General features: G+C 73.4%; 112 protein-coding genes and 2 pseudogenes (1 of these 114 only partly in view). 58 read left to right on the forward strand and 56 right to left on the reverse strand.

Going from position 1 to position 110222, the window contains the following annotated elements:
* Positions 1-48 precede the first annotated feature (48 nt).
* Positions 49-249 carry a hypothetical protein gene (locus CRYAR_RS18560; protein WP_035852518.1) on the reverse strand — a complete coding sequence of 67 codons (201 nt, stop codon included), beginning with the start codon at positions 247-249 and terminating at the stop codon, positions 49-51.
* 615 nt (positions 250-864) lie between these two features.
* On the opposite strand from CRYAR_RS18560, the gene CRYAR_RS18565 reads away from it, so the two are divergent.
* Complete coding sequence (locus tag CRYAR_RS18565) at positions 865-1470, forward strand: YdeI/OmpD-associated family protein (RefSeq protein ID WP_035852520.1); 606 nt, start codon at positions 865-867, stop codon at positions 1468-1470.
* Between the two features lies 1 nt (position 1471).
* Here CRYAR_RS18565 and CRYAR_RS18570 read toward each other — a convergent pair whose 3' ends face one another.
* The 7 genes from CRYAR_RS18570 to CRYAR_RS18600 all read right to left on the reverse strand — a co-directional run bounded on the left by CRYAR_RS18570 (position 1472) and on the right by CRYAR_RS18600 (position 7499).
* Positions 1472-2152 carry a serine hydrolase domain-containing protein gene (locus CRYAR_RS18570; protein WP_084700682.1) on the reverse strand — a complete coding sequence of 227 codons (681 nt, stop codon included), beginning with the start codon at positions 2150-2152 and terminating at the stop codon, positions 1472-1474.
* Between the two features lie 549 nt (positions 2153-2701).
* Entirely contained in the window at positions 2702-3157 is a 456-nt protein-coding gene (locus CRYAR_RS18575) for a DUF1622 domain-containing protein (protein WP_211247528.1), read from the reverse strand.
* A 22-nt stretch (positions 3158-3179) separates the two neighbouring features.
* Positions 3180-3761, reverse strand: a complete 582-nt coding sequence (locus CRYAR_RS18580) for a protoglobin domain-containing protein (protein WP_211247529.1) — start codon at positions 3759-3761, stop codon at positions 3180-3182.
* Positions 3762-3902: 141 nt separating this feature from the next.
* Positions 3903-5243, reverse strand: coding sequence for an alpha/beta hydrolase (locus CRYAR_RS18585; protein WP_051570603.1), 1341 nt, complete (start codon positions 5241-5243; stop codon positions 3903-3905).
* Positions 5244-5314: 71 nt separating this feature from the next.
* Positions 5315-5803 (reverse strand): hypothetical protein, encoded by a 489-nt coding sequence (locus tag CRYAR_RS48120; RefSeq protein ID WP_035852522.1) that lies wholly within the window; start codon positions 5801-5803, stop codon positions 5315-5317.
* A complete protein-coding gene (locus CRYAR_RS18595) occupies positions 5800-6444 on the reverse strand; it encodes a response regulator (protein WP_035864717.1) in 645 nt (214 codons plus the stop codon). The genes CRYAR_RS48120 and CRYAR_RS18595 overlap by 4 nt, the downstream gene beginning before the upstream one ends.
* Positions 6441-7499, reverse strand: a complete 1059-nt coding sequence (locus tag CRYAR_RS18600) for a sensor histidine kinase (RefSeq protein ID WP_035864719.1) — start codon at positions 7497-7499, stop codon at positions 6441-6443. The genes CRYAR_RS18595 and CRYAR_RS18600 overlap by 4 nt, the downstream gene beginning before the upstream one ends.
* Positions 7500-7572: 73 nt before the next feature.
* Here CRYAR_RS18600 and CRYAR_RS18605 point away from each other — a divergent pair, with 73 nt between their 5' ends.
* A complete protein-coding gene (locus CRYAR_RS18605) occupies positions 7573-8487 on the forward strand; it encodes a S66 peptidase family protein (protein WP_035852523.1) in 915 nt (304 codons plus the stop codon).
* On the opposite strand, the gene CRYAR_RS18610 is transcribed toward CRYAR_RS18605, so the two are convergent.
* Positions 8463-9134 carry an HAD family hydrolase gene (locus CRYAR_RS18610; RefSeq protein WP_035852524.1) on the reverse strand — a complete coding sequence of 224 codons (672 nt, stop codon included), beginning with the start codon at positions 9132-9134 and terminating at the stop codon, positions 8463-8465. The genes CRYAR_RS18605 and CRYAR_RS18610 overlap by 25 nt on opposite strands.
* A gap of 97 nt (positions 9135-9231) precedes the next feature.
* Here CRYAR_RS18610 and gnd point away from each other — a divergent pair, with 97 nt between their 5' ends.
* Together gnd and glf are read left to right on the forward strand one after the other, a co-directional pair.
* Positions 9232-10143, forward strand: coding sequence for a phosphogluconate dehydrogenase (NAD(+)-dependent, decarboxylating) (gene gnd, locus CRYAR_RS18615; protein WP_035852527.1), 912 nt, complete (start codon positions 9232-9234; stop codon positions 10141-10143).
* A gap of 12 nt (positions 10144-10155) precedes the next feature.
* Complete coding sequence (gene glf / locus CRYAR_RS18620) at positions 10156-11289, forward strand: UDP-galactopyranose mutase (protein ID WP_035852529.1); 1134 nt, start codon at positions 10156-10158, stop codon at positions 11287-11289.
* Here the strand turns inward: glf and CRYAR_RS18625 are convergent.
* Genes CRYAR_RS18625 through CRYAR_RS18635 form a run of 3 tightly spaced genes read right to left on the reverse strand, consistent with a single transcriptional unit; the run spans position 11266 to position 15963 of the window.
* Positions 11266-13044 carry an ABC transporter ATP-binding protein gene (locus CRYAR_RS18625; protein WP_051570605.1) on the reverse strand — a complete coding sequence of 593 codons (1779 nt, stop codon included), beginning with the start codon at positions 13042-13044 and terminating at the stop codon, positions 11266-11268. The two genes, glf and CRYAR_RS18625, sit on opposite strands and share 24 nt — an antisense overlap.
* Complete coding sequence (locus CRYAR_RS18630) at positions 13041-14801, reverse strand: ABC transporter ATP-binding protein (protein WP_035852531.1); 1761 nt, start codon at positions 14799-14801, stop codon at positions 13041-13043. Before CRYAR_RS18630 ends, CRYAR_RS18625 begins: the two co-directional genes overlap by 4 nt.
* Complete coding sequence (locus CRYAR_RS18635; protein WP_035852533.1) at positions 14791-15963, reverse strand: glycosyltransferase; 1173 nt, start codon at positions 15961-15963, stop codon at positions 14791-14793. The genes CRYAR_RS18630 and CRYAR_RS18635 overlap by 11 nt, the downstream gene beginning before the upstream one ends.
* A 275-nt stretch (positions 15964-16238) precedes the next feature.
* On the opposite strand from CRYAR_RS18635, the gene CRYAR_RS43285 reads away from it, so the two are divergent.
* Entirely contained in the window at positions 16239-16856 is a 618-nt protein-coding gene (locus CRYAR_RS43285) for a hypothetical protein (protein WP_051570606.1), read from the forward strand.
* Here the strand turns inward: CRYAR_RS43285 and CRYAR_RS48980 are convergent, their stop codons facing one another.
* Together CRYAR_RS48980 and CRYAR_RS48985 are read right to left on the reverse strand one after the other, a co-directional pair.
* Entirely contained in the window at positions 16857-17690 is an 834-nt protein-coding gene (locus CRYAR_RS48980) for a hypothetical protein (RefSeq protein ID WP_035852534.1), read from the reverse strand. It abuts the gene before it with no gap.
* Positions 17638-18627 carry an ATP-binding protein gene (locus CRYAR_RS48985; protein ID WP_035852535.1) on the reverse strand — a complete coding sequence of 330 codons (990 nt, stop codon included), beginning with the start codon at positions 18625-18627 and terminating at the stop codon, positions 17638-17640. Before CRYAR_RS48985 ends, CRYAR_RS48980 begins: the two co-directional genes overlap by 53 nt.
* 23 nt (positions 18628-18650) lie before the next feature.
* Here CRYAR_RS48985 and CRYAR_RS47395 point away from each other — a divergent pair, with 23 nt between their 5' ends.
* Positions 18651-18857 carry a hypothetical protein gene (locus CRYAR_RS47395; RefSeq protein WP_035852537.1) on the forward strand — a complete coding sequence of 69 codons (207 nt, stop codon included), beginning with the start codon at positions 18651-18653 and terminating at the stop codon, positions 18855-18857.
* Between the two features lie 395 nt (positions 18858-19252).
* Complete coding sequence (locus CRYAR_RS18660; protein WP_051570608.1) at positions 19253-19714, forward strand: SRPBCC family protein; 462 nt, start codon at positions 19253-19255, stop codon at positions 19712-19714.
* 11 nt (positions 19715-19725) lie between these two features.
* Here the strand turns inward: CRYAR_RS18660 and CRYAR_RS18665 are convergent, their stop codons facing one another.
* Together CRYAR_RS18665 and CRYAR_RS18670 are read right to left on the reverse strand one after the other, a co-directional pair.
* The gene (locus tag CRYAR_RS18665) at positions 19726-20400 is read right to left on the reverse strand and encodes a DUF998 domain-containing protein (RefSeq protein WP_051570609.1); all 675 of its coding nucleotides are present in this window, start codon (positions 20398-20400) and stop codon (positions 19726-19728) included.
* Between the two features lie 78 nt (positions 20401-20478).
* The gene (locus CRYAR_RS18670) at positions 20479-21339 is read right to left on the reverse strand and encodes a helix-turn-helix domain-containing protein (protein ID WP_051570610.1); all 861 of its coding nucleotides are present in this window, start codon (positions 21337-21339) and stop codon (positions 20479-20481) included.
* Between the two features lie 39 nt (positions 21340-21378).
* Between CRYAR_RS18670 and CRYAR_RS18675 the strand changes: the two genes are divergently transcribed.
* On the forward strand, positions 21379-21846 hold the full coding sequence (locus CRYAR_RS18675; RefSeq protein ID WP_169745057.1) for a VOC family protein: 468 nt from the start codon (positions 21379-21381) through the stop codon (positions 21844-21846).
* Between the two features lie 151 nt (positions 21847-21997).
* On the opposite strand, the gene CRYAR_RS18680 is transcribed toward CRYAR_RS18675, so the two are convergent.
* Positions 21998-23035 (reverse strand): terpene synthase family protein, encoded by a 1038-nt coding sequence (locus CRYAR_RS18680; protein ID WP_035852539.1) that lies wholly within the window; start codon positions 23033-23035, stop codon positions 21998-22000.
* Complete coding sequence (locus CRYAR_RS18685) at positions 23025-24419, reverse strand: cytochrome P450 (protein ID WP_051570611.1); 1395 nt, start codon at positions 24417-24419, stop codon at positions 23025-23027. The genes CRYAR_RS18680 and CRYAR_RS18685 overlap by 11 nt, the downstream gene beginning before the upstream one ends.
* A gap of 106 nt (positions 24420-24525) precedes the next feature.
* Here CRYAR_RS18685 and CRYAR_RS18690 point away from each other — a divergent pair, with 106 nt between their 5' ends.
* On the forward strand, positions 24526-25941 hold the full coding sequence (locus CRYAR_RS18690) for a sensor histidine kinase (protein ID WP_211247530.1): 1416 nt from the start codon (positions 24526-24528) through the stop codon (positions 25939-25941).
* A complete protein-coding gene (locus CRYAR_RS18695) occupies positions 25938-26618 on the forward strand; it encodes a response regulator transcription factor (protein WP_035852541.1) in 681 nt (226 codons plus the stop codon). Before CRYAR_RS18690 ends, CRYAR_RS18695 begins: the two co-directional genes overlap by 4 nt.
* Here the strand turns inward: CRYAR_RS18695 and CRYAR_RS51325 are convergent.
* Both CRYAR_RS51325 and CRYAR_RS18705 read right to left on the reverse strand, forming a co-directional pair.
* Positions 26577-27284: pseudogene (locus CRYAR_RS51325) on the reverse strand (phosphatase PAP2 family protein); the annotation flags it as partial. The gene CRYAR_RS18695 and the pseudogene CRYAR_RS51325 overlap by 42 nt on opposite strands.
* Before the next feature lie 69 nt (positions 27285-27353).
* Complete coding sequence (locus tag CRYAR_RS18705) at positions 27354-28082, reverse strand: TetR/AcrR family transcriptional regulator (RefSeq protein ID WP_211247531.1); 729 nt, start codon at positions 28080-28082, stop codon at positions 27354-27356.
* 149 nt (positions 28083-28231) lie between these two features.
* On the opposite strand from CRYAR_RS18705, the gene CRYAR_RS18710 reads away from it, so the two are divergent.
* A complete protein-coding gene (locus CRYAR_RS18710) occupies positions 28232-28417 on the forward strand; it encodes a hypothetical protein (protein ID WP_051572101.1) in 186 nt (61 codons plus the stop codon).
* Between the two features lie 89 nt (positions 28418-28506).
* On the opposite strand, the gene CRYAR_RS18715 is transcribed toward CRYAR_RS18710, so the two are convergent.
* Positions 28507-29697: a helix-turn-helix domain-containing protein gene (locus CRYAR_RS18715; protein WP_157017880.1), complete on the reverse strand. Its 1191-nt coding sequence runs from the start codon at positions 29695-29697 to the stop codon at positions 28507-28509.
* Between the two features lie 155 nt (positions 29698-29852).
* On the opposite strand from CRYAR_RS18715, the gene CRYAR_RS18720 reads away from it, so the two are divergent.
* Positions 29853-30782 carry an esterase/lipase family protein gene (locus CRYAR_RS18720; protein ID WP_035852546.1) on the forward strand — a complete coding sequence of 310 codons (930 nt, stop codon included), beginning with the start codon at positions 29853-29855 and terminating at the stop codon, positions 30780-30782.
* A 60-nt stretch (positions 30783-30842) separates the two neighbouring features.
* On the opposite strand, the gene CRYAR_RS18725 is transcribed toward CRYAR_RS18720, so the two are convergent.
* Together CRYAR_RS18725 and CRYAR_RS18730 are read right to left on the reverse strand one after the other, a co-directional pair.
* A complete protein-coding gene (locus CRYAR_RS18725; protein WP_035852547.1) occupies positions 30843-31895 on the reverse strand; it encodes a hypothetical protein in 1053 nt (350 codons plus the stop codon).
* Positions 31896-31979: 84 nt separating this feature from the next.
* Positions 31980-33122: an epoxide hydrolase family protein gene (locus CRYAR_RS18730; RefSeq protein ID WP_035864778.1), complete on the reverse strand. Its 1143-nt coding sequence runs from the start codon at positions 33120-33122 to the stop codon at positions 31980-31982.
* 99 nt (positions 33123-33221) lie between these two features.
* Here CRYAR_RS18730 and CRYAR_RS18735 point away from each other — a divergent pair, with 99 nt between their 5' ends.
* Positions 33222-33821 carry a TetR/AcrR family transcriptional regulator gene (locus CRYAR_RS18735; protein WP_035852548.1) on the forward strand — a complete coding sequence of 200 codons (600 nt, stop codon included), beginning with the start codon at positions 33222-33224 and terminating at the stop codon, positions 33819-33821.
* Positions 33822-33925: 104 nt separating this feature from the next.
* Positions 33926-34606 carry a FadR/GntR family transcriptional regulator gene (locus CRYAR_RS18740; protein WP_211247533.1) on the forward strand — a complete coding sequence of 227 codons (681 nt, stop codon included), beginning with the start codon at positions 33926-33928 and terminating at the stop codon, positions 34604-34606.
* Here CRYAR_RS18740 and CRYAR_RS18745 read toward each other — a convergent pair.
* The 7 genes from CRYAR_RS18745 to CRYAR_RS18775 are packed head-to-tail and all read right to left on the reverse strand — an operon-like array spanning position 34557 to position 41060.
* Positions 34557-35552 carry an aldo/keto reductase gene (locus CRYAR_RS18745; RefSeq protein WP_051570612.1) on the reverse strand — a complete coding sequence of 332 codons (996 nt, stop codon included), beginning with the start codon at positions 35550-35552 and terminating at the stop codon, positions 34557-34559. The genes CRYAR_RS18740 and CRYAR_RS18745 overlap by 50 nt on opposite strands.
* Complete coding sequence (locus CRYAR_RS18750) at positions 35549-36355, reverse strand: amidohydrolase family protein (protein ID WP_211247534.1); 807 nt, start codon at positions 36353-36355, stop codon at positions 35549-35551. The genes CRYAR_RS18745 and CRYAR_RS18750 overlap by 4 nt, the downstream gene beginning before the upstream one ends.
* Complete coding sequence (locus CRYAR_RS18755) at positions 36352-36693, reverse strand: L-rhamnose mutarotase (RefSeq protein ID WP_035852553.1); 342 nt, start codon at positions 36691-36693, stop codon at positions 36352-36354. Before CRYAR_RS18755 ends, CRYAR_RS18750 begins: the two co-directional genes overlap by 4 nt.
* Positions 36690-37871: a mandelate racemase/muconate lactonizing enzyme family protein gene (locus CRYAR_RS18760; RefSeq protein ID WP_035852554.1), complete on the reverse strand. Its 1182-nt coding sequence runs from the start codon at positions 37869-37871 to the stop codon at positions 36690-36692. Before CRYAR_RS18760 ends, CRYAR_RS18755 begins: the two co-directional genes overlap by 4 nt.
* Positions 37872-37899: 28 nt before the next feature.
* Entirely contained in the window at positions 37900-38781 is an 882-nt protein-coding gene (locus tag CRYAR_RS18765; RefSeq protein ID WP_035852555.1) for a carbohydrate ABC transporter permease, read from the reverse strand.
* A gap of 3 nt (positions 38782-38784) precedes the next feature.
* Positions 38785-39708 carry a carbohydrate ABC transporter permease gene (locus CRYAR_RS18770; protein WP_035852557.1) on the reverse strand — a complete coding sequence of 308 codons (924 nt, stop codon included), beginning with the start codon at positions 39706-39708 and terminating at the stop codon, positions 38785-38787.
* Positions 39705-41060, reverse strand: coding sequence for an ABC transporter substrate-binding protein (locus tag CRYAR_RS18775; protein WP_035852560.1), 1356 nt, complete (start codon positions 41058-41060; stop codon positions 39705-39707). The genes CRYAR_RS18770 and CRYAR_RS18775 overlap by 4 nt, the downstream gene beginning before the upstream one ends.
* Positions 41061-41164: 104 nt before the next feature.
* Here CRYAR_RS18775 and CRYAR_RS18780 point away from each other — a divergent pair, with 104 nt between their 5' ends.
* Genes CRYAR_RS18780 through CRYAR_RS18795 form a run of 4 tightly spaced genes read left to right on the forward strand, consistent with a single transcriptional unit; the run spans position 41165 to position 44503 of the window.
* Positions 41165-42181: a (R,R)-butanediol dehydrogenase gene (locus CRYAR_RS18780; RefSeq protein WP_035852563.1), complete on the forward strand. Its 1017-nt coding sequence runs from the start codon at positions 41165-41167 to the stop codon at positions 42179-42181.
* Entirely contained in the window at positions 42178-42933 is a 756-nt protein-coding gene (locus CRYAR_RS18785) for an SDR family oxidoreductase (RefSeq protein WP_035852567.1), read from the forward strand. The genes CRYAR_RS18780 and CRYAR_RS18785 overlap by 4 nt, the downstream gene beginning before the upstream one ends.
* On the forward strand, positions 42930-43547 hold the full coding sequence (locus tag CRYAR_RS48125) for a bifunctional 4-hydroxy-2-oxoglutarate aldolase/2-dehydro-3-deoxy-phosphogluconate aldolase (protein ID WP_035852570.1): 618 nt from the start codon (positions 42930-42932) through the stop codon (positions 43545-43547). The genes CRYAR_RS18785 and CRYAR_RS48125 overlap by 4 nt, the downstream gene beginning before the upstream one ends.
* A complete protein-coding gene (locus CRYAR_RS18795) occupies positions 43544-44503 on the forward strand; it encodes a sugar kinase (protein ID WP_051570615.1) in 960 nt (319 codons plus the stop codon). Before CRYAR_RS48125 ends, CRYAR_RS18795 begins: the two co-directional genes overlap by 4 nt.
* A gap of 51 nt (positions 44504-44554) precedes the next feature.
* Here CRYAR_RS18795 and CRYAR_RS18800 read toward each other — a convergent pair whose 3' ends face one another.
* Together CRYAR_RS18800 and CRYAR_RS18805 are read right to left on the reverse strand one after the other, a co-directional pair.
* A complete protein-coding gene (locus CRYAR_RS18800; RefSeq protein ID WP_051570617.1) occupies positions 44555-45556 on the reverse strand; it encodes an endo alpha-1,4 polygalactosaminidase in 1002 nt (333 codons plus the stop codon).
* A 150-nt stretch (positions 45557-45706) separates the two neighbouring features.
* Positions 45707-46381: an SDR family NAD(P)-dependent oxidoreductase gene (locus CRYAR_RS18805; protein WP_035852573.1), complete on the reverse strand. Its 675-nt coding sequence runs from the start codon at positions 46379-46381 to the stop codon at positions 45707-45709.
* A gap of 140 nt (positions 46382-46521) precedes the next feature.
* On the opposite strand from CRYAR_RS18805, the gene CRYAR_RS18810 reads away from it, so the two are divergent.
* On the forward strand, positions 46522-47319 hold the full coding sequence (locus tag CRYAR_RS18810) for an IclR family transcriptional regulator (RefSeq protein ID WP_051570620.1): 798 nt from the start codon (positions 46522-46524) through the stop codon (positions 47317-47319).
* The gene (locus tag CRYAR_RS18815) at positions 47316-48326 is read left to right on the forward strand and encodes a zinc-dependent alcohol dehydrogenase (RefSeq protein WP_035852575.1); all 1011 of its coding nucleotides are present in this window, start codon (positions 47316-47318) and stop codon (positions 48324-48326) included. Before CRYAR_RS18810 ends, CRYAR_RS18815 begins: the two co-directional genes overlap by 4 nt.
* Before the next feature lie 69 nt (positions 48327-48395).
* On the opposite strand, the gene CRYAR_RS18820 is transcribed toward CRYAR_RS18815, so the two are convergent.
* The 3 genes and pseudogenes from CRYAR_RS18820 to CRYAR_RS18830 all read right to left on the reverse strand — a co-directional run bounded on the left by CRYAR_RS18820 (position 48396) and on the right by CRYAR_RS18830 (position 50358).
* Complete coding sequence (locus CRYAR_RS18820) at positions 48396-49010, reverse strand: TetR/AcrR family transcriptional regulator (protein WP_084700692.1); 615 nt, start codon at positions 49008-49010, stop codon at positions 48396-48398.
* Positions 49003-49472, reverse strand: a pseudogene (locus CRYAR_RS45860) (alpha/beta fold hydrolase); the annotation flags it as partial. The pseudogene CRYAR_RS45860 and the gene CRYAR_RS18820, both read right to left, overlap by 8 nt.
* Positions 49473-49545: 73 nt before the next feature.
* Positions 49546-50358 (reverse strand): helix-turn-helix transcriptional regulator, encoded by an 813-nt coding sequence (locus tag CRYAR_RS18830; protein WP_035852576.1) that lies wholly within the window; start codon positions 50356-50358, stop codon positions 49546-49548.
* A gap of 68 nt (positions 50359-50426) precedes the next feature.
* On the opposite strand from CRYAR_RS18830, the gene CRYAR_RS18835 reads away from it, so the two are divergent.
* Both CRYAR_RS18835 and CRYAR_RS18840 read left to right on the forward strand, forming a co-directional pair.
* Positions 50427-51479 carry a zinc-binding dehydrogenase gene (locus CRYAR_RS18835; RefSeq protein ID WP_035852577.1) on the forward strand — a complete coding sequence of 351 codons (1053 nt, stop codon included), beginning with the start codon at positions 50427-50429 and terminating at the stop codon, positions 51477-51479.
* A gap of 33 nt (positions 51480-51512) precedes the next feature.
* Positions 51513-52451, forward strand: a complete 939-nt coding sequence (locus CRYAR_RS18840; protein ID WP_035852580.1) for a helix-turn-helix domain-containing protein — start codon at positions 51513-51515, stop codon at positions 52449-52451.
* Between the two features lie 35 nt (positions 52452-52486).
* Here the strand turns inward: CRYAR_RS18840 and CRYAR_RS18845 are convergent, their stop codons facing one another.
* Positions 52487-53359, reverse strand: coding sequence for a helix-turn-helix domain-containing protein (locus CRYAR_RS18845; RefSeq protein ID WP_035852581.1), 873 nt, complete (start codon positions 53357-53359; stop codon positions 52487-52489).
* 133 nt (positions 53360-53492) lie between these two features.
* Between CRYAR_RS18845 and CRYAR_RS18850 the strand changes: the two genes are divergently transcribed.
* Together CRYAR_RS18850 and CRYAR_RS18855 are read left to right on the forward strand one after the other, a co-directional pair.
* On the forward strand, positions 53493-54398 hold the full coding sequence (locus tag CRYAR_RS18850) for an MBL fold metallo-hydrolase (RefSeq protein WP_035852582.1): 906 nt from the start codon (positions 53493-53495) through the stop codon (positions 54396-54398).
* 12 nt (positions 54399-54410) lie between these two features.
* A complete protein-coding gene (locus tag CRYAR_RS18855) occupies positions 54411-55808 on the forward strand; it encodes a carboxylesterase/lipase family protein (RefSeq protein WP_035852585.1) in 1398 nt (465 codons plus the stop codon).
* A gap of 30 nt (positions 55809-55838) precedes the next feature.
* On the opposite strand, the gene CRYAR_RS18860 is transcribed toward CRYAR_RS18855, so the two are convergent.
* The gene (locus CRYAR_RS18860) at positions 55839-56789 is read right to left on the reverse strand and encodes an SDR family NAD(P)-dependent oxidoreductase (protein WP_035852586.1); all 951 of its coding nucleotides are present in this window, start codon (positions 56787-56789) and stop codon (positions 55839-55841) included.
* 53 nt (positions 56790-56842) lie between these two features.
* On the opposite strand from CRYAR_RS18860, the gene CRYAR_RS18865 reads away from it, so the two are divergent.
* Together CRYAR_RS18865 and CRYAR_RS18870 are read left to right on the forward strand one after the other, a co-directional pair.
* On the forward strand, positions 56843-57415 hold the full coding sequence (locus tag CRYAR_RS18865; RefSeq protein ID WP_035852587.1) for a TetR/AcrR family transcriptional regulator: 573 nt from the start codon (positions 56843-56845) through the stop codon (positions 57413-57415).
* Positions 57416-57511: 96 nt separating this feature from the next.
* The gene (locus tag CRYAR_RS18870; RefSeq protein ID WP_157017884.1) at positions 57512-57943 is read left to right on the forward strand and encodes a hypothetical protein; all 432 of its coding nucleotides are present in this window, start codon (positions 57512-57514) and stop codon (positions 57941-57943) included.
* Between the two features lie 23 nt (positions 57944-57966).
* On the opposite strand, the gene CRYAR_RS18875 is transcribed toward CRYAR_RS18870, so the two are convergent.
* Both CRYAR_RS18875 and CRYAR_RS18880 read right to left on the reverse strand, forming a co-directional pair.
* A complete protein-coding gene (locus CRYAR_RS18875) occupies positions 57967-58710 on the reverse strand; it encodes a phosphotransferase family protein (protein ID WP_035852590.1) in 744 nt (247 codons plus the stop codon).
* A gap of 61 nt (positions 58711-58771) precedes the next feature.
* Entirely contained in the window at positions 58772-59380 is a 609-nt protein-coding gene (locus CRYAR_RS18880) for a TetR/AcrR family transcriptional regulator (RefSeq protein WP_035852592.1), read from the reverse strand.
* 45 nt (positions 59381-59425) lie between these two features.
* Here CRYAR_RS18880 and CRYAR_RS18885 point away from each other — a divergent pair, with 45 nt between their 5' ends.
* A complete protein-coding gene (locus CRYAR_RS18885) occupies positions 59426-60571 on the forward strand; it encodes a glycosyltransferase (protein ID WP_211247535.1) in 1146 nt (381 codons plus the stop codon).
* Here CRYAR_RS18885 and CRYAR_RS18890 read toward each other — a convergent pair.
* Together CRYAR_RS18890 and CRYAR_RS18895 are read right to left on the reverse strand one after the other, a co-directional pair.
* On the reverse strand, positions 60568-61377 hold the full coding sequence (locus CRYAR_RS18890; RefSeq protein WP_035852595.1) for an SAM-dependent methyltransferase: 810 nt from the start codon (positions 61375-61377) through the stop codon (positions 60568-60570). The two genes, CRYAR_RS18885 and CRYAR_RS18890, sit on opposite strands and share 4 nt — an antisense overlap.
* A 39-nt stretch (positions 61378-61416) precedes the next feature.
* Entirely contained in the window at positions 61417-62373 is a 957-nt protein-coding gene (locus CRYAR_RS18895; protein WP_157017888.1) for a LysR family transcriptional regulator, read from the reverse strand.
* A 104-nt stretch (positions 62374-62477) separates the two neighbouring features.
* Between CRYAR_RS18895 and CRYAR_RS18900 the strand changes: the two genes are divergently transcribed.
* A complete protein-coding gene (locus CRYAR_RS18900; RefSeq protein WP_035852596.1) occupies positions 62478-62843 on the forward strand; it encodes a darcynin family protein in 366 nt (121 codons plus the stop codon).
* Between the two features lie 6 nt (positions 62844-62849).
* Here the strand turns inward: CRYAR_RS18900 and CRYAR_RS18905 are convergent, their stop codons facing one another.
* Complete coding sequence (locus tag CRYAR_RS18905) at positions 62850-63320, reverse strand: MarR family winged helix-turn-helix transcriptional regulator (RefSeq protein WP_035852597.1); 471 nt, start codon at positions 63318-63320, stop codon at positions 62850-62852.
* 85 nt (positions 63321-63405) lie between these two features.
* Between CRYAR_RS18905 and CRYAR_RS18910 the strand changes: the two genes are divergently transcribed.
* The gene (locus tag CRYAR_RS18910) at positions 63406-64269 is read left to right on the forward strand and encodes an alpha/beta fold hydrolase (protein ID WP_035852599.1); all 864 of its coding nucleotides are present in this window, start codon (positions 63406-63408) and stop codon (positions 64267-64269) included.
* Positions 64270-64280: 11 nt separating this feature from the next.
* Here CRYAR_RS18910 and CRYAR_RS18915 read toward each other — a convergent pair whose 3' ends face one another.
* On the reverse strand, positions 64281-65207 hold the full coding sequence (locus tag CRYAR_RS18915) for an RNA polymerase subunit sigma-70 (protein ID WP_035852600.1): 927 nt from the start codon (positions 65205-65207) through the stop codon (positions 64281-64283).
* Entirely contained in the window at positions 65204-66196 is a 993-nt protein-coding gene (locus CRYAR_RS18920; RefSeq protein ID WP_035852601.1) for a zinc-binding dehydrogenase, read from the reverse strand. Before CRYAR_RS18920 ends, CRYAR_RS18915 begins: the two co-directional genes overlap by 4 nt.
* 149 nt (positions 66197-66345) lie before the next feature.
* Between CRYAR_RS18920 and CRYAR_RS18925 the strand changes: the two genes are divergently transcribed.
* From CRYAR_RS18925 to CRYAR_RS18935, 3 genes are read left to right on the forward strand one after another with little or no spacing between them, the layout of a single operon-like run.
* Positions 66346-66807: an SRPBCC domain-containing protein gene (locus CRYAR_RS18925; RefSeq protein WP_035852602.1), complete on the forward strand. Its 462-nt coding sequence runs from the start codon at positions 66346-66348 to the stop codon at positions 66805-66807.
* Complete coding sequence (locus CRYAR_RS18930; RefSeq protein ID WP_035852604.1) at positions 66804-67157, forward strand: ArsR/SmtB family transcription factor; 354 nt, start codon at positions 66804-66806, stop codon at positions 67155-67157. The genes CRYAR_RS18925 and CRYAR_RS18930 overlap by 4 nt, the downstream gene beginning before the upstream one ends.
* A gap of 3 nt (positions 67158-67160) precedes the next feature.
* On the forward strand, positions 67161-67607 hold the full coding sequence (locus CRYAR_RS18935; RefSeq protein WP_035852605.1) for an SRPBCC family protein: 447 nt from the start codon (positions 67161-67163) through the stop codon (positions 67605-67607).
* A gap of 4 nt (positions 67608-67611) precedes the next feature.
* Here the strand turns inward: CRYAR_RS18935 and CRYAR_RS18940 are convergent, their stop codons facing one another.
* Together CRYAR_RS18940 and CRYAR_RS18945 are read right to left on the reverse strand one after the other, a co-directional pair.
* Entirely contained in the window at positions 67612-68760 is a 1149-nt protein-coding gene (locus CRYAR_RS18940; protein WP_035852606.1) for an EstA family serine hydrolase, read from the reverse strand.
* A 60-nt stretch (positions 68761-68820) separates the two neighbouring features.
* Positions 68821-69384: a QsdR family transcriptional regulator gene (locus CRYAR_RS18945; RefSeq protein ID WP_035852609.1), complete on the reverse strand. Its 564-nt coding sequence runs from the start codon at positions 69382-69384 to the stop codon at positions 68821-68823.
* A 97-nt stretch (positions 69385-69481) separates the two neighbouring features.
* On the opposite strand from CRYAR_RS18945, the gene CRYAR_RS43295 reads away from it, so the two are divergent.
* Both CRYAR_RS43295 and CRYAR_RS18955 read left to right on the forward strand, forming a co-directional pair.
* Entirely contained in the window at positions 69482-69847 is a 366-nt protein-coding gene (locus tag CRYAR_RS43295; protein WP_051570624.1) for a MerR family transcriptional regulator, read from the forward strand.
* 179 nt (positions 69848-70026) lie between these two features.
* Complete coding sequence (locus tag CRYAR_RS18955; protein WP_035852610.1) at positions 70027-70404, forward strand: DoxX family protein; 378 nt, start codon at positions 70027-70029, stop codon at positions 70402-70404.
* Between the two features lie 85 nt (positions 70405-70489).
* On the opposite strand, the gene CRYAR_RS18960 is transcribed toward CRYAR_RS18955, so the two are convergent.
* Entirely contained in the window at positions 70490-71176 is a 687-nt protein-coding gene (locus CRYAR_RS18960) for a Crp/Fnr family transcriptional regulator (protein ID WP_035852611.1), read from the reverse strand.
* Positions 71177-71264: 88 nt separating this feature from the next.
* Between CRYAR_RS18960 and CRYAR_RS18965 the strand changes: the two genes are divergently transcribed.
* The 3 genes from CRYAR_RS18965 (at position 71265) to CRYAR_RS18975 (ending at position 73851) form a co-directional block, all read left to right on the forward strand.
* Entirely contained in the window at positions 71265-71933 is a 669-nt protein-coding gene (locus CRYAR_RS18965; protein WP_035852612.1) for a TetR/AcrR family transcriptional regulator, read from the forward strand.
* Positions 71934-71959: 26 nt separating this feature from the next.
* Positions 71960-72565, forward strand: a complete 606-nt coding sequence (locus CRYAR_RS18970; protein ID WP_035852614.1) for a response regulator transcription factor — start codon at positions 71960-71962, stop codon at positions 72563-72565.
* A 128-nt stretch (positions 72566-72693) separates the two neighbouring features.
* Entirely contained in the window at positions 72694-73851 is a 1158-nt protein-coding gene (locus tag CRYAR_RS18975; RefSeq protein WP_035852615.1) for an epoxide hydrolase family protein, read from the forward strand.
* On the opposite strand, the gene CRYAR_RS43300 is transcribed toward CRYAR_RS18975, so the two are convergent.
* Entirely contained in the window at positions 73835-76111 is a 2277-nt protein-coding gene (locus tag CRYAR_RS43300; RefSeq protein WP_051570625.1) for a sensor histidine kinase, read from the reverse strand. The genes CRYAR_RS18975 and CRYAR_RS43300 overlap by 17 nt on opposite strands.
* Before the next feature lie 132 nt (positions 76112-76243).
* Positions 76244-78184 carry a potassium transporter Kup gene (locus CRYAR_RS18985; protein WP_035852617.1) on the reverse strand — a complete coding sequence of 647 codons (1941 nt, stop codon included), beginning with the start codon at positions 78182-78184 and terminating at the stop codon, positions 76244-76246.
* 266 nt (positions 78185-78450) lie between these two features.
* Between CRYAR_RS18985 and CRYAR_RS18990 the strand changes: the two genes are divergently transcribed.
* The 5 genes from CRYAR_RS18990 (at position 78451) to CRYAR_RS19010 (ending at position 85187) form a co-directional block, all read left to right on the forward strand.
* Positions 78451-81501 (forward strand): AfsR/SARP family transcriptional regulator, encoded by a 3051-nt coding sequence (locus CRYAR_RS18990; RefSeq protein ID WP_035852618.1) that lies wholly within the window; start codon positions 78451-78453, stop codon positions 81499-81501.
* Positions 81502-81843: 342 nt separating this feature from the next.
* Complete coding sequence (locus CRYAR_RS18995; protein ID WP_035852619.1) at positions 81844-82389, forward strand: MauE/DoxX family redox-associated membrane protein; 546 nt, start codon at positions 81844-81846, stop codon at positions 82387-82389.
* Position 82390: 1 nt separating this feature from the next.
* A complete protein-coding gene (locus CRYAR_RS19000) occupies positions 82391-82936 on the forward strand; it encodes a TlpA family protein disulfide reductase (RefSeq protein WP_035852621.1) in 546 nt (181 codons plus the stop codon).
* A gap of 5 nt (positions 82937-82941) precedes the next feature.
* Positions 82942-84750 carry an ABC transporter ATP-binding protein gene (locus tag CRYAR_RS19005; protein WP_035852622.1) on the forward strand — a complete coding sequence of 603 codons (1809 nt, stop codon included), beginning with the start codon at positions 82942-82944 and terminating at the stop codon, positions 84748-84750.
* Positions 84747-85187, forward strand: a complete 441-nt coding sequence (locus tag CRYAR_RS19010) for a S26 family signal peptidase (protein WP_035852623.1) — start codon at positions 84747-84749, stop codon at positions 85185-85187. The genes CRYAR_RS19005 and CRYAR_RS19010 overlap by 4 nt, the downstream gene beginning before the upstream one ends.
* A gap of 12 nt (positions 85188-85199) precedes the next feature.
* On the opposite strand, the gene CRYAR_RS19015 is transcribed toward CRYAR_RS19010, so the two are convergent.
* The 4 genes from CRYAR_RS19015 to CRYAR_RS19030 are packed head-to-tail and all read right to left on the reverse strand — an operon-like array spanning position 85200 to position 87975.
* On the reverse strand, positions 85200-86111 hold the full coding sequence (locus CRYAR_RS19015) for a hypothetical protein (RefSeq protein ID WP_035852624.1): 912 nt from the start codon (positions 86109-86111) through the stop codon (positions 85200-85202).
* Positions 86108-86665 (reverse strand): hypothetical protein, encoded by a 558-nt coding sequence (locus CRYAR_RS19020; protein ID WP_157017890.1) that lies wholly within the window; start codon positions 86663-86665, stop codon positions 86108-86110. The genes CRYAR_RS19015 and CRYAR_RS19020 overlap by 4 nt, the downstream gene beginning before the upstream one ends.
* A 45-nt stretch (positions 86666-86710) precedes the next feature.
* Entirely contained in the window at positions 86711-86998 is a 288-nt protein-coding gene (locus tag CRYAR_RS19025; protein WP_035852626.1) for a helix-turn-helix transcriptional regulator, read from the reverse strand.
* A gap of 38 nt (positions 86999-87036) precedes the next feature.
* Entirely contained in the window at positions 87037-87975 is a 939-nt protein-coding gene (locus CRYAR_RS19030) for a TerC family protein (RefSeq protein WP_035852627.1), read from the reverse strand.
* A 216-nt stretch (positions 87976-88191) separates the two neighbouring features.
* Here CRYAR_RS19030 and CRYAR_RS19035 point away from each other — a divergent pair, with 216 nt between their 5' ends.
* Together CRYAR_RS19035 and CRYAR_RS19040 are read left to right on the forward strand one after the other, a co-directional pair.
* Complete coding sequence (locus CRYAR_RS19035; RefSeq protein ID WP_051570628.1) at positions 88192-89196, forward strand: molybdopterin-dependent oxidoreductase; 1005 nt, start codon at positions 88192-88194, stop codon at positions 89194-89196.
* Positions 89197-89228: 32 nt separating this feature from the next.
* Positions 89229-90260: an amidohydrolase family protein gene (locus tag CRYAR_RS19040; protein WP_035852629.1), complete on the forward strand. Its 1032-nt coding sequence runs from the start codon at positions 89229-89231 to the stop codon at positions 90258-90260.
* Positions 90261-90267: 7 nt separating this feature from the next.
* On the opposite strand, the gene CRYAR_RS19045 is transcribed toward CRYAR_RS19040, so the two are convergent.
* Positions 90268-90795, reverse strand: coding sequence for a hypothetical protein (locus CRYAR_RS19045; protein WP_035852630.1), 528 nt, complete (start codon positions 90793-90795; stop codon positions 90268-90270).
* 205 nt (positions 90796-91000) lie between these two features.
* Here CRYAR_RS19045 and CRYAR_RS19050 point away from each other — a divergent pair, with 205 nt between their 5' ends.
* The 13 genes from CRYAR_RS19050 (at position 91001) to CRYAR_RS19110 (ending at position 106422) form a co-directional block, all read left to right on the forward strand.
* On the forward strand, positions 91001-91540 hold the full coding sequence (locus tag CRYAR_RS19050) for a hypothetical protein (protein ID WP_035852631.1): 540 nt from the start codon (positions 91001-91003) through the stop codon (positions 91538-91540).
* 11 nt (positions 91541-91551) lie between these two features.
* Positions 91552-93027 (forward strand): flotillin family protein, encoded by a 1476-nt coding sequence (locus CRYAR_RS19055; protein WP_084700698.1) that lies wholly within the window; start codon positions 91552-91554, stop codon positions 93025-93027.
* A gap of 9 nt (positions 93028-93036) precedes the next feature.
* The gene (locus tag CRYAR_RS19060; RefSeq protein ID WP_035852632.1) at positions 93037-94080 is read left to right on the forward strand and encodes a CobW family GTP-binding protein; all 1044 of its coding nucleotides are present in this window, start codon (positions 93037-93039) and stop codon (positions 94078-94080) included.
* Positions 94081-94328: 248 nt separating this feature from the next.
* Complete coding sequence (locus CRYAR_RS19065; RefSeq protein ID WP_051570630.1) at positions 94329-95894, forward strand: ABC transporter substrate-binding protein; 1566 nt, start codon at positions 94329-94331, stop codon at positions 95892-95894.
* A gap of 10 nt (positions 95895-95904) precedes the next feature.
* Positions 95905-96846, forward strand: a complete 942-nt coding sequence (locus CRYAR_RS19070) for an ABC transporter permease (protein WP_035852633.1) — start codon at positions 95905-95907, stop codon at positions 96844-96846.
* A complete protein-coding gene (locus CRYAR_RS19075) occupies positions 96843-98744 on the forward strand; it encodes a dipeptide/oligopeptide/nickel ABC transporter permease/ATP-binding protein (RefSeq protein WP_035852635.1) in 1902 nt (633 codons plus the stop codon). The genes CRYAR_RS19070 and CRYAR_RS19075 overlap by 4 nt, the downstream gene beginning before the upstream one ends.
* Positions 98741-99748 (forward strand): oligopeptide/dipeptide ABC transporter ATP-binding protein, encoded by a 1008-nt coding sequence (locus tag CRYAR_RS19080; RefSeq protein WP_035852636.1) that lies wholly within the window; start codon positions 98741-98743, stop codon positions 99746-99748. Before CRYAR_RS19075 ends, CRYAR_RS19080 begins: the two co-directional genes overlap by 4 nt.
* The gene (locus tag CRYAR_RS19085) at positions 99745-101076 is read left to right on the forward strand and encodes an alpha/beta hydrolase domain-containing protein (RefSeq protein ID WP_051570634.1); all 1332 of its coding nucleotides are present in this window, start codon (positions 99745-99747) and stop codon (positions 101074-101076) included. Before CRYAR_RS19080 ends, CRYAR_RS19085 begins: the two co-directional genes overlap by 4 nt.
* Complete coding sequence (locus tag CRYAR_RS19090; protein WP_035852637.1) at positions 101063-101890, forward strand: alpha/beta fold hydrolase; 828 nt, start codon at positions 101063-101065, stop codon at positions 101888-101890. The genes CRYAR_RS19085 and CRYAR_RS19090 overlap by 14 nt, the downstream gene beginning before the upstream one ends.
* Positions 101887-103131: a CaiB/BaiF CoA transferase family protein gene (locus CRYAR_RS19095; protein WP_157017892.1), complete on the forward strand. Its 1245-nt coding sequence runs from the start codon at positions 101887-101889 to the stop codon at positions 103129-103131. Before CRYAR_RS19090 ends, CRYAR_RS19095 begins: the two co-directional genes overlap by 4 nt.
* Positions 103128-104204: a 2-hydroxyacyl-CoA dehydratase family protein gene (locus CRYAR_RS19100; protein ID WP_051570636.1), complete on the forward strand. Its 1077-nt coding sequence runs from the start codon at positions 103128-103130 to the stop codon at positions 104202-104204. The genes CRYAR_RS19095 and CRYAR_RS19100 overlap by 4 nt, the downstream gene beginning before the upstream one ends.
* Positions 104201-105445 carry a 2-hydroxyacyl-CoA dehydratase family protein gene (locus CRYAR_RS19105; protein WP_035852638.1) on the forward strand — a complete coding sequence of 415 codons (1245 nt, stop codon included), beginning with the start codon at positions 104201-104203 and terminating at the stop codon, positions 105443-105445. The genes CRYAR_RS19100 and CRYAR_RS19105 overlap by 4 nt, the downstream gene beginning before the upstream one ends.
* Complete coding sequence (locus CRYAR_RS19110) at positions 105442-106422, forward strand: PaaX family transcriptional regulator (protein ID WP_051570637.1); 981 nt, start codon at positions 105442-105444, stop codon at positions 106420-106422. The genes CRYAR_RS19105 and CRYAR_RS19110 overlap by 4 nt, the downstream gene beginning before the upstream one ends.
* Here the strand turns inward: CRYAR_RS19110 and CRYAR_RS19115 are convergent.
* Together CRYAR_RS19115 and CRYAR_RS19120 are read right to left on the reverse strand one after the other, a co-directional pair.
* Positions 106391-107071, reverse strand: a complete 681-nt coding sequence (locus CRYAR_RS19115; protein WP_035852639.1) for a response regulator — start codon at positions 107069-107071, stop codon at positions 106391-106393. The two genes, CRYAR_RS19110 and CRYAR_RS19115, sit on opposite strands and share 32 nt — an antisense overlap.
* Positions 107068-108207 (reverse strand): sensor histidine kinase, encoded by a 1140-nt coding sequence (locus tag CRYAR_RS19120; RefSeq protein WP_051570639.1) that lies wholly within the window; start codon positions 108205-108207, stop codon positions 107068-107070. Before CRYAR_RS19120 ends, CRYAR_RS19115 begins: the two co-directional genes overlap by 4 nt.
* A gap of 174 nt (positions 108208-108381) precedes the next feature.
* Between CRYAR_RS19120 and CRYAR_RS19125 the strand changes: the two genes are divergently transcribed.
* Positions 108382-110222 carry the 5' portion of an MMPL family transporter gene (locus CRYAR_RS19125; protein WP_051570640.1) on the forward strand. The gene runs 211 nt beyond the window's last position, so 1841 of the gene's 2052 nt are visible here — the first part of the coding sequence; its start codon is at positions 108382-108384; the stop codon falls past the right edge of the window.

Raw genomic sequence — 110222 nt, forward strand, 5'->3', positions numbered from 1 at the left:
ACGAGTCCGCGAATTCCCCGGGTGGTCGGATCGATCAGCCGGTTCCGCTCAGAACTGTTTGCCGAACGGGTTGGGCCGGTAATCGTCGTTCGCCGCTTCGGTCGGGGCCGGGCCGGTCGGGCTGGGCTCGGCGCTCGTCCGGTCCGCGGGGACGGGGTCGCCGGACTCCACGACGCCGAGGGTCACCAGGAACGCGGCCACGATGGCGACCGCGGCCAGCCCGAACACCAGGAGCAGACGCCGCGGCACGGACGGAGGCTGTGTACCCGACGCGGAGCGCGCCGGGTCTCGCGGCGCGGGGCGCGCCGGGTCTCGCGGCGCGACGAGAGGGCGTTCGCGCAGCGCGGATGTCGGGGCGGCGCGCGTACGCGGGTAGGTCGGGGGCAGCGGACGTCCGCCCAGTGCGACGGCCGGGGAGATGTACCCGGGCTGGGAACGTGGTGCGGCCCCGGGGGCGGCCGGCGCCGGGGCGGCCTGCGCCGGGCCGGCCTTGGGCCGCGGGCGCCGGGACAGGGCTGTGTCGGGGTGCGTGTAGGCGCCCGCAACCGGCGCGGTCGGGCGATCGACGCCGGACTCGCTCGGCCCGCTCGACTCACTCGGCTCAGGTCGGCTACCAGATGGCGTGCTCACGGCGTCCTTCCGTCCGGGCCGCCGGGGGAGCGGGGCCAGCGCGCGTCCAGTGTCGACGGTCGCGTTCGTGCCGATCTCCCCAATTCGTGCCAGGTTTCCTCCGGCGGCGTCCGCGGGCTCGTCACGCACACGCAGCGCGAGGCCGCCCGCGAGCACACGGCGGCGTCCCGGGACGCCGGCCGCGCGACCACCGAAGAGCAGGAACCCGCCGGACGGGTCGGCTAGCCTGCCGTCATGGGGAGCGCGGAGCTGGATGAGTTGATCGTCGCGGACGCCGAGGCGCTGCGTGACTGGTTGGCGGCGAACGGTGAAACGTCCCCCGGCGTCTGGCTGGCGCTGACCAAGAAGGGCGGCACGGTCACGACGCTGACCTGGCAGCAGGCGGTCGACGAGGCCCTGTGCTTCGGCTGGATCGACGGGCAGGCCCGGAAGCGGGACGCGGAGGCCTCCTGGATCCGGTTCACGCCGCGCCGGGCCCGTAGCTCCTGGTCGCAGCGCAACGTCGCCCACGTGGCCCGGCTGGAATCGGAGGGGCGGATGCGTCCGGCCGGCCGCGCGGCGGTCGACGCCGCGAAAGCCGACGGGCGATGGGCGGCGGCCTACGCCCCGCCCTCGGAGGCCGAGGTGCCCGACGACCTGCTCGCCGCCATCGCCGCCGTACCGGCCGCCCAAGCCATGTTCGACGTGCTCACCAAGACCAACCGGTTCTCGCTCATCTACCGGGTCAACGCGGTCAAGAAGGCGGAGACGCGCGAACGCAAGATCGGCGAACTCGTCGCGATGCTGGCCCGCCACGAGACGTTCTCCCCGCAGAAGGCCAAGCCCGTGAGCGGCGGGTAGGTCACCGGGCGCAGAGCGCGTGGTCGATCAGGACCGTCGTGGGCTTCTCCTGCGCGAGCGCGCCCTCCAGCGAGTCGAGGAACTGCGTCGGCATCGAGACGACGGCGCTGCGCCGGGCGTCGGCGGTGATCGCGGTGCGGGTGCGGTAGCCGAGCTGGTCGCCGCTCGGGATCCAGGCGAGATCCCCGCACGGCAGCGGGCGGGAGAAGATGCCGAGCCCGTAGCGGGCGCCCGGCCACACCGCTTCGACGTCGGGCGGCACCGCCACCGTGCGCCGCATCGCGGCCAGCGAAGCGGCGTCCAGCAGCGTGCCGTCGAACAGGCCGTGCAGGAAGCGGTCGAGGTCGGCGGTGGTCGAGACGTGGCCGCCGGAGGCGTCGGCGTCGATCGGTTCGGTCGTGGTCACCAGCGGGCCGCCGGGGGCGAAGCGGGTCCAGCCGTCGGCGTGCGGGGCCGGGAGGTGCGGTGACGCGCCGGGGAAGAACGTGTGGCGCATCCCGAGGGGGTGCACGATGCGGTCGTCCACCTCGCGGTGCCAGAGGCGTCCGGTGACCCGGCCGATGATCATTCCGACGAGGACGTAACCGGTGTTGGAGTAACTCCAGCCGGCGCCGGGCCCGAGCCGCGGGAGGGCACCCCGGGCGGACCGAGCCCGTCGTCGCTGACCCGCAGACGGCGGCACCGGCCAGCCCGGCCGCGCCCCCCGCCCAGGGCCGGCGCGCCGGGTCCTCGCCGGTCGACAGGAACACGAGGGCCGCCACCGCCAGGCCCAGCTGGACCGACTCTCCGGTGCTCACGACGATCGAGCCGGCCGCACCGATGGCGACGCGGCGCACGCGCTAGGGGGTGACCACCCGTTCAGTGTGGCGATCGGCGCCCGCGCCGACCAGGTACCGGGGGTGCCGGTGAGGGTCGGCCCCCGGTACCGCCTCCGCGCTCCGATCGGCGCCGCGGCACGTTCCGCGTGCGCGTCCCGCGGCCGATCGTGCAGGGTTGGCGCCCACCGACGTCGGTTCCTTCCGCACCGGTCACGCCGTGCTCGTCGTCGCACTGCTGGCGGCGGGCCAGACCGCGGGCGAGCTGCTCCTCTTCGCCGCCGCGCGTCGCGGTACCGGGCGGTTCGTCCGGAGGGGCCGATCCGCGCGCTGGGCCGAGCCGGTACGACGACGGCTCGCGCACCGCCGCACCGGCCTGCCGACCGTGTTCCTCGCGGCGACGCTCGGGCCCCCCGCTAGCCCTGGTGAGCGTCGCCGCCGGGGCGGCGGGCCTCCGGCACTGGGAGTTCGCGACCACCTGCTTCGCGGGGCGCCTGATCCGGTTCGCCGTGCTCGTTCTGCCGGTCGCGCTGCTCTGACCCCGGCTGCCAGGGCCAGGATCCGGTGATCTCCAGTTCCAGCGAGAAGCTGAGGAACGTCCGGATGACGACGATCCCCGCGAGCACACCGACGCTCTCCAGCGTCGGGGTGATCGCGACGGTCCGGATGATGTCGGCGGCCACGAGCAGCTCCAGGCCGAGCAGGATCGAACGCCCCAGCTGCTGCCGGAACGAGCGGTAGGTGTCCGGCTCCGCCCGCCGGAGACCCCGGAGCGCCACGACGAGAGCCCCGAGGGCGCCGACGACCATCACGGCGGCGCCGGCGACCTCGATGCCTCTCCCGACTGCTTCGATCGCCTCGTTGAACGTCAAGGCGTCGCTCGCGGAGGCCGACTTACCAGACGGACTTCGCGTACGGGTACGACCACAGCGTGACCTGCATCGTCACCGACTTGAACCAGGCGTTGAACATCGCCTCGACCTCCTCCTCACGGTGTCCGGCGGCGGTGAGGAACGGCCGGATCGTGGCGGTGATCGGGTAGATGAACCCGATCATGTAGCGGAGGGGGATGTAGGGGACGGAGTCGACGTGGTCGGTCTCGTTCTTCTTCTCGGCGGTGTGCCGGATCGCGATCTCCTGGTGGTACGCCAGCCACTGCTCGTCGTACGGGCGGTTGCAGGTGTCGAGGATCCAGTGCGCGAAGCGGGCCCGGACACGCGCCAGGTAGTCGGGGAGCGGGGTCCCGGACGGGGTCGAGAAGTACGCGACCAGGTGGGGGTTCGCGCCCACGAAGCCGTACCAGACGTCGAGGATCTGGTCGATCTGCGGGGCGAGCACGTCACCGGCGGTCTTGAGCGCGGCCTCGTCGGCCGAGCTGAACAGGACGGTGGCTTTCAGCTTCTCGAGGTCGTCGAGGGTGACGGGAGAAGGCCGGAGCGACGGGTCGTCGTAGTCGTAGCCCGGAGTGGTCATCATCTCAGTTCCTTCCATGGGGAGCCAGCGACGCACGCATGCGCGGTCGGGGCCCATCATGGCACACAGTCGATAGGAGTCCTACCTATCGACGCACTGATCGAACCGTCGATCACGTCGCGACTCCCCGTCCTGCGCGGGTGGTCATCCGGGGCACACCGTCCCCGGGGCCGGGAGCGCACCGGTGACGAAGAACCGGTTCACCGCCCCGGTGACGCAGGGACCGGTGCCGTACGCGCCGTGCCCGGTGCCGTCGCGGGTCAGCAGCCGGCCCGTCCCCAGGTTCCCGGCCGTACGCACCGCCCAGTCGTAGGGCGTCGCGGTGTCGTGCGTGGTGCCGACCAGCAGGATCGGCGTGGGGGAGGTGATGCGGTGCGGGTGGTAGGTGGCCGGGGTGGGCCACACGTTGCAGACGGTGGTCGCGGTCATCAGCCGCCCGAACAGCGGGTAGCGGGCGGCGGCGCGCCGGCTGTCCGCGATCACCTGGGCCGCGGTGCGGTGGTCGGGGAGGTCCAGGCAGTTGACGTCGGTGTTGAGGACGTCGCCGGCCTCGTCGTCGGCCGGCGGGTGGTACGTGCCCGCTCGCACCCGGGTGAGGTGCTCGTCGATCGCGGGCCAGTCGGCGGGGGAGGTCAGGTAACCGACGATCTCGCCACCGACGGCGGGTTCGGCGGTGATGCGCGGGATCAGCCAGGACCGGACCCGGGCCGGCGTCATGCCCTTCAGCGGGCAGCCGGGGCGGGACGCGCAGGTGTCCAGGTAGTCGGTGAACGCCTCCTCCTTCGCCCGGGTGGCTCCGTCGACGAACGGGCCGTTGGTGCTCGTCGTGTCGACCACCGCGTCCAGCGTCAGGCGCCCGACGCGCTGCGGGAAGAGGTCGGCGTAGAACTGGCCGATGCGGGTGCCGTAGGAGCCGCCGTAGTAGTTGAGCCGGGGCTCGTCCAGCACCTGGCGCAGGCGGTCGAGGTCGCGTGCGGTGCTGACCGTGTCGACGTGGTCGAAGAGCGGGCCGACGGCCGCGCGGCAGCGCCGGGCCCAGGCCGCGGTCTCCCGCTCGAACCGCTCCCGCTCGACGACGGTCGCCGGGACACCGGAGTCGGGGCGAGGACCGGGGCAGCTGATCGGCGCGGACCCGCCGACCCCGCGCGGGTCCCAGGCGACGACGTCGTAGGACGCGCGGAGGGCGGCGAACCGCGCTCCGGCCGCGGCGAGGAACTGGGTTCCCGGGATGCCGGGGCCGCCGGGGTTGACCACCACCGCACCGAGGCGCGTGCCGGTCGCCCGCAGGCGGGAGACCTTGAGGGTGATCGTGTCGCCGGCCGGCTCCGACCAGTCGACCGGAACCGTCACCCGGGTGCACTCCAGGGGCACGTCGCCGGCGGGGCACGGCTGCCAGCCCGGCGGTGCGGCCTGAGCGGTCCCGCCGAGCGCGGTCAGTGCGGTGGCGACGGCGGCCACGATGAGCGTCTTCGCGGAGCGGATCATGACCCCAAGCATCGAAAACCGCGCGCGGCGGCGGAACCCGGTCAGCGGGCCCTCCGGGGGTGAGGCCAGCCCTACCGCCGGGTGCGCGTCGAGACCGGGCCGCGCGCGCCGGTGATCGTGATCGGACCCGGCGCGGTGACGTCGAGCGGCCCGGTCACGCCGGTGACGTCGACGCGCCCGGCGGTGGCCGCCACCAGCCGCGTCCCCGGCGGAACGTCGATCTCGTAGCTGACGGCGCAGTTGACCCGGACGGTGATCACGCCGTCGCCGAGGCAGTCGCCGGTGAGCGTGAGCGTGTCGCCGCTCCGGCGCGCGGCGAGCCGGGGACGGGAGAGCGACCAGGAGGCCCGCCGGTGCACGGTGACGCGCGTGCCCCCGCCCCGCACGGCGAGCGTGCCGCTGCCGCCGGTGTTCTCGACGACCAGCCGGCGGACCCCGGCGTAGGTGACGGTGGACTCGACGCTCCGGCGGGACGTCGACGACACCGCCACCAGCGTGCCGACGAGCAGGACGGCCACCGTGAAGACCGAGCCGCCGACCCGCCATCGGGCCCGGCTCACGGGCGGTCGCCCCGCTCGAGGTAGCGCAGCACGGCCAGCACGCGCCGGTGATCGGTGTCGGCCGGCACCAGCCCGAGCTTGGCGAAGATGTTGTTGACGTGCTTCTCGACGGCGTGGCCACCGATCCCCAGCGTCGCCGCGATCGCCGAGTTGGACCGGCCCTCGGCCATCGTCGCCAGCACGTCGGTCTCGCGCGGGGTCAGCTGCCGCACCGGGCTCGTCCGCCGCCGCACGAGCAGCTGGGCCACCACCTCCGGGTCCAGGGCGGTACCCCCGGCCGCGACCCGGCGGAGGGCCTCGATGAACTCGTCGACGTCGGCGACCCGGTCCTTGAGCAGGTAGCCGAGCCCGCCGGTGTGACCGGCCAGCAGGTCGGCGGCGTAGCGCTCCTCGACGTACTGCGACAGCAGCAGCACGGCGACGTCCGGCCACCGCGCCTTGAGCGCGAGCGCGGCACGAACCCCTTCGTCGGTGTGCGTCGGCGGCATGCGGACGTCGACGAGCGCGAGGTCGGGGCGGTGCCGCTCGACCGCGCGCAGCAGCCCCTCGTCGTCGCCGACCTCGGCCACCACCTCGATGCCGGCCCCGGCCAGCAGCGTGACCAGCCCGGCCCGCAGGAGCACCGAATCCTCGGCGATCACGATCCGCACGGCAACTCCGCCTCCACCCGCGTCGGTCCGCCGGGCGGACTCTCGATCCGGAACTCGCCGTCCACCGCGGCGACCCGCTGGGCCAGCCCCTCCAACCCGCCCCCGGCGCGGCCGGCGGCACCGCCGACCCCGTCGTCGACGACGGTCAGCCGCAACCGGTCGCCCCGGCGGACCACCACCACCTCGACCCGCGACGCGTGCGCGTGCCGGGTCACGTTCGTCAGCGTCTCCGACACGACGAAGTAGGCGATCGCCTCGATCGCCGGTGGACAGCGACCGGCGACGTCGACGTGCAGCTCGACCGGCTGCGGCAGCCCGGCGACCAGGCCCGAGAGCGCGGCGTCCAGCCCCCGGTCGTCGAGCACGGCCGGGTGCAGCCCCCGGACGAAGTCGCGCAGCTCCGCGAGCACCGCCTTGGCCTGCCGGTGCGCCGACTCGACCGCGTCGCGCCCCGGCCCGTCGGCCAGTGCGGTGCGGGCCAGGCCCAGCGTCAGGGCCAGGGCGACGAGGCGCTGCTGGGTGCCGTCGTGCAGATCACGCTCGATCCGGCGGCGCTCGGCGTCGGCCGCCTCGATCGTCCGGGCCCGGGAGCGGGCCAGCTCGGCCAGGCGGGCGTCGAGCGCCTCGGCCGCGGTGGGCCCGAGCAGCCGCCGGGCCAGCGCGGCGTCGAGCCGGGCGAGCAGCGGGGCGGCACCGGCCGCGACGACCACCGGCACCACCCCGACCGGCCGGGAGGTCACCAGCAGCGCCAGCCCGTACGAGGCGGTGCCGGCCACCACCGCGAACCCGGCCGCGCTCACCGGCACGGCCAGCAGGTGGTAGCCGGTCTGCCGGCGCACCGCGGTGACCTCGGCGATCCCGACGTCGAGCAGCGCGGCGAACCGCCGGCGCTGGGCCGCGGTACGCCCGGCCACGACCGCGCGCAGCGGCCGCCCCGAGATCCCCGCGACGACGAGCACGGGCAGGATCAGGACGGCGCCGCCCAGCGCGACCGGCAGGCTGGTCAGCACGTGCACGACGGACGGCCAGAGGCTCCGCGGTCGCATCAGCTCACCCCACCTCCCGACGGGCAGCACAATAGTCGCCCGGTGTCCACTGAGTACGGCGAGGGAGCACGCGATGAGGGATATCCGTCCACCGCGGTTACGCCCCGGCGACCGGGTGGCGGTCGTCGCCCCGAGCGGCCCGGTGCCGGCCGACCGCCTCGACCGCGGCTGCGACCGCCTGCGGAAGGCCGGGTTCGAGGTGACGCTCGGCGCGCACGTTCTCGCCCGGCACGGCTACCTCGCGGGCACCGACGCCCAGCGCGCGGCCGACCTCACCTCCGCCTGGTGCGACGACGACGTCCGGGCGGTGCTGTGCGCGCGCGGTGGATACGGCGCCCTGCGGCTACTCGACCACCTCGACCCGGCGCGCTTCGCCGCCGCGCGGCCGAAACCGCTGCTCGGCTCCAGCGACGTCACCGTGCTGCACCGGTGGCTCGCTCGGCACGCCCCGGTGACGACGCTCTACGGCCCGATGGTGGCCGGCCGGGCGCTGGGCTCCGACGCGCTCGGCCCGCGCTGGGCCGAGCAGCTGATCAGCGTGCTGACCGCGCCGGACCGGTCCCGGCTCCTGCACAGCCCGCACGCGCGTGAGCTGGTCGCCGGACTCGCGACCGGCCCGGTCGTCGGCGGCAACCTCAACCTGCTGGCGGCGCTGCTCGGTACCACCGAGGTCGGCTCGGCGGACGGCTGTGTCGTGCTGCTGGAGGACGTCAACAAGGAGTCGCACCGGTTGGACCGGCTCTTCACCCAGTTGCTGCGGGCACGCTGGTTCGACGGTGCGGTCGGCGTCGTCGTCGGCAGCTGGCAGAACTGCGGCGAGGATGCGGACGCCATCCTGCTGGAGCGGCTCGGCCCGCTGGGGATCCCGGTGCTGACCGGCTTCGACGTGGGGCACGGCCCGCGTCAGCTCACGGTGCCGCTCGGCGTCCCGGCCGTGCTGGACACCGCGAGCCGCTCACTGCACTATCCGCGGCCGGCGCTGCGCTGAGACCGGCCGGGAAGGAGGTCGGTCAGCCGGACTCCGGCCAGCGACGTCAGCACGGTCTCGGCTCCCGAGAAGTCGTGGTCGACCGTGACCGGGCCGGGCACGGCGACGCAGCGCACCCCGGCGGCCCGGGCGGCCGCGATGCCGGTCGCGGTGTCCTCGATGGCCACCGCGGACCCGGCCGGGACGTCGAGGGCGGCGAGCGCGGCCAGGTACAGGTCCGGCGCGGGTTTCCCGGCCCGGACGTCGTCCCGGCAGACCACGAGGTCGAACGCGTCGCGCAACCCGACGCGGTCGAGGTGGCCGTGCACCCACTCCCGGGTGGCGCCCGAGACGACGGCGGCGGGCACCCCGGCCGCCGCGATCTCGGTGAGCAACGCGTGGACTCCCGGCAGTACCGGCAGGTCGCCGCTGAGCTGACGCAGCCGGGCGCGGATCCGCGCGGCCGCCACCGCCGGGTCGCCGGTGGCGGGCCCGAGCACGGCCCGGATCCGATCCGGACGCAGGCTCGGGACGCCGACCGCCGCGACGAACGCCGCCCGGTCGAACGGAACGCCCAGCGCGGCGCAGTCCGCACGCCACGCGGCCACCACGGCGGACTCGGTGTCGACGACGACGCCGTCGAAGTCGAAGAGCACCGCACCGTCCACTGTCGCCTCCGTGGTTTCCCTAACCCTGAGATGCCCAGCGGTGACCAAGCGTAGATTAACGGCGCGAAACATCGCTTCGCGCTCACGGGGAGAGCTCATGGACATCGGACTGGTAGGCGTAGGACGAATGGGCGCGGGCATCGCCCGCCACTGGCTGAAGGCCGGTCACCGGGTCGTGGCCCACGACCTCGACCGCGACGCCCTCGCGGTGCTGGCCCGCGACGGGGTGGAGCCGGTCGACGACCTGGACGCGCTGGTCGCGGCGCTACCGGCGCCGAGGACCGTGTGGACGATGCTCCCCGCCGGCGCGCCGACCCGCGGCGTCACCGCGTTCCTCGAGGACGCCCTGGCCGCGGGTGACCTGCTGATCGACGGGGGCAACACGAATTTCCACGAGTCGGTGGAGCGCGCCGGGCGGTGCCGGGACCGGGGGTTACGGTTCCTGGACGTCGGGACCTCGTCGGGCCTGCTCGGGCGCTCGGACGGCTACTGCCTGATGGTCGGCGGCGACCCCGATCTGGCGGCGGAGACGATGCCGCTGCTCCGGGCGATCGCGCCCGACGGGGGGTGCCGGTACGTGGGCCCGTCGGGTTCCGGCCACTACGTCAAGATGGTCCACAACGGTATCGAGTACGGGCTGCTGGAGGCCTACGCGGAAGGCTTCGAGGTACTCAAGGCCAGCGACTACAGCCTGGACCTGCCGGCGATCGCCGAGCTGTGGCGGCACAACAGCCTCGTCCAGTCCCGGCTGCTGGACCTGCTGGCCCGCAAGCTCGACGAGGATCCGGAGCTGTCGAAGTACTCCGACTACGTCGAAGACCTGGGCACCGGCCGGTGGACGGTGCTCGAGGCGATCGACAAGGACGTGCCGACCCCGGCGATCACCGCGGCGCTGCTCACGCGCCTGCGTTCCCGTCAGGACAGGTCGTTCGGCGGGCAGGTCCTCTCGTCCCTGCGCGAGGAGTTCGGCGGGCACGTCGTCGACCGGCCGACCGGTCCGGTGAGCTGACCGCGCGCCGGCGTGGATCTCCTCGTCGTCGGCGCGGGGCTGTTCGGTCTGACGGTGGCGGAGCGGTGCGCGACGCGCCTCGGTCTCGCGGTGACGGTCGTCGACCGCCGGCGGCACCTCGGCGGCAACGCGTTCAGCGACCTCGACCCGGCCACCGGGATCGAGGTCCACCGGTACGGCACACACGTGTTCCACACGTCGAACGAGGCCGTCTGGCGTTACGTGAACCGCTTCACCGAGTTCACCGGCTACCAGCACCGGGTGTTGTCGGTCCACGCGGGAAAGATCTACTCGCTCCCGGTCAACCTGGGCACGATGTGCGCCTACTTCGAGCGGGTGATGACGCCGGACGAGGCCCGGGCACTCATCCGGAGCCAGACCGCGGCCGACGTCGACCCCACCACGCTGGAGGGGCGGGCGATCGCCAGCATCGGCCGCCCGCTCTACGAGGCCTTCGTGCGCCACTACACCGCCAAACAGTGGCAGACCGATCCCCGGAACCTGCCCGCCGATGTCATCGGACGGCTGCCGGTGCGTTACTCCTTCGACAACCGCTACTTCGCCGACACCTACGAAGGGCTGCCCGCCGACGGGTACGGGACCTGGTTCGAGCGGATGGTCGCGCACCCCGCCATCGAGGTTCGGCTCGGGACCGACTACTTCGCGCACCGGACGGAGTTCCCGGCCGACGTGCCGGTGGTCTACACCGGCGCGCTCGACCGGTACTTCGACTACGTCCACGGCGCCCTGGGTTGGCGCACGCTGGATTTCGAGTGGCGGACCGAACCGACCGGGGACTTCCAGGGCGCCCCGGTGATCAACTACGCGGATCCCGACGTCCCGTTCACGCGAGTTCACGAGTTCCGGCACCTGCACCCCGAGCGACGCCACTATCCCTCCGGCACGACCGTGATCGCGCGTGAGTACTCCCGGTTCGCCGGCCCGCAGGACGAGCCGTACTACCCGATCAACTCCCCGGCGGACCGGGCGGCGGTGGCCCGCTATCGGGAACTGGCCCGAGCGGAGCGGCGCGTGCTGTTCGGCGGCCGCCTCGGCACGTACCGGTACCTCGACATGCACATGGCCGTGGCGTCGGCGATGACGCTCGTCGACAACGCGGTGTCACCGCTCTTCGGCCGCGGGTGAACCGTCGAGCGGCCGCCCGTGGCCGTCGGCGTGCAGGTCGGCGAACGCACCGGTCCCACGCGCCAGCAGCGCGGCCGGTGGCCCGTCGTCGACGATGCGCCCTTCGGCGACGACCAGGACCCGGTCGACGGTCTCCACCGTGGAGAGGCGGTGGGCGATGACCAGCGCGGTCCGCCCGGTCAGCAGGGTGCGCAGCGCCGTCCGCATCGCGCGCTCGGTGGGGATGTCCAGGGCCGCGGTCGCCTCGTCGAGCACGAGCACGGCCGGGTCGGCGAGGAACGCGCGGGCGAACGCGATCAGCTGGCGCTGCCCGGCCGAGAAGCGGGTTCCGCGGCTGTGCACGTCGGTGTCGTACCCCTGCGGGAGGCTTTCGACGAACCGGTCCGCGCCCGCCATCCGCGCCGCCGCCTCGATCTCGGCCCGGGTGGCGTCCGGCCGCCCGACCGCGATGTTGTCGGCGACCGATCCGGCGAACAGGAACCCTTCCTGCGTGATCAACAGGACAGCGCGGCGCAGGTCGGCGTCGGACAGCGCACGCACGTCGATGCCGTCGAGCGTGATCCGGCCGGACTCGGGGTCGTAGAAGCGGGCGACGAGCTTGGCGACGGTGGACTTGCCCGCGCCGGTGGCCCCGAGCAAGGCGACGGTCCGCCCGGCCGCCAGCCGCAGCGACAGCCCGGCGATCTCCGGTGACGCCGACCCCGCGCGGTAGGAGAACGACACGTCCTCGAACACGACCTCACCACGCGGACGGCGCCCGAGCGGGACGGGCCGGGCGGCCTCGGCGACCCGGGGCTCCGCGGCCAGGATCGCGCCGATCCGGTCGAGGCCGGCCAGCGCGGCCTGCAGCGAGTCGAACACCAGCGGCAGCGCGGTGACCGGGGCGAAGAACTGCGCGACGTAGAGCAGGAAGGCGGCGAGGACGCCGACCCGCAGGCTGCCCTCGGCGACCCGCAGCCCGCCGACGACCACGACCACCAGCGCGGCCAGGCTGAACACGAGCTCGAGGACGGGCCACAGGATCCCGCGCAGCGTCAGGATGCGTGTCGTGGCCGACCGCAACCGGCCGGTGGACGACGCGAACGCCTCGTCGTTGCGGCCCTGCCGACCGAACGCCTGCACGACGCGGATCCCGTTGAGCGCTTCGACCAGCTGCGCCGTGCTCTCCGCGCTCGCCGCGCGCTGGGCCCGGAACGCCGGCCCGAGCTGCCGGGCCTGCCAGGCGAGCAGGGCGGCGAGCGGCAGCAGCGCGGCCAGCGTCACCGCGGCCAGCTCGACGTCGAGCAGCAGCATCGCCGCCGTCGTGAAGACGAGCGTGAACGCCGACTGCGCCACGGTGGCCAGCGGTGTGCCGAGCAGGGCGGTCACGGCCTCGGTGTCGGCCGTCTGCCGGGCGATCACGTCACCGGCCCGGACCCGCTCGTGGTACGCGACCGACAAGCGGCGCAGCGCGTGGAACGTCTCGGTGCGCAACGCCAGCACGATCGCCTGCCCGATCGTCCCCGCGCCCCGGAACCACCGTGCCTGGAGGAAGCCGGCCGCGACGGCGGACCCCACGATCGCCACGGCGATCGCGGCGAGCGGGGCGGCGTCGGAGTTCCGTAGGCGGGGGATGCCGGTGTCGATGGCCACGCCTACCAGCCAGGGCGCGGCGACCGCGCACGCGCCCTGCCCGGCGCCGACGGCCAGCAGGCCGAGCAGGCGACGCCGGTGCGGGGAGGCGAGCCGCGCGAGCAACCGGAGCGGCTCCCTCATCGGGCCGGACCGCTCGTCGTGGTCTCCGCGGCGATCAGGACGTGCCGGTAGGCGGCGCTGCGGTGCATCAACTCCGCGTGCGTGCCGACGTCGACGATCCGGCGGTCAGCGAGGACGGCGACCCGGTCGGCCAGCCGGGCGGTGGCCGGGCGGCGCGCGATCAGCAGCGTCGTCACCGCGCCGAACTCCGCCCGGAGCCGCCGCTCGATCGTCTCTTCGGTGCGGACGTCGAGGGCCGACATCGGGTCGTCGAGCACGAGCAGTCGGGGCCGGCCGAGCAGCGCCCTGGCCAGCGTCAGCCGCTGGCGCTGGCCACCCGAGAGCGACAGGCCCCGCTCCCCGACGAGCGTGTCGAGCCCGTCCGGCAACGCGTGCACGAACTCGGCCCGTGCCACCGACAGCACCCGGTCGAGCTCCGCGTCGCTGGTGTGCTCACGGCTCAGCACCAGGTTGTCACGCACCGTCGCGGAGAACAGCGTGGCGTCCTCGAAGGCGATGCCGACCGCCGCGCGCAGCTCGTCCAGCGCGAGGTCCCGGACGTCGATGCCACCGATCAGGACGCGTCCGGCGCCGGGGTCGACCAGCCGGCCGACGAGGTCCACGAGCGTGGTCTTCCCGCTGCCGGTGGCTCCGACGAGCGCCACGGTCTCGCCGGCCGCGACGTCGAGATCGACGCCGTCGAGCGTCGGAGAACCCGCACCCGGGTAGGAGAAGCCGACCGCGTCCAGGCGCAGGGACAACGCGGGCGCGGGCGGCAGCGGCACGGGGTGCGGGGGATCGGTGACGTCCGGCTCCGCGGCGGTGATCTCGGCGATCCGCCGGGCCGCGCTGATCTCCTCCTGCAGGCTCGCCAGGAGCGCACCGGCCACGTTGACCGGGAACAACATGCGCAGGTAGAGCGTCGCGAAGGCCACGAACGAACCGACCGACACCGCCCCGTCGGCCACGGCCACGCCGCCGCCGACCACGACGAGGCTCAGCACGGCCAGCGGGTACACGGTCAGCCCCGCGCGGAACGACGCGTTGAGCCGTACCTTCGCCAGTTCGGCGTCCCGGACACCGGCGGCGGCCCGGTCGAACCGGGCGGCGGCGAACCGCCAGCCGCCGACGGACGTCAGGACACGGACGCCGAGCACCGCCTCCTCGGTGACCGTGGCCAGGTCGCCGGTGCGGTCCTGAGCGAGCCGGGCGGCGCGTCCGAACCGGGTGCGGAAGCGGCCGCTGGCGACCGCCAGCGGGATCATCGCGGCGACGACGAGCAGGCCCAGCACCGGGTGGATGATGACCAGCATCGTCGCGGTGACGACCAGCGCGACCGTGTTCGAGACCAGGAAGACCAGCGTCTCCTGGTGCAGGAAACCGACCCGGGTGACGTCGCCGATGACCCGGGAGACGGCCTGACCGCTGCCGTGGCGGTCGTGGTGGAGCGCGGACAGGCGCTGCAGCCGCCGGAACAGATCACGCCGGAGAGCCGCCTCCATCCGGGCCGAGTCCCGCGTCGGCCACCGGCGCAGCCCGTAGCAGACCGTCTGCAGCACGGCCAGCCCCAGCAGCACGGCCGCGTACCGCCAGAGCCCACGGTGGTCACCGTCGCGGATCGGACCGTCGATCATCCGAGCGAACACGAACGGCGTGACGGTCTGCGCGACGAGGCTGAGCACGTCGGCGACGACCATGATCGCCAGCCCGCGCCGGTACGGACGCAACCACGGCCACAGCGTGCGCCACGCCCCGGCGAGCGAGTGCTCAGCCCGCATTCGCCACCGTGATCAGCCGGGCGATCGGCGGCACGAAGTTCGCCATGTCGTAGCGCTTCTTCAGCCGCCGGATGTTGTCGCGCAGCGCGTCGTAGAGCGAGGCGTCGACGACGAGCCGCTCCATCGCGTCGCGCACCGCGCCGACCGTGTTGTCGACGACCAGCCCGACGCCGTGCTCCTCGACGAACGCTCCGATCGCCCCGGGCCGGGACACGATCATCGGCTTCTCGTAGACCAGCATCTCGCGCATCCGCATGCTCAGGAACAGGTGCATCTGGAGGACCGAGCCGTAGGTCAGCACGAGCGCCCGGCACGACGCGAGGATCGCCGCCTTCGCGGAGAAGTCGGGTGGCGCGCCGAGTTCCACGTACGGGAGGTGCTCGTCGGTCTTCCGCCGGACGATGCGTTGGTGCGCGAGCGTGTGCTCGCCGGGATACAGGAACCGGAACCGGACGTCCCGGCCGGACTCGCGCAGCGCGGTGACCGCGTCGATCAGCAGATCCACGCCGTCGTAGTGGTTGTAGAGCCCGCCGTTCCAGAGAAACGTGTCGCCGGTCGGCTCGAGCGAGCCGGTCGGCAGGCTGCGCCGGTGGTAGCTCACCACGGGCAGCGGCAGGATCGTGTCGCCGAGCGAGACGTGGTCGGCCGGCCGCACCTGGAACGTGTTGATCAGCTCGCCGAGCTTGAGCAGCTTCTCCTGCGGTTCGCCGACGAGGTAGGAGCAGGCGAGCTCGTTGAACCGGGTGTGGGTGCGGATGACGCCGTGGAAGTAGTTCTCTTTCTGCTGGTCGTCCTCCATCCGCACCACCGACGCGAACGTCAGCTGTTCGACCGGGGAGAGGTAGGAGTCGTAGATCAACGACCGGTCGTGTCCGGCGAGGAACTCGATCAGGTCGGGGTCCTCGCGCAGACAGAAGAGGAACACGCGGGCGCAGGCGAGGATGTCGTCGGGGGTGAGCGTCTCCCGGTCCAGCACGTCGACCGGGAGATCGTCGAAGTCGGTGGCGCCGGGGGCGACGATCGCGACCCGGGTACCGAGGTCGTGCAGGCTGAGCGCGAGTTCCAGGCAGCGGTACCCGGCCCCGGTCTGGAATCGCCCGATGTGGAAGTTGGCGGAGAGGATGACGACGTCGTAGCGGAGCGTGTCGGCCGCCTCGGCCATCGGGTGATCCTTCCGCCGGCTGCGTGTCCTTCCCGATTATGAGACGCCCCGGGTCCTCCCGATGCCGGACCCGCAAAGGCAGGAGGCGGGTCGGACGGGAGGTGCCGGACGTACGGGACCCGGTCCGGCCGGGCTACTGTTGGCCCCACCGAGGTCTCTCCGAGCGTTGACAGCTTCGTCGGCGTCGTCCTGGGCGAACCGCGAACCGCCGGCCACCGCCGGGGACGGGCCGATGTCGTGACACCAGTTCTCTTCCGCCACCGTGCGGTCGCGCGATGACCGGCGTGACACTGGTGGCGTTCGTGCGGGTTCCGCCGGACCAGGCGCAGCAGCTGGCGTCCTACGAGAACGTCGTGCTGGGTTTACTGCCCACGCACGGGGCGCTCGTCGAGCGCCGGTGGCAGTCGGTGGACGGGTGCACCGAGGCGCACCTGCTCAGCTTCCCGTCCCGGGAGGCGATCGACGCGTTCGACGCCGATCCGCGCCGGGCCGCGGCGCGAGCCGGCATCGACGGTTCGGGCGTGCGGGCGCTGCGGTTCGTGGTCGAACCTGAGGAGGGCCCGCAGGGCATCGTGCTCTGGCGGTTCCGGACCGACGGCCGGATCGGCATCCTGCTGAAGCGCGGACAGGACATCGCCGACGTCGACCTCCGGCTGACCGCCGACGTGCTGCTGTCCCAGGACCGCTACCTGGCGGCCGCGGAGCGGCTGGCCCGCACCACGCTCGGCGACGACGTCGAGCCGTCCGATCCGGAGTTCACGTTCTACGTGGGCCGCGAATGGGTGCTGCGGTTCGCCGAGGGCGGCCGGGACCCGTTCGGCATCTTCGTCGTGTTCGACGACCGCGACGCGGTCCGGCTGGAAGACCTCGAGCCCGGCGACGTCCTGGAGTGATCACCCCGGACCGGCGGTGCCCTCGTCGAGGCCCTCGAGCTGCCGCCGGGAGTTGAGGCCGAGCTTGCGGAAGATGTCGCGCAGGTGCGCGTCGACGGTGCGGGGGCTCACGTAGCGCCGGGCCGGCGATGTCGGCCGAGGTCGCGCCGGTCGCGGCGAGGCGGGCGACGTACCGTTCCCGCGCGGTGAGCTCGTCGTAGGGATGGGCCGACCGGCTGGGCGCGGTCCCGCCACTGGCGCGGGGTTCGTCGGCGGCGCGCCGGGCGAACGCGTCCAGGCCGGCGTCGGAGCAGAGCTCGTGGGCGAGGCGCAGCTGGCGGCGGCGGTCGCGGCAGCGGCCCCGGCGGCGGAGCCGGGCCCGGGGGCCGCGATGCCCGGCCCGGTCTCGGTCCCCCCGGCGCGGGCGCGTTCGGTCAACGCGTCCAGGGCGGTCCGGGCGGTCCCGGTCCGGCCGCGGCGCACCGCGGCTTCCACCAGTTCGGGCAGCGCGGCGCCGGCGAGGAAGAGGGCGCCGGACGCGACCGCCCTGGCGGCGGCGTCGAGCGCGGCCGGGTGGTCGGCCAGCCCGTTGCTGAGCACGGCCATCGACCAGTGCACGTTGGCCACCAAGTGGCCGGACCCGGGTTCCGCGGCGGCCGCGGCGACGGTGTCGAACAGGGCGACGGCGTCCCGGTGGCCGCGGACGGCGGCGACGTGCAGGCGGTCGTAGTGCAGCGGAGCCAGACCGATCGCGTCGGCGATCGCCTCCCCCTCGATCATCGCGGCGACAGCACGGTCGAGGTCACCACTGAGCGCGGCGCTGGACGCGATCTGGCCGAGCCCGAGCCGGAGCACGAGGGGCGACCCGGAGGCGCGGCCGGTCTCGACGAGCGACTCGGCGATCGTCCGATGGGTCCGGACGTCCCACGGCTCGGCCGCGAGCAGGGTCGCGAGGGCGGGGCGGTGCGTCCACAGCGGCACCCGGGTGTTCTCCAGCTCGCGGCGGATCAGCGGCGCCGCCGCCTGTGGCCAGCGTGGCCAGCGTGGCCAGCGTGGCCAGCGTGGCCAGGGCGTGCAGGAGGTCCGGCGGGCGTCCGGCCGGGGAGGCGGACCGGGCGGAGTCGAGCACCAGGTCCATCACACCGGTGGCCCGGCCGACGAACCGGCTCGTCTCCAGCGCGTCGAGGAGGCATTCGCGGGCGCGGGGCGGGTCGGACTCCCGGAGCCGCTCGGCGGCGCGCCGCATGAACTTCGGGCCGTCGGTGGCGTCGTGGCGGGCGAGCGCGATCCGGCCGCGGAGGAAGTCGACGTCCGCGCCGGTCCGGGTCGGCGATCGGGTCGGTGGCGTCGGCGAGCGCCGCGTGGGCCGGTGCAGGTCGTTCTCGTCCGCCACGGTCCGGGCGGTGAGGACCAGGGCGATCGGCTCGGCGGCGAGCCGGCGCGCCACGAACGTGATCGCCTTCGCCGACGCGGGGTCGAGCCACTGCGCGTCGTCCACGAGGCACAGCAGCGGACGTTCCCGCGCCGCGGTCGCCAGCAGGTTCAACGCCGCCAGGCCGACCGTGAACAGCTCGGCGGCGCCGGGCGCGGCGGCGAACACGATCCGCAGGGCGTCGCGGTGCGCGGCCGGCAGGGCCGGGAGACGGTCGAGGAACATCGAACACAGCCCGGCCTCGCCGTGCAGCACCAGCGCCCCGCCCCGCCCCGCACGGGCAGCCGCGCTCAGCGCGTCGAGGCGCCGGATCTCGTCGTGGCGCCCGACGAGCCCGGCCGGGCGCGCCTCCGTCCACATGGGCGAACGGTAACGCGTCCGGAGTGGGGGCCCGCGGGACGCCCGGGTACGAGGGCCCAGCCGGCGCCGCCGCGACGGTGGGCCGGTGGGCCGGGGACCGCCAGGCGAGCCAGCCGCGGCACAGCACGTACGCGATCGCGGTCACCACGATCCCGTCGATGATCGCGGTCTGGGTCGCGAACGGCAGCCCGAGGACGATCAGCGCGTGGAGGGTGACCAGCCCTTTCTGAAGCAGGATCAGCTCGACCCCCCCGTTGGGCCCGGGGGGCGACGGCGAGCAGCGCCCAGAGCCCGGCGAAGACCAGGTAGGCCGTCGTTCGCCGGAACTCGGTGAGCACGAAGTCGTCCGGCGCGTCGGAGATCCGGAGCGATCCGTCGACGAAAGCCCCCAGGGTGGCGACCGCGCGGACCGCGAGCAGGATGCGGCCGATTCGATCGGCGGCGGGGAGAGGAAGGTCGGTAGTCACCCGACCACCCGGTCCGCGCCGGCCGGGCCAACGCGTCGGTGACGCCTACGTGTCTTCCGGCCCGTCGAGCCGAGGATAGGTGGGTTTCGCCTAAGCGAAGCGGACTCGCCCTCTTCCACAATGGGCTGAGCCCTGTCCGCCCGACCTCTGGGATCTTCATGAACGACATGCCGACCGTCGACGAGACGGCCCCGGTGATCAGCCGGCACGAGCTGACGACCCCCGCATCGGCGGAGGACGTCTGGCGCGTGCTCACCGACATCGACTCGTGGACGACGTGGCTCCCCGACATCTCGCACGCCGGTCTCGAGACCCCGGGCCCGCTCGCCGAGGGCTCGGTCTTCCGATGGGTGGCACCCGGCCGGGACGTCGTCTCGACGGTCGTGCTGGCGCGCCCGTTCGAGCGGCTGGTCTGGACCGGCCAGGTCAACGGCCCCGGCGGCATCTCCGGCGTCTCCGCCTGGACGTTCACGCCCGGCGGTGACGGTCTGCTCGTGTCCGCCGCGGAGTCCCTCGCGGGTCCGCCCGCCGAGGCGGCCGCGGAGCAGATCCAGCCCGCTCTCGACGAGGGCCTCGCCCGCTGGATGCGTTTCCTGCTGAACGCCGCCGAAGCGAAGTAGAGCGCGATGGTTCACCGGGCCGCGGGCCCGGTGAACCACAGGGCCCGGCCCAGCAGCACGAAGCCGATGAGGAACGGGTAGAGGATTCCCCGTTCGGCCAGTCCGATGAGGATTCCGGCGCCGGAGCCGAGGACGACCGCGAAGGCGATGATCGAGACCAGCCCGACCACCCCGAGGCCCACCAGCACGCGGCCCAGCCGACGGGAGACGCCGAGGTACCGGTACGAGCGCCCCAGCAGCACCGACAGCACGTTGCCGGCGACGAAGGCCAGCATCGCCCCGAGCCCGTGGTAGTCGGTCGTGCCGTCGTCGCCGGATCCCGGGTACAGGCCCACGAGGACGCCACCGACGCCGAGCGCCGCGCCGAGCCCGACCACGACCCGGCGGCGCCGCGGCGGCAGGCCCCGCAGCAGCACCACGCCGGCCAGCGCGGCCAGCCCGAACAGCACGAAGCCGGTGTTCATCACCCACGCCAGCGGCGAGTACATGAACTGGCCGAACACGGTGGCCGGGCCGTGGACCCCCAGGTTGCTGACGAAGTGGTGCGTGTAGCTGTACGGCGGGTCCGACCACGCCGCCGCCGCGACGAACTCGGCGGTGAAGAACACCGCGCTGCTGGCGGCGAGTGCCGCCGCGGCCCGGCGGTTCACGACTGCTCCCGAGCCTGTACCGATGATGCCGATCATGAGGTCTCCTGCACGGAGTCGGAGGAACGAACCGTGCAGAAGACTGCGGGGGACGGCTGTCAGCGGGCTCTCACGGCGCTAACACGGACGCCGGGGCGGTGAGAGCAACCGGTCCAGTGCGCCGCGGGCGTCGGTGCCGGGCCGGGCCGTCAGCACCACGATCCGCAGGTCGCTGTCCTGGATCGGAAGGATGTTGGCGTCCAGCGCGATCTCGCCCACCTCCGGATGCACCGCGACCTTGTGCGCGCTCTCGTGCGCCGCGACGACCGGCCGCGCCCACAGCTCGCGGAACCGCGCGGTGCGGTCGAGCCGCTCGATCAGCGCCGCCACGTCGGGGTCGCCCGGGTAGCGACCGGCGGTGGTGCGGAGGTCGGCGACCAGGGAGCGCTCGAACCAGTCCCGTTCCGCCGCGCTCTGGCGGACCCGCGGGTTGAGCCCTTCGAACTGGATGATCATCGCGTTGCGGTCGGCGGCCGGCGCCTCGGACGGGTCGCCCCACACCGCCGTGAACAGCGGGTTCCAGTGCAGCAGCTGCCAGGTGGCGTCGTGGACCGACAGCGGGTGGGCGTCCAGCTGGTCGACGACGCGGCGCACGCTCGCCGGGATCAGCCGGGGGACGCGGTCCGGGCCGACGACGTGGCCGGCCAGCCGTAGCAGGTGCGCCTGTTCGGTGTCCGACAGCTGCAACGCGCGTGCCAGGGCCAGGCAGACCTGAGCCGAGGGAGTGGCCCCCCGGCCCTGCTCCAGCTGCGCGACGTACTCGGCCGAGATCCCGGCCAGCGTCGCGAGCTCGCCGCGGCGCAGGCCCGTGACGCGGCGCGCCGCGTGCCGATCGACGCCGAGCGTCGCCGGGTCCGTCCGGTCGCGCCAGGCCCGGAGCGCGACGCCGAAGATGCTCCGCCCTTCCCGGGTAGTACTTCCGGTACGCGCATGATCCATGGCTCCCTCTCCGAGGCCTCGGTGTTCCAGCATCGACGGATGTTCACAGTGACCCGGATGAACCACATCGGTGTGCCCGTCAGCGACCTCGACCGATCGGTGCGATGGTACGAGGACGTGCTGGGCATCGCCGCGAACGGCGTGACGATCTCGGCCGACAACGCCGCGCTCGGCGCCGTGCTGGAGGTCGAGAACCCGGCGATGCGCGCGGCGTTCTCGCTCGCCGGTGACAACGTGCTGCTCGAGCTGATCCAGTACGACCGTCCGACCCCGAAGCCGTTCACCGGCCGCAACTGTGACGTCGGCATGATGCACCTCTGTTTCGAGGTCGACGACCTGGACGCCGCGGTGCGTGACCTGAAAGAACGCGGTGTCCACCTCAACGCGGACCCGGTGGTGCTGGCCGCCGGTGACGGGATCCACCCGGGTGCGCTGGCCGGTACCAGGATTCTCTACCTGCGTGATCCGGACGGCATCCAGCTGGAGCTGTTCGAGCTGGCCCGCTGACCCCGGCCGGCATCAGCCGCCGACACGCAGGACGTCGCCGAGCCGGCGGGCACCGGCCTCGATCGACGCGCTCGCCCGGATGGAGGCCGTAGGCCTCGTCGTCGAGGAGCCCCGGCGCAGCGACCCGGCGCCGGGGCCTCCGCTAACGGGCCTAAGCCGTACGCAGCTGGTCCCACCACCAGTCGATCGGCACCAGGTGCGGGGCGGCCGCGCGGCCGTCCGCGGGCGTCTCGGCCCACGGCGACGCCGAGCCGGTGCCGTAGCGCGGCACCCGGACGCTCCACTCCAGATTGCCGCGGATCAGGTGGTCGAGCCGGGTCAGGTGCCGTCGCACCGTGGACGAGCCGTCCTCGTCGAGCTGGGCCCGCAGGCCCAGGTAGAGGCACATCACCCGGTCGTGGAGCTCGACCGTGCGGGCCAGCGCCGCCTCCGCCGTGCCGCCGTCCCGGTGCCGGATCACGCCGACGATGTTGGACTCCAGCACGTCGTCGTCGGCCTCCTTGCGGAAGGAGAACAGGTCGTTGCCGATCGTGACGAGCAGGTTCGCGGCCTGGGTGACCGCCCGGACGGTGGGCTCCTCCCGGTCGGCGTCGGTCAGGACGCTGCCCTCGGCCAGCTCGATCAGCGAACCGGTGAGCCGCATCGCCCGGTCCCGCGGCCCCAGGTTCAGGTACTCGGTGAGCGTCGGCATCGTGCCGGCCACCCGGTGCGCGGTCAGGCAGGCCACCGAGAAGAACCACTCCAGGTTGCCGTCGGCCCAGCGCCGGACCACCGCCGCGGGCGCGCCGGCCCGCGCCCGGGCCGACAGGTTCCGGAACGCGGCCGCGAACGGGTCGTCGTCCGCGGGTGCCTCCGGGTGGTCGAGGGCGTGCATCAGCCGCATCATCAGCGGGATCAGCCGGCCGGGCCGGTCGGCGATCGGCCCGGCGTCGAACCGGGTGTCGTCGATCACGAACCCGAGGTGGGTCCAGTCCGAGACGAGCTGGAGGCCGGCCCCGGTGCCGCCGGGGGCGATCCGGCAGGCCCACTCGGCCGGTCGGGTGGCCCGGATCCGCTCGCGCGTCCGGTCGTCGTCGAGGAGCCCGAAGCGCTCCAGCCAGGCGACGCTGCGACGCCCGATCGGCCCCGACTCCGGATGCATCCGCGTCGGCAACGGGCAGTAGAGCGCGGGTACCGGATCACGCGGCACGGACGGGCTCCGGTGTCATCACGAGCCGGTCGGGGTGGATCGTCACCCGCGGCACCGGCTTGGGGGCACGGTCCCCGGTGGGCGTCATCCGCCACTGCCGGAACGTCTCGGCCAGGATGATCGTCATCTCGTCCCAGGCGAAGTTGTCGCCGATGCACTGCCGGGTTCCGGCGCCGAACGGCAGGAACGCGGTGCGTGGGATCGACGCGGCCCGCTCCGGCGACCAGCGGCCGGGGTCGAACCGGGCGGGGTCGGGATAGACGACCGGGTCACGGTGGATGACGTACGGGCTGAACACGACGTCGGCGCCGGCCGGGAGCACGAAGTCCCCGAGGACGCCCGGGGCGCTGACCTTGCGGGTCAGCAGCCAGGCCGGGCCGTAGAGGCGCATCGTCTCGTGGATGATCCGGCGCAGGTAGGTCAGCGACTTCAGGTCCTCGGCACGCAGTGGACGCTGCCCGCACACCGCGTCGAGCTCCGCGTGCACCTTCCGCTCGACGTCGGGGTCGCGGCCGACCTCGTACAGCGCCCACAGGATGCTCGCGGTGGAGGCCTGGCCGTTCGTCGTCACGAACGTGATCACCTCGTCCTCGAGCTGCGTGCGGCTCATCCGCTGCCCGCTCTCCGGGTCCGCGGCGTCGAGCAGCAGGTCGAGCAGGCCGGCCCGGTCGGGATCGGCGGGGCCCCCGTCGTTCGAACGGGCGCCGTGCGCGTCGATCAGAGCGCCGATCGCCGTCCGCAGGTCGCGGAGGCTGGCCTGGTAGCGGCGCTGGGTCGGGGTCGGGATCGCGCCCAGCGCGCGCGGCAGGATCGTCGCCCGGATCGTGCCCGCCATCACGTCGGGCAGCACCCGCTGGAACTCCCGCCGGACCTCGGTCGGCGGTTGCGCCCCCAGCAGCGCGGAGAGGAACACCGACAGCGTCAGCTCCTGCATGTCGTCGTCGGTGCGGCGGGGCTCGCCGGGCGCCCAGCCGCCGACGACCGAGCGGGCCGTCTCGATCATCACCCCGGCGCGGCCGGCGATGAACGAGCGGCTGAACATCGGCTGCATCAGCCGGCGCTGTCGCCGGTGCCGGTCGCCGTCCGGCACGGTCGCGAGACCGTTCCCGGCGAACCGGCTGAGCGCCTCGATCAGCCGCCCGCCTTTGTGGAACGAGCCGGATTCGGCGGTGAGCATCGAGTAGGTCAACTGTGCGTCGGTGACCACGTAGACCGGCACCCGCCCGAGACCGAGGCGGACGACCGGGCCGTGCCGGCGCAGCTCGTCCATGAACTCCAGCGGACGCCGGAGCAGCGGTACCACGTGTCCGAGCAGCGGTAGCGCACCCGGAACCGCCGGAGGAGTGCCGCGGTCGGCGCTCGCGACCCCGTGTTGCAACGACATGCCTTCGCCCCGTCCAAAGTAAGTAGGAGTCCTACCATACTCCGGGTGGTGCGAATTGGACTTTCGACAATGTCGGACCGCTCCGGAAACCCGTACCGTCGCCGCCGTGGACAGCACGCTGCTCGGCGCGAGGGCCGCGACCACCGGGTTCACCGTGGCCGCCGTCGTCGCCGCCGGTCTGAGCATCGGGAACGGGTGGTGGGCCGGGCCGGCCGCCCTCGCGGCCTTCCTGGCCGGGCAGCGGCCGGGGCGGACCGCACCGATCGCGTCGGCGCTGGTCGCGGTCCTCGCCGCCGGCGTCGTCGCGCTGGTGGTCGTCCCCGCGTGGCTCACGCTGGCCGGCCGGTTCGTCGTCGTCGTGAGCCTCGCGCTGACGCTGCCCTGGTTCACGGGTCGGTTCTGGCGCCAGTGCCGGGAACTCGTGCGTGCCGGTTGGGAGCGGGCCGCACAGCTGGAGCGCGAGCAGCAGCTGATCGCCGAGCACGCCCGGCTGCGTGAGCGGACCCGGATCGCCCAGGACATCCACGACGTGCTCGGCCACGATCTCAGCCTGATCGCGCTCTCGGCCGGGGCGCTGAAGCTCGCTCCCGGCCTCGAACCGTCCCATCGGCAGGCCGCCGGTGACATCAGGGCCAGGGCGGCGGCCGCCGTGGAGCGTCTCGGCGAGGTGATCGGTGTGCTGCGTGACGACGCCGACCAGCCCCCGACGGCTCCCGGAGACGCCGGTCTCCCGGAGCTGATCGCCGAGGCGTCCGCGGCCGGCCTGCCGGTTGAACTGCACGTCGGCGGCGACCCCGGTGCACTGCCCGCCGCGGCCGAGCGGGCCGTGCACCGCGTCGTGCAGGAGGCGCTGACCAACGTGGCCAAGCACGCCGCCGGCGCCGCGGCGACGGTCCGGGTGCTCCACACGGCGGCCGGGACCCACGTCGTCGTCGAGAACGGTCCGCCACCGCCGGCCGCGGACCGGCGACCTCTCGCCCGGACGGGGGGCCACGGCCTGATCGGTCTCCGGGAGCGGGTGAGGCTGGCCGGCGGTTCGCTCGAGCACGGGCCGCACGGCGGCGGCTACGCGGTCGCCGCACGCATTCCGCGGCAGCCGTCACGACCGGCGCCGGCGACCGCGCCCGGCGGCACGCTGCCCCCGGAGCACCGCCGGGCCCGGCGCCGGGTCGGCCGGGCGCTCGTCGCCGCGGTCCTGGTGCCGCTGGTGAGTGGAGCGGTGCTGAGCGGAGCGCTCATGGTCGCCGAGACGCTGTCGGCCTCGCGGTCGGTGCTGGACCGCGACGACTACGCCCGCCTGTCGGTGGGGCAGAGCCGCTCCGAGGTGGAGCGTTTCCTGCCGGACCGGCAGACCAACCACCGACCGCGGGTGGCCGAGCCGACCGGAGACGGCATGACCTGTGAGTACTACGCGATGACGGCCGACCGCTTCGACGACCGCTCGGGCGACGCCTACCGGCTCTGCTTCCGAGGGAACACCCTGGAGTCCGTGGACGACCTCACGCCCGCGGGCAGCCGATGATCCGCGTCCTGATCGCCGACGACGAGGCGATGATCCGGGCCGGGGTGCGTGCCGTCCTGACCACGGACCCGACGATCGAGGTCGTCGCCGAGGCCGCCGACGGGCGGGACGCGGTGGAACTGGTCCGCCGTCACCGCCCGGCCGTGGCCGTACTGGACATCCGGATGCCGAAGGTCAACGGCATCGACGCGGCGGCCGAGATCCGCCGCGCCGTGCCGGCCACCGGCGTCCTCATGCTGACGACGTTCGGCGAGGACGACTACATCCTCCGCGCGCTCGGTGGCGGCGCCGCCGGCTTCCTGGTCAAGTCGGGGGAGCCGGAGGAGCTGATCAGGGCCGTCCACGCGGTGGCCGAGGGTGCCGCCTACCTGTCACCGAAGGTCGCCGCCCGGGTCGTCGCGCATCTGGCCGCGACCGGCGTGGGAGCCCCGGCCGGTCGACGCTCCGCGGCCCGGGAGCGGGTGGCGGCTCTCACGACCCGGGAACGGGAGGTACTGGTCTTCCTCGGGGGCGGCCTGTCCAACGGGCAGATCGCTCGGCGGCTGCACGTCGTGGAAGGAACGATTAAAGCGCACGTCAGCTCCATCCTGGCGAGGCTCGGCGTGGACAACCGCGCGGCCGCCGCGGTGGTGGCCCACGAGGCCGGGATCGTTCCCGCGGCGCAGTCCGAGCCGTGACACCGCCCACCGGGCGGGCGGCAGGAACACGAGCACGACGACCCCCACCGCGGTGGTGCCGACGACCGCGCCGGCGAGCACGTCGTGCGGGTAGTGCGCGCCGACCAGCACGCGCAGGATCGCGGCGAGCCCGGCCAGCGGCAGCGTGATCGCGGCGAGGCGGGGCCACAGCACCGCCAGGCCGACCGCCAGCCCGGCGGCCAGAGTGGCATGGTTGCTCGGAAAGGACCAGTCGCCGACGTCCGGGCAGTCCGCGACCAGGCCGGCGGCCGCGTCGACGCCACGGCAGGGCCGCTCCTCCTCCACCACCAGCTTCACCGCCTCGCTCATCGCGTACGCCGCGACGGTGCCGAGGCCGATCAGGGCGGCCCCGGCGACCCCGCGGGCGTCCTTCCGGCGGATCGCCGTCCACCCCACCCGGACCAGCAACAGCCCGAGGACCACGAGCGTGGCCTCGGTGGCCACCGCCAGGAGCGGGCCCACCCCGGACGGTGCGTGCGCCACCATCTCGACCACCCGCCGGTAGGCGGACGCCGACGCTCCACCGGTGAGGTCGACCAATCCATCGGGGGAGAGGAGGCTGACGAGTCCGATTCCCCAGAGCGCGACCCCGGATGCTCCGATCAGCCGCGCGGTTCGTGTCGTCGTTGCCGGTTCTCGTTCCATCGGCCCGAAACTAGGAGCGAGCGCCGCGCCGGACCCGGATCGAACGGCCACCGCGACCCCTGACGATCGTCAGCCTTGACCGGCTCGTTCGTCCTCCAGTATCCGGGCCAGGTGGTAGTCGAGGGTGCGCCGGACGTCGGCCGTGCTCCGGCGCCGGTGCAGCAGGTCGACCCCGAGCCCGGTCACGCCGCTCACCAGCAGGTCCGCCTCCCGGGCCGGGTCGATCGACGGCCGGGGGCCTGCGGCGGTGATCAGCGTGGCGACCAGGTCCTCCAGGGGCGTCTCCGCGTGGAGGAAGACGGCCGCCAGCGCGGCGTCGGTGAGGCTCCACTCGTAGTAGGCGCTCAGCACGCGGAGGCTCCGGCGGCGCGGCGCGTCGAGGGGGAGCAGTTCCTCGAGGGTGGCCCGGAGCAGGACCCGGGGATCGGAGGCGTCGCGCAGCGCCGCCAGACGCGTCCGGGCGCGGCGCTCGTTGTCGCGGTGGAGGGCCTCCAGGGCACCGACGAGCAGCTGACGTTTGCTGGTGAAGTGGTACTGCACGACCCGCGGGGTCACGCCGGCCGTCGCCGCGACCTCCCGGATCGTCGCCCGCCGCAGACCGCGTTCGGCGGCGATCCGCCAGACCGCCTCGAAGATCCGATGCTGACGCGCGGGGACCGCGGGCGCCGGTTCGGGCGGGTTCTTGCGGGCCCGGTACGCCTGCGCCTGGCACGCGCGGGAGCAGTAGACCGGGCGTCGGCCCCGCCCGGACGGCCGCAGGTCCGCGCGACAGACCCGGCACCGCGTTTCGTCACGCACTTCTTCGACACTAGCAGGGCATTAGCGTGACGTATCGGCTTGCTTGCCGTTGTCAGCGCTCTACTCCCGGTGCTGTCATCGGTACAGACGTATCGCGGCAACTCGGGGAGCTGAAGCACGTGCAGCGTCAGGTCGTTCTTGTGGTCGGCATGGTTCTTCTGGTCGTGGGAGCGCAGGGCGCCGTCCGGCTGATCGCCGATCACGACGACGGTGGACTTCTGGGGTGGGTGCCGGGCGGCTTCTGGGTCCGGGCGGCGTGCTACGCCCTCGCCGTCGTGGCCGGAGTCGGCCTGGCGGCACGGGGCGCCAAGGCGCGAGCGACCGACGACCGATGACCCGGCGGCCCCGGCTCGCGGCGCCCTACCGGGCCGGAGCTGTCGGCGAGGGCGTCCCGGCCGCCTCCTCCTGGCGTCCACTCCGGATGCTAGCCGTGGGCCCGGGCCGTGAGCGCGGCGTGCAGCATCGCCGTTCCCGGGCCGGGCACCGTGTCCAGGCCGGTCAGCGCGGTGATCTTGCGTAGCCGGTAGTCCACGGTGTTGGGGTGGACGCAGAGCGCGGCTCCGGTCCGCCTGCGGTCGAGCGCGCACTCGAAGAAGGTGCGGAGCGTGTCCAGCAGCTCGGGCCGTCCGGCCAGCGGATCGAGCAGCGACGCGAGCTGGTCGCGGGCCGGGCCGGGGCGGCTGAGCTGGTACTCGAGCAGGACGTCGGGCAGGCGGTGGACGCCGGGGCCCCGGCCGGCCGCGGTGGCGACCTCGCGGACCTCGGCGGCGAGCCGGGCCGCCGCCGCGACACCCGGCGGGTCGGCCGCGACGGCGCCGACGGTGAGCTCGGCCGCGCAGTGGCGGCGGAGCCGGTCCACGTCGGAGCGCAGGTGCTGCCAGTCGTCGTCGGTCAGCCCGCCGGGAGCGGTGGCGATGGGCACCAGCACGAGGCCGCCGGTGCTGGAGAGCCGGGTCAGGGCCCGGCCGCGGGTTAGGTGGTGCAGCTCGGTGCGCAACCGGCGCAGTTTCCGGCTGGCCGCCACCGCGGGGTCGACCCCGGACACCGTCTCGTCGGGGTGCGGGGCGATGCCGATGCTCAGGACCAGGTAGCCGGCGGGCCGGGAGATCGCGGTGTGGTCGGCCGGGGGCCGGCCGTCCAGCAGGGCGGCCAGCAGGGCCTGCCGGGCGTCGCGGTCGGTGTTCCCGGAGGCGTTGGCGTGGTGCAGGTAGCCGGTCAGCACCGCCCCGACGACCGGCCGCAGATAGGCGAAGGCCGCGCCGCACAACCCCGGCAGCCCGGCGGCCTCGTGCGGTCCGGCCCGCCGGGCCACCTCGTCGAGGACGTGCTGGGCGCCGAAGAAGTACGCGTCGACGACGGTGCCGAGCGGCAGCCCCTCCTCGGCGCGGCGGGTCGCCGACTCCCGGAGCGCGAGGAGATCGTCCCCCTCGGGGAGCACCCCCTCGCGGAGGTACCGCGCGAACCCCCGCAGCGACTGCCGGACGACGCCGGTGATGTCACGACGCAACTCCTCCGGCGGCAGCGACGCGTAGACCGGCAGGTGGTCGACGAGCGCCGCGACGACGCCCGGGACCAGCGCCGGTACCGATCGGGCGAGCCACTCGTCGGCGGCCACCCCTCCGACGGTCGGGACGGGCCGGTTGTCCGGCGTCACAACGGACCTCCCGAAACGCTGGACCGGGTGCGGAAGCGCCGGGGCCGAGGCCGCCGCATGCTGGACCAGCCTGAACTTACCGGTCAGTAACCCCTTTTGTCGGAAGGACTTCACCGTTGAAGCTTCCCCGTCTCGGCCTCCTCGTCGCCGGCCTGCTGACGGCCGCCGTGATCACTCCGGCGCCCGCCGCGGCAGCGACCACCGAAACCCCGGTCGGAGACCTCGGCACCGCCGTCACCAACTTCCTGACCAGCCCCGACCGGGTCGCCGGAGCGAACGACTGGTCGTGCCGGCCGTCCGCGGCGCACCCCGAGCCCGTGGTGCTGGTGCACGCCACGTTCGTCAACCAGGGCGCCAACTGGGTCGCGCTCGCACCGACACTGGCGAACGCCGGCTACTGCGTCTACGCGTTCAACTACGGCATGAACCCGGTGCTCTCGGCCGGGCGGGTGGGCGGGCTGACCGACATCGCCGGGTCCGCGCGGGTGATGCGTGCCTTCGTCGACCGGGTCCTGCGTGCGACCGGCGCCGCGAAGGTCGACGTGGTCGGGCACTCCCAGGGCGGGCTGATGCCGCACTACTACCTCGAACGGCTGGGCGGTGCGCCGAAGGTGCGGACGTTCGTCGCGCTGGCGCCGAGCAACCACGGCACCGACCTCAACGGGCTGATCGGCGCGGCCAGGAGCCTGAACCTGCTGGGCTTCGCCAACCGCGCGCTGACGAGCTTCAACCTCGCCGGTCTGGTCCAGCAGGAGACCGGTTCGGCGTTCCAGCGCGGGCTGTTCGCGGACGGCGACACGGTTCCCGGGCCGCGGTACGCGGTGATCACGTCGAACCGGGACACCGTGGTGACGCCGTACACCAACGCGTTCCTCACCGGGCCGAACGTCACGAACGTGCTGCTGCAGGATCAGTGCCCGGACGACCGGGTCGGTCACGTCGGGCTCTTCCTCGACAGCCCGGCCATCCAGAACGTGGTGAACCAGCTCGGCGACGGCGCGCCGGACTTCCGCCCGGTCTGCCGCGGCTACGGCCCGGCGGTCTGACCCGGCACGGTGGCGGCCGGGTGTCTCCGGCCGTCACCGCGGTCGGTGCCGCGCCCCGCGTCAGCGCCGGAGCGTGATCGTGGCCGCTTCCGGGGCGGTCACGCCGGACAGGTTCGCCCACGCGACCGGCGTGCCGTCCTTGCGCGGCGCGCGAGGCCTCACGGTCACGCGCACGGTCTTCGCCGACTCGGCGACGTCGAACGCGGTCGCGCCGACCGGGTAGCGCCGGCCGTCGACCGTCACACCGACGATCGTCGGCTCCAGGCCGCTGAACCCGTCCGGCGGCGACGAGGTGCCCTCCGGCCCCATCCGCGGCGTCCAGTACGTCGCCGTGATGCGCGTCGTCATCCAGCAGCGGCCGCCCTTCGCCCAGCCCCGGCCCTCCAGATACGACGTCAGCGACGCCGTGACCTCGAAGGTCGCCGAGAGGTACGCGTCGCCGCGCCGAGCTCCGAAGTGGGCGGAGTCGGTGCCGGCCGTCGCCCCGCAGGCACCGGCGGCCGGCCCGCCCGGTTTCCCGGTACGCAGGCTGATCTCGGCGGTGCGCCCCTGATAGGTGTGGCGCAGGGTCGCGTCGGCGCCGACCGGAACCGACACCACGACGAGGACGTCGGACTCGGACGGGTCCAGGTCCAGCGGCCGGGCCTTCCCGCCGACGAGCACCTGGTAGGGGCCCGGCTCCGGTTTGCCGGGCGCGGTCTTCACGCCGTCGGTCTCCGACAGGTAGGTGACGAGGAACTCGTGCCCGGGCGCGGCCAGCAGATCCATCTCGGGCGCGCGTCCGTAGGTGCCGTACTTCTTGAGCCGGGAACCGAGGAACGCCTTGAACACCCGGGCGTCGTGGGCCTCGAGGTTCCGGACGGTCACCGACCAGCTCAGCGCGGTCCGCCACCCCTCGCCCTGCAGGAACGCGGACTCGCCGAACTTCCGGATCCCGTCGAACCGGGGAAGGAACGAGTCGGAGATGCTGCGGTCGACGTAACCGGCGTCGGCCGTCGACGCGGTCGGTACCGGGCTCGGACTCGACTCCGTCGGCGCGGGTTCGGCATCACCTCCGCACCCCGCGACCGCGAACACCACCCCGACCACGATCGCGCTCCACCAGCGGGTCACGACGCCACCTCCCGGCCCGGCTCCTGGCCGCGACGGTACCCACCCCCGGCACCCCGGCCCGGAGCGACCGGTCGATCAGGTCGATCAGGAGCGCAGGCTGCGCAGGCCGGTGCGGATCTCGTCGACCAGGATCTCGGGCTGTTCCAGGGCCGCGAAGTGCCCGCCCCGGTCGGGCCGGCCGTAATGGATCAGGTCGGAGTAGGTGTCCTCGACCCAGTCGCGCGGCGGGCGGGGGACGTCCTTCGGGAAGATCGTCACCGCGACCGGGAGCGTCAGCTCGGGGCCGGTGAACGAGCCGGACGGGTTCTCCCAGTAGATGCGGCCGGACGACGCCGCGCTGTTGGTGAACCAGGAGAGCGCGATCGTGTCGAGGATGGCGTCGACGCTGAGAGCGTCCTCGGCGAGCCCGCGGTTGTCGGTCTTGGACTGGTACTTCTCGTAGATCCAGGCGGCCTGACCGGCGGGGGAGTCGGCCAGCGCGAAGCCGACCGTCTCCGGCTTCGTGCAATGGAGATGGTTGGAGCCGCCGAGCGGGCCGGTGTAGTAAGCGCGGCTCTCCACGGCCTCCTGCTGTTCGGGACTCAACGCGTCGGGTAGCTCGGCCGGGAACGCCAAGGTGCTGGTCAGGTGGATCCCGAGCAGCCCGTCGGGGCGCGCGGCGCCGAGCGCGGTGGTGACGGCGGCGCCCCAGTCGCCGCCGTGCGCGGCCCACCGCGAATAGCCGAGCCTCCGCATCAGCTCGGCCCAGGCGGCGGCGGTGCGCGGTACCGTCCACCCGGTCCCGGTGGGCTTCTGGGAGAACCCGAACCCGGGCTGCGACGGCACGACGACGTCGAACGAGTCCGCGGCGTCGCCTCCGAACGACTCCGGGTCGGTGAGCGGGCCGATCAGCTTCAGGAAGTCGACGTTCGAGCCCGGCCAGCCGTGCGTGAGGATCAGCGGCAGCGCGCCGGGGTTCGCCGACCGGACGTGGACGAAGTGGATGTCCAGCCCGTCGATCTCGGTCATGAACTGGGGATGGGCGTTGAGCTCGGACTCCAGGCGGCGCCAGTCGTACCCGTGCTGCCAGTAGTCGACGAGCGCGCGGGCGTTCTCGACGCGCACTCCCTGCGACCAGTCGGGCACGGTCTCCGGGTCCGGCCAGCGGGTGCGGGCCAGACGCTGGTTCAGGTCCTCGATCTCCGAGTCCGGGATCGAGACGGTGAACGGGCGGACGAGATCGGTCATCGTGTCCTCCAGGACGTAGTTGCACACTGGTGTGCAGCGTATGTCACTGCACACCCGTGTGCAGTGTGACGATGCACACAGGTGTGCAATGATTGGGTCGTGCGTACCGAGTCCTCCCGTGCGCGCTCGACGGCCGAGACCCGCGAGCGCATCGTCGACGTCGCTCTCGAGGTGCTGGGGGAGAACCCCGACGCGGGGATGGGCGAGATCGCCGTCGCGGCCGGTGTCGTCCGCCGCACGGTCTACGGCCACTTCCCGTCCCGCCTCGATCTGGTGCGGACACTGACCGAGCGGGCCGTCACCGCGATGTCGCTCGTCCTCGCCGAGGCCGACGCGTCCCACCCGGAGGCCGACGCCACCTGGGCCGCGTTCGTCGGCAGCGTCTGGCCGGTCGCGTACCGGTACCGGGTGCTGCTGGCGCTGCGCCGGGGCGAGTTCGGCGGGACGATCCACGAACTGCTCGGCCCGATCGACGAACTCCTCGCCGACCTGATCGAGCGGGGCCAGGACGCCGGGGTGTTCGGCCGGCACGTGCCGGCCGACGTCCTGGGTCAGGTGGCCTACGGCGTCGTGTTCGCGATCGCCGACGCCGTGGGTTCGCACGAGGACCTCGGCGTCCGCGCCGCGATCGTCACCAGCCTGCTGACGCTGGGGGTTCCCCAGGCGCGCGCGATCGCGCTGACCGACGGACAACCCTGACCGGCGGCCGGGCGCGCCCCGGCCCGTATATTGCACGCATGGTTGCCCGCCCCGACGCGTTCGCCCTTCCTCCACGTGGTCGGGCGGAACGGCTGGGAGTGGCGGTGACCAGCGAACTCGTCGAGATGATCGTCACCGGTGAGGTCGCGGAGGGTGACCTGCTGCCGCCCGAGGCCCCGCTCAGCGAGCACTTCGGCGTGAGCCGCACGGTGATCCGGGAGTCGATCAAACGGCTCGAGGAGAAGGGCCTCGTCGTCGTCGCGCAAGGCCGCGGTACCCAGGTGAACCGGTCCGGCTCGTGGAACATGCTGGACCCGATCATTCTCTCCGCGCTCATCGACAACGACGAGTCGCTGGGCATCCTGGACGAGCTGACGGTCGTGCGCGGCCACCTGGAGTCGGCGATGGCCGGCGCGGTCGCGGCGCGGAACACGCCGGACGAGCTCGAGCGCATCCGCCAGGTGCACGACACCATGCGCGGGATGCAGCAGGAGAGCGACGCGTCCCGGCAGGAGGACGTCGTCTTCCACCTGACGATCATGGAGATCTCACGCAACCGGCTGGCCGAGAACATCGCGAAGCGGCTCTACCGGCGGGCGCTGGAGAGCACCCGGTACCAGGGCGCCGACTACGCGGGCGCGTTCGAGTCCACGATCTCCGAACACGGGCGGGTGGTCGACGCGATCGCCCGCAACGACGTCGAGGGCGCCGAGCGGGCGATGCGCGAGCACATCCTCAGCTCGTGGCGGCGGCGTCGCCTGGCCGGCCCCCCGGAGAGCGCGTAGGCACCGCGGCCGCCGGCAGGAAGCCCGCCGCGACCAGGTCGCGCCACAGCCCGTCCGGGACGTCGGCGGCGAACCGCTCGAGGTTCTCGTCGACCTCGCCCGGCGACCGCATGCCGACGGCGACCGCCGCGACGGCCGGGTGCAGCAGCGGGAACGCGAGGGCCGCGACCGGTAGCTCGACCCCGTGGTCCTCGCAGATCTCCGCGATCCGCCGGGTGCGGTCGAGCACGGCGGCGTCCGCGGGCCGGTACTCGAACGTCGCCCCGGCGGCGGGCCGGGCCGTCGAGAGCAGCCCGGTCGCGAACACTCCCACGGCCACGACCGCGACCCCGGCCTCCCGGGCCGGCTCGAGTACGGTCTCCAGCGCGCTGGCCTCGAGCAGCGAGTAGCGGTTGGCCAGCATGATCACGTCGACCAGGCCCTCGCCGATCAGCGTGGAGAGACCGGCGGTGGAGTTCGTGCCGATGCCGATCGCCGAGACCAGGCCGGCCTGCTTCAGCCGCGCCAGCGAGGCCAGCGACTCCCGCGCGGCGGATCCCCAGGCCTGGTCGGGGTCGTGGGCGAAGAGGATGTCGACCGCGTCGAGGCCGAGCCGGTCGAGGCTCTCCCGGAGGGACCGCTCGACGCCCTCGGGCGAGAAGTCCCAGCGTCGCTCCAGGTCACCCGGGACCAGGAACCCGTCGTCGTCCCACTCGCGCGGCGGCACCCGGGGGACGAGCAGCCGCCCGACCTTCGTCGAGACGACGAACTCGTCGCGCGGACGCTCCCGCAGCGCGGCGCCGAGGCGACGCTCGGAGAGCCCGAGGCCGTAGTGCGGGGCGGTGTCGAAGTAGCGGATGCCGCGGTCCCAGGCCCGGTCCAGCGTGCGGCGGGCCCGGTCGTCGTCCATCGCGGCGGCGAAGTTGCCCAGCGGCGCGCCGCCCAAGCCGAGCGTTCCGGGAATCATGACCCGAGTCCGTACCACGCCGCGGCGGTCCCGCCGTCGATCGCCCGGCGTTCGCCGGTGCTCAGGTCGGCGACGAGCGCGTCCACCGCGGCCCGCCAGGACACCGGTCCGGCGCCGAGCAGCGCGAGCGGCCAGTCCGACCCGTACATCAGCCGGTGCGGGCCGAACGCGTCCAGCGCGACGTCGGCCACCCGCCGCAGCCGGTCCGCGTCGGACACCAGCGCGGCCAGGCCGGAGATCTTCGCGGTGACGTTCGGGAGGGCGGCGAGTGTCCGGAGGCCACGCTCCCAGCCCTCGTCGTCGTCGCACTCGGCGATGCCCCCGAGGTGGTCGAGGACGAACCGGGTGCCGGGGCGGGCGGCCGCGACCGACGCGGCCAGGTCCAGCTGCCACCACCGCACGACCAGGTCGAAGCCGAGGCCGTGCTCCGCCAGGGTGTCGAAGGACGCGCCCACGTCGGGCCGGCCGAGCCACTGCGGATCGGGGTCCACGTGGACGAGGTGACGGATCCCGACCAGCCGTCCGTCGGCGCCGAGCTTCTCGAGTTGCGCGGCGGCGTCGGCGGTGAGGTCGATCCAGCCGACGACCGGCTCCGACCGGCTCAGCAGCCGCTGGGTCTCGCCGAGGTCGTTCACGGTCTGGACGACCACCGCGGTGTCGACGCCGGTGTCCGCGAGCATCCGGGCGAGGTCGTCGGACCCGAAGTCGCGGTCGATCGCCCCCATGGTGCCCGGATCGATCCAGGGCTGCGGGTCGGTGGCGCGGTGCCAGAGATGCACGTGCGCGTCGATCCGGCCGCTCACGACAGGTGCCAGATCTCGTCGAGCGGCTGCCAGAGCGCGCCGGGCACCCGCTCGTCGACGATGCGGACCTGGCACGGGTCGGTGTGCGTCCACCACTCGCGGGTGACCGGATCCTCGGCGACCCGGGCCAGGTCGGCGTCGTGGTCGTCGCCGACGTACTCGTAGTAGGCGAACAAGGTGTCGCCGGTCACGAAGATCGAGTAGTTGGTGACGTTCGCGTCCCGCAGCGTCTGCTCGACCTGCGGCCAGACCTCCCGGTGCAGGCGGAGGTACTCCTCCCGCCGCTCGGGCCGGAGCCCGACGACGAGCGCGTGGCGCTGCGGCTCGGCCGCGCTCACGCCGAGGTCCCCAGCGCCGCCGGGGCGGGCGTCGCCCGGGCCGGGTCGGGTACCAGCCGCAGCCCGGCCCGGTCGGGGCGGACGTGCGGCCCGGCGATCCCGGCGAGCGGAGTGGCCGGCGTCGCCGTCCGGATCACCGACTCGTCGACCCGGATGCCGAGCCCCGGCTCGTCGCCGAGCACGATGCCGCCGTCGCTGAACTCCTGGTCGATCTCGAGCCCGACCGGCGAGTGCAGGTGCTGGATCTCGAACGACAGGTGGTTGGGGATCGCGGCGGCCGCGTGCGCGAGCGGGTTGCCGTGGTACGAGACCGGGCTCACCGGCAGGTCGCGGCTGTGCGCGACCGCGGCCACCCGCAGGAAGTGGGTGATGCCCCAGACGTTGCCGACCTGGACGACGTCGACCGCGTCGGCGTCGAGCAGCGGCCGGTACTGCTCCAGTCCGGTGAGGTTCTCACCGGTCGCCACCGCGGTCCGGACGTGCTGGCGCACGGACGCGTGGCCGGCGGCGTCCCACCGGCGGAGGGGTTCCTCGATCCAGGCGAGGTCGATGGCGCGCTCCAGTTCGGTCAGGTAACGGACGGCCTGCGTGCGGTTCCAGGACTCGTTCGCGTCGAGCATCAGCGCGGGACGGTCGGAGTTGCGGCCGAGGACGTCCCGGACCGCGAGCAGCCGGCGCAGGTCGTGCTCGACGTCGTGCCCGCCCTTGAGCTTGGCCGCGCTGAAGCCGCGATCGGCGTAGCGCTGGTAGAGCTGGACGAGTTCCTCGTCGCCGAGGGCGATGTCCAGACCGGAGGCGTACCCGGGCACGAACCGGTTCAGAGCCCCGAGGGTTCGCCACAGCGGCTCTTCGGCGTACTTCGCCTTCAGGTCCCAGAGTGCCATGTCGATCGCGCCGATCGCCCCGAACGTGGCGCCGGCGTGGCCGGTCTTGAAGACCCGGTTGAGCATCCGGTCGTAGAGCGCGGTGACGGCCCGGGGGTCCTCGCCCTCGACGGCGTCGAACACCCGGTCGATGTCGCCGTGCGCGCCCACCCCGACGCCCTCGACACCGTCGTCGGTCTCGAGGATCAGCACGTGCACGTCGGTCCGCGGACCGGGCATCACGCCGTTGGCATCACCGGTCAGCCTGCCCCACTCGTGCGTGGTCAGCAGACTGCGATAACCGGTGACCTTCATGGTGACTCCTTCTTCGGGCGGACGGGGCTCACTCTTTGGTCCCGCCCGCGGTCATGCCGGCGACCAGGAAACGTTGTGAGACGAGGAAGACGACGAGCACCGGCAGCACCGAGACGACGGTCGCCAGCGCGAGCGTCGGGAGCTGCACGGACTGCGCGCCGGCCGAGCTCGGGTTGAACGCCGGCGTCGAGGCGAGCAGCGAGGTCAGCCCCACCTGCGCGGGGTAGCCGTCGCTCGAGGGCAGCATCACGAACGGCAGGAAGAAGTTGTTCCAGTTCTGCACGAAGCTGAAGAACGCGACCAGGGCCACGATCGGTGCGGCCAGCGGCAACGCCACCTTCGTGAAGACCTGGTACTCCCGGCAGCCGTCGATCCGGGCCGCGGCGAGCAGGTCCCGCGGGATGCTCGTCGAGAAGTAAATGTAGGTGAGGTACACCCCGAACGGGAAGAACGACATCGGCAGGATCACCGACAGCGGGCTGCCGATCAGCCCGACCACGTTCAGCTCGAGGAAGATCGGCAGGACGAGCGCGGTGTTCGGGATCAGCATGACGATCAGGGTCAGCACCAGCAGCAGCCGCCGGCCCCGGAACTCGGTGAGCGCCAGCGCGTAGCCGGCCGGGATGCTGGCGACGAGCGTGATGACGAGCGCGCCGATCGCGTACAGCGCCGAGTTCCCGATCCAGCTCGTGACCGCGCCGTCCTGGAACGAGAACAGCGAGCTCCAGTTCTCGGCCAGATCGCCGAGGCCGCCGGGGGCGAACGGGTTGTCGACGATCAGCCCCCGGGCCGACTTGGTGGTGGCCAGCAGCAGCCAGACGATCGGAATGGCGAAGAACAGCACGAACACCGTCAGTACGACGGCGACGATCGTCCGGCCGCTCCAGCCGCTGAGTTTCGCAGTGGTCATGGATCAGTCCCGCTCGAACAGGCCGCCGCGCGTCACGAAGACGGCCGACAGCGCGAGGGCGATGACGAGCAGCAGCAACGAGATCGCGGCTGCTCCGTTGAAGTCGTTCTGCTGGAACGCGTACTGGTAGGCGAGCTGGTTGAGCGAGTAGTCGTTCGGCACGATCGCGTTGCTGGCCTGGGAGAGCAGCTGCGGCTCGACGAACAGCTGGGTGCCGGCGGCCAGCGACATGATGCCCATGTACGAGATCCACTTGCGCAGCATCGGCAGCTGGATGTTCCAGGCGATCTGGACCGGGCTCGCGCCGTCCATCCGCGCGGCCTCCATCACCTCGTCGCTGATGTTGTTCAGCGCGCCGTACATGATGACGATCCAGCCGCCCGCGCCGGTCCAGAACGCGATGATCGCGAAGATCACCGGCAGGTTGCCCGGGACGATGACCTGCACGAAGCTGTCGAACCCGAACAGCGTGAGCAGGCCGCCGACCGGGCTCGCGGTCGGGTCGAGCACGAACAGCCACAGCAGCACGCTCGACGCCCCGGCCAGCGCGCCGGGCAGGTAGAAGACGAACCGCAGCGTCCGGCTCAGCCAGCGGACCTTGATCGCGTGCACCACGATCGCCAGCACGGTGACCAGCACGACCAGGGCGACCAGCCAGATCAGCAGGTAGAACGCCACGTGGGTGACGGCCGGCCAGAAGCGGAAGTCGCCGACGACCTTCGAGAAGTTGGTGATCCCGGCGAAGCCGCCCTCGACGTCGGTGAAGGCGAGGTAGACCGCGTAGAGGGCGGGCAGGACGCCGAACGCCAGCGCGAGGGCCGCGTAGAGCGAGATGAAGCCGTAGCTCATCAGGCTGCCGCGCCGCCGGACGGGCGGCCGGTCGGCCGCCCGTCCCGTCGCCGGGGCCACCTCGGCGACAACGGTCATTTGACCGTGTAGCCGTTCACTTGCGCCTGGTTCTTGATCGCCTGCTCCCACTCGGGCAGCAGCGAGACCAGGCTCTTGCCGCCCGCGATCGCCGGGGTGATCGTCTTGGCCCAGACGGCTTCCTGGCTGAAGATGCCGGAGCCCCAGCCGTCCCAGATCGACGTGCCCGCCTCGACCACGGCGGTCAGGTCGGTGGCGTAGTAGCCGCTCGTCTCCTGCTTCTTCACCCACTTCTCCGCCGCCGGGGCGTAGGCGGGGTACCCCGGAGCGACGGCGACCTGGTAGTCGTCGGCCGTCGTGACGAACCGGACGAACGACTCCGCGGCCTTGAGGTTCTTCGAGTGGCTGCTGACGAACCAGGTGCCGCCGCCGACGTTGCCGGTCACCGCCTTGTCGCTGCCCCACGCGGGCGGCGGGGCGACGCCGAGCTGGCCCTTCGGGACGTTGAGCGACTCCGGGTTGTTGAAGATCGCGCCCGCGTACCAGGCCGGACCGGGCATCAGGAGCACCTTGCCGGAGTACTTCTTGACGAACTCGGGTGTGAAGACGCTGACGTTGGGCGTGGTGCCGTTCGTGATCAGCGTGTCGAGCATCGTCGCCGCGCGCTTGCACTCCGCGCTGCCGGTGTCGACCGTGACCGCCTTCGGGCCGGTGATGCCGTTGGCCCGGCACTTGCTGGCCCAGAAGAAGACCTCGGGCGTCCAGGCATCGCCGACCGTGCCGACGATGTAGCCGGGGTGCTCCCGGCCGACCTTCTCGCCCAGGGCCTGGTACTCCTCCCAGGTCTTCGGGACCTGGTAGCCGAACTGGTCGAGCAGCGTCTTGTTGTACCAGAGCACCGCCTGGGCGAGGTCGTTGCGCAGGCAGTAGACCTTGCCGTCGACCGTGCACGGGTTCAGCGAGCCGCTGGTGAACTGATCGAGCGTGTCCTTGGCGACCAGCCCGTCGTTGAGCACCGCCGCGAACGCCTGCTTGCCGTTGCTTTTCTGGCTGGCCCAGGCGGCGTCGTTGTTCTGGGACGAGAACACCACGTCCGGCCAGCCGCTCTGGGCGCGGTCGAAGAGCTGCACCTTCGTCCGGAACGAGTTCGAGCCGTTCGCCGAGCCGTCGTAGGTCACGACCTTGATCGGCGTGCCGGGGTTGGCCTTCGTGAACGCGTCCGCGGCCTTGGTCCGATCGGCGTCCACCCAGACCGTGATCGTCGCCTTGTCGTCCTGCTTGACCTGGGGGAAGCCGTACTCCCCGGCGGTGGATCCGCCGCCGCTGTTGCACGCGGCGAGCGCCAGGGTGAGCGCTGCGGCGCCGGCGATGGCCACCAACCGGGACCGTCGAGCGGCTCTGAACCGAACCATGTCATGTCCTTTTCTGATCGTCGTCCTTGACGTCGAGTTCGTGGGGCCAGACCATAAGGTCACACGTATGATGTTTGCAAGAGGGCGAGAGAGCGAGGCCGTTGATGCAGGGTGTGGCGTACGAGGGTGGCGGGACGTTACGGGTCTCGACCACGGAGGTGGAACCGCCGGGGCCGGGAGAGCTGCAGATCGCGGTCGCGTACTGCGGCCTCTGCGGGACCGACCTGCACATCGCGCACGGCAACATGGACGCCCGGGTGCGGACACCGCTGATCTTCGGCCACGAGGCCGCGGGCACGGTGGCCGCGGTGGGGCCCGGCGTGACCGGCTGGGAGGTCGGCGACCCGCTCACCGTCATGCCGCTGCTGTGGGACGGGACGTGCTCGGCGTGTCTGGCCGGCCATCAGCACATCTGCCAGAACCTCACGTTCGTCGGCATCGACTCCCCGGGCGCGCTGCAGCAGCGCTGGAACGTGCCCGCCTCGATCGCCGTCCCGCTCCCGGCCGACCTGGACCTGCGCGCGGCCGCGCTGGTGGAGCCGGTGGCGGTCGCCGTCCACGACGTGCGCCGCTCCGAGCTGCAGGTCGGTGACCGCGTCGTGGTGCTCGGCGGCGGCCCGATCGGCGTGCTCATCGGCTGCGTCGCGCGCCACGCCGGGGCCCAGGTGCTGATCGCCGAGGTCGACGAGAGCCGCCGGGCCCGGATCGCCGCGCTCGGGTTCGAGACCGTGGATCCCGCCACCGACGACGTCGTCGCCGAGGTGGGGCGGTGGACCGGGGGCGATGGGGCCGACGTCGTGTTCGAGGTGTCGGGGGCCGCCGCGGCCGCACGCTCCACCACGGCGCTGGCCAAGGTCCGGGGCACGATCGTGGTCGTCGCCATCCACGCCGCCGCGCGCGAGATCGACCTGCAGCGGGTCTTCTGGCGTGAGCTGCGCCTGCTCGGCGCCCGGGTGTACCAGCGTTCCGACTTCGAGCGGGCGATCGCCCTGCTCGGCCAGGGTGTCATCCCCGCCGAGGAGCTCATCACCCGCGTCGTCCCGCTCGACCGGACGCCGGCCGCGATGGACGACCTGGCCGCGGGCCGCGCGATGAAGATCCTGGTCGAGGTGGGCGCGTGAGCGGCCTGTTCGACCTGAGCGGCCGGCTCGCGGTCGTCACCGGAGCCCGGCGCGGCATCGGGCGCGCGATGGCCGAGGCCCTGGCCGGGGCCGGAGCGGACATCATCGGGGTCAGCACCCAGGCCGGGCCCGACGACGACGTCGCCACGACGATCCGGGGCCTCGGCCGGTCGTTCGAGGCGCGGGCGGTGGACTTCGCCGACCGGGAGGCCGTCGTCGCGCTCGGCACCGAGCTGGCCGCGCGTGCTCCGGACATCCTGATCAACAACGCGGGCACGATCGAGCGCGCGCCGGCGATCGAGCACCCCCTCGAATGGTGGGACCGGGTGCTCGAGGTCGACCTGTCCAGCCAGTTCGTCCTCACCCAGCTGGTCGCCGCGCCGATGCTCGAACGCGGCCGGGGCAAGGTCGTCTTCACGGCGAGCCTGCTCAGCTTCCAGGGCGGCATCAACGTTCCCGGCTACGCCGCGGCGAAGTCGGGCGTCGCCGGGCTCACCCGGGCGCTGGCCAACGAGTGGGCCGCCCGGGGCGTGAACGTCAACGCGATCGCGCCCGGCTACATCGCGACCGACAACACCGCGGCGCTGCGCAACGACCCCGATCGGTCCCGCTCGATCCTCGAGCGCATCCCGGCCGGGCGCTGGGGCCGCGGCGACGACCTCGCCGGGGCCACCGTCTTCCTCGCCTCGGCGGCGTCGGACTACGTCTCGGGCACGGTCCTGCCGGTGGACGGTGGGTGGCTGGGCAGATGACCACCACCGAGCTCGCGCGGATCCGGGTCCTCCCGGTCGTCGTCCTCGACGATCCGCGGCATGCCCTTCCGCTCGCCCGCGCGCTCGCCGACGGCGGTGTGCCGTGCGCCGAGATCACGCTGCGCACCCCGGCCGCCGTCGAGGCCGTCGCGACGGTGGCGGAGCTCGACGGGTTCCTCGTCGGCGCGGGCACCGTGCTCACGCCCGAACAGTTCGACCGCGTCGTCGACGCCGGAGCGCGGTTCGTGGTGAGCCCCGGCTTCAGCGCGGTGCTCAGCAACCGCGCGAGCCGGCGGGGCGTGCCCGCGATCCCCGGCGTGGCGACGGCGAGCGAGCTCATGTCGGCGCGCGCGGCCGGGCACACCGTGGTGAAGCTGTTCCCGGCCGCGCAGCTCGGCGGCGCCGCGCTGGTGCCGGCCCTGCACGGGCCGTTCCCCGACGTCCGGTTCGTGCCCAGCGGCGGGATCAGCATCAGCAACGCCGCCGAGTACGACCTCGAACCGGTCCTGACCGTCTCCACCAGCTGGATCACCCCGCGGGACGTGATCGCCGCCGGGCGCTTCGACGAGATCACCGCGCGGGCGCGCGAGTTCCGTGCGGCGGTGGGGCGGTGATCGAGCGCGTCGTCACCGTCGGTGAGGCCCTGGCGGTGTTCCGGGCCGGTGACGACGGACCGCTGTGGAGCGCCCCGCGGGTGGCGGTCTCGACCGGCGGCGCCGAGGCCAACGTCGCGATGGCGCTGGCCCGCCGGGGCGTGCCGGTCAGCTGGTTCGGCCGGGTGGGCGACGACTCGCTGGGGCGCCGCGTCACCCGCGAGCTGCGTGCCGAGGGCGTCGACGTCCACCCGGTCGTCGACCCGGGCGGCCCCACCGGGCTGCTGGTCAAGGAGCGCGGCGCCGACGGGCGCACCAGCGTCGTCTACTACCGGCGGGGGAGCGCGGGCAGCCGGCTGAGCCCGGCCGACGTCGAGCGGATCCCGCTGTCACGCACGACGCTGCTGCACCTCACCGGCATCACGCCGGCGCTGTCCGACGAGGCCGGGGCCGCGGTCGATCACCTGCTCGACCGGGCCGACGCGGCCGGTGCGACCGTGTCGTTCGACGTCAACCACCGCGGGCGCCTCTGGCCGGCCGAGGTGGCCGCGCCGGTGTACCGCGCGCTGGCCTCCCGGGCCCACCTGGTGTTCGCCGGCGTCGACGAGGTGCCGTTCCTGCTCCCGGGCCGGGGCGGGGCCGACGCCGGGGCGGCCGCACTCGCGCTGGCGGAGCGGGGACACGCGCACGTGGTCGTCACCGCCGGGGCGGCCGGCGCGGTGGCGTGCGTCGACGGTTCGCTGCACGCGGTGCCGGCGGTACCTCTCGACGGCCCGCTGGAGACGGTGGGCGCCGGTGACGCGTTCGTCGGGGGCTACCTGGCCGAGCTCGTCGCCGGTCGGCCGGTCGAGTGCCGTCTCCGGACCGGCGCCCGGCTCGGCGCGGCCGCGTGCCGCCATCCGGGCGACTGGGAAGGCGTCGCGGACCTCTCCGGCCTGGACCCGGCGGAGGCCTCCACCGACCCGGTCAGCCGATGACCGCCGCGGGGTCGCTCGACACGTCGGGCGAGCGACCCCGCGGTGCTCACCTCAGCACTCGTTGTAGACGTAGCCGTCGGTGCCCGGCTTCGTCACGTTCTTGTCGCGCTGGACGACCGAGATCTTCGACTTCACCGCGGTGCAGGCCTTGCTGAAGCCGCTCGCGGAGTACTCGATGTCGACCCAGTTCCCGCCCCACACCTCGGCGTAGTCCCCGCACTCCGAGGTCGAGCCGCACTCCTCGACGACGGCCAGGTCGAAGCCGGCGGCCTTGCCTTCGTCCGCCAGCTCGGCCGTGTTCTTCTGGGCGATCGCCAGGTTCAGGCCGTGGGCCTTCTGGATCAGCAGGGTGGCGAACGCGAGCGCGTCGCTCTTGCTCATCAGCCGGGGAGCGCCTTCCTTGGGCTCCTTGCCCTCCCGGGCCAGCTTGCGGTCGGAGAGGTTGCTGTAGGCGCGGGTGAAGCTGTCGAGGTTGTCGACCTCGACGGCGTCGAACTTCTTGTCGGCGCAGGCCTGGATCTGCTTCCCGACGATCGCCGCGAGCGCCGCGCGCTTCGCGTCGGTGCGCAGGTCGAAGATGATCTCGTCCGGCCAGCCCGGGTCGACGTAGTACGGCTTGGAGTACTGCTGGTTCTCGGTGGCCGTCGGGTAGTCCGGCGTCGGGTTGGGCAGCAGCAGCTGCTTGCGGCTCGCGTCGTCGGCGAACCACTTGCTGGTGCCCTCGAGCGGCTGACCGTCGCTGCCCTTCTCGTCGGGCTGGGTCTGGAAGCCGTTGATGTAACAGATGTCGTAGCCGAGCCCGGCCGGCGTGTCCTTCACGTCCCGGCTGACGACCTTCACCCCGCTCGCGGGGGTGTAGCCCGTGCTGATCTGGTAGTCGAACTTCGCGTTCGGCAGGAACGTCTTCACGGCCGCGGCCCGGGTGGCGGCCGATGCCGGGGTGTCTCCAGCGACATCGGCGCATCCGGCGGCCACCACCGCGAGAGCGGCGAACAGCATCGCCGCGCGGCGGAAGACGGGACGGCGGTCACGCCGTCCGTGGTTCGCGTGCATGGTGTTGTGCTCCTGCGTGCCGAGATCTACCCCGCCTCGGGCGTGTCGCCCTGGCGTCGACGCCGGACTGCTGGAACCGGCTGGGTTCGATCACTCATCGCCATCAATGCGGCGATGTCGGCACGATAGGACACCCCCGCAAGGCCGTCGTCAGTAGGTCGCGCGGCCGCCGCTGATGTCGTAGACGGCGCCGGTGGAGAAGCTGACCCGGTCGGAGGCGAGGAACGCCACCAGTTCGGCGACCTCCTCCGGGCGTCCGACCCGCTTCATCGGGATGAGGCCGGCGATGTGGTCCAGCACCTCGGGCGCGGTGTCGTCGTTCATCGGCGTGGCGATGACGGCCGGGGCGACGACGTTGACCAGCACCCCGCTGGTGGCCAGTTCCTTGCCGGCGGACTTGGTCAGGCCGATGACCGCGGCCTTGGTGGCGGAGTAGATCGACAGGTTCGGGTTGCCGTCCTTGCCGGCCATGCTGGCGAAGTTCACGACCCGGCCCCAGCCGCGCTCGCGCATGCCGGGGACGAAGACACGCAGGGTGTTGACGGTGCCGAGCACGTTGACGTCGAAGACGCGGCGCCACTCGTCCGCGGTGGTGTCGAGCAGGGGCTTGTTGGGGCCGATGACGCCGGCCGAGTTGACCAGGACGTCGACCGGCCCGATCTCGCCGGCGACGCGCCGCAGGGCGTCCTCGTCGGTGACGTCGGCGGTGACGTCGGCGCCGCGCAGATCGAGCGTGGTGACGGTGAGGCCGTCGGCGCGCAGGCGGGCGGCGCTCGCCGCCCCCAGGCCGCTGGCGCCGCCGGTGACCAGTGCTGACCTGCTCATGTGTCTCCTTCGGTCCGGGCGACGCGGTCGAGGACCTCGACGACGTGTTCGAACGGGCGGCCGGTGGCCCGGGTCGGGGCGCGCCACGCTCACCACCATGCTTCCAACTGTCGAAACGGTGGTCTATCTTTCGGAACGAGATGGACACTACCCAGGCGGACGCGATCCCGCTCCAGGTCGCCCGGTTGGACGAGAGCCGGCTGGTCGGGTCCGACCGGGTGCTCGCCGTGCTCAAGGAACTCGCCCGCCACCCCGACGGGGCCGGGCTGGAGGAGCTGACCCGGGTGATCGGCAGCCCGAAGCCCACCGTGCACCGGGCGCTGGCCTCGCTGCGCCGGGCCGGCCTGGCCGACCAGGACGATCGCGGACGCTACGTGCTCGGCGACGAGTTCCTCCGGATGGCGTTCGCCCACCACGAGCTGCGCCCGGAGCAGGTGCGGATCCGCCCGGTCCTGGAGGCGCTGGCCGCCCGCTTCGGCGAGACCGCGCACTACGCGGTGCTCGACGGCCGGGAGATCGTCTACCGGGCGAAGGTCGATCCGCCGACCGGCGCGGTCCGGCTCACCTCCACGATCGGTGGCCGCAACCCGGCCCACGCGACCGGCGTCGGCAAGCTGCTGCTGGCCTACCGGCTCGACTCGCTCGACGCGGTGCGCGACTGGATCGGCGGCGAACCGCTGGTCCGACGCACCGCGAACACCCTCGGCGACGCCGGCGCCCTGTACCGCGAGTTGCGGCTGAGCCGTGAACGCGGCTACGCGGTCGACGACCAGGAGAACGAGGTCGGCATCAACTGCCTCGCGCTCCCGGTCTACGCGACGTCACCGGCCACCCCGTCGGGGGCGATCAGCGTCAGCGCGCTGACCTACCGCACGCCGCTGTCGACCCTCACCGACGCCGTCGAGGACGTGCGCCGCGCGCTCGGTGCCTACCGATGAGAGCCTTCGTCCTGCACGGCCCCGGGAAAGCCGCCGTCGAGGACGTTCCACCGCCGGTCGCCGTGCCCGGCGAGGTCGTCGTCGACGTCGAACGGGTCGGGGTGTGCGGCACCGACGTGGAGTTCTTCACCGGCGAGATGGCCTACCTGCACGAGGGCCACTCGTCCTACCCCATGCGGCTCGGCCACGAGTGGGCGGGCATCGTCGCCGCGGTCGGCGACGGGGTCGACCCGGCCTGGGTCGGGCGCCGGGTCATGGGCGACACGATGATCGGCGACGGAACCTGCCGCCGGTGCCGTCGCGGGCACCAGCACGTGTGCGAGCACCGCCAGGAGGTCGGTATCCGGGGCGGCCGGGCCGGTGCGCTGGCCGAGCAGATCGCCGCCCCCGTCACCTCGTTGCACGCGATCCCCGACAGCGTCGATCCGGTTCTCGGGGCCCTGGTCGAGCCCGGCGGGAACGCGTACCGCGCGGCGCGGGCCGCGGACGTCGGGCCCGGCGACCGGGTCCTGGTGCTCGGCCCCGGCACGATCGGCCTGCTCACCGCGATGTTCCTGCGTGCCGCCGGCGCCGAGGTGCACCTGCTGGGCCGCGACGAGGAGAGCCTCGCGTTCCCTCGCGGTCTCGGGTTCGCCGACGCGTGGACCGAGCCGACGCTGCCCGCGCTGCCGTTCGACGCGGTCGTCGAGGCCTCCAACGCCGCGCACCTGCCCGCCCGGGCGCTCGCGCTGGTCGAACCGGCCGGGCGGCTCGTCTACATCGGGCTCGCCGGGAGCCCCAGCCTGATCGACACCCGCACGCTGGCGCTCAAGGACGTCACCGCGGTCGGGGTGCTCTCGGCCTCACCCGGTCTCGACGCCACGATCGCGGCGTACGCGTCCGGTGTCGTCGACCCCCGCCCGCTGGTCGCGGCGACCGTCGGGCTCGACGAGGTCGCCGCCGTGCTCGCCGGCCATCGCCCCGCCGGAGCGGGGCCCGGCCCGAAGGTGCACGTCGCCCCGTCCTGACGCGGGGCCCGCGCGGTGCGGAGCACGACGCCGAGGCCGTCGTGCGGGCGCCGACGCCGGCCGCACGCGTCAGTCCCCGGTGCCGTGGAACTCCGGCGTCGATCCGCGCGGGTGCTGGTCGTCGCCGTGCGCGCCGAAACCGCCGACGAGCGTGTCGACCAGGTAGGAGAAGCTCCGGTCGACGTCGCGGGGGAGGCCGAAGCCGCCGCCGGCCTCGAGCGTGATGAAGCCGTGCAGGGCCGAGCGCAGGGCACGGGCGGCGTCGACGGCGCGGGGACCGGGCAGGGCGAAACCGGCGAGCACGTCGTAGAGGAGCCGCAGGACCTCGTCGGCGACCCGGCGGTCCTCCTCGTCGTCGGTGGCGGCGGCCCGGACACTCGTGGAGTAACGGCCCGGGTGCTCGTGGGCCCAGCGGCGCCAGCCGTCGGCGAGCGCGTGGACCGCGTCCGCGCCGGACCGACCGGCGGTGGCCCGGGCCAGGGCCTGGGTGAACTCCCGCCGGGCCTGGAGCGCGATGCCGCGGTGCAGCGCGTCGAGCGACTCGACGTGCTTGTAGAGCGACGGCGTCTTCACGCCGAGGCGCTCGGCGACCAGCCCCATGGTCAGGTTGGCCAGCCCGACCTCGTCGGCGAGGTCGGCGGCGGTCGCGACCACCGTGGCCGGGACGAGGCCGGCTCTAGGCACGGCCGGCGGCCTTCAGGAACGGGAGCATCAGGTCCACCGTCTCGTCGGGATACTGGGCGTGCGGGTAGTGCCCGGCACCCTCGATCATCTCCAACCGGCCCAGCCCGGCCGGTAGCGCGGCCACGATCGCTTCGCCCTCGGCGCGCGGGTCGGCCGTCCCCGCAACGCCTTCTTCCGGCCCGGCTCACCGAGCACGGCGGCGAGGGCGGCCCAGTCGACGGGCTTGCGCCCGGGGTAGGCCTGGGCCCGGGTGAACGGCGCGATCTCGACGACGCCGGTGATCAGCTCGGGGGCCCGGGCCGCGGCGATCGGGGCGGCGCCGCCCGAGATCGAGTGCCCGACCAGCACCGCCGGGCCGCCGAGGTGGCGGATGAGCGCGAGCAGGTCACCGGCGATGTCGGTGCGGGTGTCGGACGGCCACTCCGCGCTGGACTCGCCGGCGCCGCGCAGGTCGGTGGTGGCCGTCGACGGGCAGGAAGTCGGTCATCGTGCGCTCCTCGGTCTCGCTAATTGCATTAGCTAAAAGCTATGGCGATTAGCTAAGTCCGTCAAGGCTTCGGCCGGACGCCGATCGGGCGCTCTCGTCCTGCTCCGCGCCCGGATCCAGATAGACGACGAGGGTCTGGTCCGGATGGTCGGCCACCTGGAACGACACATAGGACAGCGTGAGGACGCCGCGCCGGGGGTGGCGGACCCGTTTGGTGCCCGAGCGGGTCGCCCGGACGTCCTGGCGGGGCCACCAGTCGCGGACTTCGGGGCTGGCCTCGTGGAGGTCGGCGACGAGGCGGGTGAACCGTTCCTCGCCCGGGTGCCTGCCCTGCGCGGCGCGCAGGCGGGCCAGCACGTCCTGGGCGATCTCCGTCCAGTCGGGCAGCAGGTCGCGGGCGGCGGGGTCGGTGAACAGCCAGCGCGCGAGGTTGCCGATCCGGGGGAGCCCGGTGAACAGCTCCTCCGCGGCGGCGTTGTACGTGAGGAGCGTGTAGTCGGCCGCCGTCACGTAGGCGGGATGGAGGCCGAGGGCGCCGGCGACGTCACCGACGTGAGGGGCCAGGGGTTCGGCCGGGGCGGCCGGACCGGGAAAACCGGCGAGCGCGTACACGTGGGCGCGTTCGGCCGGGCTGAGCCGCAGCGCGCGGGTGAGCGACGCGAGGACCTGGTCCGAGGCCCGGACGTCGCGACCCTGCTCGAGGTAGGTCAGCCAGGTGGTGCTGATGCCGGCGAGCATCGCCAGCTCCTCCCGGCGCAACCCCGGCGTGCGCCGGCGGCCGGTGACCGGCAGCCCCACGTCGGCGCAGGTGAGGACCTCGCGCCGGCTGCGCAGGAATTGGCCGAGCTCGCGTTTCTCCATCGTGGCAGCCTCGATACCAGGATAAGCCGTTACTGGATACCAGGCTAGCAAGCGCGCACGCTGACGTCATGCGTGCGTGGAAACTCAACTCGACCGACGACGGCCTGCGTGTACTGGAGGTGCCCGAGCCCCGGCTGCGGCCGGGCGGCGTGCTCGTCGACGTCCTCGCGGTGCACGTCCCCGCGTACTCCTCCGTCCTCACCGGCGGGGCCCGGGGATCGCTCCCGACGCCGCTGGTGCTGGGGGTGGGAGGCCTCGCCAGGGTCGTGGCCGTCGCGGACGACGTGACCGGGTTCGCGCCGGGCGACGTCGTCGTCAACGCGAGCCTGCTCCGGGAGGCCGGGGCGGAGTTCATCGTCGGCTGGACCGGGATCGGGGGGCGCGGCGAGCGGACCCCGGTCGTCGCCCGGCTGCGGGAGCGGTGGCGCGACGGCACGTTCGCCGAGCGCGCGGTGCTGCCCGCGTCGGTGCTGGTGGGCGTCCCGGGAGCCGGCGACGACCCGCGGCTGGCGTTCCTGCCGTGGCTGTCGATCGCGGCCGAGGCGCTGACCGCTCAGCAGCCGGGCGAGCGGGTCGCGGTGCTCGGTGCGACCGGGCAGCTCGGCGGCGCCGCCGTGCTGGTGGCGCTGGCCCGGGGCGCGTCCGGGGTCGTCGCCGTCGGCCGCAACCCCGCGGCGCTGGCGAGGCTCGCGGCGCTCGACGCCCGGGTGGCGACCGTCCGGCTCACCGGGGATCGTTCCGCGGACGCCGCCGCGATCCGCGCCGCCGGGGAACCCGACGTCACGGTCGACGCCCTGGGCGCGGTGCCCGACCCCGGCCCGACGCTCACCGGGTACGACGCGCTGCGGCCGGGCGGCACGCTCGTCCTGATCGGCGGCGTGCGCCAGAATCTGACCCTGCCCTACGGGGACCTGATGCGGCGCCGGATGACGGTCCGCGGTTCCTGGATGGCGCGGCCGGAGACCGTCGTCGCGGTGTGGCGGCTGGTCGGGAGCGGTGTGCTCGACCTGTCGGCGCTGGAGCCGCACGTCGTCGGCCTGGACGACCCGGCGGCGGCGCTCGAGCTCGCGGACTCGACGTCGGGCCTGGCGTTCGTCGTTCTGGTGCCACGCGCGGCTTGACTCTCCAGCCGCTGGAACGTCGAGGATCGTCGCATGGACGAACGATCCGAACTCCTGACCATCGGCCAGCTCGCGGACCGCACCGGCATTCCCGTCCGGACGCTGCGGTTCTGGTCGGACGAGGGCGCGGTGCCGCCGGCGTCCCGGTCGGCCGGCGGCTACCGGTTGTACGACGCCGGTGGCGCGGCCCGCGCCGAGCTGGTGCGCACCCTGCGTGAGCTGAGCCTCGGGCTCGACGAGGTGGTCGGCGTGCTCGACGGCCGGGCCACGCTCGCCGCGGTCGCGGACACGCACGTCGCCGCGATCGACGCGCAGATCCGCGCCCTCAAGGTCAGCCGGGCCGTGTTGTCCACCGTGTCGAAGCGCAACTCGACGGCCCAGGAGGCTGCTCTCATGAACCGGTTGGCCCGAATCTCCGCCACCGAACGCCTGCGAATCATCGACGACTTCAAGGCCGACGTGTTCGGCGGCCTCGATCTCCGCCCCGAGGTACGCGACCGTCTCCGCGACCTCCGGATCGAGCTGCCCGACGAACCGACCCCCGACCAGGTGGACGCCTGGATCGAACTGGCCGAACTGGTGCAGGACCCCGGCTTCCGCACCCGGATGCGGACGTTCCTCGAGCTCAGCGTGCCGACGCCGGCGGGGGAGCCGAAACCGCCCGGCGCGCGCGTCTTCTGGGCGCGGCAGGTCGTGGAGCAGGTGCGCGAGGCCCGCGAGCGCGGCGTCGCCCCCGGGACGCCCGCCGCCGCCGGGTTCGTCGCGGCGACGTTCAGCGACGCGGAACCACTGGCGGCCGTGCTGACCTGCGTCGAAGCCGGGATCGACGCGCGGGCCGAGACCTACCGCGTGCTCGTGTCACGCGTCCGCGGTCAGCACGCCGCGGACGACGCCGGGGCGGACCTCGACTGGCTGGCCCACGCACTGCGCGCGGTGGTCGCCCGAGAGGCGCCGCGTCGGCGGACCGGGTGACGTCCGGCGGTGCCGGCCCCGCCCACCGCCCCGCGCTACCGGTTGCCGCGGGACGGCTCGCCGATCGCCTGGGCCAGCAGCGTCAGGGCCGTCGCCGAGGGTGAGCCGGGCTCGGTCGTCATCGTCACCAGCGACTGGTCGGGCGTCTGGTTGAGCTTGAGCGTGTGCTGCTGCACGCGGAGCGCGCCGACGAGCGGGTGGCGTAGGTCGTAGACGTCGCTCGCGCAGTCCTGGACGGTGTGGTCGGCCCACATCGCGGCGAAGTCGGGGCTGGCGACGGTGAGTTCGCCGATCAGCGCGAGCAGGTCGCGGTCGTGCGGGTGGCGCCCGGCGGCCAGGCGCAGGTTCCCGGCGACGACGCGGGCCTTGGCGTCCCAGTCGACGTACAGGTCCCGGGTGTGGGGATCGAGGAACACGATCTTCGACATGTTCGGACGCTCGTCGGGCCGGGACGGACCGGTGACGTCCAGGTGCCCGGCCAGCAGGGCGTGCCCGAGCGGGTTCCAGGCCAGCACGTCGTTGCGCCGTCCGAGCACGACCGCGGGGACGCCGGTCATCGCGCCCAGCAGCGTCAGCAGGTCCGCCGAGACGGTCTCGTCCGGTGCCGGCTCTGCCTTCGCCGACCGGTGGCCGGGTGTGGCGAGCGAATGCAGGTAGGTGCGGTCGGCCGCGTCGAGCTGCAACGCGTCCGCGATCGCGTCCAGGACCTGCACGGAGGCGTTCTGCGACTGGCCCTGCTCCAGCCGGGTGTAGTAGCCGACGCTGACGCCGGCCAGCATCGCGAGTTCCTCGCGCCGCAGCCCCGGGACCCGGCGCCGCCGGACGCCGTCGGGAAGGCCGACGCCGTCCGGCGTCAGCTGGCTGCGGCGGACCTGGAGGAATTCGCCGAGTCGCGCGTGTCGTTCCACGGGGTCCAGTGTGCTCCGGCGGGCGGCGCGGAGCCTGCCCCCGCCAGGGATAGCTTGACGCGGGGCTGGTTGGCCCCGGCCCGCCCGTCCACTCTCGAATCCGCACACGCCCCACGCGTCGAGGAGACGGACGATGGATCAGATCACCCTGGGTGAAGTCACGATCACGCGGGTCAAGGAGTCGTACGGCAGCGTCGGGATGACCCCCGACCAGTTCTTCCCCGGCACCGACCGGGCCCTCTGGGAGGAGCACCGCGACTGGGTCGTGCCGGACTTCTGGCACCCGGAGACCGACGAATGCCACAACGCCATCCAGACGTGGGTGGTGCGCAGCGAGGGCCGCACGATCCTCGTCGACACCGGGGTCGGCAACCACAAGGAGCGGCCCTACGTCCCGAACTGGTCCCACCTGGACACCGACTTCCTGGACAACCTGGCCGCGGCCGGCGTCCGTCCGGAGGACGTCGACGTGGTGATCAACACCCACCTGCACATCGACCACGTCGGGTGGAACACCCGCCTGGACGACCGCAGCTGGGTTCCGACGTTCCCGAACGCCACCTACCTGATCCCGCAGAAGGACTTCGACTTCTGGAATCCGGCGAACGAGAACGCGTCGGTGTTCGGGCGCGGCAACCAGAACGTGTTCGAGGACAGCGTCCTGCCGGTACACGACGCCGGGCTGACGACGCTGTGGGACGACTCGTACCGGATCGACGGGAACCTGCGGCTCGAGTCGGCGCCCGGCCACACCCCGGGCTCGTCGATCCTGGTGCTCGAGTCCGGCGGCGACCGCGCGCTGTTCGTCGGGGACCTCCTGCACACCGGCGTGCAACTCGTCGACCCGGACGTCAACTCGTGCTTCTGCGAGGACCCGACCGAGGCCCGGACCACCCGGCGTGCGCTGCTCGGCCAGGCCGCGGAGACCCGCTCGCTGGTCTTCCCCGCGCACTTCGGCGGCCACGGCGGCGCCGAGATCACCCACGAAGGTTCCGGTTTCGCGGTCAAGGACTGGGCGGGTTTCCCCCGCATCGCCTGAGAGGACACGACTGTGCATCCGATCGTCGAGACGCCGGCGGGCGTGGTCCGCGGCCGGCGTGACGCGGCCGGTGAGCGTTACCGCGCGATCCCGTACGCGGCCGCGCCGACCGGCGCCGGGCGGTTCGGCCCGCCGGTCCCGCACCCGGGTTGGAGCGGCGTCCGGGACGGCACCCGGCCGTCGCCGACGGCGCCCCAGCCGGTGCGGAACTTCGGCCGGCTCGACCTGGCCCCGTATTTCGGCCCCGGCTGGGTGCGCGGCGACGAGTACCTGACCGTCGACGTCCACACGCCGGCCGCCGACGCCGGCCGGCGCCCGGTGGTGGTGTTCGTCCACGGCGGCGGCTTCGTCACCGGGTCCGGCCGGGCCGCGCTCTACGACGGCCGGGCCTTCGCCCGCGACGGGGTCGTGCTGGTCACGCTCAACTACCGGCTGGGCGTCCCCGGCTTCCTGCACCTGGACGGAGCACCCGCGAACCGCGGCCTGCTCGACGTGCTCGCCGCGCTCGGCTGGGTACGCGACACGGTCGCCGCGTTCGGCGGGGACCCCGCGAACGTCACGCTCGTCGGCCAATCGGCGGGCGCGACGATCGTCGGCGCGCTGCTCGCGACGCGCGAGGCGAAGGGCCTGTTCCGACGCGCGATCGTGCAGAGCGGCAGCGGCACCGGCGCGTTCACGCCCGAACAGGCCCGCCGGGTCACCGCCGCCGCGGCGGCGGCACTGGACGTGGAACCGACCGTCTCCGCGTTCGGCGCGGTCCCCGACGAGCGGTTCGTCGACGTCCTGCCGGCGTTGAGCGGGCTCGATCTCCGCACCGGCACCGCGACCGATCCGCTGGTGGGGCTCAGCCCGTTCAGCCTGGTGCTGGACACCCAGCCGGCCGACGCGCTGGCCGACGGTCCGGCCGCCGACGTCGACCTGGTGATCGGCACCAACCGCGAGGAAGGACATCTGTACCTGGTGCCGCAGGGGCGGTTCGAGACCTCGACCGACGCCGACGTGGCGGCTCTCGCCGCGCGCGTGGGCGCCGACGCGCCGGCGCCGGAGGGCTCGACGCCGGGGGAGCGGCGGTCGGCGGTGCTGGGCCGGGCGTTGTTCGGCGCCGGGACCGCGCGGATGACCGACGCGCACGCGCGGATCTCCGGCGGGCGTACGTACGCCTACTCGTTCGGGCACCGCTCCGGGGCCCTGGGCGGGCGCCTCGGCGCGACGCACACCGTCGAGCTGCCGTTCGTGTTCGACGTCGCCGACGAGCCCTGGCTGCACGGCGACACCGGGCTGCTCGGCCCGGGTCCGGCGCCGGCCGGGCTCGCCGCGCGGATGCACGGAGCCTGGGTCGCGTTCGCCCGGACCGGCGACCCGGGCTGGCCGCCGTACGCGCCGGGCCGCCCGGTGACCGAGACGTTCTGACCGGCGTCCGGGTGCCCGGGCGCGACCGCGTCAGGGCGTCCGGATCAGGTCCGCCGAGACGGTCCAGAGCCTGGCCGCGGTGTCCGGGTCGAGGGCCCACCGCTTGACGCCGTGGCTGTGCTCGAACAGGTTCGCGTCGTCGCCGACGGTGTGCGCCTCGCGTCCGTCGTCGAGGTAGTGGCCGCCGGTACCGGCGAACTCGGGGGCGACCGCGGCGACGAGCGTGGTGGCGGCGCCCTGCGGGACGGTCTTGTAGGCGAAGGCCCCGGCGGCTTCGGCCCGGGCCAGGTAGTCCGTCTGCTCGGGGGTGAAGTCGCGCTGCAGCCCGGTCGCCACGCCGCCGGGGTTGACGACGTTGGCGACGATGCCGTCGGCCGCCCACCGGCGGGTGGCTTCGACCGCGACGAGCGAGGTGGCGGTCTTGGACTGGGCGTAGGCGAGCTGGGGGTCGTAGGCGCGTCGCTCGAAGTGGAGGTCGTCGAAGACCACGGGTGAGTTCATGTGCGCGGTCGAGCTGACCATCACGACGCGGGCCTGCCCCCCGGCCGCGAGCGCGCGGTGGAGGCCGACGGTCAGGGCGAACGGGCCGAGGTGGTTGACCGCGAACTGCTGCTCCCAGCCCTCCGGCGTGCGGTGGAGCTCGCTGCGGAAGATCCCGGCGTTGTTGATCAGCAGGTGCAGCGGCCCGGTCCAGCCCCGCACGAACCGGGCGACGGACGACCGGTCGGCCAGGTCGAGCGGCCGCACGTCGACGTGGGGGTTGCCGGTCGTCGCGGTGATGTCCCGGGCGACGCCGGCTCCGGCGGCGGTGTCGCGGACGGCGAGCGTGATCGCGGCGCCGGTCCGCGCGAGCGAGCGGGCGGTCTCCACGCCCAGGCCGGAGGTGGCGCCGGTGACGACGGCGCGCCTCCCGGTGAGGTCGACGCCGCTCACGACGTCGTCGGCGGTGCTCGCGGCGTCGAACCGCGTGGTGATGGTCATGAACGCACTTTACAAACTGTGCTTACTTTGTCTAGTTCGGGTACGGTCGAGCCATGAGCGAATCGCCGGCCGGGGAGCCGGCCCGCCGGAAGCAGGTTCTCCGCGTCGCGCTGGGGACGTTCGCGCGCTTCGGCTACCGGAAGACGTCGATGGAGGACGTCGCGCGCGCGGCGGAGATCTCCCGGCCCGGCCTGTACTTCCTGTTCTCGTCCAAGGAGAACCTGTTCCGCGCCGCCGTGATCGACGCCCTCGACGACGACCTGGCGGCGGCGGCCTCGGTGCTCGCCGATACCGGCCGGCCGCTGCGCGAGCGGCTGATCGAGGCGCTCGACCTCTGGGCCGGGCGGTACGTCGGCCCGCTGGCCGGCGAGGTCACGGTGCTCGTCGACGCCAACCCCGGGCTCCTCGGGGCGGTCGTCACGGAGTATCCCCGGCGCTTCGTCGAACTGCTCACGTCGGCGCTCGCCGACGCCGGAGCGGGTGGCGTGGCCGAGGACCTGGCCCGGACGCTGCACAGCACGGCCGCCGGTATCAAGCACGAGGTGGCCACCCGGGCGGAGTTCGTCGCGCGGATGACGGTCGGCGTCGACCTCATGCTGCCCGCGCTGGTGCGCACGCCGGGGTAGGAGCGCCGCAGCCGCGCCGCACCCGGCCGGCACCGGTCGGCGCTCCGCGGGCCGCCGAGGGTGGAGCAGTCCACCGACCGCGATCTGGAGTCACCGATGCGCCGCTTAGCCCTCTCCGTCCTGCCCCTCGTCGTCGGCGCGGTCGTGGCCGGTGCCCTCGCCGCACCCGCGCAGGCGGTGTCCCCGGTGCGAGCCGCACCGGCCGAGAAGGCTCCGGAGCACCGGAAGGCGCCCGAGGTCAGAAAGCCGGAGACCCGGAAGCCGGTCAAGGTCATCCGGTTCACGCTCACCGGCACGCTCACCGCGACGACCTCGACAAGCATCACGCTCACCGTGAAGGGACCGAAGCGCGAGCGCGGCACCAGCGTCACGGTCCCGGTGGCCGGTACCGCGCGGATCGCGCTGGACGACGAGCCCGCCACGCTGGACGCGCTCCCGGCGGGCGCCCACGTCGTGGTCTCCGGCACGGCGACGACCGCGACCAGGACGGCGACCCGCGTGCACGCCGAAACCGGTTCCGACGACTGACCCGTCCGCGCCCGGCCGGCGGTTCAGGTGCGTAGCTGGGCCCGGAGCACGTCGAACTCGCACCCCGGCGCGTCCGGGTCGAAGCCGTGCTCGATCAGCCAGCGCGAGGCCACCAGGCTGCGGTGCGACCACCAGGCCCGGATCACGTCCCGGTCCGCGTCGGCGCCGTAACCGGCGAGCAGGTCGTCGAGGCGTTCCGGGTGCCCGAGGGTCAGGATGGCGAGGTCGTAGTGGGCGTCGCCGGGGGCGGCCTCGGACCAGTCGATCACGCCGGTGACCGCGTCGCCGTCGACGAAGACGTGGGTGATCTGCAGGTCGCCGTGGATGAACGCCGGGTGCCACGGCCGGAGCGCGGCCCCGGCGATCTCGCGGTTGCGCCGGATCACCTCCGCGGGCAGGGCGCCGTGGGCGAGCAGCCACGCGCATTCGCGCTCGAGTTCGGCGGCCAGGTCGTCGAGGCGGCGTCCCGGCCAGGGTGGGGGCGGCGCCTCGTGCAACCGGCGGAGGGCGGCGCCCGCCGCGGCCCACGCGGCCGGTGACGCCGCCGACGGTTCGCCGAGGACGCCCAGCGCGGTTCCCGGCACCGCGGCGATCGCGAGCGCCGGCGGCCGGTGCCAGAGCACCGGCGGGGTGGGGATCGGGGCCAGGGCCATCGCCCGCACCTCGATCTCGGCGTGCGCCGGGTCGCCGTCGAGCTTCACGAACACGTCGCCGACGCGCAGCGTGGCCCGCTGCCGATGGGCGACGACGATCTCGACCTCGTCCATGCCGGCGTGCCCCCTCACGTGTCATCGCCGCCGTACCGGCCGGCGTCGGTCGTAGGGGCCGTCAGCCCCGGTCGAGCAGGACCTCCGCGGCCCGGTCGGCGAGCCATTCCTTCGCCCGGTCGTAGGACCAGCCGTTGTCCCGGACCAGGGTCGGGAACGAATACAGGCCGAAGTAGAACCAGAGCACGTCGACGGCCGACTCGACCGTGGTGCCCGCGCGGAGCGCGCCGAGTTCCTGCAGCCGGGTGGCGGAGATCCGCAGGTTCGCGCGGTAGCCGCTGACCACGCGCTCGGTCTCGTCGGCGATCTCCGGCACGGTCGTCGCGGTCTCGAACATCAGCCGGATCACCCGGGCGTACTTCTCGTGGCCGTCGCCGGTGGCGGCGGCCACCAGGCCGATGATCCCGCGCGGGTCGGCCGCCGCGGCGGCGGTGGCGACGCTCTCGTCGATCTCGGTCGCGTTCGCCGACCGCTGGACCAGCGTACGCAGCAGCGTCGTCTTGTTGCCCACGCTCGTGTAGACGGTGGCGACCGCGACGCCGGCCCGCGCGGCCACGTCGTTCACGGTGGTCGACGCGTAGCCGTGCGCGCAGAACAGGTCGAGTGCGGCTTCGAGGATGACCGTGCGCGTGTACGCCGCGCTGTCCTGTCGACGGGTGGCCGGTGCCATCACCGAAGTCTAGAGGGGACCTCATTTCATCAGAATGCTATTCTGATGAGTATGAAGATCCTCTTCTCAACGTCGCCGGCCTTCGGGCATTTCATCCCGCTTTTGCCGTTGGCGCGGGCGTTACGGGCACAGGGCGACACGGTGGCGGTGCTATCGGCGGAGATCCTGCGTCCCGCCGTCGAACCCGAGGGGTTCACGTTCCTGGCCGCCGGCGTCCCGATGGACGTGGCGCTGGCCGAGTCGATCCGCCGCACCGGCCACAGTGCCGCCGACGACCCGGAGCCCGAGGGCGTCGCCGGGCTCTTCGCCGGTGCCCTCCTCGACTTCGCCGCCGACGAGGCGTTGCGCGTCGCGGCCGAGTTCGCGCCCGACCTGATCGTCAACGAGTTCACCGACTTCGTCGGCCCGCTGGTCGCCGAGTCGCTCGGCGTCCCGTCGGTCACGATGACGTTCGGCCCGCTGCTGCCGTCGATCTACACCGACGCGATGACCCGGACGGTGGCGTCCCGCTACACCGACCGCGGGCTCACGCCGCCGGCCACCACCCCGTCGGGCCGGTTGCTGCTCGACGTGTGCCCGCCGCAGTTCCAGTTCGAGGGGGCGACGCCGCCGATCGAGTCGGTGCTGCTGCGCCCCGAGGCGCACCGCGTGCCGGGCCTCTCGGTGTCGCCGACCGGGCCGTCGCACCGGTCCCGGGTGCTCGTCACGTTCGGCACGGTCTTCACCGAGGTGGACGTCCTGCAGCCGATCCTCACCGCGCTCGCCGACGTCGACGTGGATCTGCTGGTGACGCTCGGCCTGTTCGCCAAGCCCGAACAGTTCGACGTAAACCCCGAGCGGGTGGAGTTCACCCCGTTCGTGCCGCTCGCGCAGCTGCTCGACGGCGTCGCGGCCGTGGTCAGCCACGGTGGGGCGGGCACGACGCTCGGCACGCTCTCGCGCGGGGTGCCGATGGTGATCGTGCCGCAGGGGGCCGACCAGTTCCTCCAGGCCGATCGGATCGTCGCGTCCGGTGCCGGCCTCGCGCTGCCGGTGGGGGCCGCGGAGCCCGCGGCCGTCGCCGACGCGCTGCGCCGGGTGCTGGCCGAGGAGTCGTTCGCCGCGAAGGCGCGTGAGGTGCAGGCGGGGATCGCGGCGATGCCGTCGCCGGAGGAGATCGCGGCGCACCTGCGCACGATCGTCCGGCCCTAGGGTTTGCGGGCGACCGCGCCGTAGAGGGACACCGTCTCGTCGGCCGGCCGGTCGCCGTCCTCGGTGTCCTCGCGCCAGCGGGCCACCGTCACGATGCCGGGCTCGACCAGCTCCAGGCCGTCGAAGAACCGGGCGAACGCCGCCCGGTCCCGATCCACCACCGGCGACTTCGACCGGGCGTCCCGCTTGGCCATCTCGGCGACGACCTCCGGCGGGATGAAGTCGCCGGTGGCGTGGGTCAGGGCCAGGTAGCTGCCCGGCGGCAGCGCGTCGACGAGCTCGGCGACGTGCGTGTGGGCTCCGTCGGCGTCGGGGACGAAGTGCATGATCGCCAGCAGGGTCAGCCCGATCGGCCGGTCGAAGTCCAGCGTCTCGCGCGCCTCGGCGAGGATCCGGGCCGGGTCGCGGACGTCGGCGTCGACGTACGTCGTCACGCCCTGGTCGGTGCCGGTCAACAACGCGTTCGCGTGCGCCAGGACGATCGGGTCGTTGTCGACGTAGACGACCCGGGCCGACGGGTCGACGTCCTGCGCCACCTCGTGCAGGTTCGGCGTGGTCGGAATCCCGGTGCCGACGTCGAGGAACTGGCGCAGGCCGGCGTCGGCGGCGAGGAACCGGACCGCGCGACGCAGGAACTTCCGGTTCTCCCGGGCCGCGATCACCATGCCCGGGAACGCCGCGGCGATCGCGTCACCGGATTCCCGGTCGGCCGCGAAGTTGTCCTTGCCGCCCAGCCAGTAGTTGTACCGCCGGGCGGGGTGCGCCACCGACGTGTCGATGTCCGGCAGTTTCCCGTCCAGCGGCATGTTCGCACTCCACATCGGCTCGTTCGGACGAAAGCCCGCTCATGGTACTGACCCGGCGCCGCGCGGTGACGCCGGTCGGAGCGCCCGGCGTACGGCGTCGCGCAGCCACTGGTGGGCGCCGTCGGCCGAGTGGCGCGGGTGCCAGGCCATGCTGATCGTCAGCGGCGGCAGGGTCACCGGGATCTCCACCAGGTCCAGCCCCAGCGCCCGGGCGGCGTCGGTGATCGGGGTCGGCGGTTCGCCCGGCCGCGCGACCGGCACCAGGCACACCACGTCGCTCGCCGCGGCCAGCGCCATCGCGGCCAGGTGTCCGGGCAGGACGGCGGTGACCCGCCGGGTGAGCCCGTGCCCGGCCAGCGCGGCGTCGAGCGGGCCGCTGAAGTGCCCGCGACGGCTGACCACCACGTGGTCGGCCTCGGCCAGCCGCGCGGGGGTGACGGGCCCCTGGCCGAGCGGGTGCCCGGCCCGGACGCCGGCCGCGAACCGGAGCGTGACCAGCTCCTCGATCCGGGTCTCCGGATCGGAGTGGTCGACCGCGCCGATCTCGAGGTCGACCCGGCCGTCGCGCAGCGCCGGGCCGGCCTCCCCGTCCTCGGTCAGCACCCGCAGCGACACGCCCGGCGCCCGGCTCCGGGCCGGCCCGAGCAGCCCCGGCGCCAGCGCCGCACCGACCAGATCGGACGCCTGGACGGTGAACGTGCGCACCAGCGCGGCGGGGTCGACGTCGCCGCCGGGGGCGAGGAGGGCCTCCAGCCGGCCCACCACCGCCGCGGCCTCGTCCCGCAGCGCCTCGGCCCGGGGCGTGAGCACCATCGTCTGACCGGCCCGGACCAGCAGCGGATCACGCAGCACCCGCCGGAGCCGGGCCAGCGTGCGGCTCATCGCCGCCGGCGAGGTACGCAGGCGGGCGGCGGCCAGGGTCACGCTGCACTCGGCCAGTAGAGCATCGAGCGCGACGGCGAGGTTGGCGTCCAGGTTCGGGCTGCTCACAGGCATGATTCCACTTCGGGCAACGATCCTTTGCTGAAGTTCCCATTGTGGCCGGGGGGTGGTGGTTCGCACCCTGGAGCGGCACTGATCCCGCTCTTCGGAGGTAACCGATGTCCACTGCCCCTACCGAGTCCCCGGTCACCGCGTTCATGTTGGTGAAGACGACCCCGGAGTGGCTCGCGATGACCGTGGCCGAACGTGTCCGGGCCTTCACCACCGACGTCGTCCCGGTGATCGAGGCCAGGACCCGCGGTGTCCGCTCCCGCTTCTACGACACCGAGTTCTACTCGGCCCGGGTCACCGACATCTGGGTCTGGGAGGCCGACGACCACGACGCCTACCGCCTCCTGATCGACGCGCTGCGCGAGACGCCGTTCTGGGACCGCTACTTCGAGGTGGTGGAGTTGCTGGTGGGCGTCGAGAACGGCTACGCCCGCACCTACGACCTCCCACCGGCCGCCACCCTCGCCACCTGAGCGAACTCAGAGTTCCTGGGCGGCCCAGCCCGGGGCGTCCAGGCGGATCGGGGAGTCGCCGACGAACTGGGCGAGCTGGGCCTCCAGGCGCTCGAGCTCCTCGACGCCCAGGCGGTCCGCCCAGCGGGCCCGCACCTCGTCGAAGATCGCCTCGCCCGCACGCATCAGCGCCAGCCCGTGCTCGGTGATCTGGACGTGCTTGCGCCGGGCGTCGTCCGGGTGGGCCTCGGCGGTGACGTAGCCGCGGTCGAGGAGTACCGCGATCGTCTTCGCGGCGGCCTGCTTGGTGATCGCGAGCCGGCGGCCGAGCTCCGAGGCGTTGTCGGCGCCGGCCCGGATCGCGCGCATCGCGTACTCGTGCGACGGGCGTGAGTCGGGATAGCCGCGGGCGGCCAGCTCCCTGGTCACCTCGTCCACGAGGTTGCGGTAGCTGCCCAGCAGCAGCAAGGCGAGGTCGGCGCCCGAGCGAGAGGACATGGAGGCAGCGTAGGGGGCGTTGACAGAGACAACCAGGTTGACTACTTTAATAGCCAACCTGGTTGTCTATTTTGGGAGGTGCGCCATGGCGGCGACACTCGACGGCGTCACGCACCACACCGCGGGCGCCCTGCACTACGTCTCGGCCGGGACGACCGGCTCGCCGATCCTGCTCGTGCACGGCTGGCCCGAGACCTGGTGGGCCTTCCGCGGGGTCATCCCGCTGCTGGCCGCCCACCACCGGGTGTTCGCGGTGGACCTGCGGGGCTTCGGCGACTCCGAGGCCGACCCCGGGGGTGATCACGACGTCGCCACCCTCGCCGAGGACCTGCACCGGCTGGTGGCCCACTTAGGCGTGGGTCCGGTGCACATGACCGGCCAGGACGTCACCGGAGGCCCGGTGTTCCGGTTCGCCGCCACGCACCCCGGGGACGTCCTCAGTGTCACCGCCGTCGAGACGACGCTCCCCGGGTACGGCCTGGAGAGGCTGGCCGACGTGCTCAACGGCGGCTCCTGGCACGTCGGGTTCCTCGCCGCTCCCGGGATCGCCGAGCTGTTCCTGGCCGGCCGGGAACGCACGATGATCGACTGGGCCGTCGACCTGATGACCGCGGTTCCGGGAGCGGTGACCGAGGCCGACCTCGACGAGTTCGTCCGGACCTACTCGCGCCCCGGCGGCTGGCGGGGCACCCAGGGGCTCTACCGCTCCTTGTTGGACGACGCCGCCCGCACCCGCGCGCTCGCCGAGTCGCAGCCGCTGACGATGCCGGTGCTCGCCGTCGACGGGATCAACGCGCCGCTCACCGAGACGACGATGCGCCAGGTCACGCGGGGTGACGTCCGCGCGGTCACGATCCCCGGCGTCGGACACCTCGTCGCGCAGGAGGCTCCGGCCGCGTTCGCCGCGACCGTCCACGAGTTCGTCGGGAGCGTCGACCGGAACCGGTGAGCGGCCCGGGCTCAGGGGAACATCGTCACCAGCGCGGGCTCGTGGAACTTCACGACGCGCGAGACGCCGGTGGCGGTGGGGGAGAGCACCACCACGCCGTCGGGCGCGCCGCGGTGATGGACGGCGGCGGGCTGGCCGTTGGCCGTGGTGGGGATCATCCGCCAGTCGCCAGGGCTCCCCAGGACGTAGCGCTCGAGCAGGCCGACACAGTGGTCCCGGCCGGCCTGCCAGTCGGCGAACGGCGTCGCCTCCAGCGTGGCGTCGGTACGCAGCACGCGCTCCAGCAGGTTCGCGTCGGACCGCTCGAAGGCCGCGATGTAGCCGTCGAGCAGCGCGCGGGCCCGCGGGTCGGTCGGTTCGAGCAGGTCGTCCGGCTGCGGGTCCAGTTCGTCCAGCCGGGCCCGGGCGCGCTGCAGCCCGCTCTTGACCGCCGCGGTGGTGGTGCCGAGGATCTCCGCGGTCTCGGCGGCGGAGAACGCCAGCACCTCGCGCAGCAGGAGAATCGCGCGCTGACGGGCGGGCAGGTGCTGCAGGCCGGCGATCAGCGCCAGCCGCAGCGTCTCGCGCCGGACCACCACGGCGGCCGGGTCGTCAGCCGGTGCGGAGATCCAGGCGTCCGGGAACGGCTCCAGCCACGCGGCGTCCACCGGGCGGGGCGGCCGGGTGGGATCGGCGGACGGCCCGGCGAGACCGGAGGGCAGCAGGCGGATCACGCGCGGCTCCACGGCCGTCAGGCAGACGTTCGTGGCGATCCGGTGGAGCCAGGACCGGACCGACGCGCGGCCCTCGAAGCCGGCGTACGCACGCCAGGCCCGCAGGTAGGTCTCCTGCACCAGATCCTCGGCGTCGTGCGCCGAGCCGACCATCCGGTAGCAGTGCGCCAGCAACTCCCGGCGGTAGCGCCCGGTCTCGGCCGCGAACCCGTCCCGATCGGTCACGGCACCAGCGCCAGTTTCCCGACGGTCGTGCGGGCCTCCAGCGCCGCCAGCACGCGCGGTCCCTCGGCCAGGTCGTGGACGGCCGGTGCGCCGGGGACGAGCACGCCGGCGGCGGCCAGCGCGGACAGTTCCGCCATGACCTCACCGAAGATCCGCGGCGCGCGGCCGATCAGCACCCCGAGGTTGAGGCCGATGACGTGCACCTGGTGGTCGTAGACCAGGCCCCGGTTGCTCAGCACGGCGTCGCCGCCGGCCAGGCCGTAGACGACGACCCGGCCGGTGACCGGCGTGGCCACGGCCAGGCTCGCGGCGAACGCCGTACCGCCGGCCGATTCGAGCACCAGGTCGACACCCTTTCCGCCGGTCAGCTCGCGCACCGGCCCGGTGAGGTCGCCGTCGGACGAGTCCAGGACGTGGTCGGCGCCCAGGGCCGACACTACGTCGTGCTTGCCCGGCGAGGCGGCCGCGATCACCGTCGCCCCGTAGTGCTTGGCGAGGCGGACCGCGGCCTGGCCGGTCCCGCCGGCCGCGGCGTGGATCAGCACGGTCTGTCCGGCGGCCAGCCGGCCGAAGGGCTTGAGTGCGGCCAGCGCGGTGGGCCAGTTCACGACCAGGCCCAGCGCGTCCCGGTCCCGCCAGCCCGGCGGCACCGGCACGGCGGCCGCTGCGGGCAGGGCCAGGTACTCGGCGAACGCGCCCTCCCCGATCCCGGTGACGCGCGCGCCGAGCGGCGGGTCGCTCACCCCGGTGCCGGCCGCGACGACCTCGCCGACCGCCTCGAAGCCGGCCACGAACGGCGGACGCGGATCGCCCGGGAACGCCTCCCGGGACCGCATGACGTCGCGGAAGTTGACGCCCGCGGCGGAGACCCGGATCAGGACCTCGCCCGGCCCCGGGCCCGGCACCGGCGCGTCGGGGACCAGCCGGAGCGCCTGCGGGCCGTCGAGTGACATCTGCCGGAGTGCGCGCATGGTGGGGGGAGTGTTCATCGGTGGTGGGCCTCGGTCTTCTCGGGGAGTGGACGTCTCCCTGTACAGACCGGCGCCGGACCTCAAAGGAATCGATGTGCAACCAAGGGTTGCGCTTGGCGTCGCCGGCTGGGTAGGCTTCCTGCAACCAACGGTTGCAGGAGGATGTCATGGAGTACGGAGAGATCGCCCGCGAGATCTACGTCGACGCGTCGCCCGAGGTCGTGTTCGACGTGGTGAGCAGCCCGCAGCACCTGGCGCGGTGGTGGCCGGACGCCGCCCGGTTCGAGCCGGCGCCCGGCGCGATCGGTGAGATCACCTTCGGCGACCCCGGCGCCGGGGGCAAGGCGGTGCCGTTCACCGTGGTCGACGCGGTGCCGCCACGCACCTTCTCGTTCCGGTGGGCGCATCCGGCCGACCGGCCCGCGACCGAGCGCAACTCGCTGCTGGTCACGTTCGACCTGCGGCCGTCCGGGGCGGGCACGGTCCTGGCGTTCCGCGAGACCGGTTTCCGGGAGCAGGGCTGGGAGGCCGCGGTGCTCGAGCAGCAGTACCGCGAGCACGTCACCGGCTGGGACCACTTCCTGCCCCGCCTGGCCCCCTACGCCGTGACGCTCCAGGTGCGGCCGTGACGTCGCTCGCGGCGGTCGACGACGACCTGTGGTCGGCGATCGGGGACCCCACCCGGCGCCGGATGCTCGACCTGCTGCTCGCCGACGGGGGCGGCACCGCCACCTCACTCGGCCACCGGCTGCCGGTGACCCGCCAGGCGGTCGCCAAGCACCTCGGCGTGCTCGACCGGGCCGGTCTGGTCCGGTCGACCCCGGCCGGCCGGGAACGGCGCTACCGGGTCGACGACGCGCAACTGGCCCGCGCCGTGGCCCAGCTGACCGCGGTCGGGACCGCCTGGGACGCCCGCCTGCACCGGATCAAGCAGATCGCCGAAGCCATTCAGCGCGGCGCAACGGATACGGAGGACTAGGGAATGGTCGACATCCTGCACCGCGTCGGGGTCCACGGCGTGCCCCCGGACGAGGTGTTCGAGGCCCTCACCACGGCGGAGCAGCTCGCCGGTTGGTGGACCGAGGACACGACCGGCGACGGCCGGGCGGGTGGCCGGCTGCAGTTCCGCTTCCCGCCGGTCGGCGGCTTCGACATGGACGTCGTGGCGACCCGCCCGGCCGCCCGGGTGACCTGGCGGGTCGCCGACGGCCCCGCGGAGTGGATCGGCACCACGATCGACTGGACGCTCCGCCGGGACGGCGACTACACGATCGTCCTGTTCGCCCATCGCGGCTGGTCCGAGCCGGTCGAGTTCATGCACCACTGCAGCACCAAGTGGGCGACGTTCCTGCTCAGCCTCAAGGCCCGGCTCGAGACCGGCCGGGGTGCACCGGCGCCGGGCGACGTGGCGATCAGCGACTGGCACTGACGGGTCAGGCTCCGGCGGCGCAGGCGGTGATGACGTCGCAGTAGGCGGCGGACACCGGGGAGCCGATGATGCCGGGCTGCATCTGGTTCATCATGTAGCTGATCGTCATCCGGCGCTCGACGTCCACGATGATCAGCGAACCGCCCCACCCGCCCCAGAAGCACACCCGGCCCGCCGGGACGAACGGCGTGCCCTCGGGCTCCGGGAGCGCGTACCCGATACCCCAGCGCAGCGGGATCCCCAGGAAGAGATCCGGGCCGTGGGCCTGCTCGTCGAAGATCAGCTCGATGGTCTCGGGGTGCAGCAACCGCACGCCGCCGGTGACACCGCCCAGCGCCAGCGCGGACACGATCCGGGCCACCGACCGGGCGTTGCCGTGGCCGTTGCAGGCGCCGTTCTCGGCCGCGAGCCACTCCGGGGTGTTGGCGATCGCGGGGTCCTGGAACGAGCCCATCAGGGTCTTGGTGAAGACGCTGCCGGGGTCGGGAGGGGGCAGCTCGGCCGGCGGGGCCGCTTCCGGTGACAGCATCGTGGCGATCCGGCCGTGGTCCGCCGGGCGGGCGCCGAGCTGGAAGTCGGCCCCGGCCGGGCCGGCGATCTCCTCGGCGACGAAGTCGGTCAGGCTGCGCCCGGACACCCGGCGCACCAGCTCTCCGACCAGGTGTCCGAAGTTGCTGGCGTGGTAGCCGCTCGCGGTGCCGGGCTCCCACCAGGCCGGCTGGGCGGCGAGCTTGGCGGTGGACGCGGCCAGGTCGAAGCTGTCCTCGGCCGCGAACGGCTGCTCCCAGGCCGAGACGCCGGAGGTGTGGCTGAGCAGGTGACGTACCTCGACCGCGTCCTTGCCGTTGGCGGCGAACTCCGGCCAGTAGCGGGCGACCCGCTCGTAGGGGTCGAGCAGGCCCCGGTCGACGAGCATCAGCGCGGCCAGGCTCGTCACGGTCTTGGTCGAGGACCAGACGGTGACGATCGTGTCCTCGGTCCACGGCCGGGTGCGCGCCGCGTCCCGGTGCCCGCCCCAGATGTCGACGACGGTCTCCCCGCCGATGTCGACGACGAGGCTCGCGCCCACCTCGACGCCGTCGGCCAGGTTCTTGGCCAGTGCGTCGCTCACGGCGGAGAAGCGGTTGTCGACGTGTCCGTGCACCTCGGTCATGTCCGTGCCTCTCGGCCGCTGCAACGTTTCGGAAAATGTTGCAGCACCGGCGTCACCCGGTCAAGGGCCGTCGGCCCGCAGGATCGCCGCGACCGCGGTCTCGACCTTCGCGGCCTCGGGCTCCTCGCCGGTGATCAGGTCGGCGTAGATGAACGACTCGATGATCCGCACGATCAGGTAGGCGAGGTCGTTCGTCCCGAGTGGATGGCGCAGCTCACCCCGGGTGGATTCGTGCGCGAGGAGGCGGGCGAACTCGTCGACGACGCGCCGCTGCACCGGGCTGGCCTTCGTCGTGATCAGACGGAGGGCGCGTTCGGGTTCCCGCCGCATGAACTCCCGGTAGTACGACGCGTCGATGAGCGCGGCGGCGTACGCACCGGCGATCCGGGCGACGCGCCGCCCGCCGGTGCCCTCGGCGTCCCGGACGATCGTGCGCAGCGTGGGGTCGCTGAGCGAGATGAGGATGTCGACCAGGAGCTGGTCGCGGTTGCCCAGCCACCGGAACAACGTGCTGCGGTCGACGTCGAGCTCGGCCGCGAGCCGCTTCAGGTCCACCCGCTCGCCGGCCAGGAACGTCCGCCGGGCGAGCCGGAACGCGTCGGTGGCGGTCGGCCGGGCGCTCACCGGCGCCCGCGCAGCGCCGCGGAATCGGACATGCCGCACATCCTAGGGCGCGGCTCGCCCTTGACTTGAGGCGCTTCAGGTGCGGCAGGCTCGGGACATGGTGGCGACTCAGGAAGTCGCGCGGCGCAGCGGTCCGCCCGAGGCGACGCTGCGGTACTACGAGCGCATCGGGCTGATCGCGCCGGTTCCGCGCGACGAGAGCAGCGGGCACCGCCGCTACGACCCGGACACCGTGCGGACGATCGAGGCGCCGGCCTGCCTGCGCACGGCCGGGATGGGCATCGACGCGCTGCCCGCCTACATCCGCTCGAAGGCGATCGCCGAACGCGCCGCCTGGGACCACGCCGCCGCGGTGGGCGCGGACCTCGCGGTGAGCAGATCGCCCGGATCCTCCGGCGCCGGTTCGCGGAGCGGGCCGACCGGCTCCCGGCCGCAGAAGCCCCCGGGCCGGACGTCCCGGTGAAGGCGTACCGCATCGAGCGGATCCGGACCGTGCTCGGCTGGGATCCGCGCCCGGCCGAGGAGGCGATCGTGGGGACGGCCGAGAGCCTGCTCGGACGCCGCCGGCCCTGACCCGGAAGCCGTCACACGATCGGGCCCGGCGGTGTCCTGTGGGCGACCACCTCACCTCCGGGAGCTCCGATGAACCTCGCGCTCTGGGTCGCCGCGTCGCTGCTGGCGACCGTCCTGCTGATCAGTACGTCCAAGATGTTCGTCCCGCGGGAGCGGATCGCCGCGGTGGGGCACGCCGGGGCGTGGGTGATGGACTTCAGCCCCGCCGCGCTCCGGGGCATCGCCGTGCTCGAGCTGCTCGCCGCGGCCGGACTGATCCTGCCGGCCGTGCTCGGGATCGCACCCGTACTGGTGCCCGTCACCGCGGCGTGCGTGGCACTGCTCTTCGTGGGGGCCACGGGTATGCGGCTCCGCCGGGGTGAGCGGGCCACGATCGTCCCCGACCTGCTCTACCTCGCGGTGGCGGTCTTCGTCGCCTGGGGCCGGTTCGGGCCGGAACCGTTCTGACCCGCGGAGGGTCGTGGACGCGTCCGCGGTGAGGGGTCGCCGTGGCCGAAACAGGCCACCGCGTCGTACACCCGGGACGAGCCGGTCAGCGTGCGCGCTGGACCAGACGGTCGCGGTTGAGGAGCACGATCGAGCGACCGTCGAGCCGGATCCACCCGCGGGTCGCGAAGTGCGACAGCGCCTTGTTGACGGTCTCGCGCGAGGACCCGACCAGCTGGGCGAGCTCGTCCTGGGTCAGCTCGTGGTTGAGCCGGACCGCGTCGTCGGGGCCGGAGCGTTCGGGGAGGCCGAAGCGCTGCGCCAGGTCGAGCAGGGCCTTGGCCAGCCGCCCGGGCACGTCGGTGAAGATCAGGTCGGCCTGCTGATCGCCGGTGCGGCGTAACCGGCGCGCGAGCACCCGGAGCAGTTGCGGTCCGATCTCCGGGTGCTCGGCGATCCACGGCCGCAGCTGGTCGCGGCGCATCTGCGCGACCCGGGCGTCGGCCACCACCACCGCGCTGGCCGTGCGGGGTCCCGGGTCGAACACCGCGAGCTCACCGAGCAGGTCGGACGGCCCGAGCACCGCCAGCAGGCTCTCTCGCCCGTCGGGGGCGCTCCGGTTGAGCTTGACCTTGCCTTCCAGCACCACGTAGAGCGAGTCGCCCGGGTCGCCCTCGGCGAAGATCACGTCCCGTTTGAAGAGGTCGAGGTACTTGAGGTTCGACGCCAGCGCCTCGGCGGCTCGCGGTTCGACGTTCTGGAAGAGCCCGCACCGGGCGAGTGCCGTGTCCATGACCGATCGCCTCCTGACGCTCAGTGTCAAATTTTGAGACTAAGTTTCAGGCAGCAGAATGTCTACCGGTCCGAGGAAGGGACGATCGATGGGCACAGGGCGGGACGCGATCGCCGAGGCGGCGTTCGGGTTGTTCGCGACCCGCGGCTACGAGGAGACCTCGGTCGAGGACATCGCGGCGGCGGCCGGCGTCAGCCGGAGCACGTTCTTCCGGGCCTACGGGTCGAAGGAAGCGGTGATCTTCCCCGACCACGACGAGCTCCTGCGCCGCGTCGAGGAGCGGCTGACCTCCACCACCGCCGACGCCGCGCTGAAAGCCGTGACCGAGGCGGTCAAGCTCGTGCTGTTCCACTACGTCGCCGAAGGCGAGCGGGCCCGCGAGCGCTACCGCCTGACCTCGGCCGTCGAGGCGCTGCGCGACCGGGAGCTGATCAGCGGCGCCCGGTACCAACGGCTGTTCCGCCGGTTCCTCGGGGACTGGGGCGACGGGTCCGAGGCCGCGGAGCTGCGCGCCGAGCTGACCTCGGCCGCCGTCGTCGCGGCCCACAACCACGTGCTGCGCCGCTGGCTGCGCGGGGAAAGCGTCGACCCGCACGCGGAGGTCGAGACCGCGCTGGCCGACGTCAGGGCGACCTTCGACCCGGCGTCGCGGCGCGAGCCGGTCGCGGTGCTCGTGGTCCCGACCGGCCTCGCGATGTCCGACGCCGAGTCCGCGATCCGGCGTGCCCTCGGCGGTGCGTCGAACGTGGACGGTTGAGCCCCGGCGCCCAGTAGGCTCGGCGGGTGGTCCGGGTCTTGCTGGCGGAGGACGTGCGCATCCTGCGGGAGGCGCTGGTCGCGGTGCTGAACCTCGCCGACGACATCACGGTCGTGGAGGCGGTCGAGACCGGCGACGCGGTCGTGCCGGCCGCGCTGCGCAGCCACCCCGACGTCGCGGTGCTCGACATCGAGATGCCCGGCCTGGACGGGATCAGCGCGGCGGCGCTGCTGTGCCAGTGGCTGCCGGCGTGCCGGACGCTGATCCTGACCGGTGTGGCCCGGCCCGGCACGCTGCACCGGGCGCAGGCGGCGGGCGTGGCCGGGTTCATGGTGAAGGAGTCCCGCCCGGAGGACCTCATCGACGCCGTGCGTACCGTCGCGGCCGGCGGGCGGGTCATCGATCCGCAGCTGGCCTTCGCCGCGCTCGGCGCCACCGCCAGCCCGCTGACCGAGCGGGAACGCGACGTGCTGCGGTTCACCGCCTCGGGGGCCGAGCTGGTCGAGGTCGCGTCCGCGCTGAACCTGTCGTCCGGCACGGTCCGCAACTACCTGGCCACCGCGGTGACGAAACTGGGCGCCCGCAACCGGGTCGACGCCATCCGGATCGCGACCGAAGCCGGCTGGATCTGAGGCCGATGTGGATTCTGCACACCGGGGGGCGGCGAAACGCAGCCCGTCCGGTGTGCGCGGCACTACTCGCCGCTCCCGCCCCTTGGGACCGTTGACGCAGAGCAACGAACCAGCGAGAGGTACGGGTCATGAGTGAGATCACGCCGTTCCGGATCGACATCCCGCAGGCCGCCGTCGACGATCTGACCGATCGGCTGCGCCGCACCCGGTGGGTGGAGGAGCTGCCCGAGCCGGAGGTGGTCGCCGGTGGTGCGGGCGTGCCGGCCCCACCCGGCTGGGAGTACGGGGTTCCGGGCGCCTACGTGCGCACGCTGGTCGAGCGGTGGAGCACGTCGTACGACTGGCGGGCCCAGGAGGCGGCCCTCAACGAGTTCCCGCAGTTCACCACCGAGATCGACGGGCAGCGCATCCACTTCGTCCACGTGCGGTCCGACCGCCCGGACGCGACCCCGCTGATCCTGACCCACGGGTGGCCCAACACGTTCGTCGAGTACCTGGACCTGGTCGGGCCGCTCACCGACCCGGCCGCGTACGGACACCCGGACGCGCCGGCGTTCCACGTGGTCGTGCCCTCGCTGCCCGGCTTCGCGTTCTCCGGCCCCACCCGTGAGCACGGCTGGAACGCCGGGCGCGTCGCCGCCGCCTGGTCCGAGCTGATGCGCCGCCTGGGCTACGACCGCTACGGCGCCCACGGCAACGACTGCGGGTCGATCGTCTCGCCGCTGCTCGGCGAGCTGGACCGCGCCCACGTCCTCGGGGTGCACGTCACGCAGATCTTCTCGTTCCCGCGCGGCGACGACGGCGAGTTCGACGGCCTCAGCGGCGAGGACTACGGGGCGTTGCAGTTCGGTCAGGCGTTCGCCGAGCACGCCGTCCACGACCGCGCGCAGCAGGCCCAGCCGCAGACCCTGGCCCACGCGCTCGCCGACTCACCGGCGGGGCAGCTCGCCTGGAGCGGGCAGCTCTTCGGCACCGACCTCTCACCGGACACGATCCTCACCAACGCCGCGCTGTACTGGTTCACCAACACCGCGGCCTCGGCCGGCCGGTTCTACTTCGAGAACCACCGGGCCGCGCAGGCCGACGCCGAGACGAAACCCACGTCGGTCCCGATCGGGGTCGCGGTGTTCGCCCGGGACTTCCGTGCCGTGCGCCGCTTCGCCGACCGCGACCACGCCAACATCGTCGCCTGGAACACCTACGACCGCGGCGGACACTGGGCCGCCCACGACGCGCCCGACCTGCTCGTCGACGACATCCGCCGGTTCTTCAGCTCGTTGCGCTGAGCGCCGATCGGCCGGACTCGCGGAGCAGCGCGTCGAGGGTGAACCGCTCGCCGGACCGGGCGACGGTCAGCTCGCCGCTGGTCTCCCGAGCCCGCGCCCGGAGGTTCGCCAGCCCGTGGCCCGGTGCCGCGGGCGGCGAACCGCGGGGGACGCCGTTGTGGGTGACGCCGTCGTTGGTCACCCGCAGCCGGATGCCGCCCGGCACCGGCCGGGTCTCGATCGTGCACGTCGTCGCGCGTGAGTGGCGCACGACGTTGGTGACGGCCTCACGCAACACGATCGCCAGCGGCCCCTCGATCGAGGGCCCGGGTGCGGCGTCGAGAGCGACGTCGACCCGGGCCCCGGCCGCGGTGAGCATCGAGCGGGCGCTGCGTACCTCGTCGGCGAACGACAGCCCGGCCGGCGGCGCGGTCACCGATCGCACCGAGTTCAGCGCCTCCTCGGCCAGCCGGCCCACCTCGGCGAGTTCGTCCCGCGCCTCGGCTCCGGCCGCCCGGCCGACGAGGTCGGCCTTGAGCGCGATCGCCGACAGCTGGAAGCCGAGCAGGTCGTGGGTGTCGCGGGCGATGCGCAGCCGCTCGCGCAGCGCCGCGAGCCGGGCCAGCTCCCGCTGCGACGCGACGACCTGCTCGGCCGCGACGGGCAGCCGGCACAGCGCGGCGACCGAGACCATCGCCAGCAGCGTCCACGGCACCAGGTACGGCAGATCGGCGGGGAAGTCGAAACCGGAGTTGCGGATCTCGGCGACCTCCGTGCCGACGATCAGCACCGCGGCGATCAGCCACGACACCGGCCGGCGCAGGTGGAACAGCACGACGCCGGCGACCGGCCCGGCGTACTGCGGCGCGGGCACGGCCGCACCCCCGACCGCCGTGATCGCGGCGACGAGCGCGATCTGCAGACCCAGCGTCCACCGCCACCACGGTGGTGCGTCCCCGCCCCGCGGCCGGACGTGGTGCAACTGCAACAGGCTCAGCGGGACGACGAGCGCGAGCACCGCCGCCAGCCGGAGCCCGGACAGCTGGGCGTGGTAGATCGGCTCCCAGGCGCCCCCGGCCCGGACGATCGTGGTGACGAGCAGGTCGAGCTCGAGCACGGCCATGATCGCCCACGCCAGCCACGGCTCACCGGCGACCGGCCGGGGCACGGGGGTCCGGAACGGACCGTGCGGAGTGACCGGCAGCTCCACCTCGACGTCACCGGGGCCGTCGACCCGCAACCGTCCACCGAGCCGCTCGACCGGCCCGGTCAGGTCGTCGAGCGCCGGCCGGCCGGGCTCGCCGCCGGTGCAGGCCACCCGCAGGCGGGCCGAACCGTCCAGCTCGATCCGGCAGCTCGACGGCGGCGCGCCGCTCAGCGCGCCGACCACCGTCCGGCGCAGGACCGCGCCCAGCAGCGTGTCGACCGGCTCGGGCAGGTCCGCCGGCACCGGCCCGGCGACGACCGGGACGCCGGCCGCCGTCAGCACGACCCTGGCCGCGTCGACCTCGCTGGCCAGCGAACGGTCCCGGTAGCCGTCGGCGACCTCGCGGACCTGGGCCAGCGCCTCCCGGGCCGTCGCGGCCGCCGCCCGGGCCGCGACCGCGGGGTCGCCGTCGTCGGCGCGTGCCCCGGCGATGACGGCCGCCAGCCGGCTGCCGACCGCCTCCTCGAGGTGCCGGGCGCCGCGCAGCCGCTCGCGGGTGACCGCCAGTGCGGCGCGCCCGGCCGAGGCCCGGTCGGCGTCACGGAGCAGCTGGCTGAGCCGGGCCACCCCGAACAGCAGCAGGCCGTTGGCGACGGCGACGATCGCCGCGTACGAGACCCGGCCGGGCACGATCGCGCCGCCGGCGTCGACCAGGCCCGGCTCGAGCGCGATCCGCACCGCCAGGTCGCTCGCCACCACCAGCGCGGCGAGCAGCCAGGACGGCCGGCCGGTGAACGTCAGCAGGACGGCGGCGACGATCACCGCCACCGGCGGGCTCCACCCCGCGTGCACGAGGGCGTACGGGCCGTAGGTCAGCCCGGCCAGCGTCAGCAGGAGCCCGGTCGCGACGGGCCGGGGCGGACGGCGGAAGGCGAGCAGCAGGTACACCACGCCGACGGCCACGACCGCGGTGACGGCCGTGGCGAACTCGACCCGATCGAGGTGCAGGTCGAAGGGGCCGACCGGCACGTAGTCGGTGACGCGGAGAAAGCAGTAGAGCGCCACGCACAGCACGAGCGGGACCGTGCTGAGCCGGTTCGGCGGTCTCGGCTGGCTCCGACGCTCGGTCTCCACGCCGGGCGATTATGCCGGGCGAGTCGAGCCCCGCTGCCCGGTCAGCAGTCGCGTCGCCGCGGCGGCGCCCCCGCCGGAGCCGAGACCTACCCCCAGGAGGTGGGGAGCTCCGCCGTCGTCGACGGCTGACCGTCAGACCTCGACGTGCGAGCCCATGATGACCGTGCGGTCGCGGGGCAGCCCGAAGTGTTCGGCGGCGTCGGCGGTGATGTACGAGGTGGCGATGAACAGCCGTTTGCGCCACCGGGCCATCGTCGGCTCCGTTCCGAGCCGGAGATCGATCTTGGACAGGAAGTACGACGCCCCGTCCACGTCCAGGGGCCGTTCGATCGCGTCCGGAGCGATCCGGCGGAGCGCGCCGAGGACGTCGGGCGTGTCGGCGTACCCGAACCGGGCGTGCACGAAGCTGATCCCGTCGTCGGTGTGGCCGAGGCTGTCGACCACGATCCGGTCCGCGGCCGGCACGCGCGGGACGGGCAGCGTCTCGATCGCCAGGATCAGGACGTGCTCGTGGCGGACGTGGTTGTGTTCGACGTTCGCGCGCAGGGCCAGCGGCGCGGTCGTCCGGCCGCGGTTGAGGAACACCGCGGTGCCCGGCACCCGGGTGATCGGTGGGGTCTCGCTGTGCATCGCCTCGATGAACTCGGTGAGCGAGCCTTCCTGCCGGTTGCGTTCCGCGGTGACGATCGCCCGGCCCCGCTGCCAGGTCGTCATGATCGTGAAGGCGGTGAGCGCGATGAGCAGCGGGAGCCACGCCCCGTGCACGAGCTTGGTCAGGTTGGCCGCGACGAACAGCGCGTCGACGAGCAGCAGCGTCGACCCGCCCGCGGCCAGCAGCCAGGTCGGCACCGACGTCCACTTCAGGTGGGCGACGTAGAAGAACAGCAGCGTCGTGATCGTGATCGTGCCGGTGACTGCCATGCCGAAGGCGTACGCGAGCGCGGCCGAACTGCGGAACGCGAACACCAACGTCAACACCGACGCCAGGAGCAGCCAGTTGATCCAGGGCACGTAGATCTGCCCGAAGGTGGTCGTCGAGGTGTGCGCGATCCGCAGCCGGGGCAGGTAGCCGAGCTCCGCGGCCTGCGCGGCGACGGAGTAGGCGCCGGTGATCACGGCCTGGGACGCGATCACCGTGGCCGCGGTGGCCAGCACGATCAGCGGCAGCCGGGCCCACTCCGGCGCGAGCAGGAAGAACGGCCCGCTGAGGTTGGCGGTGTCCTGCAGGATCAGCGCGCCCTGCCCGAAGTAGCTGAGCACGCACGCGGGCAGGACCAGGAACAGCCAGCCCCGGACGATCGCGCGGCGGCCGAAGTGGCCCATGTCGGCGTAGAGCGCCTCCGCTCCGGTGACGGCCAGCACGATCGCGGCGAGCGCGAAGAACGCGATCCCGAAGTGACCGGCGAGGAACCCGATCGCGTAGGTCGGTGACAGCGCCTCGAGGATGTCGGGGTGCCGGGCGATGCCGGTGATGCCGAGCGCGCCGATGGTGACGAACCAGAGGATCATCACCGGCCCGAAGAACCGGCCGACCGCGGCGGTACCCCGGCGCTGCACCAGGAACAGCACCACGATGATCACCGCGGTGATCGGCACGACCCACTCGTCGAACGACGGCTCGACGAGCTTGAGCCCTTCGACCGCGGAGAGCACCGAGATCGCCGGGGTGATCATGCTGTCGCCGAAGAACAACGCGGCGCCGAAGATGCCCAGCCCGGCCAGCACGGCCGAGGTACGCGCGGTCCGCGGGCCGCCGATGCGGCGCAGCAGCGTGATCAGCGCCATGATGCCGCCCTCGCCGTCGTTGTCGGCGCGCATCGCCAGCAGGACGTAGGTGACGGTCACGATGATCATCACCGACCAGAAGACCAGCGAGACGACCCCGAACACGTTGTTCGCGCTCACCGGCACGGGGTGCGGGTCGCTCGGGCTGAACACCGTCTGCAGGGTGTAGATCGGGCTCGTCCCGATGTCCCCGAACACCACCCCGAGCGCACCGACGACGACGCCGAGACGCACCACGTCGCGCCGACGTTTCGCCGGCGCGGGGGTCGGCTGCTCCTGCTCGTTCATGATGTCATCCGATGCTCACGCCGATGGCCTGCGCGAACAGTACGACGTGTGCACCGGCGGACCGCCTCGGGACACGGCGTGGGACGAGTTTCCGGGGTCACGACCACTCGGCGGGCCCTCCGGCCGCTGAAGCCCCGGAGACACGCCGTAGGCCCGGAACGCCGCGCGGAGGCCCCCACGACCGCGTGCTTCTCGCCCCTCGCGGCCGCACTGGCGCGGGTACTGGATGCTGGCGGGGTTGTCGGTCCGATGCGGAGGGTGGGCGGATGATCCTGCGGTGCCGCTGCCTGGGTTCGCTGGAGGTGCACGGCGGTGACCAGTGGCGTCCGGTCCGCGGCGCCAGGGCCCGGGCCCTGCTCGCCGTCCTGGTCCGGCACCGCGGTGAGCACGTCCCGGCCCGGCGGCTGGCCGACGAGGTCTGGGACGGCCGCCCGCCCGCGTCGGCGGGCACGCTGATCCGCGGGTACGTGTCCGCGCTGCGCCGGGCGTTCGGCGCCGACGGCGCGCGGGTCATCGTCGGCTCCGGCGGTGGCTACCGGCTCGACCTCCCGCCGGACGCGGTCGACGTCGACCTCTTCGACGCACTCTGCGCCCAGGGTGGGACCGCGCTGCGACGCGGTGACCCGGAGGGCGCCGCGCTGCTGCTCGCCGACGCGCTCGCCCTGCACCGGGGTCCGGCCTGCGCCGACGTTCCCCGCACGCGGACGCTCACCGCGTTCGCCGAGGGCGTCGAGGAGCGCCGGCTCGTCGCGGTCGAGGCGCGGATCGAGGCCGAGCTCGCGTGCTCCCGCCACACCGAGGTGCTCGGCGAGCTGCGTCGCCTGGTGACCGAGCACCCGAACCGGGAGCGGCTGCTGGCGCAGTGGATGCGCGCGCTGCACGCGGCCGGCCGCCGGGCGGAGGCGCTCGACGTCTACCTGGCCGCCCACAAGCGCCTCGTCGAGCAGCGGGGCATCGACCCCGGGCCGGAGCTGCGCGCGGCGCACCGGACGATCCTCGCGGCCGAGGACGCCCCCCGTCCGCAGGCCCGGCCCGGCCGCGGGGGAACCGGCTGGTCCCCGCCCTCGCAGGCCCCGGCCGGTATCGCCGACTTCACCGGCCGCGACGCCGAGCTGGCCCGCTGCCTGGCGGTGCTCACCGAGCCCGGGGCGCGGGCGCTGCGCGTGGTGGCGATCTCCGGGCGGGCCGGCGTCGGCAAGAGCGCGCTGGCCGTCACGCTCACCCACGGCCTGCGCGCGTGGTACCCGGACGGTCAGCTCTACGCGGACCTGACCGGGGAGACCCACCGCGCGGTGGAGCCGGCCGACGTGCTCGCGATGTTCCTGCGCGCGGTCGGGGTGCCGGGCTCCGCGGTGCCCGAGCGCACCGACGAGCGGGCCGCGCTCCTGCGCAGCATCGTCGCCGATCGCCGGGTGCTCGTCGTGCTGGAGAACGCACCCGACGAACGCCGGATCCGCGCGCTGCTGCCCGGCGGGGCCGGCTGCGCGGTGCTGGTCACCAGCCGGGGCCGCCTGTCCGCGCTGGAAGGCGCGCACTTCGTCGAGCTCGACGTGTTCACGCCGGAGGAGGCGCTGACCCTGCTGGAACGGGTGGTCGGCGCCGACCGGGTCCACGAGCGGATCGACGCCGCGCGGCGGCTGCTCGACCTGTGCGGCCGGCTCCCGCTGGCCGTGCGCATCATGGCGGCCCGGATCGCCAGCGCCCCGCGGACGCCGCTGGAGTGGTTCGCCGAGCGGCTGGCCGACGAGCGGCGGCGGCTGGACGAGCTGCGCCTGCACGACCTCGACGTCCGCGCCGGTATCGGGGCCGGGTACGCGTTGCTGAGCAGCAGGCAGCGACGTGTCCTGCGGCGGCTGGCCGTCCTCGACGTCACCGCGTTCCCGGCCTGGGTGGTCGCGCTCGTCGCCGACGTCGACGAGCGCGCCGCCGACGAGGCGCTCGACGCACTGGTCGGCCACCGGCTCCTGGACGCGGCCGGTCCGGACGACGGCGGCCGGCCCCGGTACCGGTTCCACGGCCTGGTCCGGCTGTTCGCCCGCGAGCGGGCCGCGGCCGACCCCGACCTGGACCCGGCCGCGGTGCTGGAGTGCGCGGTACGGGGGTGGCGCGCGCTCGCCGAGCAGGCGACCACCCGGCTGCCGGCGCGCACGCTGGCCCCGATCCCGTCCCCGGCCCGGCCAGGGCCGGTCACCGACGAGGCGATCCGCGAGCCGTTCGCCTGGTTCGACGCCGAGCGCGAGTCGATCGCGGAACTCGTCGGGCAGAGCGTCGAGCTCGGCCGGGCCGACCTGGCGTGGCCGCTGGCCGCGGCCGCGCACCCCTACTACGAGCTGCGCGACTACTCCGAGGAGGGCAGCCGGGTCCACCGGTCGGCGCTGGACGCGTGCCGGGCCGCCGGGGACTCGCTGGGGGAGGCGGTGATGAGCCGCAACCTCGCCGATCTCTACATCTCGAAACCCGGGTCGGACATCAGCGAGAAGCTCGCTCACGCCGAGCGCGCGCTGGAGCTGTTCCGCGCGGCCGGGCACGCGCCGGGCGAGGCCGACGCCGGTTACCTCGCCGCCACCGTCCACCGCGTGCTCGGCGCGACCGACCAGGTCGAGGCGTGCCTGGACGCGAGCCTGGCGGTGGCCGGCTCGGTCGGCTACCGCCTCGGCGAGGTCCACGTCTGGCAGCTGCGCGGCATCCTCCGGCGTCAGCAGGGACGGCAGGCCGACGCGATCGCGGCGGCCGGGCGGGCGCTCACGGTCGCCCGCGAGCTCGGCAGCTCCCGTGACGTGAGCGTCCTGCTCGGCCTGATCGGCCTGGCCCACCGTGACCGCGGCGAACCGGGGCCGGCCGAGGCGGCGCTGGCCGAGGCGGTGACGATCGCCGAGGAGACCGGCGACCCGGTCCAGCTCGCGTTCCTCTGCGCCCACCTCGGTGGTCTCTACGTCGAGTCCGGCGATCCCCGCGCGCAGCGGCTGCTCGACCGCGGCCTCGCGCTCAGCACCGGCAGCCGGTCGGAGTTCGGCGAGGCGATGGCGCTCGACGGGTTGGGCCGGCTGGCGTTGCGTTCCGGTGCGCCCCGCCGGGCGGTCGCGCACTTCACCGACGCGGTCGCCCTGCACCGGCGGGCGGGCAACCTGCAGGCCGAGGCGAAGGCGCTCGCCGGGCTCGCGTCGGCCTGGCTGGGCGCCGGTGACCCGGTCGCGGCCCGCGACACCGGGCTGACCGCCCGGGCGCTCTTCCGGCGGCTCGGCAACGAGACCGAGGCCGGGCTGCTGTCCGTCGTGATCGGACCGCAGCCGCGTGCAGATTCAGTAGAGAACGCGTAAAGAACGTCGCTGACCTGCGGTTTCATCCGTTGATCGGGCTCGTGCGCCGAACCTACGATCGAGCCACCGCAGGCACCGACGATCAAGGGGAGTGCACACATGACCCGTCTGGCCGATCGATTACTGTCCCTCATCGCGCCGTCGACCACCGCGTCGGCGGCGATGCAGACCCAGTGTTTCTCCTGCTCCACCACCCGCGCCAAGCTGTGCCGGCGGGACTGCATCCAGGGCGTGTGTGAGCCGTGGGGCTGCGGGAGCTGCGGCAGCTGCTGACGTGATCGGCCCGCCCACCGCGGTCCGCGGTGGGCGGGCCGCCCGTTCCGGAACGCGAAAGGCCCGGCCGTGCGCTATCTCGTCCTCGTCGCCGCGGCGACGCTCTGGGTGGTCTTCGCCGTCTCCGCCGTGAGCAAACTGCGCGGCCGGGCGGCCTACGCGGCGTTCGTGGCCTCCACCGGCCGCCTGCTGCCGTCCCGGTTCGGGGCGGCCCGCCCCGTGGCGCTCCTCGTGCTCGCCGCCGAGCTCGCCGTCGTCGGCACGCTCCCGGTCGTGCCGGTGGCCGGCCTGGGCGTCGGCGCGGTGCTGCTCGGCGCGTTCGGCGTCGCGATCCTCGCCGCGACGCGCCGCGGGGTGACCGCGCCGTGCCGGTGCTTCGGCGCCTCGGCCCGCCCGTTGGGCGCCGCGCAGGCCGTCCGCAACGGTCTGCTCGCCGTGCTCGCGGCCGGTGGGGCCGCCGCGGCGGTCGCGGTGGGTGACCCCCTGGCCGGGGCGCACCCGGCCGGCGTGGCGATCGCCCTCTTCGGCGCGCTGGTGCTCGCCGTCCTCACGATCTCCTTCGACGACGTCGCCGACCTCCTCACGACCGGCTCCGTAGCAGTGGATAGGACCTGACATGCCGTATCTCGTCGTCGCCGTCGTCGCCGTCGGCCTCCTGGGCCTGGTCAACCTGATGCTGTTGACCGCGGTGCTCAAACGACTGCGGGCGCAGCCGGCCGAGGGCCACCGCAGCGCGTTCGAGCAGCCGATGCCGCCGGTCGGGACCGTCGTCGACGACTTCGCGGTGGCCGACGTCGACGGCGGCACCTGGTCCAAGGACTCGCTCACCGGTGACACGCTCGTAGGCTTCTTCAGCCCCGGCTGCCCGGCCTGCGAGGACCTGCTGCCGGAGTTCGTCGAGTACGCGGCCGGTTTCCCCGGCGGCCCGGACCGGGTCGTCGCCGTGGTGGAGGCGATTCCCGACGACGCCGGGCGTTACGTGTCGCTGCTCGCGCCGGTGGCCCGGGTCGTCACCGACCCGCCGGGACGCACGGTCGTCGTCCCCGCGTTCGCGGCCCGCGCGTTCCCGGGCGTCGTGATCGTGGACGCCACCGGCCGGGTCACGGTCAGCGGCGGGGACGTCACCGCGCTCCCGGCTCCGGCTCCCGCGCCGGCGCATTGACCGGCATGCGGGCCGCGGCCGGGATGGCCGCGGGGATCGCCTGGCGGTCCGCGCGGCGCCCGGTCGTACTGCTGACGCTCGTCGCGCTGGTCGGCGCCGCGGCCCCGGTCGGCGCGGCCTGGGCCACCCGCGGCACGATCGACCGGGTCGCGACCTCCGCGCCGCTGGGCGAGCTGGTCGCGGTGGCCGTCGCGCTGGCGGTGGCCGGGATCGCGACCGCGACGCTGCCGCAGCTCGAGCAGTACCTGCAAGCCGAGGTGGCGCGGGCGACGAACCTGGCCGGCGCGGAGCGGCTGCACTCCGCCGTCGGCGGCTTCGTCGGCCTGGGCCGCTTCGAGGACCCGCGCTTCCTCGACCGGCTCCAGCTGGCCGGTGAGGGGGAACGGGCCGCCGGCGCGATCGTGGGGAGCGGCCTGGCCTCGGCGCGGTCGCTGCTGGCCCTCGGGGGGTTCGTCGGGTCGCTGCTGGTGCTGAGCCCGGCCATGACGCTCGTCGTGCTGGTCGCGGCCGTCCCCACGCTCGTCGCGGAGTTCCGGCTCTCCCGCGCCCGGGCCGACATGACATTCGACATCAGCCCGGTCGAGCGGCGCGAGCTGTTCTACCGGAACCTGCTGACCAGCAGCGACGCGGCGAAGGAGATCCGGCTCTTCGGCATCGCGGCGTTCCTGCGCACCCGGATGCTGACCGAGCGCCGCACCGCCGACGACGCCCGGCGCCGGATCGACCGCCGGGATCTGGTCACCCAGGGCGGGCTGGCGCTGTTCGGCGCGCTCGTCGCGGGCGGCGGCCTGGTGTGGGCCGTACGCGCCGCGCGGCAGGGCACCCTGTCGATCGGGGACGTGTCGCTGTTCCTGCTGGCGATCGCCGGTGTGCAGGGCGCGCTGGCCGGAGCGATCAGCCAGCTGGCCCAGCTCCACCACCAGCTGCTGATGTTCGGTCACTTCCGCGCCGTGGTGACCGCCGAGTCCGACCTGCCGGTCGCGCCGCACCCCACCCCGGTGCGGGCGCTGACCCGCGGGATCGAGCTGCGCGACGTCTGGTTCCGCTACGGCCCGGACGCGCCGTGGGCGCTGCGCGGCGTCACGCTGACGATCCCGCAGGGCCGGGCGACCGCGCTGGCCGGACGGAACGGGTCGGGCAAGAGCACGCTGATCAAGCTGCTCTGCCGGTTCTACGACCCGGACCGCGGCACGATCCGCTGGGACGGGGTCGACCTCCGTGAGCTCGACCCGGCCGCACTGCGGGAGCGGATCACCGCGGTGTTCCAGGACTTCGTGGAGTACGACCTCACCGCGGCCGAGAACATCGGCCTCGGCGACCTGGCCGGCCTGGCCGACGAGGGGCGGATCCGGGCGGCGGCCCGGCGCGCCGGCGTCGACGCGGAACTGGCCGGTCTGCCCGCCGGGTACCGCACGCTGCTCTCCCGGATGTTCTTCACCGAAGCCGACCGGGAGGACCCGTCGACCGGTGTCGTGCTCTCGGGCGGGCAGTGGCAGCGGGTCGCGGTGGCCCGCGCGTTCCTGCGTGACCGCCGTGACCTGATGATCCTCGACGAGCCGTCGGCCGGCCTCGACGCCGAGGCGGAGTACCGGATCCACGCCGGGCTGCGCGAACACCGGGCCGGCCGGACCAGCCTGCTGATCTCGCACCGGATGGGCTCCCTCCGCGACGCCGACCGCATCCTCGTCCTCGACGGCGGCGAGCTGGCCGAAGAGGGCACGCACGCCCAGCTGCTCGCGGCCGACGGGGTCTACGCGCGGCTGTTCCGGCTGCAGGCCGCCGGGTACGCCGACGAGCCGGTGGCGGCACCGTGACGATCGCCGCGGCGGTGCTGCTCGCCGTCGTGCTGCTGGTCGGTGCGGGGGTCGGCGTCGTCCGGCGGACGCTGGCGGTGGTGACGGTCAAGGGCGTCAGCATGGAGCCCACCTACCACCGGGGTGACCGGTTGCTCGTGCGCCGGGCCGGCGTCGGCGGGCTGGAAGTCGGGCAGGTGATCGTGGTGGCCGCCGGCCGCCCGGTGGGGACGCCGCCGCTGGACAGCCCGCTGTGGATGGTCAAGCGGCTGGTCGCGCTCCCGGGCGACCCGGTGCCGCGCAGCGACACGTTCCACGTGCGCGCGGCGGCGGACGACGTCACGCCGCCGGGCTGCCTGGTGGTCGCGGCCGACAACCCCGACGGGGTCGACTCGCGCCAGCTCGGCTACTTCGCCGGCGAGAACCTGCTCGGCGTGGTCGTCCGCCACCTGGCCTAGGCGGGTCGCGCCTCACCGGACCGGCACGACTCCGGCTTGCGGCGGCGGTCCGGCGCGGGCCCCCGGAGGCCGCGAGAGTTCGAACCGCACGGCCGGTCGATCGCGCAAGACGTAGACGCGGTCAGCGGCCTGGCCCGTCGCCCCGGTCAGCACGTACCGATCGGCGGTGTAGTGCAGGAGCCGCAGGCCGTGGTAGCGGAAGCGGTAGGCTCCCGACGGCACCGTCGACGGTTCGATGCCGGTGAGATTCAGCGCCGTCGTGCTGTAGACGGTGACGTCCGGAACGGGTTTCAGCCCGGCGGAGATCAGGCCGGCGTCCCCTTCGCCCCAGGCCCGGGCCAGCCGCTCGGTGTCCCAGAACAGGGCGAGGGCCAGCAGCGCCAGGACGCAGCCGCGAATTCCCTTGTCGAGTTCCCGCCGACTCAGCCTCCCGACGAGCAGCCCGCCGTACAGGACGCTCAGGCACGTCGCGGTGAGGGTCACCGGAACGGCCGCCGGCCGGAGAGCCGGAACGGCGAGGAACCCGCCGCACATCCCGAGCCAGACCGGCCAGGACCAGGTCAACGCGGTGCCGAACCATATCGTCCGCTCGCGCCACCGGCTCGACCGCGTCGCGCGTCGGAGGACCGCGCGGTGCACGGCGAATCCGGCGATGGCCGCGAGAATCGTCGTCAAGAGCGGGTAGAACAGCACGGCGATGCTGCGGACGACGTAACTCTGGTCAGTGAGACCGACGATAGTGGCGTCGTAGCCGAGTGCCTGCGCCTGGGTGGAGACCCGGACCCACCCGAAGTAGTAGAGCAACGCGGTGATCAGGGCGACGGGCGAGACGACCGCCAGCGTGGTCCGCAGCGCGGCGGCCGGCGACGTCGGAACGGAGGACGAGTCTGCTGAGGTGCGTGACCTCGCTCGCCGCGTACTCATTCGGGCCCGCGGCGGAGGCGGTGTTCGACCACGAGGGTCTCGAGCACCTGGTACGCCGGGAGCTGTGCCGCCGTCAGCGATGCGCGATCGACCGTCGCATAGCGCTGCTCGGCGGTCGCCCAGTACTCCGGGCGACCGTGGAAGTTGGCGAGGCCGGCCGCGGCCAGACCCGTGTAGATGTCGTCGGTGCCGTCGGCGCGAGGCGGGCCGCCCGGCGCGGGCGACCCGTGATGAGGGGCCCGCACAACTGCTTCGGCGCTGCGGCGGAACTGGTCGGTCCGGAACGCCTGGTCGACTTCTTCGCGACCGTGCCCACTCCACGGTCCGAACCGGTCGACGATCGTACGGATACGCAGCCAACCGGACAGAGACGGCGACGGCCTCGGCGCCGGGCGCCGGCCCTGCGTCGCGGCCGCGCCGCTCGACGACTGGTCCCGGACGTAGGCCGTCGCCGAGGTCGCTGACGTCGCTCCCCACAGCATGAGGCTTCCCGTCAGTGCACACAGCAGAGCCAGGACCAGCGGCCGGTGAGGTCTCGTCGCACTGATCGTCATGCGCAGCAGTATGGGGCCAAAGGTCGGATATGGCCCTGATTGCGGTCAGGACGTCGTCGGTGGGTCGCGCAGGATGTCGAGGAGTTCGCCGATCAGGTGCTGCTGTTCCAGCGGGTGGCGCAGTGGCAGCGACGGGTCGAGCTTGTAGCGGTTGCGCCGGCCGTCGCGGGTGGTGGTGAGGTATCCGGCCCGGGCCAGGTCGGCGACGATGCGCTGGGCCGCGCGTTCGGTGATGCCGACCTGGCCGGCGAGGTCACGGAAGCGGACGCCGGGGTCGCGGGCGATGCACAGCAGGACGTGCGCGTGGTTGGTGAGGAACGTCCACTCAGGCATGACCTTCCCCGGCTGACCGCTGATGTCCGTGGGTGAGCTTACTGCGGTCCGACCGTCGGGTCGGCGCGCCGGGTCGCGACGAGGCTGGCGACGATCGAGGCGCCGATCGTCAGCACGATCACGCCGAGCGTCACCGGGATCGGCAGCTTGCCGACCGGGGTCTCGGACAGGATGAGCTTGACGCCGGCGAACGCCAGGAGCAGCGCGAGCCCGTAGTGCAGATGCACGAACCGACGGAGCAGTCCGGCGAGGCAGAAGTACAGGCTGCGCAGCCCGAGGATCGCGAACGCGTTGGCGGTCCAGACGATGAACGCGCTCGTCGTGATGGCCAGGATGGTCGCGACCGAGTCGATCGCGAAGATCAGGTCCGACGCCTCGACCGCGATGAGCACGACGAAGAGCATCGTGGCCACGCGCTTGCCGTCGACCCGGGTGAAGAAACGGTCACCGTGGTAGCGGGCGTCGGTCGGCACGACACGGCGCACCAGGCGGACGACCGGGTTGCGGTCGGGCGGGGTCTGCTCGCCGTGGCGGAACGCCATCGTGTAGCCGGTCCAGACCAGGAACGCGCCGAATGCGTACGCGGTCCAGAAGAACGTCTCGAGCAGCTCCGCGCCGATGAAGATGAACCCCAGCCGGAACGCCAGCGCGCCGATGACGCCCCAGAACAGCACCTTGTGCTGCACGGTCTCCGGCACGGAGAAGAACGTGAAGATCAACGCGAAGACGAAGACGTTGTCGATCGACAGCGCCTTCTCGATCAGGTAACCGGCGTAGTAGGTGCCGGCGACCTCGCCGCCCTGCCACGACCACAGCACGGCGCCGAATGCGATCCCCGCAGCGATCCAGATACCGGACCAGATCACGGCCTCGCGGAAGCTGACGACGTGATTGTCGCGGTGCAGGAACAAGTCGACGGCGAGCATCGCCGCCACCGCGGTCATCACCGCGACCCACGCCCACCAGGGAACTGTCATCTCGGGGAGCCCTTTCGACCGGCTGACCGGCGCGGCCGGTCAGCGATGTGGTCGACGGTCTCCCCGGGCCGCCGGCTGCGGCGGCTGGCTCACCGGGGCCCGGATCGGCCGGGCCCGTAGTGACGGCGAACGCGTGGTGCCTCGGGTACTCCCCATCTACGAAACAGAATACACGACAAAATTGTCGTGCGTGCGAGGCGAGCTAGCGTTCGGCGCATGCGCGTGAGTTTCCGGGCCCGGCAGGGCGGGCGGCGGGTGGACCTCGTCCTCGGCCTGCTGCTCGTCGCGGGTGTGCTCACCGGGCTGGGCGCCAACACGATCGGGGTGGACTGGCCGCTCGACCTCATCCAGCTGCACGCGGCCGGTGCGCTCGCGATCCTGCTGCTGGCGCCGTGGAAGTCGGTGGTGATCCGCCGCGGCCTGCGCAACCCGCGGCAGCGGCGCCCGGTCAAGGCGCTCTCGCTGGTCCTGCTCGTCCTGGTGCTGGTCACGATCGGGAGCGGTCTGCTGCACTCGACCGGCCGGGTCGAGTACGTCGGTCCGCTGACGCTGATGCAGATCCACGTCGGGGCCGCGATCGGCGCGGTGGCCGCGGTGGTGGCGCACTTCCTCGGCCACTGGGTGCGCCCGCGCCGCACCGACGCCGACCGCCGGGCGCTGCTGCGGCTGGCCGTCCTCGGCGCCGGTGCGGCCGTGGCCACCACGGCCTGGGACACCTGGGCGGCGACCGGCCGGCGCTTCACCGGCTCGGTGCCGAAGCCGGCGCTCGAGGTCACGTCGTGGATCAACGACGGCATCCAGCGCGTCGACGCCGGGCAGTGGCGCCTGCGTGTCGGGACCACCACGTTCGACCTGGACGAGGTGCTCGCGCTGCCGCACGAGCGGTTCACCGCGGTCCTGGACTGCACCAGCGGGTGGTACAGCCGCCAGGTGTGGGACGGCGTGCGGCTGAGCGCGCTGCTGCGTGCCGCGGACGTCGAGCCCGGGCGGAGCGTCGAGGTGCGTTCGGTGACCGGCTTCGCCCGCTGGTTCGGCGCCGGAACGCTCGACGACGTCTGGCTGGTGACCGCGGTCGGCGGACGGCCGCTCAGCCCCGGCCACGGGTTCCCGGCCCGGATCGCGGCGCCGGGTCGGCGCGGGTTCTGGTGGGTGAAGTGGGTGGCGTCGGTCGAGCCGTCGAGCCGGCCGCCGTGGGCCCAGTCGGTGTTCCCGCTGAGCTAGATTGTCACCGACGTCGTTCGCAGGGGGCGCCGGTGATCATCGACTGCCACGGTCACTACACGACCGCCCCCGCGGCGCACACCTCCTGGCGGGAGGCGCAGCACGCGGCCTTCGGCACCGGTCGCCGTCCACCTCCGTACCCCACGATCACCGACGACGAGATCCGCGACTCGATCGAGGGCAGCCAGTTACGCCTGATGGCCGAACGCGGGATCGACCTGACGCTGTTCTCGCCGCGGGCCTCGGCGATGGGCCACCACGTCGGCGACGAGACGGTCAGCACGGGCTGGGCCCGGGTCAGCAACGACCTGATCGCGCGGGTCGTCGCCCTGTACCCGGAGCGTTTCGCCGGCGTGGCCCAGCTGCCCCAGTCGCCGGGCGTGCCGATCGTGAACTCGGTGGCCGAGCTGCGCCGCTGCGTGCTGGAGCTGGGTTTCGTGGGCTGCAACCTCAACCCCGATCCGAGCGGCGGCCACTGGACCTCGCCGCCGCTGACCGACCGCAGCTGGTACCCGTTCTACGAGGCCATGGTCGAGCTGGACGTGCCGGCGATGGTGCACGTGTCGGCGGTGACCAACCCGAACTTCCACGCCACCGGGTCGCACTACCTCAACGCCGACACCACGGCGTTCATGCAGTTCCTCACCAGCGACCTGTTCACGGACCTGCCGGGCCTGCGGTTCGTCGTCCCGCACGGCGGGGGAGCGGTGCCGTACCACTGGGGACGCTTCCGCGGCCTCGCCGACATGCTCGGCCGGCCGGCCCCGGCGGAGTCGGTGCTGGGCAACGTCTTCTTCGACACCTGCGTCTACCACCAGCCGGGCATCGACCTGCTGTTCGGCGTCATCGACGTGCCCAACATCCTGTTCGGCTCCGAGGCGGTCGGCGCGGTGCGCGGCATCGACCGGGAGACCGGCCGGTACTTCGACGACACCCGCCGGTACGTGGACGCGGTGCCGCTCACCGAGCACGACCGCCGGCTGGTCTACGAGGGCAACGCGCGGCGGGTCTACCCCCGCCTCGACGCCGCCCTGCGCGCCCGGCCGGTACCGGAACTCGACTGACCCCGGGTCAGTACACGGTGCCGGAGGCCCAGATCGCCCGGCCGAAGGTGCCGTTCTGGTAGCAGTACATCACGAAGTTCGAGTCCGACTGCAGGGCGAGCACGGTCCGGTTGTCCGACGGGCAGGTGGAGTTCGGCGACGAGTTCCAGTACACCTGGCCGGTGCGGTCGTCGCGCACGATCATCGGGTTGAAGCGCCCGTTGCCGTGGAAGTCCATCCGGTTGGCCCGGGTGCCGTGGGTGCCGGTGGACCACGCGGCCCGGCCGGTGCGCTGGTTGTAGATGACCAGGTTCCCGTCGGTCTGCATGGTGAGCCGGGAGTTGCCGAAATACCAGCTGTTGCCGGTGGTCAGCCACTGATCGGCGTCGCACACGTGCAGGGAGACGCCCTTGTACGTCGTGTTCCAGCACTGCCCGAGCCCGATCGCGGCGGCCGGGCTCACCCACGCGGCCACCGCGAACAGCGCACCGAGCACCACCGCCGCGGACAGCCTCGTGATCCGTGGTTTCTTCCCGGTCGACGAAAACCTGGACATGGCACCTCGCCCTCGCTGGGCCGCCGGTCGGCGGACGTTCCGGGAGAGTGTAGGAGTGCCTGTCGAGTGTGGAGCTTCGTAGCATCCCACGCGGTCCGGCGCCCGGTCCATGCCGCACCGGTGCGGCATGGACGCGGGCCCGCCCCCGCGGCGCACACTCGTCCACAGGGGAGCTGTTCACACTCGGCAGAGGCGGTGCGTCGGCGTGCACGAGGCCGGGCTCGGAGACGGTGCCACCGCGGTGTACGTGCTGATCGGCGCGTGCGGTGCCGGGCTGCTGCTGCTCGGGCTGGTGGGCGCGGGCCTGCTCGGCCTGGTGTCGACCGGCGTGGGCGGCGCGTCCGGTCCGACCGTCGCCGCGTTCGTCGGCATGTTCGGGTTCGCGGCGGCCGGTGCGAGCCTGCTGCTCGACGCCCGCGGACCCGGCGCGGTGGCCGCGGCCGGAGCGATCGGCGTGGCCGCCGCCGGGCCCACCGCGGCCCTGGTGATCCGGGCGTCGCGGTGGGCCCGGGACATCCCGACCGACCCGACGCCCGGGCGCGCCGACCTGGTCGGAGCGATCGGTGTGGTGGTCACCCCGATCGCGCCGCCGGGCTACGGCGAGGTGCGGGTGCGGGTGGGTGGGCAGCCGGTGAAACTGCACGCCCGCGCGGACGAGGCGCTGCCGCTCGGCGCGGACGTCTTCGTCGTCGAGGCGACCAGCCACGCCAGCGTCGTCGTCGAACCACTCCTGTCCCTGAGCTGAAGGAGGGCTCCATGGAGCTGCTGATCGTCACCGCCGGCGGCGTGCTCGTCGTCTACCTCCTCGTCCTGCTGGTGCTCTCCCGCATCAAGGTCGCCGGACCGAACGAGGCGTTCATCATCACCGGGCGACGCGGACGCTCGGTGACCGACTCGCAGGGCAGCCGCTTCACCGACCTGTCGGGCCAGAAGGTCGTGATGGGCGCCTCCGTGTTCGTGCTCCCGGTCGTCCAGCGCAAACAGTCGCTGGACCTCTCCAGCCGGCGGATCTCCGTCGACATCCAGGGCGCGGTGAGCAAGCACGGGATCCGGGCGAACCTGCACGGGGTCGCGATCGTCAAGGTCGGCGGCACCGAGGACGCGGTGCGGGCCGCCGCCCAGCGCTTCCTGCACCAGCAGAAGGAGATCGACGAGTTCACCCGGGAGGTCCTGGCCGGGTCGCTGCGGGCGATCGTCGGCCGGCTCACGATCGAGGAGATCATCGGTGACCGGGTCGCGTTCGCCAGCGCGGTCGCCGAGGAGGCCGAACACTCGATGACCAACCAGGGCCTGGTGCTCGACACGTTCCAGGTGCAGGACATCTCCACCGAGGGCACGTACCTGCAGGACCTGGGCCGCCCGGAGGCCGCCAGGGTCCTCAAGGACGCGGCCGTCGCCGAGGCGACCGCGACCCAGGCGTCCGAGCAGGCGCGGCTGCTCGCCGAGGAGGCCATCGCCACCGCCGAACGCGACCTCGATCTGAAGAAGGCGCTGATCCGCGCGGAGGTGGAGGCCGCGCAGGCGCGCTCGGCGGCGGCCGGGCCGCTCGCCCGGGCCGAGCGGGAGCAGGTGGTCATCGCCGAACAGCAGAAGGTCGCCGAGCGGCAGGCCGAGCTCACCCAGCGTCAGCTCGACGTCGACGTGCGCCGGCCGGCCGACGCGGAGCGGTACCGGGTCGAGCAGGCCGCCGAGGCGGCGCGGAGTGCGGACGTGCTCGCGGCCGACGCCCGGCGGCAGGCCACGATCGCCGCGGCGCAGGCCGACGCCGAGCAGGCCCGGCTCACCGGTGAGGGCGAACGGGCCCGCCGGTCCGCGCTGGCCGAGGCGGCCGAGCGGGAAGGGCAGGCCGAGGGGGCCGCCGCGCTCGCCCGCGGCCGGGGCGACGCCGAGGCGATGCGCCTGAAGGCCGACGCGTTCGCGCGGTACGGGGAGGCGGCCGTGCTCGATCTGCTGGCTCGGGTGCTGCCGCAGGTGGTGGAGGCGGCCAGCCGCCCGATCGGCGCGATCGACAAGCTGACGGTGATCTCCACCGACGGTGCGTCGTCGCTGACCCGGTCGGTGGCCGGCAACGTCGCGCAGGGCCTCCAGCTGGGCACCGACCTCACCGGGGTGGACCTGGCACGCCTGCTCGGCCGCTTCAAGCAGGCCACCGACGAGACACCCCCGGCCCCGGCCCCGGCCCCGGCCCCGGCCCCGGCCGCGGTCCGGCCGTCGGCGGACGGGCTCGGCTAGATTCGCAGGATGCGAGGTGGAGGGCGGGTCCCGGTCGTCGCGTTGACCGGTTTCCTCGGGGCCGGCAAGACCAGCCTGCTCAACCACCTGTTGCGCCGGCCGGGCGCGCGGCTCGGGGTCGTCGTCAACGACTTCGGGGCACTGAACGTCGACGCGGCGCTGGTGACCGGTCAGATCGACGACGCCGCGGCGATCTCCGGCGGATGCGTGTGCTGCCTGCCCGATGCCGGGGGCCTCGACGACGCGCTCCGCCGCCTCGCGCAGCCCCGCCTCCGCCTCGACGCGATCCTGGTGGAGGCCAGCGGCGCGGCCGACCCGATCGCGGTGGCCCGCCTGATCGGCTTCAGCGGCGCCAAGGGCATCCGGCCGGGTGGCCTGGTCGAGGTGATCGACGCGGTCGAGCACTTCCGCACCGTGGACCGCTGGCCGGAGCCCCCCGCGCGGTACGGGGCGGCGACGCTCGTCGTCGTCAACAAGGCCGACCGGCTGCCCGGCGACGACCGCGAGGCGGTGCTCGCCCGCATCCGGGAGCGGGTGCGGCGGCGTCACCCGCAGGTGCCGATCGTCACCGCCCGGTACGGCCGGATCGACCCGGCGCTGGTATTCGACACCGCCGCCGACGAGGACCCGGCCGACCAGCTCCCGATCGCCCGCCTCATCCGCGAGCAGGACGCGGGCCGGGCCGGGCACGACCAGGACCACGACCACGACCACGCCAGGGCGGCATCGGTGCGGCTGGACCGGCCGGTGTCGCCGACCGCGCTGATCGACCTGCTCGAGGCCCCACCCACCGGCGCCTACCGGCTCAAGGGCCGGGTGCGGGTACACGGTTCCCGCGCCGAGCAGGGCTTCGCGGTCGACGTCGTCGGGTCGCTGATCCACGTCGCCCCGCTGCCGGAGCCACCGCCGGTCGGCGAACTCGTCGCGATCGGGATGGAGCTGGATCCGGCGGGCGCGCAGCAGCGTCTGGACGCGGTCGCGGCCACTCCCGCGGAACGGCCCGACACCCCCGGCCTCCGGCGCCTGCGTCGCTACCGCCGCTTGACTTCCTGACGTCGGAGCCCCGTGTTCTCCGGGCGGGGTTGCAGAATCCATAACGCTCGTTCGGCTTCGTGCTGCGCCGTCGGTCCCTAATTGACCCGATATTCGCTGCTCAGCCTCGCACTCATTGCCGTGGACCGTCGATGGCGCCAGCAGGATTCATCGGAGAACGTGTGACAGTTATCTTGTCGTGTGACACCACATGTATTACGTTCGCCTGACCCGGTCCCCGGACCCAACCCCCAGGTCTTGGAGAATCAATGCCGACTCTTCACCGCTCGAGATTGTTGGCGGCGTCGGTGGCCAGCGCGATGGCGCTGACGCTGGCCGCATGCACGACCTCCGGTTCGTCGTCGACGAGCGGCGGCAACACCTCGGAGCTCAACCTGCAGTTCACGGGCGTACCCATCAGCCTCAACCCGGCGCTGGCCGGTGCCGGTGGCTCCACCGTCTACACCGCGCTCGCCTACGACTCGCTGATCCACCTGAGCAACGAGGGCAAGCTGGAGCCGGACCTCGCGGAATCCTGGAAGTACGTCGGCACCGGCAACAAGGTCTTCGAGCTCACGCTCCGCGAGGGCGTCAAGTTCGCCAGCGGCAAGCCGCTGACCGCCGAGGCCGCGGTCGCGTCGATGCAGTACTTCCTCAAGGCCGGCGGCCCGCTGACCCCGTCGGCCGGCGCGGTCGACAAGGTGGAGGCCACCGGGCCGCGCACGGTCCAGGTCACCTACAAGTCTCCGAACCCGGACGCGGCCGGCACCATGGACCAGTACCACGGCATCGGGGTGCTGATCGGCCCGGACGGTGTGGCCAACCCGCAGAGCCTGCTCACCAAGAGCGACGGCACCGGGGCCTACGTCTACGACAACGCGACGTCGGTGGCCGGCAGCCGCTACAGCTACACGAAGAACCCGGCCTACTTCAACCCGAAGGCCCAGCGGTTCTCCAAGGTCTCGGTGCGGGTCATCGGTGACCCGCAGGCCGTGCTCTCCGCGGTGACGACCGGCCAGGTGGACTACGCGACCGGCAGCCCGGCGACCGCGGACGCGGCCAAGTCGGCCGGCCTGAACATCGTCAAGGCGCCGTTCTTCAACTGGGAACTGGTGCTCGGCGACACCGAGGGCACGATCAGCAAGCCGCTGGCCGACCCGCGGGTGCGGCAGGCGATCGGGTACGCGATCAACCGCGACGCGCTCTCCAAGGCGTTCGGCGCCGACTTCACCAAGCCCAGCACGCAGCAGCTCATCGAAGGCGCCGACGGCTACGACGAGAGCATCGGCTACACCTTCGACCTGCAGAAGGCCAAGTCGTTGATGGCCGAGGCCGGGTACGCGAAGGGCTTCCCGCTCACCGTGCTGACCGAATCGATCCTCGACCGGAACACCACCTACTCGCAGGCGGTGGCCGACGCGCTCAAGGCCATCGGGATCACCGTGACGCTCAAGGTCATCTCGACGACCGTCCCGGCGTTCATCGGGGAGGCCACGAGCAAGAAGTACGCGGCCTCGATCTGGCCCAGCGCCGGGCCGAACATGTTCCAGAACTACAGCCAGGTCTCCGGCGGGCTGTTCAACCCGTTCGGGCACAAGGACGCCCAGCTCGACGGCATCATGCAGCGCGCGTCGGCGGCCGAGGGCTCCGAGCGCACCGGGCTCTACCAGCAGGCCTCCAAGCGCTTCCAGGAGCTGGCCTGGCTGATCCCGCTGATCGCCACCGAGAACGTGTACTACAGCAGCGCGAAGCTGGAGGGCATCTCGGCCTCGGTCGGCAACCCGAACCCGATGCCGGTCGGGCCGACGCCCGAGCTCGCCTGGCGAAAGGGCTGAGGATCTCCTCATGCTCCGACTTCTCGCCAACCGGCTCGCGCTGTCGATACCGCTGCTGTTCGTCGTCTCCGTGCTGGTCTTCGGGCTCGCGTCGCTGGTGCCCGGCGACGCCGCCCGGACCATCCTCGGCGAACAGGCGACGCCGGAGGCCGTCGCCTACCTCCGGAACCAGCTCGGCCTCGACCAGCCCTGGTACGAGCGCTACGGCAGCTGGTTGGCGGGAGTCCTGCACGGTGACTTCGGCACCTCGATCCTGAGTGGCCAGGACGTCTGGACGACGCTGAACACCCGGCTCGGCGTCACGCTGTCGCTGGTGCTCACGGCCCTGGTCGTGAGCACGGTGATCGGCGTGGCGCTCGGGCTGGTCAGCGCCGTCCGCGGCGGGGTGCTCGGCCGCGTGGTCGACGTCCTGTCGCTGATCGGGCTGGCGCTGCCGAACTTCTGGATCGCGATCGTGCTGGTCTCGCTGTTCGCCGTGCAGTTCCGGCTCTTCCCGGCCACCGGGTACGTGCCGCTCTCCGCGTCACCGTCGGAGTGGATCAGTTCGCTGGCGATGCCAGTGGCCGCGCTGAGCCTGCTGGGCATCGCGATCATCGGCAAGCAGACCCGCGACTCGGTGCTCGACACGCTCGACGCCGAGTACGTCCGGGTGCTGCGGGCCAACGGCGTGTCCGAGCGGCGCATCATCTTCGTCCACGTGCTCCGCAACGCCGCGATCCCGATCGTCACCGCGATGGGTGTGGTGGCGGTGGGCATGGTCGGCGGTTCGGTCTTCATCGAGAGCGTCTTCGTCCTGCCCGGCCTGGGCAGCCTGGCCACGCAGTCGACGCTCGACCACGACCTGCCGGTGATCCTCGGGCTCGGCGTGTACTTCACCGTGCTGGTGATCGTCGTGAACGTGCTCGTCGACGTGGCGTACGGCTTCCTCAACCCGAAGGTGCGGGCCTCATGAGTACCGGAGTCGAGTCCCGTCCCGTCCGCGGCGGGCTGGTCCGCGCCGTCCTGCGGACCCCGCGCGGGGCCGTCGCGGTCGTGTTCCTCGCGGTGCTGACGGCCGCGTGCGTGTGCGCGCCGCTGCTGACCCGGTTCGGCCCGCTCGATCAGCACATCGACGCGGTCCGCGGGCTCCCGTCCGGCACCTACTGGCTCGGCACCGACGTGCTCGGCCGGGACCTGCTGAGCCGGATCCTGTTCGGCGGCCGGTCGTCGCTGCTCGGCGTCGTCGAGGCGGTGGTGGCCCACCTGCTGGTCGCGGTCCCCGCCGGCCTGGTCGCCGGTTACTTCGGCGGCCTGGTCGACCGCGCGCTGATGCGCCTGGCCGAGCTGCTGATGTCGATCCCGGCGATCATGATCCTGCTGGCCGTGCTGGCGATCTTCGGCAACAGCCTGCCGGTGGCCATGATCGCGCTGGGCGTGCTGAGCTCCGGCGGGCTGATGCGCCTGGTCCGCGGCGCCGCGCTGGTGGCCCGGGAAGAGCTGTACGTGACCGCGGCCGAGCTGATGGGCCTGTCCCGGGTGCAGGTGATGCTGCGCCACGTCCTGGGACGCTGCCGCGGCGTGATCATCGTCCAGACCTCGCTCTTCGCGGCGATCGCGCTGGGCGTGCAGACCGGCCTCACGTTCCTCGGCCTGGGGCCGCAGCCGCCCGAGCCCACCTGGGGCGGAATGGTCGCCGAGGCCGCGTCGGTGTTCAGCCAGGCCCCCTGGATGCTGGTGCCGCCGGGGACCGTCATCGCGCTCACCGTGCTGGCCTTCGGCGTGCTGGGCGACGTCGTGCGCGACGCGACCTCCGAGCGGCAGTCGGCGGCCGGCGCCGGTCGGGCCACGCGCCGGGCCGGTCGCACCGGGAACGCCGCGGCGCCCTCCGACGCTCTGCTCTCGGTGCAGGGGCTGTCGGTCGCCGTCGGCGGGGACACGCCGCTCCGGTTGCTCGACGACGTGACGTTCGAGATCGCCGCCGGTGAGGTGGTCGGCCTCGTCGGGGAATCCGGCAGCGGCAAGAGCATGACCGCGCGGGCCCTGATCGGCCTGCTGCCCACCAACTGCCTGGTCGAGTCGGGCCACGTCGTGTTCGACGGCACGGACCTGGCCGAGCTCGACGAGGCCGCCTACCGCGCGGTCCGCGGGCGCCAGATCGCGATGATCTCGCAGGAGCCGATGGGGGCGCTGGACCCCTCGTTCCGGATCGGGTCGCTCGTCGGCGAGGTCGTGCGCACGGTGGAGGGCCGGCGTGGCCGAGCCGTGCGCGACCGGGTGGTCGAGCTGCTCACGATGGTGGAGATCCCGGACGCGGCCGACGTCGCGCGCCGCTACCCGCACCAGATCTCCGGCGGCATGGCCCAGCGCGTCGCGATCGCGATGGCGCTGGCCGGTGGGCCCCGGCTGTTGATCGCCGACGAACCCACCACCGCGCTCGACGTCACGGTGCAGGCCGAGATCCTCGACCTGCTGCGCCGGCTCCAGCAGGAGAACGGGATGGCGGTGCTGCTGGTCAGCCACAACCTGGGCGTCATCGCCGACATGTGCTCCAAGGTGCTGGTGCTCTACGCCGGGCAGGTCGTCGAGCAGGCGGCGGTCGACGCGCTGTTCGCCGCGCCCGCGCACCCCTACGCGGCCGCGCTGCTGGCCTCCAGCCCGGAGAAGGCCGGGATCGGGCAGCCGATCCGCGCCATCCCCGGCACGGTGCCGGCGCCGGAGGACTGGCCGACCGGCTGCCGGTTCGCCAACCGGTGCGAGCTGGTCGAGCCGGCCTGCCGGGCCGAGGCGATCCCGCTCGTCGACGTCGGCGCCGACCATCACTCCCGGTGCATCCGGATCCCCGTGCTGCTCGAACAGGAGGCCACCCGGTGAGCACCGAACACCTGCTCCGCGTCGAGCAGCTCCAGGTGGACTACCCCGCCCCGCGGCGGCGCACGTTCCGGGCCGTCGACGCGGTCGACCTCGCGGTCCGGCCGGGCGAGACGCTCGGCCTCGTCGGCGAGTCGGGGTCGGGCAAGTCGACGATCGCCAAGGCGATCCTCGGTATCGCTCCGGTCTCCGCGGGCACGATCAGTTTCGACGGGGTGGCGCTGGACCCCGAGCGGGTGCGCCGCCGCAAGCCGGTCACCGACATCCAGGCGGTGTTCCAGGACCCCACCAGCTCGCTCGACCCCAGCAAGACGGTGGGCTACACCGTCGCCGAGCCCCTGCTGGCGCAGCTCGACCGGGAACGCCGGAAGGCCGGGCCGGGGGAGGTGCGCGACCGGGTCGCCGCGATGCTCGAGCGCGTCGGGCTGGGCGGGACCGCCGCCGCGCGGTACCCGGCCCAGTTCTCCGGCGGGCAGCGTCAACGCATCGCGATCGCCCGGGCGCTGATCGTCGACCCGCGGCTCGTGGTCTGCGACGAGGCGGTCAGCGCGCTCGACCTGTCGATCCAGGCGCAGGTGCTCAACCTGCTCGGCGACATCCGGGCCGAGCGCGGGATCAGCTACCTGTTCATCTCCCACGACCTGCAGGTCGTCGAGCACCTCGCGGACACCGTGGTCGTGCTCTACCGCGGCCGGGTGATGGAGTCCGGTCCGGCGGCGGCGATCCACCGCAGCCCGGAACATCCGTACACCCGCGCGCTGCTGGCCGCGTCGCCGGTGCCCGACCCGGTGCTCCAGCGGGAGCGCCGTGCCGCCCGCGAGGCCTACCGGGGCACGCCCGCGCGCGCCGATGCGCTGGGGGAGAGCTGCGCGTTCCGGCACCGCTGCCCGTTCGCGGTCGAGCGCTGCGCGCAGGAGCGTCCGGCGCTCCGGGCGACCGCGGGAGGCAGCGTCGCGGCCTGCCACCGCATCGGCGAGCTGCCCGACCTCCGGCCGGTGGTCGCATGACGGTCACCGCGCTGGAGCTGCTCCCGGCCGGACCCCCCGGCGCCGGCCCGGCGCTGGGTCTCGCGGCCGCCGGCTACCGCGAGGAGGAGTACCTGGTCCGCGGCGTCGCCGACGAATGGGGATACGACGCGTCCGGCCGGGCCGAGCTCCGGCGCCGGGACGTGCCCTACACGACCCGGTTCGTGCTGCGCCGCCCGGCCGACGACGACCGGTTCAACGGCGTGCTCCAGGTCGAGCCGCTGCACCCCGAGTACGACGCGGCGCTGACCTGGCAGGCCCTGCACGGCTGGATCCTGCGCACCGGCGGCGCGTGGGCCGGCGTCACCCAGGACTTCCGCCTGGCCGAGTGGCTGCGCACCGACGTGGACGCGGAGCGCTACGGCGAGCTGTCGATCCCGGCGGCCAACCTCCGGTACGAGATCGTCGCGGACGTCGCCGAGGCGCTCCGGGGCGAGGGCTGGGGCGCGCGGGCCCGTACCTACCTCTCGGGCTGGTCGATGACCGGGAGCTTCGGCCGGGTCTTCCTCGGCGACGGCTTCCACGCGCGCCGGCGACTCGCCGGTGGTGCACCGGTCTTCGACGGGTACGTGATCGGCATCTCGTCCGGCGGGGCCGGGGCGTCGGGCTACCCGGGGCTCTCCGACGAGTGGGAGGTGCCGGCCGACGATCCGCGCCGGACCATCGCCGACCACGATGTCCCGGTCGTGGAGCTGCTCAGCGAGCTGGAGTCCGAGACGCACGAACCCCACCTCCGGCCCGACGGCGACCGGTACCGGCTCTACCAGGTCGCGGGCACCGCGCACGACGCGCTGGGACCGCGGCCGGGCGGCACCGCGGCGATCCCGATCGTGGAGCGACCCTCCAACGCCCGGCTCGACCTGATCGCCCGGGCGGTGTTCGCGCGGCTCGACGACTGGGTCCGCGACGGCGTCGCGCCGCCGCACGCCGACCGGTTCACCTACGACGACGACCACCGGCCGGCCCGGGACGCCGAGGGCAACGTGCTCGGCGGCGTCCGGACACCGTGGATCGACGAGCCGCTGGCCCGCTACGTCCCGCACAGCACACCGGCGGTCACCGAGGTCACGCCCTCGCCCTGGTCCCCGGTCGCCGATCCGCAGCTGATGGCCTGGCTCCGCGGTCACCTGGTCCCGCTCGATCCGCCGGTCCTGGCCGGCCGGTACGCGTCGGCCGAGGACTACCTCGCCCGGTACGCCGCCCGGTGCCGCGCGCTCGTCGAGGACGGGTTCCTCCGCTGGGAGGACACCGAGACGCTGCTCGCCACCGCCACCGCTCAATTCCTGGAGTGCCCCCGTGCCCTACCTTGATGTGTCCGGAACGAAGCTCTGGTACGACGAGCACGGAACCGGCACGGACGTCGTCCTCTCGTGCGCGATGGGCTTCAGCGGCTACCCCGCGGTGCTCGCCGACCCCCCGATCGGCGCGCGGGTGTTCGCGCTGCAGGCCCGCGGTTTCGGCCGCTCGGACCACCAGTCGCAGCCGCCGGAGCAGGGCTGGCTCGACCAGTGGGGCGACGACGTGCTGGCGCTGGCCGACCACGTCGGCGCCGAGCGGTTCGTCTACACCGGCGTGTCGCACGGCGCCGGGATCGGCTGGCACCTGGCCCGCCGGGCCCCGGAACGGCTGCGCGCGCTGATCTCGGTGGTGGGCACCCCGCACGACCGGAACGGCGACACGTCGTCCTCGGCCGGACGCCGCTCGGTGATCGAGAACCGGGGGAACCTCGCGGAGATCGAACGGCAGTTCCGCCGCCTCGGCGGGGAGACCGACACCCCCGGGCGCGCCGCGATCCGGGACCGGACGATCGCCGCGATCCTCCGCAGGCAGGAGAGCTTCACCGACGACGAGGCCCGGATCAACCAGGGCATGCCGTTCCCGGAGGCGACGACCAACGACGCCGTGGCCGCGATCCTGCGCGGCATCGACCTGCCGGTGCTCATCCTCGCCGGGATGCGCGACGGCGTGATCTCGCCCGAGTCGACGCTGCGCGCGGCGCGCAGCGTCCCGCGGGCCAAGGCCGTCCTCTTCGAGGACGAGGGCCACTTCGTCGCCGAGGAGCGTCCGGAGCGGCTGGTGCGGGAGATCGCGGTCTTCCTCGACGAACTGGAGGCGACGCGGTGATCGCGGGCGACAAACCACTGCGCGGACGGATCGTGCTCGACCTCACCACGGCGCTGGCCGGCCCCTACGCCACGCTGCTGCTGGCCGGGCTGGGCGCGACCGTGATCAAGATCGAGAACCCGGCGACCGGCGGCGACAGCTCACGCAACAACGCCCCCTACCTGGGCGCGGACGGGCTCCGAATGGACCGGGGGAGCGCCGAGGACATGTCGGTCTCGCTGATCGGCCGGGCCCGCAACAAGCAGAGCATCACGCTCAACCTCAAGCAGCCGGCGGCCCGCGAGGTGTTCCTCGACCTCGTCCGGCACGCCGACGTCGTCGTCGAGAACTACGCGGCCGGCACCGCCGACCGGCTCGGCATCGGCTACTCCGCGTGCCGCGAGGTCAACGCGTCGATCATCTACGCGGCGATCAGCGGCTTCGGGGCGCAGGGCGCACCGGGCTCGGGCAAGGCCATGGACTCGATCATCCAGGCGCTCAGCGGCGTGATGTACACCTCCGGTGAGCCCGACAGCGACCCGGTCCGGGTCGGCCTGCCGATCGCCGACCTGCTGGCCCCGCTGTTCGCGGTGATCGGCGTCCTGTCGGCGATCGTCGAGGTCGAGCAGAGCGGGGTCGGCCAGCAGGTCGACGTCTCGATGCTCGGCGCGCTGACGTCGCTGCTCTCGATCGAGCCGTTCGACGCGTTCGAGCTGCTGGGGGCGCCGACGCGCACCGGCCGCACGCTGCCGCGCCTGGCTCCGTTCGGCATGTTCCCGGCCAAGGACGGCTGGGTGGCGCTCTGCGCGCCCACCGACACGTTCGCCGCCGGGGTGTTCCGCGCGATGGGAACGCCCGAACTCGCCGAGGATCCCCGCTTCCGCACCCGCGACCAGCGGGTGGGGAACTCCACCGAACTGCACGCGCGGCTCGACGAGTGGACCGGCACGCGCACCAGGGACGAGATCGTGGCGGTGCTGGCCGAGCACGGCGTCCCGGCGGCGCCGGTGCGGGCACCGGCCGAGGCGATCCACGACGGGCTGGTGCGGCAGCGCGGCGAGGTCGTCGACCTCGAGCACCCGGCGTACGGCCCCACCGGCACGGTGTCCGGGCCCGGCCTGCCGATCCGGTTCTCCGAGTCGGCGGCCGGCTTCGATCTGCCTGCCCCCCGCCTGGGCGAGCACACCGACGACATCCTGCGTGAGCTGCTCGGCTACGACGGCGACCGGATCACCGGCCTCCGGGAGAGCGGCGCGCTGTGACCGTGCTCGACACCCTCGACACGGCCTACACCGACCGGTTCGCGCGCGCCCGGGCCTGGCGCGCGGACGGCGGGACCGTGGTCGGCTACGTCGGGGCCGACACCCCGGTCGAGCTGGTCACCGCGGCCGGTGCGCTGCCGGTGCGGTTGTCCGGCCGCCCGGGGCGTCCGCTCGGCCACGCGCGCGAGTACCTGGGCGCCGGCGTCGACCCGGCCACGCTGAGCATCCTCGCCGGGCTGCTCGACGAGGCGCACCCGCTCGACCTGCTGCTCGTCTCGCACGACAGCGAAGCGTCGCTGCAGCTGTTCTACGCCCTGCGTGAGCTCCGCCGGCTCGGGCTCGAGCCGCAGCTCCCGCCGACCTGGCTGGTCGACGTCCTGCACCTGCCGCACCGCAGCACCGCGACGTACAACCTGGTCCGGCTGCGCGAGCTCCGCAGCCGCCTCGAGCGGTTCGCCGGCGCCACGATCGACGCCGACGCGCTGGCCGCCGCGGTCGCGACCCACGAGGAGATCCGCTCGGCCCGGCGCGTGCTGGCGACCCTGCGCGCCCCCGGCCGCCGGGCGCTGACCGGCGTCGAGGCGCTCACGCTCGTCGGTGCGGGCAGCACGCTGCCGGCCGGCGAGTACCTGCCGCTACTGCGCGCCGCGCTGGCCGAGCTGGCCGGGCGCGCGCCGCGGCCCGGCGTCCCGCTGCTGCTCACCGGAAGCGCGCACGACGAGCCCGGGGTCTACCGCAGCCTCGAGGACGACGGCTGGCTGATCGTCGGCGAGGACCACAGCTGGGGCGACGGCGCGGGCGAACCCCCGCTGACGCCGCCGACGCTGGAGGGCCTGGCCGAGTGGTACCAGGGCCGGACCGTCTCCGAGGCCGCCCCGGCCGCGGTGGCCAGGACCGGAGCCGAGGGCGTGCTCAGTTACGCCCGCACGCACGACGACGCTCCACTGTGGGATTTCCGCGCGCTGGCCGCGGCCGTGCCGGTACCGGCCGCGCTCGTCGCCGGGCAGGAGTACGGCACGGTCGACCTGGCGGCCGTGCGGGCGGAACTGAAAGACGGAGGGGGTCCGCGATGACCGATCGTCCCGCCTCGGCCCGGGCCGCGCTGGACCACCAGCGGTCCTGGTTCGCCGACGTCCAGCGCCGGGCCGCCGACGGCGAGCCGATCGTGCTCGCGAACGCCGACGCGCCGCAGGAGATCTTCCGCGCGATGGACGTTCCCTACGTCGTCAACCAGTGGTGGGCCTCGATCATCGGGGCCAAGCGGCTCTCCGGTGCCTACCTGAGCCGCCTGCGTGGCCTCGGCTTCCCCGACACCAGCGAGCAGTACAACTCGCTGGCGCTGGCCGGCCTGCTCGGCCCGGACGCCGACGGCGGCCCCTGGGGCGGGTTGCCGCGCCCGTCGCTGGTCGTCGCGGAGACCTCGGGCGACGTCCTGCACAAGGTCTTCGGAGCCTGGGAGTCCGAGCTCGGGGTGCCGTACTACGCGTTCGAGAGCGCCGCCGAGCCGGAGGTTCCGGTCAACTGGTGGGAGCTGATGCCCGACCGCTGGGAACAGGCGATCGGCCCGGCCCGGATCGACCTGATGAGCGAGGAACTGCTCGGCCTGATCCGGCACGTCGAGACGCTGACCGGGCGCACCCTGCGCCAGTCCCGGCTGCGCGAGGTCATGCGGCTGTCCAACGAGCAGGCCGAGTGGAACCGCCGCACCCGCGACCTGCTCGCGAGCGCCCGGCCGTGCCCGGTCCGGGTCAGCGACGTCATCCCCAGCGTGATGATCCCGCAGTGGCACCGGGGCACGCAGTGGGCCGTGGACGCGGCCGAGCGGCTCTACTCCGAGGTGCGCGAGCGGGTCGAGGCCGGCGCCGGTGCGGCGGCCGAGCCGGAGCGGCTGCGTCTGATGTGGATCGGCCGCGGCCTCTGGCACGACATGGACTTCTACCGCCGGTTCGAGCGCTCCCACGGGGCCGTCTTCGTCTGGTCGATGTACCTGGCGCTCGCGGCCGACGCCTACGCCCGCTACGGCGACGATCCGCTGCGCGCGCTGGCCGCCCGGTTCTGCGCGTTCCACGACCAGATGTACACGCCGCCGTGGAGCGGGGAGTGGTACACGAAGGAGGCGCGGTCGCACGGCGTCCACGGGGTCGTGCACCTGGTCAGCGCCGACTCGAGCAACGCCTGGGCGACGAGCCGGTGCCTGCGCGACGCCGGCTTCCCGGTGCTGGAGATCGAGCTGGAGAACGCCGACGCCCGCGCCTACGACGCCGACGAGGTCAACGGCCGGATCGAGCGCTGGCTGGACGGGCTCGCCTCGTGACGGCCGAGGAGATCGACGGCGGCTTCCGGTTGCCCCGGGCCCAGGGTGGCCCCAACCCGCAGCACCTGTTCGTCACGCTGTTCGGCGACTACTGGTGGGCCCGCAGCGAGCACCTGCCCTCGGCCGGGCTGGTCGCGCTGGCCGAGGAGTTCGGCATCTCCGCGGCGTCGGCCCGCGCGGCGCTGAGCCGGCTCCGGCGGCGCAACCTGCTGTCGGCCTCGAAGGTCGGCCGCCACACCTACTACGGCCTGGCGCCCACGACCCGCCAGACGATCGTCGAGGGCGGGGCGCGCATCCTCTCGTTCGGCACCGACGATCAGGCCGAGTGGGACGGCACCTGGCTGGTCGTGGCGTTCTCGATCCCGGAGGACCAGCGCGACGTCCGCCACACGCTGCGCACCCGCCTGCGCTGGCTCGGGTTCGCCTGCCTCTACGACGGGGTGTGGGTGTCGGCCGGTGGCGACGCGTCCGGGGCGGACGCCAAGGCCGTCGTGCGCGAGTGCGGCATCCGCGACGCGAGCGTGTTCCGCGCGACGAGCCTCGACGCGGTCGGCGAGGACGCCGGGCGGCACCCGCTCTCGGCCTGGGACCTCGACCACCTGAGCGCGGTGTACCAGGACTTCATCGACCGCTTCGAGCCGCTCTACCAGCGCATCCTGGACGGCGACATCCGGTCGAGCGAGGCGCTGGTGGAGCGCACCGCGGTGATGGACGTGTGGCGTTCGTTCCCCGGTCTCGACCCCGGTCTGCCCAGCCAGGTGCTGCCGTCGGGATGGCCGCGGCACCGCGCCCGCGAGGTGTTCTCGAGCGTCTACGACTCGCTCGGGCCGCTGGCGCAGGTCCGCTTCCAGCACATCCTGTCGCGCTACGCCCCGGGCCTCGCGCCGCTCGTCGATCACCACCTGACGACGTCCGGGCCGATGGTTCCCGAGTTGGCGGCCGACCTCACCGGTCAGGTAGGGCATCTCCCGGCGTGACCAGCTGGTGCTGGTAGGCGAAGACGACGAGCTGCGCCCGGTCGCGGGCCCGCAGCTTGATCATCGTGCGGTTGATGTGCGTCTTCACGGTCAGCGTGGACAGGTGCAGGCGGCCGGCGATCTCGTCGTTGGACAGTCCGTGCGCGACCAGAAGCAGGATCTCCTTCTCCCGCGCGGTGACGAGTGCGAGTTCGGGGAGCGGGTCCACCGGCGGCTCCACGTACCGGATCAGCCGGCTGATCAACCCGCTGGTGGCCCGCGGCGAGAGCAGGGCCTCCCCGCCGGCGACGACCCGGATGGCCTGCACCAGGTCGCCCGGCGCGACGTTCTTGCCGAGGAAGCCGCTCGCGCCGGCCCGGAGGGCACGCAGCACGTTGTCGTCGTCGTCGAACGTGGTGAGGACGAGCACGCGCACCCCGGCCAGCCGGGGGTCGGCGCCGATCCGGCGGGTGGCCTCGATGCCGTCCAGGTGCGGCATCCGGATGTCCATCAGCACGACGTCGACCCGGGTGCGGTGACAGAGCTCGAGTGCCTCGTTGCCGTCGGCCGCCTCGCCCACCACCTCCAGGTCCGGCGCCGTCCCGATGATCATCGCGAAGCCGGCCCGGATGAGCGCCTGGTCGTCGGCGAGCAGGACCCGGATACTCACGTCATCCCTTCGAGAACGCGGCCGGCCGGTAATTCGGCCCGCACCCGGTAGCGGCCGTCGGCGAGCGGGCCGATCGTGATCGTCCCGTCGGCGGCCTCGGCCCGCTCCCGCATGCCGATCAGCCCGAGACCGGAGCCGGAGCGGCGTTCGTCCGGCCGGGCCATCCGGCTGGTGACCTCGATGCTCACGGTATCGGCGCGGTAGCCGACCTCCAGCGTCGCCTCTCCCTCGCCGTGCCGGTGGGCGTTGGTCAGCGCCTCCTGCACGATCCGGTACGCGGCCAGGCTGACGATGGCCGGCAGCGGCCGGGCCGTACCGTGCTCGTGGAAGCGGACGCCGAGCCCCGCGGTACGCAGACCGGCCAGCAGCTCCGGGAGGCGGTCCAGGCCGGGCGCGGGTTCGGTGCTGCTGATCTCGTCCGGGTCACGCAGGACGCTGACCACCGACTTGATCTCCTCCAGGACGGTGTCGGCCGCGGTGCGGATGTGCTCGAGCACGGGCCACACCCGGTCGGGCTCGTCGCGGAGCGCGTGGCCGGCCGCGCCGGCGTGCACGCTGATCACCGTGATGTGGTGGGCGACGACGTCGTGCAGTTCCCGGGCGATGCGCAGGCGCTCGTCGATGACCCGGCGGCGCGCCTCCTCCTCGCGGTTCAGCTCGGCCTGCCGCGCCCGCTCGGTGACCTCGGCGACGTACGCGCGGCGCATCCGGATCGAGTCGCCGATCGCGGCGCCGCCGAAGACGAACGAGAACGTGGTCAGCTGGTCGGTCGTCCACCAGTCGGTGGTGTAGACCACCGAACCGGCCACCATCATCGAACCCCAGACCAGTAGCGCGTAGCTCCACGGACGCCGGTGCGCGCTCCACACCGCGGCCGAGTACGTGAACATCCCCGCGACGACGAAGAACCCGTCCGGGGGACGCCCCACCGCGATCACCGAGACGCCGATCACGATCGCGGCCAGCAGCGCGGGCACCGGGTAGCGGCGCCGGGCCAGGAGCGGGAGGGCGCAGACCACGGAGAGCGCCATCGTCGCCGGTCGCACCGAGTGGTACCCGACGAACAGCACGGTCAGCACGCCCGCCACCGTCATCACGACGTCGCTGAGCGGGCCGCGGTACCGGTCGAGGGACATGCGACGACGGTAGAGCGGCCGGCCCGTTCCCTCGACCTGTTCACGCAGTACGGGGCCGCGCCGGGATACCGCGTTCGCAGTACGCGACGGCCTGCGCTGACCGGACGACACCGTGGGCGCTTCCCGCGACCGTGTAGCGACCCCGATCGGGGCCGCGGTCGAAGGAGGACTCCCGTGGAGAGCGTGTTGTACCGGCTGGGGCGGGCGTGCTTCCGCCGCCGCCGACTGACTTTGGCCGTCTGGGCCGCCGTGCTCGTCGTGCTCGGCGTCGGCGCGGCCACCCTGTCCGGCCCCACCGACGACGCCGTGTCGCTGCCCGGCACCGAGTCGTGGCGGGCGCTGGACGTCGTCGACGAGGAGTTCGGTGAGAGCACCTCGGCCCGGGTGGTCTTCACCGCGCCCGGCGGCGCGGCGCTGACCGGCCCCGACCGGCAGTCGGCGGTGCGTGCCGCGGTCGCCGCCCTGCGCGACGCGCCCCAGGTCGCGGAGGTCAGCGATCCGTACCAGGCCGGGACGGTGGCCCCGGACGGGCGGACCGCGTACGCCACCGTCACCTACCCCGGGCCCGCCACCGACGTGGGCGCGGACTCCCGGGCCGCGCTCCGCGAGGCCGGCGACACCGCGCGGCGAGCGGGCCTGGACGTCGAGTACGCCGGCGAGGTCACCGAGACCGAGGAGGCGTCGAGCGGCACCGAACTGCTCGGTCTCGCCGTTGCCGCCGTGATCCTGCTCGTCACGTTCCGGTCGGTGGTCGCCGCCGGGCTGCCGCTGCTGACCGCGATCGTCGGCGTCGTCGCCGGCACGCTCGGCATCTCGATCGCCACCGGCTTCCTCGACCTGCCCTCGAACACCGCGGCCCTGGCCACCATGCTGGGCCTGGCCGTCGGAATCGACTACGCGCTGTTCCTGCTCTCGCGCTACCGGCACGAGCTCGCGGCCGGCCGCGACGGCGAGGAGGCCGCCGGCCGGGCGGTGGGGTCGGCCGGTACCGCGGTCGTGTTCGCCGGTCTGACGGTCGTCATCGCGCTCGCCGCGCTCGCCGTGGTGGGCATCCCGCTGCTGGCCGCGATGGGCGTCGCCGCGGCCGGCACGGTCGCCGTCGCGGTCGTGCTCAGCCTGACGTTGCTGCCGGCGCTGTTCGGCGTCGCCGGCCGCCGGATCGGGCCCCGGGCCGGGGCCGGCGGGCGGGGCGAACGGTGGACGCGCTCGGTGGTCGGGCACCGCGTCGTCGCATCGCTGGGCTGCGCCGTCGTGGTCGGGCTCCTCGCGGTACCGGCTCTCGACCTGCGCACGGCGCTGCCCGATGCCGGGAGCGCCCCGGCCGGCTCCACCCAGCGCGCCGCATACGACCAGCTCGCCGCGGCGTTCGGCCCCGGGGTCAACGGGCCGCTGCTCGTCGTGGTCCAGGGCGCCGACGTCGCCGCCCCGAGCGCGCGGGCGCACCGGTTCGTCGCCGGTCTGGAGGGGGTCGTGGTGGCCACGCCGCCCACCGCGAACCGGGCCGGGGACACCGCGATGTTCTCCGTCGTCCCGGCGACCGCGCCGACCAGCGACGCGACCAGGGATCTCGTGCACGCGATCCGGGCCGACCGGGCCGGGCTCAGCGCGGCCTCCGGCGGAGCGACGCTGGCGGTGACCGGCCGGACCGCGATCGACATCGACGTGTCCGAGAAGGTCAACCGGGCGCTCCGGCCGTACCTGGCGATCGTCCTCGGGCTCGCGTTCGTGCTGCTGACCGTGATGCTGCGCAGCATCCTGATCCCGATCAAGGCGGTCCTGGGCTTCCTGATGTCGGTGGCCGCGTCGTTCGGGGCGCTGGTGCTGGTCTTCCCGAGCCCGCTCGACAGCTTCCTCCCGATCTTCCTGGTCGGGGTCCTGTTCGGCCTGGCCATGGATTACGAGGTCTTCCTCGTCACCCGCGTCCGCGAGGAGCACCTGCGCGGCGCCCCGCCGGACGACGCGGTCGTCACCGGGACGGGGTACAGCGCCCGGGTCGTCACCGCCGCCGCCCTGAT

The organism is Cryptosporangium arvum DSM 44712, assembly GCF_000585375.1.
In the GTDB taxonomy this organism is placed as follows: Bacteria; Actinomycetota; Actinomycetes; order Mycobacteriales; family Cryptosporangiaceae; genus Cryptosporangium; species Cryptosporangium arvum.

Bases quoted from the DNA above. Each gene is read 5' to 3' on its own strand.
- CRYAR_RS18565 (WP_035852520.1), top strand. From the start codon at position 865: ATGGGGAGCGCGGAGCTGGATGAGTTGATCGTCGCGGACGCCGAGGCG.
- CRYAR_RS18580 (WP_211247529.1), bottom strand. From the start codon at position 3,761: ATGATGACCACTCCGGGCTACGACTACGACGACCCGTCGCTCCGGCCT.
- CRYAR_RS18585 (WP_051570603.1), bottom strand. From the start codon at position 5,243: ATGATCCGCTCCGCGAAGACGCTCATCGTGGCCGCCGTCGCCACCGCA.
- CRYAR_RS18600 (WP_035864719.1), bottom strand. From the start codon at position 7,499: ATGCGACCGCGGAGCCTCTGGCCGTCCGTCGTGCACGTGCTGACCAGC.
- CRYAR_RS18605 (WP_035852523.1), top strand. From the start codon at position 7,573: ATGAGGGATATCCGTCCACCGCGGTTACGCCCCGGCGACCGGGTGGCG.
- gnd (WP_035852527.1), top strand. From the start codon at position 9,232: ATGGACATCGGACTGGTAGGCGTAGGACGAATGGGCGCGGGCATCGCC.
- CRYAR_RS18625 (WP_051570605.1), bottom strand. From the start codon at position 13,044: ATGAGGGAGCCGCTCCGGTTGCTCGCGCGGCTCGCCTCCCCGCACCGG.
- CRYAR_RS18630 (WP_035852531.1), bottom strand. From the start codon at position 14,801: ATGCGGGCTGAGCACTCGCTCGCCGGGGCGTGGCGCACGCTGTGGCCG.
- CRYAR_RS18635 (WP_035852533.1), bottom strand. From the start codon at position 15,963: ATGGCCGAGGCGGCCGACACGCTCCGCTACGACGTCGTCATCCTCTCC.
- CRYAR_RS43285 (WP_051570606.1), top strand. From the start codon at position 16,239: ATGACCGGCGTGACACTGGTGGCGTTCGTGCGGGTTCCGCCGGACCAG.
- CRYAR_RS48985 (WP_035852535.1), bottom strand. From the start codon at position 18,627: ATGTGGACGGAGGCGCGCCCGGCCGGGCTCGTCGGGCGCCACGACGAG.
- CRYAR_RS18660 (WP_051570608.1), top strand. From the start codon at position 19,253: ATGAACGACATGCCGACCGTCGACGAGACGGCCCCGGTGATCAGCCGG.
- CRYAR_RS18665 (WP_051570609.1), bottom strand. From the start codon at position 20,400: ATGATCGGCATCATCGGTACAGGCTCGGGAGCAGTCGTGAACCGCCGG.
- CRYAR_RS18670 (WP_051570610.1), bottom strand. From the start codon at position 21,339: ATGGATCATGCGCGTACCGGAAGTACTACCCGGGAAGGGCGGAGCATC.
- CRYAR_RS18675 (WP_169745057.1), top strand. From the start codon at position 21,379: ATGTTCACAGTGACCCGGATGAACCACATCGGTGTGCCCGTCAGCGAC.
- CRYAR_RS18685 (WP_051570611.1), bottom strand. From the start codon at position 24,419: ATGTCGTTGCAACACGGGGTCGCGAGCGCCGACCGCGGCACTCCTCCG.
- CRYAR_RS18695 (WP_035852541.1), top strand. From the start codon at position 25,938: ATGATCCGCGTCCTGATCGCCGACGACGAGGCGATGATCCGGGCCGGG.
- CRYAR_RS18710 (WP_051572101.1), top strand. From the start codon at position 28,232: ATGGTTCTTCTGGTCGTGGGAGCGCAGGGCGCCGTCCGGCTGATCGCC.
- CRYAR_RS18730 (WP_035864778.1), bottom strand. From the start codon at position 33,122: ATGACCGATCTCGTCCGCCCGTTCACCGTCTCGATCCCGGACTCGGAG.
- CRYAR_RS18745 (WP_051570612.1), bottom strand. From the start codon at position 35,552: ATGATTCCCGGAACGCTCGGCTTGGGCGGCGCGCCGCTGGGCAACTTC.
- CRYAR_RS18760 (WP_035852554.1), bottom strand. From the start codon at position 37,871: ATGAAGGTCACCGGTTATCGCAGTCTGCTGACCACGCACGAGTGGGGC.
- CRYAR_RS18765 (WP_035852555.1), bottom strand. From the start codon at position 38,781: ATGACCACTGCGAAACTCAGCGGCTGGAGCGGCCGGACGATCGTCGCC.
- CRYAR_RS18770 (WP_035852557.1), bottom strand. From the start codon at position 39,708: ATGACCGTTGTCGCCGAGGTGGCCCCGGCGACGGGACGGGCGGCCGAC.
- CRYAR_RS18775 (WP_035852560.1), bottom strand. From the start codon at position 41,060: ATGGTTCGGTTCAGAGCCGCTCGACGGTCCCGGTTGGTGGCCATCGCC.
- CRYAR_RS18780 (WP_035852563.1), top strand. From the start codon at position 41,165: ATGCAGGGTGTGGCGTACGAGGGTGGCGGGACGTTACGGGTCTCGACC.
- CRYAR_RS48125 (WP_035852570.1), top strand. From the start codon at position 42,930: ATGACCACCACCGAGCTCGCGCGGATCCGGGTCCTCCCGGTCGTCGTC.
- CRYAR_RS18800 (WP_051570617.1), bottom strand. From the start codon at position 45,556: ATGCACGCGAACCACGGACGGCGTGACCGCCGTCCCGTCTTCCGCCGC.
- CRYAR_RS18805 (WP_035852573.1), bottom strand. From the start codon at position 46,381: ATGAGCAGGTCAGCACTGGTCACCGGCGGCGCCAGCGGCCTGGGGGCG.
- CRYAR_RS18810 (WP_051570620.1), top strand. From the start codon at position 46,522: ATGGACACTACCCAGGCGGACGCGATCCCGCTCCAGGTCGCCCGGTTG.
- CRYAR_RS18815 (WP_035852575.1), top strand. From the start codon at position 47,316: ATGAGAGCCTTCGTCCTGCACGGCCCCGGGAAAGCCGCCGTCGAGGAC.
- CRYAR_RS18830 (WP_035852576.1), bottom strand. From the start codon at position 50,358: ATGGAGAAACGCGAGCTCGGCCAATTCCTGCGCAGCCGGCGCGAGGTC.
- CRYAR_RS18835 (WP_035852577.1), top strand. From the start codon at position 50,427: ATGCGTGCGTGGAAACTCAACTCGACCGACGACGGCCTGCGTGTACTG.
- CRYAR_RS18840 (WP_035852580.1), top strand. From the start codon at position 51,513: ATGGACGAACGATCCGAACTCCTGACCATCGGCCAGCTCGCGGACCGC.
- CRYAR_RS18850 (WP_035852582.1), top strand. From the start codon at position 53,493: ATGGATCAGATCACCCTGGGTGAAGTCACGATCACGCGGGTCAAGGAG.
- CRYAR_RS18860 (WP_035852586.1), bottom strand. From the start codon at position 56,789: ATGACCATCACCACGCGGTTCGACGCCGCGAGCACCGCCGACGACGTC.
- CRYAR_RS18865 (WP_035852587.1), top strand. From the start codon at position 56,843: ATGAGCGAATCGCCGGCCGGGGAGCCGGCCCGCCGGAAGCAGGTTCTC.
- CRYAR_RS18870 (WP_157017884.1), top strand. From the start codon at position 57,512: ATGCGCCGCTTAGCCCTCTCCGTCCTGCCCCTCGTCGTCGGCGCGGTC.
- CRYAR_RS18875 (WP_035852590.1), bottom strand. From the start codon at position 58,710: ATGGACGAGGTCGAGATCGTCGTCGCCCATCGGCAGCGGGCCACGCTG.
- CRYAR_RS18880 (WP_035852592.1), bottom strand. From the start codon at position 59,380: ATGGCACCGGCCACCCGTCGACAGGACAGCGCGGCGTACACGCGCACG.
- CRYAR_RS18885 (WP_211247535.1), top strand. From the start codon at position 59,426: ATGAGTATGAAGATCCTCTTCTCAACGTCGCCGGCCTTCGGGCATTTC.
- CRYAR_RS18890 (WP_035852595.1), bottom strand. From the start codon at position 61,377: ATGCCGCTGGACGGGAAACTGCCGGACATCGACACGTCGGTGGCGCAC.
- CRYAR_RS18895 (WP_157017888.1), bottom strand. From the start codon at position 62,373: ATGCCTGTGAGCAGCCCGAACCTGGACGCCAACCTCGCCGTCGCGCTC.
- CRYAR_RS18900 (WP_035852596.1), top strand. From the start codon at position 62,478: ATGTCCACTGCCCCTACCGAGTCCCCGGTCACCGCGTTCATGTTGGTG.
- CRYAR_RS18905 (WP_035852597.1), bottom strand. From the start codon at position 63,320: ATGTCCTCTCGCTCGGGCGCCGACCTCGCCTTGCTGCTGCTGGGCAGC.
- CRYAR_RS18910 (WP_035852599.1), top strand. From the start codon at position 63,406: ATGGCGGCGACACTCGACGGCGTCACGCACCACACCGCGGGCGCCCTG.
- CRYAR_RS18920 (WP_035852601.1), bottom strand. From the start codon at position 66,196: ATGAACACTCCCCCCACCATGCGCGCACTCCGGCAGATGTCACTCGAC.
- CRYAR_RS18925 (WP_035852602.1), top strand. From the start codon at position 66,346: ATGGAGTACGGAGAGATCGCCCGCGAGATCTACGTCGACGCGTCGCCC.
- CRYAR_RS18935 (WP_035852605.1), top strand. From the start codon at position 67,161: ATGGTCGACATCCTGCACCGCGTCGGGGTCCACGGCGTGCCCCCGGAC.
- CRYAR_RS18940 (WP_035852606.1), bottom strand. From the start codon at position 68,760: ATGACCGAGGTGCACGGACACGTCGACAACCGCTTCTCCGCCGTGAGC.
- CRYAR_RS43295 (WP_051570624.1), top strand. From the start codon at position 69,482: ATGGTGGCGACTCAGGAAGTCGCGCGGCGCAGCGGTCCGCCCGAGGCG.
- CRYAR_RS18955 (WP_035852610.1), top strand. From the start codon at position 70,027: ATGAACCTCGCGCTCTGGGTCGCCGCGTCGCTGCTGGCGACCGTCCTG.
- CRYAR_RS18960 (WP_035852611.1), bottom strand. From the start codon at position 71,176: ATGGACACGGCACTCGCCCGGTGCGGGCTCTTCCAGAACGTCGAACCG.
- CRYAR_RS18965 (WP_035852612.1), top strand. From the start codon at position 71,265: ATGGGCACAGGGCGGGACGCGATCGCCGAGGCGGCGTTCGGGTTGTTC.
- CRYAR_RS18975 (WP_035852615.1), top strand. From the start codon at position 72,694: ATGAGTGAGATCACGCCGTTCCGGATCGACATCCCGCAGGCCGCCGTC.
- CRYAR_RS18985 (WP_035852617.1), bottom strand. From the start codon at position 78,184: ATGAACGAGCAGGAGCAGCCGACCCCCGCGCCGGCGAAACGTCGGCGC.
- CRYAR_RS18990 (WP_035852618.1), top strand. From the start codon at position 78,451: ATGATCCTGCGGTGCCGCTGCCTGGGTTCGCTGGAGGTGCACGGCGGT.
- CRYAR_RS19000 (WP_035852621.1), top strand. From the start codon at position 82,391: ATGCCGTATCTCGTCGTCGCCGTCGTCGCCGTCGGCCTCCTGGGCCTG.
- CRYAR_RS19005 (WP_035852622.1), top strand. From the start codon at position 82,942: ATGCGGGCCGCGGCCGGGATGGCCGCGGGGATCGCCTGGCGGTCCGCG.
- CRYAR_RS19015 (WP_035852624.1), bottom strand. From the start codon at position 86,111: ATGAGTACGCGGCGAGCGAGGTCACGCACCTCAGCAGACTCGTCCTCC.
- CRYAR_RS19020 (WP_157017890.1), bottom strand. From the start codon at position 86,665: ATGACGATCAGTGCGACGAGACCTCACCGGCCGCTGGTCCTGGCTCTG.
- CRYAR_RS19025 (WP_035852626.1), bottom strand. From the start codon at position 86,998: ATGCCTGAGTGGACGTTCCTCACCAACCACGCGCACGTCCTGCTGTGC.
- CRYAR_RS19030 (WP_035852627.1), bottom strand. From the start codon at position 87,975: ATGACAGTTCCCTGGTGGGCGTGGGTCGCGGTGATGACCGCGGTGGCG.
- CRYAR_RS19035 (WP_051570628.1), top strand. From the start codon at position 88,192: ATGCGCGTGAGTTTCCGGGCCCGGCAGGGCGGGCGGCGGGTGGACCTC.
- CRYAR_RS19045 (WP_035852630.1), bottom strand. From the start codon at position 90,795: ATGTCCAGGTTTTCGTCGACCGGGAAGAAACCACGGATCACGAGGCTG.
- CRYAR_RS19055 (WP_084700698.1), top strand. From the start codon at position 91,552: ATGGAGCTGCTGATCGTCACCGCCGGCGGCGTGCTCGTCGTCTACCTC.
- CRYAR_RS19060 (WP_035852632.1), top strand. From the start codon at position 93,037: ATGCGAGGTGGAGGGCGGGTCCCGGTCGTCGCGTTGACCGGTTTCCTC.
- CRYAR_RS19065 (WP_051570630.1), top strand. From the start codon at position 94,329: ATGCCGACTCTTCACCGCTCGAGATTGTTGGCGGCGTCGGTGGCCAGC.
- CRYAR_RS19070 (WP_035852633.1), top strand. From the start codon at position 95,905: ATGCTCCGACTTCTCGCCAACCGGCTCGCGCTGTCGATACCGCTGCTG.
- CRYAR_RS19075 (WP_035852635.1), top strand. From the start codon at position 96,843: ATGAGTACCGGAGTCGAGTCCCGTCCCGTCCGCGGCGGGCTGGTCCGC.
- CRYAR_RS19085 (WP_051570634.1), top strand. From the start codon at position 99,745: ATGACGGTCACCGCGCTGGAGCTGCTCCCGGCCGGACCCCCCGGCGCC.
- CRYAR_RS19105 (WP_035852638.1), top strand. From the start codon at position 104,201: ATGACCGATCGTCCCGCCTCGGCCCGGGCCGCGCTGGACCACCAGCGG.
- CRYAR_RS19120 (WP_051570639.1), bottom strand. From the start codon at position 108,207: ATGTCCCTCGACCGGTACCGCGGCCCGCTCAGCGACGTCGTGATGACG.